Genomic DNA, 115343 nt, shown 5'->3' with positions numbered 1-115343 from the left:
TGGACACCTTCGCCAGCACCAACCTCGATTTCATCCTGCGCAGCAAGGGCATCACCACGATCATCCTCGCCGGATTCCTCACCAACTGCTGTGTGGAGTCGACGATGCGGTCGGGCTACGAGAACGGTTACCGGGTGCTCACCCTGACCGACTGCACCGCGGCGACCTCGGTCGCCGAGCACGACAACGCGATCAGCTTCGACTACCCGATGTTCTCCGAGCCGGTCGAATCTTCGGCGGTGATCGGCGCACTCTGATCAGACCGGTCAGAACCGCTGGTTGAGCGCGACGAGCGAGCGCAGCGAGCCCGACGCTGGACTACCGCTGGTTGAGCGCGACGAGCGAGCGCAGCGAGCCCGACGCTGGTCGAAACCAGCCCGACCGATGATCGCTGTGATGTCAGTTGACCTACAACCGCGCGATCCGTTCGATGTCCTCGAGGAAATCCGCGACCACCTCGCCGGACACGGTCGCCCGGGTCTCGGCGAGGGCGTCGAGGTAGTCCTGGGTCGTCGGCCCGTCGATGACGCCCGGGCCGGCGGCCAGCGACCGTTCGAGTGCGCTCTGCGCGGCCCGTCGGGCGGCGTATTCGATGTCGGCGGGGGTGAATCCGTCGCTGCTGCGCACCAGGTCGTCGACGACGACACCGTCGGCGGCCGGGGGCAGGAAGCGTTCCCAGATGGCGGTGCGCGCCTCGTCGTCGGGCAGGCCGATCGGGATCACGTAGTCGAAGCGTCCGTGCCGCAGAAACGCCGAATCGAGGGCGCGGACGAAGTTGGTCGCGCAGATCAGCAGCCGTCCCGGCTCGGACCGGAACTCGGGGATCAACTTGAGCAGTTCGTTGGTCACTCCCTGGGTCGGCGACGGCGGCTCACCCTGCCGGTGTGCCGCGATCTCCTCGACCTCGTCGATGAACACCACGACGTGATCGAGTTCGGCTATCCGACTGAAGGTTTCGCGCAACCCGGCGGCAACGCTGGGCGCCCCGTCGGCCAGCCGCGACGGGAAGACCTCGATGAACGACCAGCCCAGCCGCGATGCGACGGCCTTGGCGAACGTCGTCTTGCCGGTGCCGGGCGGCCCGAACAGCATCACCGCGCGCGGTGGCACCACCCCGCAGCGCACGGCGAGTTCGGGTTCGGTCAGCGGGGTGATCAGCCGCAGTTCGAGCAGTTCCTTCTCCCGGCGCATCCCACCCATCGCGTCCCACAGGTCGTCGGGCAGCGAGCGGCCGCCCAGTTCGCGGAGCACCGACAGTTCCGAGGCGGTGACGGTGACGGGTCGTTCGAGGTAGCGCAGGTTCTGTTTGACGTGGTAGCCGTCGCGCAGATAGTCGTCGAAGCGGGCCTCTTCGTCGGCGACCAGCGCCGACAGCCGGGCCAGACCCAGGGGTGCCATACGGCGGGTCAGTCCGGCGAGCAGCGCCGATCCGGTCTGCGAATCGGATCTGCTCGGCAGGACCGCGAAGAACACGATCCAGCCCTGCGCGTGTGCGGCTCGTCCGACGATCGCACCGACGACGCGATCGTGGTCGTCCACCGCGACCAGTGCGTGGTCTTGGTGGCAGGAGGTCAGCACCTCCGAGAGGGCGTACACGGCGGTGCCGGTCGGACGGGACACACGTTCCCAGAGTTCGACGATGCCGTCGACGTCGCTGGGATGGAAGTCGCGCACGCGCGGCAGGCCGGTACGCACGGGTGTGGTGCTGATCGAGGTCATGACGGGCTCCGATCGGTTCGGGACAACTGGTCGGTTCAGGGAGTCGGGCCAGACTAGGGGCTACTCATGGGTTCGCCAAGCGATTTCCGAAACCGATCAAGTGCTCTATTCGGGTCGGCCGAAGAGCACTCCCGGGTTGAGCCGCGCGGCGGGATCGAGCGCGTCCTTGATCGCGCGCATCGTCTCGCGGTCGACGTCGCTGCGGCCGAGATGTGTCCACGCCGCCTTGGCGCGACCGATGCCTTGTTCTGCGCTGATGCTACCGCCGTGGGCGGTCACCGCGCTGAACACGCGGGCTGTGACGTCGGCGACCTCAGCCTCGGGGACGTCAAGGAGATTGACGTGGATGTTGCCGTCGCCGATGTGTCCGAACAGGATCGGCCGACAGCTCCGCGAACGCCGCCGGCAGCGCCCGAATCGGTACGGACACATCGAGTTTCACGACCGGCGCGGTAGTCGACCGGGCGATCGATTCGGTGTGTTGTTCGTCGAGACGGGGTCGCATGCGACGTCATCTCGGTGTCGCGTACTCAGCCGAGTACGCGGTTCCGAAATGAGGTCGCATGCGACGTGATCACGGCAATGCGTCCGCGATCGGCGTATCGCCGTCGTCGAATTCGATTGTCGTGCCATAGGTGCCGGCATCGTCGAGCACCGCAGCGATGACGGCGGCCACGTTGTCGCGGCTGGCCTCACTGGAGTCGCTACGCGATCCGCCGACCTTGATCTTGCCGCTGCCGGGCTCATCGGTGAGGCGACTCGGCCCGAGGATCGTCCAGTTGAGTGAGGTGGCGCGCAGGTATTCGTCGGCAGCAGCCTTGGCGTCGGCATATGCGAAGAACGAATTGTCCTCGGGTACACCGTGATCAGGGCCGGCCCCGAAGTAGGAGACCATCACGTACCGCGCGACACCTGCAGACTTCGCGGCGTCCATGGATCGGATCGCGGCGTCGCGGTCGACGGCGTAGGTGCGTTGCGGGTCGCCACCGCCCGCGCCGGCCGACCAGACGATCGCGTCCTGCCCGGCGAGGACCGAGGCGAGGCCTGCGGTGTCGAGTTGTTCGATGTCGGCGACGACGGGGTTTGCCCCCGCGTCGGTGACGTCGGCGACGTGCGCGTCGTTGCGGATGATCGAGGTGACGTCGTCACCCCGTTGGGACAGGATGCGCGCTGCCCGCAGCGCGATCTTGCCGTGTCCTCCGATGATCGCCACTCGTGTCATGTGTTCACTCCTTGTCGTCGGCGGTGTTCGTTTCCGTCTCTGCCCAACAACACCGACGCCGCCGGTTCATCCCGGATGGGAGAACCCGCGGCGTCGGCGGCGGTTCGGGTCAGACGTGGGAACGACTGCGTCCCCGGATCATGCTCACGATCCAGATCAGCAGGCAGGCACCGATGAGACAGGTAATGAAGCTGAGGATCAATCCAAAGCCCTTCACGTCGACGTCGAACAGACTCAGAATCCATCCACCGATGAAGCCGCCGATGATACCGAGCACGATGTTGAGCAGAAGTCCCTGCTGAGCATCGGTTTTCATGATCTTGCTGGCGATCCAGCCGGCGAGGCCGCCGATGATGATCCAGCCGATGATTCCCAGTGAGAGCATGACTCCTCCGTCTCCGCGCGCCGTCGCGCAGGTAGTTCACAACTGGTTCTTCGGACGCTACGCGCGACTAACGGTTTCGCCGTGAACTGCCGACGTGCTGGTGCGGTTTCGTGGCCGAGACGAGACCACCTCACGGTTCGGTAACGGCCTTCAGGATCTCTTTACGATTCGCTTACTTAGCATCAAGCAACCAATAATGGTTGCAGTACACAACCAACCTCACCGAAAGGCCGCGCCGATGACGTCCGTCTCCACCATCGACGATCTGGGTACGTCGGCCGATGTCGCGACCCTGTACCACCTCCTCACCCGGATCAATCGCACGCTCCGCATCCGCGGCGGCGATGGCGCCAATCTGAGTGCCGGTGTCGCGGCCGCGCTGTGGACGATCATCAACCACGCCCCCATCCGCCTCTCCGCGTTGGCCGAACGTGAGTCGGTGTCCGCCCCGACCATGTCGCGACTCGTCGCGGTGCTGGATGAGAAGGGCTACATCGAGCGCACCACCGACCCCGACGACGGCCGCGCCAAGTTGCTCAGCGCAACCCCGGAGGGCGTCGAGGTCATTGCCAGCGCCCGGAGTCAGAAGGCTCGCGTGCTCGCCGAGGCCATCGACGGCCTCGACAGCGAGGACCGCAGCACGGTGTGTCGAGGGTTGTCGATCCTCGCCGACGCACTCGGGACGACGTAGACACCCCGGACCGCTCCGTCCGGAGTCGGCCCACCCGACCAGCCACCACTCGCTCTCTCACAGGACTTCTCATGACAGACACCACAGCCGCACCCGACGCGGCGACCGTCGACCCGAACTACAAGTGGATTGCCTTGTCCAACACCACGTTGGGCATGCTGATCGCCACCATCAACTCCTCGATCGTGCTGATCGCCCTGCCCGACATCTTCAAGGGCATCAACCTCAATCCCCTCGAGCCGGAGAACACCAGCTACCTGCTCTGGATGATGATGGGCTTCCTCGTCGTCACCGCCGTCCTCGTCGTCTCCTTCGGCCGCCTCGGCGACATGTACGGCCGCGCCCGCATGTACAACATGGGCTTCGCCATCTTCACCGTGTCGTCGATCTTCTTGGCGATCACCTGGTTCGACGGCACCGAAGCCGCTATCTGGTTGATCGCCTGGCGCATTGTCCAGGGCGTCGGCGGCGCCTTCCTGATGGCCAACTCTTCGGCCATCCTCACCGACGCCTTCCCCGCCGACCAACGCGGCCTGGCCATGGGCATCAACGGCGTCGCCGCGATCGCCGGCTCCTTCCTCGGCCTGCTCATCGGCGGTGTGCTCGCCCCCATCCAGTGGCACTACATCTTCCTTGTGTCGGTGCCCTTCGGTGTGGTCGGCACGATCTGGGCATACCTGAAGCTTCGTGACACCGGTGTCCGCAAGAAGGCCAAAATGGACTGGTGGGGCAATGTGACCTTCGCCGTCGGACTGATCGCCATCCTCATCGCCATCACCTACGGCATCCAGCCCTACGGCGATTCCAATATGGGTTGGACCAACCCCTGGGTACTCACCGGCCTCATCGGCGGCGTCATCATGCTGGCCATCTTCGTGTTCATCGAGACCAAGGTCGAGAGCCCGCTCTTCGAACTGTCCCTGTTCCGTAACCGCAGCTTTGCCTTCGGCAACGCCGCCAACCTGATGGCCTCCATCGGCCGCGGCGGTCTGCAGTTCATCCTGATCATCTGGTTGCAGGGCATCTGGCTGCCCCAGCACGGCTACGACTACTCCCGCACCCCACTGTGGGCCGGCATCTACATGGTCCCCATGACCATCGGCTTCCTGCTGTCCGCACCGGTCTCCGGCGCGCTCTCGGACAAGCTCGGCACCAAATGGTTCACCACCACCGGCATGGTGATCACCGCCGGCACCTTTGCCGCCCTGATCGCCATGCCCGTCAACTTCGCCTATCCGGTGTTCGCGATCGTCATGTTGATCAACGGCATCGGCATGGGATTGTTCGCCTCGCCGAACCGCGCCGAGGTCATGAACAGCCTGCCCGTCACCTCCCGCGGGTCCGGTGCAGGCATGATGACGACATTCCAGAACGCCGCCATGGTGCTCTCCATCGGGCTGTTCTTCTCGCTGATGATCGCCGGTCTGTCCGCGCATCTCCCCGACGCCATGTACAGCGGCCTGACCACCAACGGCCTGCCCGCCGACCAATCCAACGCCTTGGCGCACCTGCCGACCGTGGGCATCCTGTTCGCCGCGTTCCTCGGCTACAACCCGATCCAGCAACTGCTGGCCGGACACGCCTCAGGATTGCCGCAAGCCAGCGTCGACCACTTGACCGGGTTGGACTTCTTCCCGCACCTGATCTCCGACCCGTTCTCCGACGGCCTCACCGCCGCGTTCACCTTCGCGCTGATCTGCTGCCTGCTCGGTGCGGTGTTCTCACTGTTCACCGGCGGCAAGAAGACGGCACCGGACGCTCAGGCCGATTCGACCGAGAGCCACGAGTCGTGGGGTGAGGAACTCGCCGCGGTCGCCTCGGAGGCCTCCGGGGAAGCTCCGGCGGAACTCGTTGGGGTACCCGACCGACGCTGATTCCCGAACACTCTGATCGATCAGGCCCGCCCGACGCCCCGCGCGACGGGCGGGCCGCATTTTCTCCGCCCTATCCAATTGGTAACCCATCAGTTACCATTAGTGGGTGTCCGTTTTCGAGGCCATCGCCGATCCGGTGCGTCGCGCGATTCTGAGCTCGCTGGTCGACGGCCCGTGCCGCGTCGTCGACCTCCGTGCGGCGCTGAACGACCGATCGACGATCTCGCGTCCCGCGGTCAGCCGCCATCTTCGTGTGCTCGGCGAGGCAGGTCTCGTCGACGCCGAGGACCGCGGCCGGGAGCGGCACTATCGCTTGGTCACTGCACCCCTCGACGAGGTTGATCGATTCCTCGCCGATCTACGGACCGGGCAGCCGCTCGCGTCACCGACACCACCGATCGGCGACCACCTACTCGACGCGCTCGACACTGAAGTTCATCGCGCAAAGAGACAGCGCCCCAGTGCAGTTCACACTCGCAAGGAGAACTCTGCATGAACCCAGAACCAACCGGACGCCACCGCGTCGGCCGCGACGGCGACGAAATCGTGCTGACGCGCACATTTCGGGCCGGGATCGACGACGTGTGGGCGGCAATCACCGAATCGGACCGGCTCGCTCGATGGATCGGCGTCTATAGCGGCGATCCGAGCACCGGGAGCGTCGACTTCACGATGACCTTCGAGGGCGACGAGAACCTCACCTCGACACGCTATGACATCGTGCGCTGCGATCCTCCACGACTGTTGCAAGTCCGCACCGTCGACGCTTATGGCCAGTGGGATCTGACTGCCGAACTCGTCGAGACCGATGGCGTCACCACGCTGACATTCAGCCAGGTCGTCCACGATCCGGCCATCGTCGAGAGCGTCGGGCCCGGCTGGGAGTACTACCTCGACCGTTTGGGCGCATCCCTGACCCGAGACGATCCGGCGGCAATCGACTTCGACGATTACTACCCCGCGCAGCGCGATCACTACCTCGCGATCGCAGCCGGCATCGGCACGCACCGCGCCGACTGACCGATCATCGCCGGAACCAGGCGGCTTCCTCGCCGAGCAGCGCCTTGTCGATGCGCAGGCGGGAGGTGTCGGACAGGTCGTCGGGGATCTCGTCGACCGCGAACCACGCGACGTCGGTGTTCTCGTCGTCGGAGGGATGCGGCTCCCCCGACACGTGGCGCGCGAGGAAGCAGACGTCGAGGTACTGCGTCTGGTCACCGTTCGGGTAGGTGATCAACGGCGTGACGTCGATGCTGGTCAGCCGGATGACGTCGGCCCGGATGCCGGTCTCCTCACTGATCTCGCGGATGATCGCCCGCGCCGGCTCCTCCCCCGGCTCGAGCACGCCGGAAACCACCGCCCACTGACCGGTGTCGACCCGTCGGGTCAGGAGGATACGTCCGGCGTCGTCGCGGACCACGGCGCTCACCCCCGACAGCCACAGCGGCGCATGACCGATGTGTTCGCGGAGGCGGCGGATGAAGTCGGGAATCGGCACGTCACCCATCCTGCCGTGGACGGTCGACCGAGATTGTCGGTACCCGATGATTCACTGCACGTGACCCGAGAACGCAGGAGGTAACCCAGTGGACAAGCCGCACGAGAGTTCGCCGGAGACGCCCATCGTGTCCGACTGGGCAGAGATGGAAGCGTGGCTGGTCGAGTCCCTGGGCTCGATGACCCCGGTCGGGGTGCTCGACCTCGGTCCGGCACACGTCCACGACGACGAGGTCGATGCCGACTGCGTGCAAATCCACGCGCTGACCGCCGGTACGTTCCTGATCCGGCTCTCGACGACGATGATGTCGACGCCGCTGATCGGCCGGCATCGGGTGCCGCGCGAAATCCTGGACACCTGGTTCTACGACGATCGGTTCACCGACTGCACCCACGGCTATCTGATCAGTCGATCGCCGCACCGGGTCGCCGAGATCACCGTCGCGTGGTTCCGTGATCGGTGTGGGTACGCCGGTCCCGAAGCGCTCGGCTGCTCCTACACCGAGCCCATCGATCTTCCCCGCATCGCCGCCGACCGAGTACCCCGCAAGTCTCAGGGATACCCCTGATCTTTCCCCGAAAGACACCGTGAACAGGTGATTTTCTTCGACACGACAGGCAAGGTGGAGTCATGAGCACACCAACACCCAATCCCACCACCAACTCCAACGGCTTCGGCTTCTGGAAGGTCCTCGGCGTCATCGCTGTCGTCCTGCTGGCCTTGGCCATGATCGGACCGCTGCTGAAGGGACTGTTCTGGGTCGCCCTGCTCGGCCTCGCCGCGTACGGCGGCTGGATGCTCTGGCGGCAACAGTCGAAGAAGAAGTCCTCCGGCAACGGTCCGACCTTCCCCTGACCTCGTGACCGGCATCGACGTCGTCCGGGGTGACATCACCGCTCAGCCGGTGGACGCGATCGTCAACGCCGCCAACTCGTCGCTGCTCGGCGGGGGTGGCGTCGACGGGGCCATCCACCGCGCGGGCGGTCCCGCGATCCTGCACGAATGCCGGATGCTGCGGGAGACCACTCTGCCGTCGGGGCTGGAAGCCGGTGCCGCCGTCGCCACCACCGCCGGCGATCTGCCCGCCCGCTGGGTCATCCACACGGTCGGCCCCGTGCACTCGGCTCGGGAGGATCGCACCGAGATCCTGCGCAACTGCTACACCCGCAGCCTGCGGCTCGCCGATTTCCTCGGTGCGCGTTCGATCGCCTTCCCACTCATCTCCAGCGGCGCGTACGGGTGGCCGCTCGATGACGCGGTCACCCAGCAGGTGTCCGCGATCCGCGGCACGGACACCGCCGTCGAGTCTGTGACCCTGGTCGCATTCTCCGCCGACATCCTGGACCTGACGCGCCGTGCGCTGGGCTGATCGGCGATCCACCGTTCGGCGCACGTCGATTGCCATGGAATAGCCACGGGGCTCGCACCCTTGCACCACCCATGGCCCACAAACTCGTCGTTACCGCGTACGGAGAACCCGCCGACGTGGTGCGCCTCATCGAGGCGCCGGACCCCACGCCGGGTCCCGGCCAGGTGGTCGTCGCCACCCGCGCCATCGGCATGAACCCGGCCGACGTCAAGACCATCCGCGGCCAGATGGGCGCCGACGAATCGCGTCTACCCCTGCCCCTCGGATTCGAGGCCGCCGGCGTGGTCACCGCGATCGGCGAGCACGCCCACAGCGCGTCGGGTCCGATCTCGGTCGGCGACGACGTCATCGTGTACCGCGCCGTCGGCGCCTACACCGACGTCCTGCTCGCCGACGCCACCGCCGTCCACCACCGGCCCTCCACCTTGGACGCCGAACACGCAGCCGGACTGTTGCTGGTCGGCGTCACCGCTGCCGATCTGGTCGCAACCGCAGCCGTCCAACCGTCGGATGTCGTTCTGGTACATGGCGGTTCGGGCGCGGTGGGATCGATCGCGGTACAACTGGCGGTCTCCGTCGGCGCCACCGTCGTCGCGACTGCCGGAGCCGCCAATCAGGATCACGTCGCAGCACTGGGTGCCACACCCGTCGTCTACGGCGAGGGACTCCTCGATCGGGTGCGGACAGCCGCAACCGGCCCGGTCACCGCCGTCCTCGATACCGTGGGTACCGACGAGGCGATCGATGTGTCACTCCAGCTCGTCGACAACCCGGGCAAGATCGTCAGCGTCGCCGCCTTCGGTCGGGCAGCAGACGGCATCGTCGTGCTCAACGGCAGTACTCCGCAGAGCAAGCAGAACCGCGCTGCCGCCATCGACGACCTCATCGCCGACGCGGCCGCCGGCCGACTCGCCACCGAGGTCGCCAAGACCTTTCCGCTGGCCGACGCCCCTACTGCCCTCACCGAACTCGCCACCACGCATCCGCGCGGCAAGTTCGTCCTCCTCCCCTGAACCGATAAAACCCCCGAAAACCCAACCACAAGAAGGAGATTCAGCGAATGTCAGTACCTGCGATCACTCTCAACAACGGTGTGGAGATCCCGCAACTCGGCTTCGGCGTCTTCCAGATCCCGCCGGAAGAGACCGCCGCCGCGACGCTGACCGCATTCGAGGTGGGCTACCGACACATCGACACCGCGGAGATGTACGGCAACGAGAAGGGTGTCGGTGAGGCAGTCGCGAAGTCCGGCCTCGACCGCTCCGACGTGTTCATCACCAGCAAACTGAACAACAAGTTCCTGACCTACGACGACGCACTGCGCGCCGCGGACCAGACCCTCGCCGACCTCGGCCTCGAGCAGATCGACCTCTTCCTGATCCACTGGCCGCTGCCCACGGTCAGCGATTTCGTCCCGCGATGGAAGGCCCTCGAACGTTTCCTCGCCGACGGCAAGGCCCGCGCGATCGGTGTCTCCAACTTCCAGCAGGCCCACCTCGAACGGCTCTTCGACGAAACCGACGTCGTACCCGCGGTGAACCAGATCGAGGTGCACCCGTATCTGACACAGAAACCGCTGCGGGACTTCAACGCGGCGCACGGGATCGCGACCGAAGCGTGGTCGCCCATCGCGCAGGGTGACGTGCTCGACGACCCGGTACTCGCCAAGATCGCCGCGGAAAAGGGCCGCAGCACCGCACAGGTGACGTTGCGCTGGCACATCCAGCGCGGCGACATCGTGTTCCCGAAGTCGGTGACCCGCTCGCGCGTCGAGGAGAACTTCGCACTGTTCGACTTCGACCTGTCGCCCGACGATCTCGCCGCGATCGACGGACTCAACAAGGACCGCCGACGGGGCCCCGACCCGGACACGTTCGACCGCGTCTGAGTCATCGTGACGGCCTCGGCGACAATGGGAGCCATGAAGATCTCCCCCACCAGGATTTCTCGCCGCGCCGAGGCCGTCACGCCGTTCTACGCGATGGAGTTCGGCAAACGCGCCGCGGAATTGGAGGCGGCCGGACACGACGTGGTGAAGCTCAGCATCGGTGAACCCGATTTCGGCGCCCCGCCCGCCTTTCTCGCGGCGATCGCCGAACTGACCGACGGCCGGCCGCTGACCTACACCGGCGCGCTCGGATTGCCCGAATTACGCTCCGCGATAGCCGGATTCACCCGCGACCACTTCGGTGCCGACATCGATCCGGGGCGGGTGGTCGTCACCTCCGGCGCGTCGGCCGCCCTACTGCTGTGCTGCGCGGCGCTCATCGATCCGGGTGACGAGGTCCTCGTCGCCGACCCGTCGTATCCGTGCAACCGCCGATTCGCCGAGAGCTTCGGCGCCCGCGTTCGGCTGGTCGGCACCACCCCGGAGACCCGATATCAACTCACGGCCGGGCTCGTCGACGAGGCCTGGTCACCCGACACCCGCGGGGTGATGGTCGCGACGCCGTCGAACCCGACCGGCACGTCGATCCCCTTCGACGAGCTGGTCCGTCTGTGCACCGGCGTCGACTCCCGAGGCGGCTGGCGCATCGTCGACGAGATCTATCTGGGCCTGTCGGATCCGACCGCCGACGGCGGTGGTCCGCGCAGCATTCTCACCGCCGATCCCGGAGCCATCGTCATCAACAGCTTTTCCAAGTACTTCGGCATGACCGGCTGGCGGCTGGGCTGGTGCATCGCCCCCGATGAACTGGTGCCGGTGTTGGAACGGCTCGCGCAGAACTACTACATCTGCGCGCCGACGCCGGCCCAGTTCGCGGCACTCGAGTGCTTCACCCCCGACTCGCTGGCTCTCGCCGAAGCCCGCCGCGCCGAGTACCGCATCCGGCGTGAGCTGGTGCTCGACGGCCTGCGCCGGATCGGGCTGCCGGTCCCGGTGATCCCCGACGGCGCGTTCTACGTCTACGTCGATGTGTCGGCCACCGGATTGACCGCCGGCGACTTCTGCGACCGGGCACTTCGCGAGGCACATGTATCCCTCACGCCCGGAATGGATTTCGGTGAACAGACCGCCGACACCCACATCCGGCTCTCCTATTCGGCGTCCGCGGACGAACCGTCGGAGGGATTGCGTCGGCTCGGCGAGTTCGTCGGCGGATTGCCCGCGGTCAGCTCGTAGACTCGACCGGCATGAGCACACCGACGATCGACCCGCGGAAACTGTCCACCGGCCTCGACGCGGTGGTCACCGCGGCGACGAGCGGCGAGCACCGCCTACCCGGTGTGGTTGCCGGCGTCACCACCGCCGCCGACGACATCTACCTGTCGTCGGCGGGACTGCGATCCCTCGACGACGACGCGACGCCGATGACCGCCGACTCGGTCTTCGCGATCTTCTCGGCCACCAAGGCGATCACCGCGACCGTGGCGCTGCAACTCGTCGAGCGTGGGCAACTCGACCTCGACGCCCCCGCCAAAGAGTACGTTCCGCTGCTCGGGCTGGTGCGGGTCATCGAAGGTTTCGAGGAGAACGGCGAGCCCCGCCTGCGGGCTCCGAAAACCGATCTCACCACACGCCAATTACTGACCCACACAGCGGGTTTCGGCTACGACTTCTTCAACGAGACCTACGCCCAGCTCTCCCGGGCCGGCTGGATGCCCAACATCGCCACCGCCACCTTGGACGCCCTGACCACCCCGCTGCTGTTCGATCCGGGCACGTCCTGGGAGTACGGCAGCAACCTCGACTGGGTGGGGCTGATAGTCGAGGCGGTCACCGGAGCGCGCCTCGGTGACGTGATGAGCGAACACCTCTTCAGTCCACTTGGCATGTCCGACACCGACTTCGAGCTGTCAGCCGACCAACGCGAGCGCCGCGCGGTGCTGCATCAGCGTAAGCCGGACGGTTCCCTCAAACCGAATCACCGCTTCGCTCAGCCGACCGATCCGGAGATCCAGATGGGCGGGCAAGGCCTCTACTCGACGGTGCGCGACTATCTGGCATTCTGCCGAATGTGGTTGCGCGGCGGCCTGTCCGATTCCGGCGAACAGATCCTGCGGCCGGGCACCGTTGCCGAGGCCACCCGCAACCAACTCGGCGACCTGAAGATCCACGAACTCCCCGGCGTCATCCCGTCGCTCGCCAATGACGCCGAGTTCTTCCCCGGCCTGCCGAAATCGTGGTCGCTGGCGTTCATGGTCAACGACGACGACGCCCCCACCGGCCGGCGCGCCGGTTCGTCGGCGTGGGCCGGCCTGGCCAATCTCTACTACTGGATCGACCCGATCAGCGGAATCGCCGGATTCTGGGCCACCCAGATCCTGCCGTTCGCCGACCCGGCCACGCTCGAGCACTACCTCGACTTCGAGGCTGCCACGTACCGCGCACTCGGGTGACAACTGACTGAACCGCGGGTTCAGGTCAACAAATTTCTCTGCAGTCTCACAGTGAGACGGGTGTGTCCGGCATCACACGGTTGTATCAAAGGCGCTCCAGCCCAGCAGGCCGGCATCTCGTCGGCCTTCTATCAGAGGAGGCGCACATTGAGCAGGCAGAGCTTGACCAAAGCCCATGCGAAGATCACCGAACTGTCCTGGGAGCCCACCTTCGCTACCCCGGCGACACGATTCGGCACCGATTACACGTTTGAGAAGGCCCCGAAGAAGGATCCGCTCAAGCAGATCATGCGGTCCTACTTCCCCATGGAGGAGGAGAAAGACAACCGCGTGTTCGGCGCCATGGACGGCGCCATCCGCGGCAACATGTTCCGCCAGGTGCAGGAGCGCTGGCTGGAATGGCAGAAACTCTTCCTGTCGATCATCCCGTTCCCGGAGATCTCGGCGGCCCGGGCGATGCCGATGGCCATCGACGCCGTCCCCAACCCGGAAATCCACAACGGTCTCGCGGTACAGATGATCGACGAGGTTCGTCACTCGACGATTCAGATGAACCTCAAGAAGCTGTACATGAACAACTACATCGACCCCGCCGGGTTCGACATCACCGAGAAGGCATTCGCCAACAACTACGCCGGCACCATCGGCCGGCAGTTCGGCGAGGGCTTCATCACCGGTGACGCAATCACCGCCGCCAACATCTATCTCACGGTGGTCGCGGAGACCGCGTTCACCAACACCCTGTTCGTCGCCATGCCCGACGAAGCGGCCGCCAACGGCGACTACCTGCTGCCCACGGTGTTCCACTCGGTCCAGTCCGACGAGTCGCGACACATCTCCAACGGCTACTCCATCCTGCTGATGGCGCTCGCCGACGAACGCAATCGTCCGCTGCTGGAACGCGATCTGCGGTACGCATGGTGGAACAACCACTGCGTCGTCGACGCCGCGATCGGTACCTTCATCGAGTACGGCACCAAGGATCGCCGCAAGGACCGGGAAAGCTACGCCGAGATGTGGCGTCGTTGGATCTACGACGACTACTACCGCAGTTACCTTCTGCCACTGGAGAAGTACGGCCTGGTGATCCCGCACGACCTCGTCGAGGAAGCGTGGAACCGCATCACCAACAAGTTCTATGTGCATGAGGTCGCGCGCTTCTTCGCCACCGGCTGGCCGGTCAACTACTGGCGCATCGACCCGATGACCGACAAGGACTTCGAATGGTTCGAGGAGAAGTACCCCGGCTGGTACAACAAGTTCGGTAAGTGGTGGGAGAACTACAACCGCCTCAAGTACCCGGGCAAGAACAAGCCGATCGCGTTCGAGGACGTCGACTACGAGTACCCGCACCGCTGCTGGACCTGCATGGTGCCCGCCCTCATCCGTGAGGACATGGTGGTCGACAAGGTCGACGGCCAGTGGCGCACCTACTGCTCGGAGACCTGCGCCTGGACCGACAAGGTGGCCTTCCGCCCCGAGTACGGGGGTCGCGAGACCCCGAACATGGGACGGCTCACCGGGTTCCGTGAATGGGAGACGTTGCACCACGGAGGCGATCTCGCCGACATCATCACCAACCTCGGCTATGTCCGCGATGACGGCAAGACCCTGATCCCGCAACCGCATCTGAATCTCGATCCAGACAAGATGTGGACCCTCGACGACGTCCGCGGCATCCAGTTCGGCAGTCCCAACATTGCGCTGAACGAGATGTCCGACGAGGAGCGCGAGGCGCACGTCGCGGCGTACAAGGCGAACAAGAACGGGGCCGTCACGGTCTGAGTTCTGCCCGCTCATCGCCTTCGGCGAACTCCTCACCGCCGGTCATTCGGCCGGCGGTGAGGAATCGCACAGCCCAAAGGAGATCACCTTGGCCGAGAGCCATCACATCAGCTTCGAACCCGTCGACATCGAGATCGAGGTGTCCGAGGACGAGACCATCCTCGACGCCGCGTTTCGGCAGGGCATCCACCTCATGCACGGATGCCGGGAAGGTCGGTGTTCGGCCTGCAAGTCGTACATGCTCGACGGCGACGTGCAGATGGACGACTATTCGACCTTCGCGTGCAACGACTCTGAGGAGGCAGAGGGATACGTCCTGCTGTGCCGCACGTACGCCTACAGCGACTGCGAGATCGAACTCCTCAACTTCGACGAGGACGAATTGCTCGGTGGCGCACCGATTCAGGACGTCCGAACCAAGGTGGCCTCCATCGAGTCGATGACCCGGGACATCGTGTCGCTCAAGCTCGACGTCGTCGAACCGGAGACGGTCGAGTTCAAATCGGGTCAGTACCTCGACATCTTTGCACCGGGGACCGAGGAGAAGCGGTCGTTCTCCATCGCCACCACGCAGTCCACCCCCGACAAGCTCGAGTTCCTCATCAAGAAGTACCCCGGCGGACTCTTCGCCGGGCTGCTGGACAACGAGCTCAAGCCCGGCGACGAGATCATGGTCAACGGACCGTACGGGTCGTGCACCCTGCGGAGCGGGCACGTGCTGCCGATCGTGTGCATCGGCGGTGGAGCCGGCATGGCCCCACTGCTCTCACTGTTGCGGCACATCAGCGAGACACCCGATCTCAACCGTGCGGTGCGCTTCTACTACGGTGCGCGCACCGCGTCGGATCTGTTCTACCTCAACGAGATCGCCTCGCTCGGCGAGAAGATCCCCGATTTCTCCTTCACCGCGTGTCTGTCCGAGTCGAGCGACGACGCACCTGACGGGGTCACCGTGGTGGAGGGGAACGTCACCGACATCGTCAACACCAACGAACCCGACCTGTCCCGAACGGAGGTGTATTTCTGCGGTCCGCCGCCGATGGTCGACGCGGCACTCGCGCTCGCCGAACAGCATTCGGTCCCCCGCGACCAGATCTTCTACGACAAGTTCACCAGCCCGGCTTTCGATAAGTGAGCGACCGCAACGTCGCGCACTGATCGGCCTGAACGACAGGAACGAAAGGTATGTCCGCACCTACCGAACACCGGGAGCGCAGTTTCCCGTCCATCGAATTCACTGACGCCGAGGCCGGCGCCAAGGTCTTCCCGAGCAGCCGCAGCCGCAAGTACAACTACTATCAGCCGGCCAAGAAGCGCGCGACGATGTACGAGGATGTCACCGTCGACGTGCAGCCCGACCCGGAGCGCCACCTCACCCAGGGCTGGATCTACGGTTTCGGCGACGGCCCCGGCGGCTACCCACAGGAATGGACCGCAGCGAAGTCGAGCAACTGGCACGCCTTCCTCGATCCGAACGAGGAGTGGGAGCAGACCATCTACCGCAACAACTCGGCGGTGGTGCATCAAGTCGATCTGTGTCTGCAGAACGCCAAGCGCGCACGGGCCTACGATTCGTGGAATGCCGCGTGGCTCAAGTTCATCGAGCGTAATCTCGGCGCCTGGATGCATGCCGAGACCGGCATGGCACTGCATGTGTTCACCTCGATTCAGCGGTCCGCACCGACGAACATGATCAACAATGCGGTCGCGGTCACGGCAGCCCACAAGATGCGGTTCGCCCAGGACCTCGCACTGTTCAACCTCGACCTGTCCGAGGCCGAAGAAGCCTTCGACGGTTCGGCACACAAGGAGGTCTGGCAGTCGGCACCGGAGTGGCAGCCGACCCGCGAGGTGCTGGAGAACATCACCGCGATCGGTGACTGGGCCAAGCTGCTGTTCGTCACGAACATCGTCTTCGAACAGCTCGTCGGTTCGCTGTTCCGCAGTGAGTTGATTATGCAGGTGGCCGCCCGCAACGGGGACTACATCACCCCGACGATCGTCGGCACCGGCGAGAACGACTACGACCGCGACCTCAAGTACACCGTGGCGCTGTTCCAGATGCTTTCGCGCGACGAGAAGTTCGGTGTCGACAACCGGAAGCTGTTCGCGGACTGGATGTCCGAGTGGGTGCCGAAGTGTCTGGACGCCGCGCGCGGACTGCAGCCGATCTGGTCGCAACCGACCGACAAGTCGGTCACCTTCGAAACCAGCCTATCGGCCGCAAAGACGAAGTTCAGTGACGTCCTGGCCGCCATCGAAGTCGATATCCCTGAGGAGTTGAACAAGTGAGCACCATGCAGTTCGGGGCCGAAACCGAGTTCTCCAACATGTGCGGGGTGACCCTGATGAACACCCCGATCGGCCGCGTCGTCGCCGATGTCATGGGCGCCAAAGACGGTGTGGAACTGACCGAATACCCGTCGATGATCCGTGTCGACGGAGTCAACCGACTCATCTTCGACTACGACGAACTGACCGACGCACTCGGGCAGGACTTCGACGGATCGATCTTCGAGGAGATCAGCTCCACCCACTACGGCCGGATGGTGCATCTCGACGATCAGACCATCCTGTTCGCCAGCCCCGAGGACGCCGCCGAGTTCATCGGCTTCGACCTCACTGCGTCGAGCTAGCCGGCGCCGGCCGCACCGACTCCGCGCCGCCGGGGGCTCCCCCGATCCTCCCCCGGCGGCGCGGGTACCACCGCTCCACAGCCCCCAAAGAGAGAGCGAGTCAACAATGTACGAGAAAGACGGCGAGAAGTACTTCATCGTCGACGCCCATGTGCACCTCTGGGATGCCCGGCAGGCCAATCTGCGCAACATCCACGGCAAGCAGTTCATCGACTGCTTCTACGACTATCACCGCAACCTGTCCCCCGAAGAAGAAGTGTGGGACTACGACACCTACACCTACTACGGCGGCGAACGGTTGATGCGTGACCTGTTCACCGACGGCCCGGCCGATCACGCCATCTTCCAGGCCACCATCCTGCGCGACTTCTACGTCAACGGCTTTGCCCAGGTGGATGATTCGCTGGAGCTGTGCCGGCAGAACCCGGACAAGCTGACCTACAACCACGCCTACGATCCGCGCGACGGCGAACCGGGACTGGCGCAGCTGCGCGAGGATGCAGAGAAGATGAACCTGCGCGGGGTGAAGCTCTACACCGCCGAATGGCACGGCGAGTCCCGCGGCTACAAACTCGATGACCCCTGGTCACGCCGCTACCTCGAGGAATGTATCAACCTGGGCATCAAGAACGTTCACGTGCACAAGGGCCCGACGATCCGCCCGCTCGACCGGGATGCCTTCGACGTCGCCGATGTGGACAAGGTGGCGACCGACTACACCGAGCTCAACTTCATCGTCGAGCACTGTGGTCTACCGCGCCTGGAGGACTTCTGCTGGATCGCCACCCAGGAGTCCAACGTCTATGGCGGTCTGGCCGTGGCCATTCCGTTCATCCACACGCGCCCACGGTACTTCGCGCAGATCATCGGTGAGCTGCTGTACTGGCTCGGCGAGGACAAGATCGTTTTCGCCAGCGATTACGCACTGTGGACCCCGCAGTGGTTGGTGGAACGCTTCGTCGACTTCCAGATCCCCGAGGACATGACGGAGTACGCACCGATCACCGTCGAGCAGAAGAAGAAGATCCTCGGTCTGAACGCGGCCGCCCTCTATCCGCACATCGAGGTCCCGGAGGAGTTGCGCATCCCGACCGACGCGGCAGATCCCGGCGCGGAAGTGGCTGCAGGCGCCCAAGAAGCAGTCAACGCATGACCGCCCTCGTCGATGTCAGCCACCGACCGTCGCTGCGCAGCGCCGTCGACGACGCCCTTTCGGGTGCGCTCGACCCCGTCCTAACCGAACCGACCACCGACACCGGGCTGCTGGCGTCGGTCTCGGTGGTAGGTGAATCGGTGAGTGTGGTTCTGCAACTGTCGGAATCGGTTGCCTCAGCGGCGATGGCATTCGTGCTCGCTGCGGACGTCGCCGATGCGCTCTACCAGGTGGCCGACATCGGCGAGGTCTGTGTGCAGGTGTCCGATCATCCGAATGCCGCGCGCATCAATGCCGGACTCTCGTCGACGGCGTTCTACCTTGAGGAGTCGGACGACGACACCGAACGGGTCGACGAGGTGCGAGCGGCGTTCGATCGTCGAGCTCATGACGCGGCCGTGCGCCGCTGCCTCGATGCGCTGATCCGCGATGGGCGCATCCCGATCGGTCAGAGCGACCACGTTCTGTTGCGGGACCTACCGCGAGACGCCCTGCGCAGCACGCTGATGCGACGCCGGGCGAACCTCGGCCTGAGCCTGTGCCCCAACAGCCGTGTGCTCGTCGACCACACCGGCGCCTACCTCCCCGATCCTGGACGGAGGGCGCCCCTCGCCTCTTGACCAGGCTCCTCGCCGAAACGACTGTCCCCCAACCCATCAATCCCACAACAAACTGAGAGAAGGTGCACGATCATGGCCAAAGAGTTGCGCTACAACGCCGAAGCGCGGCTGCGGCTGGAGCGAGGAGTCAACGCCCTCGCCGACGCCGTCAAGGTGACGCTCGGCCCGAAAGGTCGAAATGCGGTGCTGGAGAAGCTGACCGGTCCACCAACGATCACCAATGACGGTGTCACCATCGCGCGCGAGATCCAACTCAGGGATCCGTTCGCAAACATGGGCGCACAGTTGGTCAAGGAAGTCGCGATGAAAACCAACGGTGTCGTCGGTGACGGCACCACCACCGCGACGGTGCTGGCACAGGCGATGGTGCGCGAAGGGCTGCGCGCAGTCGATCAGGGTGCCAACCCGATGCGGGTCCGGCGCGGGATCGAACGCGCAGTGGGAGCCGTGTTGAGCGTGCTCGACGAGCAGGCGGTCCAGATCGGCGGACGGGATGACCTGGCACGGATCGCCAGCCTCGCGGCCAGTGACGACGAGGTCATCGGTGAGGTCATCGCGACGGCCGTCGAGCACGTCGGCCGCACCGGGGTGATCACCACCGAGGAGAGCGACACCATCGGCCTGACGGTCGACATCGTCGACGGCATCGAGTTCGACCACGGTTACACCTCGGGCTACATGGTGACCGATCCGGAGCGGATGGAGGCCGTCCTCGACAACCCGGTCGTGTTGCTGACCAACAAGAAGATCACCTCGGTCCAGGAGATCATGCCGGCCATCGAATCCGCCAAACGCGCCGATCGGCCGCTGCTGGTGCTCGCCGAGGAGGTCGACGGGCCCGCGCTGCAGCTGCTCGTGGGCGGCAACATGCACAAGACGATGCAGTCGGTCGTGGTCCGCGCCCCCGGCTTCGGTCATCGTCGCGTCGCCGAACTCGAGGACCTCGCAATCGCTCTCGGTGGCCGCGTCATCGCCAAGGACACCGGGGTCGAACTCTCCGAGGTGTCGATCGATTATCTCGGCACCTGCGACCGGGTGACGGTCACCGAGAATTCCACCACGATGGTCGGGGCGGCGGGTGAGCAGAAGCTGGTCGACGCCCGGGTCGCCCAATTGGAGGCGCAACTGCAGCGCGCCCGCATCGATGCCGACCGCGACACCCTCGAACTGCGGATCGCGCGACTGACTGGTCGTGTCGCGGTCATCCGGGTCGGTGGCGTGACCAGCGTCGAACTCAAGGAGCGCATGCTGCGCGTGGAGGATGCACTGTCTGCGACCCGGGCTGCGGTCGAGGCCGGCATCGTCTCCGGCGGCGGCACCGCACTCGCCCAGGCGCACCGCGTACTCGACGCGCTCGGTGATGTGGCCGGTGACGAGGGCGTCGGTATCGGGGTCGTACGCCGGTCGCTCGCCGAGCCGCTGCGCTGGATCGCGACGAACGCCGGATTCGACGGCGACGAGGTCGTCAATGTCGTCAGTGGGCTGCCGCTCGGGCACGGGTTCAACGCCCTGTCCGGCGAGTACGGCGACATGTTCGACGAGGGCGTGATCGATCCGTGCAAGGTGACGAAGGCCGCGCTGGAGAGCGCCGCTTCCATTGCGGCACTGCTCATCACGACCGAGACCGCGATCGTCGAGGAAGTGCTGACGAATCCCGGTGCGATCGTCGCTCCCGGCTTCGGCGACTTGGCGGAAGGAATGGTTCGCCCGTCTAACATTTACTGACGAACCCCTCTCAAGCTGGGCCGGCCGTGATCCGAACAGCAATGTTCGCGGCGTTGATCGCGGCCGGCCCTCCCCCTCGACACACATCGCCGAATCCGTCCGAACCGCCCCGCCGGATTCGGTTACACTGTTACTGATGTGAGATCCACATCACAGAGGAGTTCATCGTTCTGTGAGATCGCAGCCCAGCTCTCAGACCCCCTCGCCCACACCGATCGCCATCGCCCGAGAACGCTTCTTGACCGGCGACAGCATCGACTCCGGTGTGCGCGAGAACATTTCGACGTCCTGGAGACGCTCACGCGACTTCAATGTGCACGCCGACCGGCTCGAGTTGCCGTTCATACGTGAACCCAACCTCGAGAGTCCGCTCATCGCCGCGGCGCGACCGGTCATCCATCAACTCGCCGACGACCTGTCGGCCGAACCCGTCAGCATCATCCTCACCTCATCCGACGGCGTCGTGCTCTCCCGCGCGACCGCGAGCCACGCACTCGAGGATCGACTCGACGACGTCCGGCTCGCCCCCGGCTTCAGCTACAGCGAGGAGTACGCCGGCACCAACGGCATCGGCACCGCGCTCGAAACCCGGCAGCCGACACTGGTCCGTGGTTCCGAGCACTACGCAGGCTGCTTCGCGTCACTTTCCTGCGCCGGCGTGCCGATCGTGCATCCGGTGTCCGGCTCGATGGTCGGCGCCCTCGACCTCACCGGCTGGGTCGGTGACAGCGGCCCGCTGTTGTTGTCCCTGGCCAAGTCCGCCACCGCCCAGATCGAGCAACGCATGCTGTCGCAGGCGAGCGAGCGGGAGTCCCGACTCCTCAACGCCTACCTGTCGACCTGCCGACGGGCACCGCAGATGATGGTGCTCGCCCTCGCCGGGGACGTCGTGCTGATGAACCAGCGACTCCGACTGGCCGTCGATCCGCAGGATCAGGTGGCCCTGCTCGAACACGCCGTCGACCAGACGATGGATGGATCGTCGACGCGGCGGGTCAGCACATTGCCCAGCGGCCACGTGGTGCGCCTGTCCCCGGTGAGCGAGTATTGGGACGACAAGGCCGGGATGGCGGTCTTCTTCGTGCATCTGCTGCACGCCGAGAAGCCTGCGCCCACGCCCGCCGATTCGCGCCTCCAGAACGCCTCGCTGCCGGGCGTCGTCGGCCGCAGCTCGTCGTGGCGGCAATGCTGCGACCGCGTGGTGCGCTACACCGAGGCCGGTCAGTGGATCGCGTTGTCCGGGGAAAGCGGGTGCGGCCGGTCATCGCTGCTGCGGGCCGCCGCCCAGCATGCCCGCGGATCGACCCGGGTGTTCTCCGCGCGCGACTTCGAACGCCACGAGGAGACGATGGACGCGTTGGCCGGTGAGCTCGACCGCGAGGACTTCAGCATCATCCTCAAGGACGTCGACCAGTTCGACGAAGCGATCCAGACCGAGGTGGCCGGTCTGCTGCAGGGACTCGAGGACTCCGGCTGGGTGGGCATGACCATCTCCGACGGCAATCCCGACACCGCGTCGGGAGCCATCCTGCTGCCGTTCTTCACCCACACCGTGCCGATACCTCCGCTGCGGCATCGCATCGAAGACCTGCACGATCTGATCCCGACACTGCTGCGGCAGCTGACGCGCGGCCGCGAACTGGCGGTGAGCGCGGAGGCAATGCGTCATCTGAGCAAGTACAGCTGGCCGGGCAACGTCGCCGAACTGCGGCAGATCCTGCGGGAGGTGGTGATGCATCAACGGTCCGGCATCATCGACGTCCATCAGCTCCCGCCGGCGTGCCGATCACTGAGTCGCCACACGCTGACGCGGATCGAGGCACTTGAACGCGACGCCATCGTACGCAGCCTGGAGGAGAACGGGAACAGCAAGGCCGCCGCGGCACAAGCGCTCGGCATCTCGCGCGCCACGATCTACCGCAAGATCAAGGAGTTCGGGATTCACCTGTGAGGGGCCTACGTCAGCTGGCGATGCTCTGCGGCAACGTTTTTCGCCACGCGGTGATCCGTACCGCGATGCGGTCGCGCCGCGAACCGGACCAGGTGACGTCGAGCCCGTGGCGGCGCAGCACGTCCACGATCTGTGTCGCGACGAGAGTCTCGGTGCGTTCGTGCACCTCACGTTCGGCGGCGATGTCACCGTCGGACATGGCGTCGAGCAGCGTCACCGGCAGATTCGGGTGCGGCCGAAAAGCGCTGTAGCCGAGGTAGAGCATCGGCTCGTCGTCGGCGAGTCCCTCGGCGTCCTGTTCGTGGAAGTAGACATAGGCCCACTCGCGGTAGCCGTACCAGTCGTCGGTCGCCGGATTCGGGGTCCGCTCGTCGTCGATGTCGTGGGTGGCGCAGGTTGCGCAACAGGCGAAGTTCATGCGGGACAGCACCCCAGCCGCGTCGAGCTCATCGAACGCCGCCTGCAGGCGGCCGTAATCACCGCTGTCGGTCCAGAGCCGGGATTCGGCATCGCGCTCGGCCCACAGTCGTCGGGCCTCGGCGACGGCCTGGTCCGCCGGCGCGCCGGTGTCCTCGGCCCAGTCTCGGACATCGGATTCGACGTCGGGCAGCCCGACGAAACCAGGAATCACGCGCGCCCACACCAGCTGGCGCAGTTCAATCATTAGCTGTTCGGACATCGGTCCCCCTCTGTTCGGTCGACTCCGTCGTCGGCTGATTGCCTATTGGACGTGCGGGGTCGGCATCCGGTTCCGGAACAGACCGAAGTTCAGACGTTCGGACGACACGTCACGGACCCCGCCAACTGGCGGCCACCGGCCCGCTGTTTTGCATCACGTCGGCGGTTCCGATCTGGTCACCGGCATTCCTAGACTGTGGCCTGTGACACAGTCCGAGCAGTCGCCGAGCACCGGCCCGCGGTTCGATCCGGAACTCCGGGCCAGCCTCGCGGTCGTCGGTGGCACGTTTCCGCCCACGGTCACACCGGACCTGATCGGCTTCATGCGGAAGTCCTACGCCTCGCGCCCACTCGACGAGACGATGCGCGGCCGTGCGGTGTCGCATCGGGAAGTGACCATCGAAGGCCACCACCAGGATCCGATCGTCTTGTCTCTGTTCTCCCCTCTCCGCGCGACGTCACGACGACCCGCGATCGTCTACGCCCACTCCGGCGGCCTCATGTTCGGGGATCGGTTCAATGCGCTCGACGCGACACTGGACTGGGTCGAGCGCCTCGGCGCGATCCTGATCTGCACCGAGTACCGGCTCGCACCCGAATTCGCCGACCCGTATGCCCGGGAGGACATGTACGCCACCCTCGAGTGGGTCGCCCGCCACGCCGACGACCTCGGCATCGACCGGCGACGGCTACTCGTCGCGGGCGCGAGTTCGGGCGGCGGCCTCGCAGCCGGACTGGCCTTGGCCGCGCGCGATCGCGACGGTCCGGCGATCCGCGGGCAACTGTTGTCCTATCCGATGCTCGACGACCGCGGCATCGCACCATCCACCCGACAATTCGACGGGGTCGGGGTCTGGGACCGGGTCTCCAACGAAACCGGCTGGCGCGCATACCTTCGCGACGCATACCGCAGTGCTGAGGTGTCGCCCTACGCCGTCCCTGCCCGGGCCGAGGATCTGCACGGGCTGCCGCCGGCCTTCGTCGACGTCGGCGATTGCGAGATCTTCCGTGACGAGGCGGTGACCTACGCCAACCGATTGTGGTCGGCGGGAGTCAACGCGGAACTGCACGTCTGGCCGGGCGCCTTCCACGCCTGCGACATCTTCGCCCCACACACCGCCATGGCGAAAGCCATGCTGCGCGCCCGCTTTTCGTGGGTGCAGCGGATGCTTGCCGACTGACCCACAGAAGGAAAGGAAACACTATGAGTGCACCCATCATCGATCCGAAGAAGGTCGGCGCCGCCGCGGAGGCGGTGATCCGCGGGGCGTCGGAGAACTCGGTCCGTGTGCCGGGTGTCGTGGCCGGAGTGACCACCGACCGCGAGACCATCGTGCTCGAATCGTCGGGGGCGCGCGACCTCGATACCGACACGCCGATGACCACCGACACGGTGCTCGCGATCTTCTCCACCACCAAGGCGATCACCGGTACCACGGCACTGCAACTCGTCGAGCGCGGCGAACTCGACCTCGATACCCCGGCCCGCGAGTATGAACCCCGACTCGGGGAGGTCGCGGTGATCGACGGCTTCGATACCGACGGGCAGCCACGTCTACGAGCACCGAAGTCAGATATCACGACACGCCAACTCCTCACCCACACTGCAGGTTTCGGCTACGACTTCTTCAACGAGACCTATAACCAGTTGGCCACCGACCATGGCCAGCCGAGCATCGTCACCTCCTCGATGGCCTCGCTCAAGACGCCACTGCTGTTTGACCCGGGCACCGCGTGGGAGTACGGCACCAACCTCGACTGGGCCGGCCTGGTGGTCGAGGCGATCACCGGCCGCCGGCTCGGTGACGTGATGCAGGAGAACGTCCTCGGTCCGCTCGGTATGGCCGACACCGCGTTCAACCGCACCGACGACATGCGCGACCGCACCGCGACCATGCACCACCGCAACGCCGACGACTCGCTGACCGCCGACCACGAGTTCGCCCTGCCCGACGACCCCGAGGTGCACATGGGTGGCCACGGTTTGTACTCGACCGTCGGCGACTACCTGACGTTCATCCGCATGTGGCTCAACGACGGGCGGTCCGATGCCGGCGAGCAGATCCTGCGTCCCGAGACGGTCGCCGACGCCGAGCGTAACCATCTGGGCGACCTCAAGGTGAAGATGCTGCCCGGGGTCATCCCCACGCTGTCCAACGACGCCGAGTTCTTCCCCGGCATGCCCAAGTCGTGGGCGTTGAGCTTCATGATCAACGACGAGGACGCCCCCACGGGCCGACCGGCCGGCTCGCTGGCGTGGGCGGGGCTGGCGAACCTCTACTACTGGATCGACCGGCGAAACAAGATCGGCGGCTACTGGGCGACGCAGATCTTCCCGTTCGCCGATCCCACGTCGGTCGGCGGGTACCTCGACTTCGAGACCGCTGTGTACCGCGCACTCGGCGCCTGACGCTACAACCTTGTTCCAGTAACTATCGGGGGTTCCTCGTCGCCGGGCCCGTCTCACCCTCGGGACCCGGCGACGCGGCGTAGGGTCACCACATCACCATCGTCGGAGATTCATAGGAGACGTTGTGCAGGAACTCCTCGGTCGGATCGCCGCCCTCGATCCGACGGCGAGTCTGGGCCTCCGGGTGATCGCCTGCTTCGACGAACTCGTGGTCGGACAGGTGAACATCCACGGCCTCCTGGCCACCGCCGCCGCATTGGCCGGCGCTCCCGCCGGATGCTCCTTCGGACCTCGGGTATCGCCCCTCGGCGAAACCCTCACCGGCGCACCGCCGACCGACCGGCACACCCATGACGTCGACGCCGACTCCCAGGTGTGGATCGAACGAGACGGACCTGAAGAGGCCAACGACGCGATCATCCTGGAGCGGCTGGCCCTGGCGGTCGGCATCCGTCGGTCGGGTGCCTCTCCGGACAGCGCCCGACGCGATCTGCCTACTCTCCTCGACCGTGAGCGATCGGTCGACGAACGACGCGAGGCGGCGGCCCGACTCGGACTGCCGACCGGGCGCTATCGTGCGATCGCGATGCCCCTGTTCGCCGAATGGGACACGCATCCGGCGTGGACCAGCGATGTGTTGCCCACTTCTCTTGGCACCATCCACGCGATGATCGCCCCCGCCGCGGTGACCGCCGACGAGGTACCTGCGACGCCCTGCGGGCTCGGGGTCGGCGCGACGATCGACGACCTCGCCACCTCCTTCCGCACCGCGCTCATCGCATTGCAGCTGTGCGAACGTCCTTCGAGTTCCGTGGTCGACGCCGAACTCTACGGCGGCCTCGTCCACATGCTGGCGGACACTCCGTCGACATCGGCCAACCCCGACGTCGATCACCTCGATACGCTCCTCGAAGGACACTCCTGGGCCCGGGATACGATCGCGTCGCTGATCGACGCCCCCAGTGCCCGACAGGCCGCCCGAGCCCTCGACATCCACCACTCGACCATGCAGTCGCGCATAGAAACCCTTTCGGCCGGACTGGGATTCGATCCGTTCGATGGTCTCGGCAGGGCCCGACTGGGTGTCGCGTACCTCGCGTGGCGAATGCGCCATTCCCGTGCGCTGGAGTTGCCGCCGCCACAGTGATCCGAAAGACCGTCGACGTCGACTGGCGCGGGTAACGTCGCACCCATGCTCTATCCCGACTCGCGCGCCGCACTGGCCGACGCTGCGCATCGCCTCGACCGTGCGGGCATGACCCATGGCACCGGCGGCAACCTCTCGGCCCGCGTGGACGATCACGTGGTGCTGACCCCATCGGGATGTCTGCTCGGCGAGGTCACCGCCGATCAGATGGTCATCGTCGATCTCGACGGCACGATCGCCGAACAGACCGCCTACACCCCCACGTCAGAGCTGAAGATCCACCTCGACGTCTACCGCCACACGTCTGCCCGCGCGGTCGCGCACGCCCACCCCGTCGCGTCCATCGCGGTGGCCAACCTCGTCGACGAACTACCCGTCGTGCACTACACGGCCGCCGCGATCGGCGGGTCGGTCCGGGTGGCGCCGTTCGCGGTGTTCGGCAGTCAGGAGCTCACCGACCACGTCGCGGCGGCGCTGACCGACCGTTCTGCCGCGTTGATGCGCAACCACGGCTCCGTCGCCTACGGAGACTCCCTCGACGATGCCTGCGACCGCATCGAACTCGTCGACTGGTTCGCCGACATCTACCTGCGCTCGGCGGCGGTCGCGCCGCCGAGGACGCTGAGCCACGACGACGTGATCGCCACCGTCGTCGCCGCGGCGCAGCGGCACTACTCCCCATTCCCCCGCACCGATCGAGAGGATCGCGACTCATGAGCATGGCCACCTTCGGCGCCCACGTCCTCGATGTGCTCGCCCAACCCGTCGACGAGATACCGCCGGGTCAGAGCTCGGTGCTCGTGCCTGCGTTACGCATGTCGGCGGCCGGGCCGGCCGGCGGCACCGCGATCACGCTGGCCAAACTCGGGATTGAGGTCCATACCGTCGGCGCGATCGGCCGCGACGACGCCGGCGACCTCCTGTCGCGGATGCTCAACCGGTTCGGGGTGAACACCGATCACCTCATGGAGGTGGATCAGCCGACGTCGATGAGCATGCTGCCGATCCGCAGCAACGGCGACCGCCCTGCCGTGCACATGCCGGGCGCCAACCTCGCCTATCCCCTCGACTCCGCTCCGCTCGAGTTGTTCACCGGCGTCGACCACGTCCACCTCGGGGCTCCCGAACTCCTCAATCCGCCGGTGCTGGCCGATCTGCTCGGCGACATCCGCGACACCGGCACCACCATCTCCGCCGACCTGCTCGCCGACGGCAACGCCGGCATGCTCGACTGGATCGAACCGATCCTGCCGCACCTGGACTACCTGCTGCCCAACGCCGAACAAGTGCGCGGGCTGACCGGCGACGCCGACCTGGTCTCCGCCTGCCGTCGTCTCGTGGAACTCGGGGTGGAGTGCGTCGCGGTGACCGAAGGCGCCGGCGGAGCACGCGTGGTGACCGAACTCGACTCCGAGCACGTACCCGCCTCCGCGGTCGAGGTCATCGACACCAGTGGCTGTGGGGATGCCTTCTCGGCCGGCTTCCTGGCCGCCCGCGCACAGGACCTCGGTTTGCGTGAATCCGCCCAGATCGGTTGTGCGGTAGCCGGACTCGTGGCCACCGGCCTCGGCAGCGATGCCGGGGACTTCACCTGGTCGAGCGTGGCAGGTTGAGCTACTTCGACCGCACCAACCGCAACGCCATCGCCGCGTAGGCCTCACCCAGCGCGTCGGGATCCCGATGCTCGCGCGACGGGAACCAGCGGCACACGTCCACGCACAGTGACGACATCGCCAGCACCACATCGTCGACATCGGGCACGTCGAAATCGCCTGCGGCCACTCCCGCCCGAACGATGCGCGCGATCACCTCGGTGGTCTGTCGACGCAGCGCGGTGATCGTGCGGTAGTGCTCCGGGGACAGGCCGTGCAGTTCGTACTGCACCACTTTGGCGTGGTCGTGATTCTCCGCCTGCCAGATGGTGAACGCCCGCACCACCGTCGCCAGTCGGTCTGCCGGCGAACGGGTTTCGTCGTCGACCTCACGCAGCCCGGCGAGCACCCCACGGTGACCTTCGAGGGAGATCGCGTAGAGCAGCTCCTCCTTCGACTTGTAGTGCGGGTACATCGCGGCCGCGCTCATGTTGAGGCGCTTGGCGATCTGCCGCGTCGAGGTGCCGCCGTATCCGAGTTCGGCGAATGATGCGATCGCCGCCGTACGGATGCGTCCGGCCGCGGCCGAATCCCGTGCTCGCTCCGCCATCACTTCCTCTCGACGTTGACCATGAACCCTTCCTCAGGCATTATAAGCAAGTGCTTAGGAAATGAGCGAGTGCTTAGCTGCATTTGCCCATCCGAAACCGAAGGAGTCTCATGGCCACCCCGCTGTCCCGACGCGATCTCGAGTTCCTGCTCTATGAGTGGCTCGACGTCGAATCCCTGACCAGCCGGGACCGGTTCGCCGAGCACTCTCGCGAGACCTTCGACGCGGTGCTCGAACTCAGCGAGGACCTCGCGACCAAGCGGTTCGCGCCGGTCAACAAGCTCGGCGACCAGAACGAGCCCTACATCGGCGACGACGGCAAGGTGGTGCTGCCAGCGGAGATCGGCGCCGGCGTCGACGAGTTCGTGAAGGCCGGCCTGCTGGCCGGGTCGTTCGACGAGTCGCTGGGCGGCATGCAGTTGCCCACCGTCGTCTCCCGCGCGTCGAGCGCCTGGTTCCAGGCCGCGAACGCGGCGATGTCGTCGTATGCGTTCCTCACCGTCGGCAACGCCAACCTGCTCGCCACCTACGGCACGCCCGAGCAGATCGACACCTGGGTGCGCCCGATGGTCGAGGGCCGGTTCTTCGGCACCATGTGCCTGTCCGAGCCGCAGGCCGGATCGTCGCTGGCCGATATCACCACCAAGGCCGTCCCGCAGGACGACGGCACCTACCGCGTCACCGGCACCAAGATGTGGATCTCCGCCGGCGATCACGAACTGTCCAAGAACATCGTGCATCTGGTGCTCGCCAAGGCGCCCGGCGGCGGGGCGGGCGTCAAGGGTATCTCGCTGTTCATCGTGCCCAAGTACCTGGCCGACGGCACCCGCAACGACGTTGCACTGGTCGGCCTCAACCACAAGATGGGCAACCGCGCCACCACCAACACCCTGCTGAACTTCGGCGACGGAACCCACTCCCCCACAACCACTCCCGGCGCTGTCGGGTATCTGGTCGGCGAGGAGCACAAGGGTCTGTCCTACATGTTCCACATGATGAACGAGGCCCGGATCGGCGTCGGATTCCTGGCCACCGCACTGGGATACGCCGGCTACCAGGCGTCCGTGGAATACGCCAAGGTGCGCACCCAGGGCCGCCCGGTCGACGCCAAGGATCCTTCCAGCAAGCCGGTGCCGATCATCGAGCATGCCGACGTGAAGCGAATGCTGTTGGCGCAGAAGTCCTATGCAGAGGGCGCGCTGGCGCTGGGCCTCTACTGCAGCAAGCTCGTCGACATCGAGGCGACCACCGACGGCGACGAGCGGGCCCGTACCACCCTGTTGCTCGACGTGCTCACCCCGATCGCCAAGAGCTGGCCGTCGCAGTGGTGCCTGGAGGCCAACAGTCTTGCGATCCAGGTGCACGGCGGATACGGCTACACCAAGGAATTCGACGTCGAGCAGTACTACCGCGACAACCGGCTCAACCCCATTCACGAAGGCACCCACGGCATCCAGGGGCTGGACCTGTTGGGCCGCAAGGTCGTCATGAAGGGCGGCGCCGGTTTGGCGCTGCTGTCCGAGACAATCGGCGCGACCGTCGACCGGGCCGCTGCCTCCGAGGTCGCCGCACCGTACGCGGCCGAACTGCGGAAGTCGTTGGAGCAGTTGGTGTCGGTGACCGCGCAGGTGTGGTCGGCAGGCGACCCGGCGGTGTCACTGGCCAATTCCAGCACCTACCTCGAGGCCGCCGGGCACATCGTCCTCGCGTGGATCTGGCTCGAGCAGCTCCTCGCCGCCGACGGACAGACCGGCGACTTCTACGACGGCAAACGCGCTGCGGCACAGTACTTCTTCCGGTACGAGCTCCCGAAAACCGGTGCGCAGCTGGCACTGCTGGCCTCGCTGGACCGCACCACGCTCGACGCCGACCCGGCCTGGTTCTGATCTTTATCCGCCCCACCATCATCTAGCAAGGAGATTGCGGCACATGCCTGTTCTGGATCTGTTCGACATGAAAGACAAGGTCGTCGTCGTGACCGGCGCATCGTCGGGGCTCGGCGTCGCGTTCGCCAAGGGCTTCGCCGAAGCCGGCGCCGATATCGTGCTCGCCGCGCGCCGCGCGGATAAGCTCGCCGACACCGCCGCGATGGTGGAGGCGTTGGGCCGCAAGGCACTCGTCGTCCCCACCGACGTCGTCGACCCGGAGCAGTGCCAGCGGGTGATCGACGCCGCCATGGAGACCTTCGGTCACGTCGACGTGCTGATCAACAACGCCGGTGTCGGCACCGCCGTACCCGCCACCCGCGAGACCCCGGATCAGTTCCGCTCGGTCATCGACATCAACCTCAACGGGTCGTACTGGATGGCGCAGGCCTGCGGCCGGGTGATGCAGCCGGGTAGCGCGATCGTCAACATCGCCAGCGTCCTCGGCATCACCACCGCGGGACTGCCGCAGGCCGCCTATGCGTCGAGCAAGGCCGGTGTCATCGGACTGACCCGCGACCTCGCACAACAATGGGGTACCCGCAAGGGAATTCGCGTGAACGCCATCGCGCCCGGCTTCTTCGCCAGTGAGATGACCGACGGCTACCAGGACGGCTACCTGGAATCGCAACTGCCGCGCGTGCTGCTCGGCCGCACCGGGCAGGGCGAGGAGCTCGCGGCCACCGCCATCTGGCTCGCCTCCCCGGCCGCCGGATATGTCACCGGGCAGACCGTCCCCGTCGACGGCGGACTCACCGTCACCTAGATTCGGGATGGAAAAGGCCACGCAGACACTGCGTTATGTCGCCGTCGGCGACAGTTTCACCGAGGGCGTTGGCGACGAGACACACGACCCGGACCGACCACGCGGGTGGGCGGACCTGGTCGCTGACGGTCTCGCCGCCGCCCACGGCACCGTCGAGTACGCGAACCTGGCGATCCGCGGACGTCTCCTCGAGCCCATCGCCACCGAGCAGATCGACGCGGCGCTCGCGCTCGATCCACTCCCGACGATGATCACCTTCAACGGCGGCGGCAACGACATGCTGCGGACCGGTGATCTCACCCGGCTCATCGATCTCACCCGCACCGCCATCCGCCGCTGCCGCGACGCCGGGATCGAGGTGGTGGTCCTCGCCGGCGCCGACCCGTCGAACGGCCTCCCCTTCAGCGAGGTCATCCGACGACGCGGCGACTACCTCACCGCCGAGGTCGCCGCCGTCGCCGCCGACGAGGGAGTGACGTTCGTCGACGTCTTCCACGACAGCGAGATCCGACGACCCGAGTACTGGTCGCCCGACCGACTGCACCTCAACCCGGTCGGGCACCAACGGGTCGCGGCACTCGTGTTGACCGGCATCGGCATCGCCACTCCGACCCCGCCACGCCCGGCGTCGTCGGAAAAACCCGGCGTCGCGGCGGACCTCCACTTCTACCGCGAACACCTCACACCCTGGGTGCTTCGTCGGCTGCGCCGCCAGTCGTCGGGCGATGCCCGAACCGCCAAACACCCTGCCTGGGTGCAGCGGCGGCCGGACGCAACCGGCTGATCTGGTCGACGAGCGCGCGTAGGGTGGATCCCGAACTGATCGTGCTCGAAACCAGGCCTCCGCTGAAGCCGTTGGCGCTGGCCAAAAGCCAAGGGAGGCACGGGATATGACCACCATCGTGATCGTCGGCGGCGGGTTGGCCGGCGCGAAGGCCGCCGAGGCACTACGCGAGAAGGACTTCCCCGGCACCGTCATCCTGTTCGGCGCCGAGGAACACCTGCCCTACGAACGACCCCCGCTCTCCAAGGAATTCCTGGCCGGCAAAAAGGATCTCGACGACTTCACCGTCTTCGACCGCGCCTGGTACCGCGATCAACACATCGATCTGCGACCGGGCACCCAGGTTGCGGGCATCGACGCCGCAGCGAAAACCCTCACGTTGCCCGACGATTCCACCCAGCCGTACGACAAACTGCTGCTCGCGACCGGCGCAAGCTCCCGTCACCTACCCCTGCCGGGCGCGGATGCCACGGGGGTGCACTATCTGCGCACGATCGACGACGCCCGCGCCCTGAGCAACGTCCTCGGGGAAGGCAAACGCCTGGCCGTGGTCGGAGCGGGCTGGATCGGACTCGAGGTCACCGCGAGCGCCCGGGAACGCGGCACCGAGGTCACCGTCTGCGAGACGGAGTCGCTCCCCCTACTGAAGGCAATGGGCGCCGAGGTGGCCGAGGTGTTCGCCGACCTGCACCGCGAGCACGGCGTCGATCTGCGCACCGGTGTCGAGGTCGCCGAGATCACCACCGCCGACGATGCGGCCACCGGCCTGAAACTCAAGGACGGGTCGACCATTGACGCCGATGTGGTGCTCGTGGCCGCGGGCGCACAGACCAACCTCGAACTCGCCGAATCCGCAGGTCTCGACATCGACGGCGGCGGCGTCCTGGTCGACGCCGGTCTGCGCAGCAGTGATCCGGATATCTTCGTAGTCGGCGACATCGCCAACGCCGAGCACCCGATTCTCAGGACGCGTGTCCGGACCGAGCACTGGGCCAACGCACTGAATCAGCCTGCGGTCGCGGCCGCCAATATGCTCGGCGGTGCCGCGGAGTACACCAACCTGCCCTACTTCTTCACCGACCAGTACGACCTGGGCATGGAATACAGCGGTCACGCAACCGATTACGCGACGGTCGTGTTCCGCGGAGACGTCAAGAAACGTGAGTTCCTGGCGTTCTGGCTCGACGGGGACTCACGGGTGCTGGCCGGGATGCAGGTCAACATCTGGGATCAACTCGACGGGATCAAGGAGCTGATCAGCTCAGGCAAGCCGGTGGATACCGAGAAGCTGGCCGACGCGGAGATCCCTCTCGGTGACCTGACGACCTGACCACCCTCTCCGCCGGCTGAGCCGATGCGGAGCGCCAGCGGAGCATCGAGTCAAAGCCTTGCATCTATTGAACCGATGCAATAGATCAATTCTATCCGCTGTACAGATGCAATCGATCGCTGAATCATGGACTCAACACACAGTCTGGGACAGCGGAGGTTGAGATGGCAGACGAACAGATCGAGGTGCTCGTCGTCGGTGCGGGTCAGGCCGGTATCGCGATGAGCGAGCATCTCACCGCGGCGGGCGTCGAGCACCTGGTGCTCGAGCGTGACCGGGTTGCCGAGCGATGGCGCTCGTGGCGCTGGGATTCCCTCGTCGCCAATGGCCCCGCCTGGCACGACCGATTCCCCGGCATGGAGTTCACCGTCGACCCCGACGCGTTCGCCTCCAAGGAGCAGGTCGCCGACTACCTCGCTGCCTACGCGCAGAAGTTCGACGCCCCGATCCGCACCGGCATCGAGGTGCATTCGGTCCGCAAGAACGACGGCCGCCCCGGCTTTCACGTGGAGACCTCGACCGGCACCATCGACGCCCGCTACCTCGTGTCGGCCACCGGCGCGTTCCAGAAGCCGATCATCCCACCGGTCGTGCCCGCCGACGCCGGACTGCACCAAATCCATTCCAGCGGCTACCACAATCCGCAGCAGTTGCCCGACGGCAACGTGTTGATCGTGGGTGCCGGGTCGTCGGGTGTACAGATCGCCGACGAACTGCGGCGCTCCGGCCGCGAGGTCTACCTCGCCGTCGGCCCGCACGACCGCCCACCGCGCTCCTACCGCGGCCGCGATTTCTGTTGGTGGCTGGGCGTTCTCGGCAAGTGGGACATGGCGGCCCCGCCGGTCGGCGCCGAACATGTGACGATCGCGGTCAGCGGTGCCCACGGCGGGCACACCGTCGACTTCCGCGCACTGGCCGCCGATGGCATCACGCTGCTCGGTCGCGCCGAGGGCGTCGACGGCGATGTCATGCGCTTCGCCGATGACCTTCGCACCAATATCGCTGCCGGCGACGCGAACTACCTCTCCATGCTCGACGAAGCCGACGAGTACATTGCCCGCAACGGTCTCGACCTGCCCGAGGAGCCCGACGCCCGCATCCTCGGCGCCGACCCGGCGTGCATGACCGACCCGGTCCGCGAACTCGATCTCTCGGCGGCCGGCATCACCTCGATCGTGTGGGCGACCGGCTTCGCCAACGACTACGACTGGCTGCAGGTGGACGCGTTCGACGAGAACGGCAAACCACGCCACCAGCGCGGTGTGTCGTCGGAGCCGGGCGTCTACTTCCTCGGCCTGCCGTGGTTGTCGCGGCGCGGTTCGAGCTTTATCTGGGGCGTATGGCACGACGCCAAATACCTCGCCGATCAGATCGCGATCCAGCGCAGCTACCAGGCCTACGACGCACCCGCCCTGGCCGCCCACTAACCCACTCCGACTCGAAAGGACTTGTGCCCCATGAGCGCCGCACTCTCTCCTGCCACCACCCACACCCGTATCCGTCCGTTCAACACCCGCGACACCTACCCCGAGCAGAACCTCGACAACGACCTGTGTCAGGCCGTGGTCGCCGGCGGTGTGGTGTACCTGCGCGGCCAGATCGGTCAGGATCTCGACACCCGCGAATCGGTCGGCATCGGCGATGTCGCCGCCCAGACCGAGAAGGCGATGAGCAACATCGCGATGCTGCTCGACGAGGCCGGCAGCTCGATGCACGACATCGTCAAGGTCACCGTCTATCTCACCGACATCCGGTACCGCGAAACGGTGTATCGGGTCATGGGTCGCTGGCTCAAGGGCGTCTTCCCGGTCTCCACCGGGCTGGTCGTCGAAGCGCTCGCTCGTCCGGAGTGGCTCGTCGAGATCGACGCCACCGCCGTCCTCAGCGACGCCAAGGACGCCGACCGATGACCATGTCACTGGTTGCTCGCGACCCCGCGACGGGCGCGTTCGGTATCGTCATCTGCTCGTCGAGTCCCGCCGTCGCCGCGAGGTGCGCCCACGTGCGTGCCGGAGTCGGCGTGGTCGCGTCGCAGAACATCACCAACCCGGCGCTGGGGCCGGCCGTCCTCGACGGCCTGGCCACGGGCGCCGATGCCGCCACCGCCCTGAAAGCCGCACTGGCGACCGAGGATTACCCCGATCACCGGCAGGTCACCGTGGTCGATGCTGCCGGCACCACCGCCGTGCACTCGGGGTCGCTGAGCCTCGGTGTGTACACCGCGGTCGAGGGCGATCAGGCGGTGGCCGCCGGCAACCTCCTCGCCGACACCGCCGTCATCGACGCCCTGCTGGCCGGCTACGCCGACAGCACCGCGACCGCGTTCGAGGAGCGCCTCGTGGACGGACTAGACGCCGCGCTGTCCGCGGGCGGCGAGGCCGGTCCGGTGCACTCCGCGGGACTGCTTGTCGTCGAGGATGTTTCGTGGCCGGTCACCGATCTGCGGGTGGACTGGTCCGAGGATCCGCTGGCCGACCTCCGCGCGCTGTGGCAGGTGTGGCAGCCGCAGAAGAACGATTACCGGGTGCGCGGCGTCGATCCGACCTGCGCTCCCTCCTACGGGGTTCCGGGGGACCTGTGACCGCCATCGACACCGCGATCGACACCCGGGTGTCTGCGGTTCACCACGGCCTCATCGGGCTATCCCGGGAACTCTACGAGAATCCCGAGGTCGCGTGGGAGGAGGCGCGGTCCGCACGCCGCGTCGCAGAGCAGTTGGCGGACAACGGTTTCACCGTCACCGAGAAGTTCGGCGGCCTGGACACCGCGTTCGCCGCGCGCATCGGCGACGGCGACCTGCACCTCGCCCTGTGCGCCGAATACGATGCCCTACCCGGACTCGGACATGCCTGCGGCCACAACCTGATCTCGGCCATCACCGTCGGCGCCGCCACCGCGCTCGCGCCACTCGTCGACGATCTCGGCCTGACGCTGAGTGTCATCGGTACCCCGGCCGAGGAGGGTGGCGGCGGCAAGATCGAGTTGCTCGAACGCGGCGGGTTCGACGGTCTGCACGCCGCCGCGATGGTGCACCCCGGTCCCGCCGATGTCGCCCGTGCACGACCATTCGCCGTGTCGCACAGCCACATCGAGTACCACGGCAAGTCGGCGCATGCCGCAGCCTATCCCGAGCGCGGGGTCAACGCCGCCGACGCGTTCACCATCGCGCAGGTCGCCATCGGACTGCTGCGGCAACAACTTCCGCACTCGGTGCGCGTGCACGGCCTGATGACCCGCGGCGGTGAGGCACCCAACGCCATTGCCGAACGCACCGAGGGCCGCTGGTACGTGCGCGCCGAGACACTCGCCGAGCTGGCCGAGATCGAACCGCGCGTCATGCGCTGCTTCGAGGCCGGCGCCCTCGCCTCCGGCGCACAGCTCACCGTGACTCCGGAGTCGAAGCCCTACGCCGAGTTCCGGACCGACGAGGACCTCCTCGCCTGTTACGAACGGCGCGCGCTGGCCGCCGGCCGCACCTTCGGCTCCGGGCCGGATGCGACGATGGCACGGGCATCGACCGATATGGGCAATGTGTCGCAGGTGATTCCGTCGATCCACCCCTACATCGGCATCGACTCCCTACCCGCGGTCAACCATCAGCCCGAGTTCGCGGAAGCCACCATGTCGAGCGCCGCCGAGACTGCCATCGCCCAGGGCGCGGTTGCCTTGGCAGGCACCGTCGTCGATGCGGCTACGCAGCCAGCGATCCGTAACCGCCTGCTGTCCAACGCTTCCTGAGGAACCCCATGACGACCCAGCCCACCCGCACCGAACACGATCTGCTCGGTGATCGCGACATCCCCGCCGACGTCTACTACGGCGTGCATACCCTTCGCGCACTGGAGAACTTCCCCATCACCGGGGTCCCCATCTCCCGCCACGCCGACCTGGTCGTCGCGCTGGCCGCAGTGAAACAGGCTGCCGCCGAATCGAACCGCGAACTCGGGCTGCTCGACGACACCATCGCCGACGCCATCATCGCGGCGTGCGTGGACATCCGGAACGGGGCACTGCACGACCAGTTCGTCGTCGACGAGATCCAGGGTGGGGCCGGGACGTCGAGCAACATGAATGCCAACGAGGTGATCGCCAACCGGGCGTTGGAGATTCTCGGGCATCCGCGCGGGGCGTATCGCGTGATCCATCCGCTCGAGCACGTCAACCTCGGGCAGAGTACGAACGATGTCTACCCCACCGCGGTGAAAATCGCGCTGGGCAGCGCGTCGCGGTCGCTCGCCGCCGCGCTGCGCGGGCTGGTCACACACTGTGCCGCAAAGTCCGACGAGTTCGCCGGCATGCTCAAACTCGGACGCACCCAGCTGCAGGATGCGGTACCGATGACGCTCGGGCAGGAGTTCGGGGCGTTCGCGGTGACCATCGGCGAGGACGCCGACCGCGTCGACGAGGCCACTGCGCTCATCGCCGAGATCAACCTGGGCGGCACCGCCATCGGCACCGGACTCAACACCCATCCGGAGTACGCGGCGCTGGTGTGCGGTCACCTCCGCGAGATCACCGGCCTCCCGCTGACCACGGCCGGCGACCTGGTCGAGGCCACCTCGGATGTCGGCTCCTTCGTACAGCTCTCCGGTGTCACCAAACGCGCTGCGGTCAAAGTGTCGAAGATCTGCAACGACCTTCGACTCCTGTCCTCCGGACCGCGCACCGGCCTCGGTGAGATCAATCTGCCTGCGGTACAGGCGGGGTCGAGCATCATGCCGGGCAAGGTGAACCCGGTGATCCCGGAGATGGTCAATCAGGTCGCATTCGAGGTGATCGGCAATGACCTCACTGTCACCATGGCCGCCGAGGCGGGACAATTGCAGCTCAACGCTTTTGAGCCGATCATCGCGCGCGCCCTGCTCTCCTCCCTCACCCACCTCACGGCCGCTGCGGATGTGTTGGGCGACCGGTGCATCCGCGGGATCACCGCGAATCCGGACCGCATGCGCGACATGGTGTTCGGTTCCGCCGGCATCGCCACCGCGCTGAACCCCCTGCTCGGATACGAGGCCGCCACCGCGCTCGTGGCCGAGGCGATCGCCACCGGAGCCTCCATCCCCGACCTCGTGCGGCGCTCGGCACTGGTCGACGACGATGTGCTCGACCGCGTGCTGAGTCCGGAAAATCTCTGCGGCACAGGTCAATCGCCGCTACCGATTACCGCACGATGAGTTGATCGCAGCCCAGGGCCGCGGCGAGATACCCACGGATCGCGGCCCTGGCGGCGGCGGCATCGAGGTGCCGATTACGCCCCACCAGATGAATGCCGTAGCCGTCTTCGAGCGCGAGTGCCGCCGTGGCGATCTGCGCGCTGTCGACATCGCGAATGAACACATCTGACGCGACGCCCTCGTCGATAACCGTCCGATAGAGCGATGCCTCGAGTTCGAACAACTGCGACATCAGTTCGGCGTGCCGTTTCTCCCGCGAGCTGTGCAGGTGCAGTTCGTAGAGCGCGACCGCCATCGGGTCGTCGGGATCGAGGATGCCCAGATCAACGAGAATGCGCAGTGCCAGCACCGGATCCGCGACACCGTCGATCGCCGTCCGTCGCTCCCGATAGAACCGGGTGACGGCGGCCTCGTGCACCGCGAGCAGCAGGTCGTCGAGCTCCGGATAGTAATAGGCGACCGACCCCGGTGACAGCCCGGCCGCGGTCGCGATGTCCTTGATCCGGAGACCGATGAGGCCGCGTTCGGCGATGGCGACGGTCGCCGCGGACACGATCTCGGCCCGGCGCGCCTCTTGGTTTCGTGGTCGGGCCATAGCAGCCGATACTGCCTCCTACGTAAACCCACCGCAAGATCCCCACGATGCTTGATTACATCGGTTTTAGTGATTCACGGTATCGGATCTTCGCACGACGAGATCTCCGTTACGGCTTTCACCTCCGCACTAACCGCGATACCGTCGAATCATTCTTTGCGATTGAGATCAAAGAATGAGGCCGCAGCCCGGCTGACCACATCACCTTTCGACCCACACCATCTTTCGACGGAGACTCTCATGCGCGACCCCCGCTACGACATCTTGTTCGAACCGGTTCAGATCGGACCGGTCACCGCTCGCAACCGGTTCTTCCAGGTGCCGCACTGCAACGGCATGGGATACCGCGATCCGTCGGGCGAGGCCGCGATGCGTCGCGTCAAGGCCGAGGGTGGCTGGGCCGTGGTCTGTACCGAGCAGGTCGAGATCCATCCCACCTCCGACATCGGTCCGTTCATCGAGCTTCGGCTCTGGGACGACCAGGACATGCCGGCCATCGCCCGCATCGCCGACCAGATCCACGAGGGTGGTGCGCTCGCCGGTATCGAGCTCGCGCACAACGGACTCAACAGCCCGAACCTGATCAGCCGTGAGACCCCGCTCGGCCCGCAGCATCTGCCCGTCGTGTCGTGGAACCTCGACCCGGTGCAGGCCCGCGCGATGACCAAGGCCGACATCGTCGATCTCCGCAAATGGCACGCCGATTCGGTGCACCGCTCACTCAAGGCCGGCTACGACATCGTCTATGTCTACGCCGGGCACGCCATCGGCGGACTGCACCACTTCCTCTCTCCCCGCTACAACAACCGCACCGACGAATACGGCGGCAGTCTGGAGAACCGCGTTCGGCTGATCCGCGAGATCCTCGAGGACACCCGCGAGATCGCCGACGGCAAGGCCGCGGTCGCGTGCCGCATCTCGGTCGACGAACTCCTCGGCGACGACGGCATCACCCGCGCCGAGATGGAGGACGTCTTCGGTCTCATCGGCGAACACCCCGACCTGTGGGACCTGGTCCTGGGCAGTTGGGAGGACGACTCGGTCACCTCCCGCTTCGGCCCCGAGGCCGAGCAGGAACCGTTCGTCGCCGGCCTGAAGCAGTTCACCACCAAGCCGGTCGTCGGCGTCGGCCGATTCACCTCGCCGGACACCATGGTCCGCCACGTGAAGAGCGGCATCCTCGACCTGATCGGCGCCGCGCGGCCCTCGATCGCGGATCCGTTCATGCCCAACAAGATCGAACGCGGCGACCTCGGGGACATCCGCGAGTGCATCGGCTGCAACATGTGTGTCTCCGGTGACTTCACCATGTCGCCGATCCGCTGCACCCAGAACCCGACGATGGGCGAGGAGTTCCGGCGCGGCTGGCATCCCGAGCGCATCGCGCCGGCCGCCACCGAATCGTCGGTGCTGGTGGTCGGCGCCGGCCCGGCCGGCCTGGAAGCGGCTCGCGCACTGGGCAATCGCGGCTACCCCGTCACCCTCACCGAGGCCAGTCGCGTCCTCGGCGGCCGTGTCGCCCGCGAGTCGAAACTGCCCGGCCTGTCCGCGTGGATCCGCGTCATCGACTACCGCCTGCAGCAGCTCGACCGGCTCGACAACGTCGAGGTCTACCGCGAGTCGCCGATGACCGAGCAGGACATCCTGGAGTACGGCTTCGACCACGTCGTCGTCGCGACCGGGTCATCGTGGCGCCACGACGGCGTGGGTCGCTGGCACACCCATTCGATCGACGTCGATACGGCCACCGAGGTGCTCACCCCAGACGACATCATGGCCGGACTGCGCCCCCAGGGCAATCGCATCGTCCTGTTCGACGACGACCACTATTACCTCGGCGCCGTCATCGCCGAACTCCTTGCCAAGGAAGGCTATTCGGTCACCCTGGTGACACCGGTGCCGCAGGTCTCGCAGTGGACGACCAACACCATGGAAGCCCACCGCATCCGGGCCCGCATCATCGAAGCCGGTGTGGAGGTCCGCACCGACACCGCTGTCACCGCTGTCACCGCCGGCGGCGTCGACACCGCATGCCGCTTCACCGGCCGGACCGGGCATCTCGATGCCGACGCGGTCGTGATGGTGACCGCACGACTCCCCCACGACGAGCTGTACACCGCGCTGCACGATCGCCAGGACGAGTGGGCCGCCGCCGGCGTGCGCAGCGTCTCCGGCATCGGCGACGCCTGGGCGCCATCGACGATCGCGGCGGCGGTCTGGTCCGGTCACCGCTACGCCGAGGACCTCGACGTACCGAAGAACGACGACCCGGTGCCGTTCCGCCGCGAAGTGACCCAGTTGTCGATCGAGCCTGTCTACCGGGCTCCTGTCGTCACCGTGTAACACCACTCGGCTCGACCCCAACCACCCGACGCTCGCGGACCTCCTCCCCCGGAGAGCCCGCGAGCGTCGAGGTGTACCCCGGTTCACACTATTGAGTTCTCAAAGAACATGCGCGGTCCCGATCTGCGTCGGGTGCGCGTGAAGGTGCTACGCGTGGAAACTGCTCAGATGGTTGCTCGCGTCGTTGACTGGCCTTGTTGTATCACCGACCCCCGACAAGTTCGGGCGGCTGCCGCGCTCGGGTAGCGATTGGGCTCATGACTCCTTCCGAAAAGACCAACGGCGAACAGCGGCGCAGGAACTCGTCATCGTTGGTCACCGATCAGGCCCGAAGATCGTGGCGGCGGAAGTCTTTCGTCATCTGCTTTCCTGCTGACCAGGACACTACCTCCGGCCACCGACAAGAAATCTCGAGTCGCGAGCACATACTCTCTGACCGGACGTGGTTGCTGTCGACGCGAAAGTGGTTGCTGTCGACGCAGAAGTGGTTGCTGTGGGCGGGAAAGTGGTTGCTGTGGGCGTGAAAGTGGTTGCTGTGGGCGCGCTGGGTCAGGGAACGGTGGGGGCACCGCTGCCGAAGAGATCCCGGCACAGCTCCGCGACGACAGTCGCGCGGCGGGTCGGCTTGGCGGCAACGGCATTCAGTAACACCATGGTCAGCGCGGGAACGTCGTCGGCAATCGGGACCGCCGCGACCTGGTGGCCGTCGAGCGCCATCGGTACCGCGGACTGAAGGTTGAGCACGGTGTAGGCGAGACCGCGGCCGACCAGGGCGCGACAGGTCTCGACCGTCGTCGAGCGGTACCGGACGTTCGGGGTGACGTCGGCCTCGGCGAAGACGCGGCGGAAGTAGTCGCGGCTGTGTGGGAGATCGAGCAGCGCCATCGGTTCGTCGGCGAGGTCGGCCAGCGCTACGGTGCGACGCTTGGCCAGTCGGTGATCGCCGGCGACCAACACGTAGGGCGGCAGGGTCCGTAGCGGCCACCGCTTGAGTCGTGGGTCGTCGACGAGGTCGTAGCCGATGCCCAGCTCGAAGGTGCCGTCGGCGACGCCCTCGGCAAGATCTGCGAGATCGACCTCGGAGATCTGCAACTCGAGCTTCGGCAGCTTCTCCGCAGCCGTCGCGAGCAGCTCGGGCAGAAGATACGGCGCGGTCACCTCAAAACAGCCGATCGACAGGCTGCCGGCCAGCGATCCACCCAGCCCCTGCGCGACCGACCGCAGGTCGGCGGCCGAGGCCAACAACTGACGACTCGCCACCAACAACTCGCGGCCTGCGGGTGAGAGCGTGATGCCCTTGGCGTGGTGTCGCACCAACAGCTGAACACCCAGCGCGCCTTCGAGATCCGTCAACGCCGTGGACATCGCCGACTGCGAGAGATGCACCGCCGACGCGGCCCGCGTGATGCTGCCGGCCTCGGCCACCGCGACGAAATATTCCAGCTGCCGCAACGTGTAATCGGCCATCATTCACCTCGTTCTACGCCCACCCACCATTGGATCGACTAGACCGATACTAAAGCAAGAAAAGACCGACTGTACAGATGCTCTGTGGTCCCACAAGCTTGTTGTACGCATCACAGCGCCCCCATTCTGAGCAGGAGTTGCGATATGGGATCACCCACCGATTTGTCCACCGAGGTACACCTCCGACACTCGCTGAAGCGCTTCGACGTCCCCGTCATGATCCTGTCCGCGCTGATCAGCCTGGACATGGTCGGCGAGATCTCGTCGTTCGGCGGCCAGACCTTCACCTGGCTGCTCGTCCTCGCGCTGCTGTGGATGATTCCGTACGGCCTGGTCACCGCCGAACTCGGTAGCGCCTTCCCGGAAGAGGGTGGCCTCTATGAGTGGGTGAAGCGGGCGTTCGGCCGCCTCGCCGGGTCACTCGCCACGATCATGTACTGGTCGATCAATCCGCTGTGGATCGGCGGCTCACTCGCCTTCATCAGCGCCCAGGCGTGGAGCAGCTTCATCCACCCGATCGGCGACGGCACCGCGGGCGACTTCATCTTCAAGGTGGCGTTCGTCCTCGGCTCGGTCGCCATCACGCTGCTGTCGATGCGCCGCGCCCGCGTCATCTTCCGCATCGGCACCTACCTCAAGCTCATCCTGGCCGCCGCATTCCTGGTGACCACCCTCGTCTACGGCATCCAGCACGGCTTCCACGGCATCGGTGCGGTCTCCTGGTCGCCGACCATGACCGGCTTCCTGGGACTCGTTCCGCTGCTGCTGTTCTCGCTCGTCGGCTTCGAGGTTCCAAGCCAGGCCGGCGGTGAGATGACCAACCCGCAGCGCGATGTTCCGCGTGGCATCGCGATCGGCGGCTTCGTCGGCATCCTCGTCTACGCCCTCCCGGTCCTGTCGCTGCTCCTGGTACTGCCCGCCGACAAGATCACCGGCATCGCCGGCTTCATGGCCGCGGTCAACACCGTGTTCGGCGTATTCGGTCCAGCCGCTTCGGTTCTGGTGAAACTCGCGGTGATCGCATTCATCCTGAGCCTCGGCATCACCGGCGCCACCTGGGCCATGGCCGCCAACCGTGCCCTGGCCGTCGCCGCGGGTGATGGCGGATTCTTCCCCTACTTCGCCAAGTTCGACGAGCGCACCGACGTACCGATGCGGGTGGGACTCTTCACCGGCGCAGTCGCTCTCGCCTTCATGGTGGTCGGCGTCATCTTCTCCGGCGGCGACAGCGCAGCCACGTTCACCGTCGTCCTGACGATCACCATCTCCACCTCGCTGGTCGCCTACCTGTTCGTCTTCCCCGCGGCCCTGCGGCTGCGCTTCACTCAAGCGAGCACACCGCGCCCCTACGCGGTGCCCGGCGGCCGTCTCGGCATGACGATTGCCGTTGCGCTGACCACCTTCTGGGCGGCGCTGGGCGTGTGGGTGGCGGTGTTCCCCGGAACCCTCGAGCACCTCTTCGGCATCGACTACGCCTTCCTCGATGCCTGGGGCGTGTCCCGGATGCGATTCGAGGTCTTCACCCTCGGCACGCTGGGTGTCCTCACCCTCATCGCGATCGCCGGCTACCTCTGCGGCCGTCGTGTCATCGCGACCGACGAAAACCCCGCCGCATTGACGCAACCCACCCTCACCGAATCCGTCGGCTGAGCTGCCGAATCACCCACCACCGAAAGGACATCTCACATGACCACCACCGCACTGACCACCCCGGAACTCATCCCCGCCGACGACACCGCACGCTCCGCCATGACCCCGAGCGCCTACGTCACCGCCGAGACGCTGCGGGCCGGCGACCCGCGCGAACGCGAGGCCATCCACCTTGCCAGCGACGACGAGAAGTTCATCATCGGTTCCTGGGAAGCGCAGCCCTACACCGAGTTCATCGAGTCCTACCCCGGCGACGAATATGCCCGCGTGCTCGCGGGATCGGTCACCCTGACCGGCGACGACGGTGTTGCACATACCTATTCGGCCGGCGAGGCCTTCACGCTGCGTCGAGGGTGGCGCGGCGAATACCGCGTGACCGAAACGCTGCTCAAGCAGTTCGCCCTGTACCTCGCCTGAACCGTCCCTTCGCGCCGACCGGAGACCCACCATGTCTGACCTCACCGCCATCGATTGGTACGACCGTGCCACCTCGATCAAGTTCCCCACTGCCGCAGTCATCGACGGCCGTCAGGTGCCCGCGGAATCGGGTGACACGTTCGATGTCGTCAACCCCGCCACCGACGAGGTCCTCGCTTCGGTCGCGGCCGGTGACAGCGCCGACGTCGACGCCGCTGTCGCCGCCGCCCGCCGGGCGTTCGATGACGGACGCTGGTCGGGACTCTCCGCCAGCGAGCGCGGTGTGATCCTGAATCGATTCGCCGATCTCCTCGAACAGCACACCGAAGAACTCGCGCTCTTGGTGACGCTGGAGATGGGTAAGCCGATCCGCGATTCGGTCGCGGTCGAGGTACCCGGTGCGGCAGCGGTTTTCCGCTTCTACGGGGAAGCCGCCGACAAGGTGGCCGGTGAACTGCCACCCACCGCCGATGGCAGTATCGCTCTGGTGCGTCGCGTGCCGCTCGGTGTTGTCGGTGCGGTGGTGCCGTGGAACTTCCCGCTCGACATCGCCGCGTGGAAGGTGGCGCCTGCCTTGGCGGCCGGCAACACGGTCGTCCTCAAGCCGGCCGAGGAGTCACCGCTCTCCGCGCTGCGGATGGCCGAGATCGCGCTGGACGCGGGTATCCCGCCCGGCGTGTTCAATGTGGTGCCCGGCCTCGGTGCCACTGCCGGACGTGCGCTCGGAGTGCATCCCGACGTGAACTGCCTGACCTTCACCGGTTCCACCGAGGTTGGCAAGAAGTTCCTGGCCTACAGCGCCGAATCCAACATGAAGCAGGTCTGGCTCGAGTGCGGCGGCAAGAGCCCGAACATCGTGTTCGCCGACTGCGCCGACCTCGACCACGCCGCCGCGATGGCCTGCTTCGGCATCTTCGGCAACCAGGGCGAGGTGTGCTCGGCCAACAGCCGCCTGCTCGTACAACGCGAGATCCTCGACGAGTTCGTCGCCAAGGTCATCGAAAAGGCCGCCGGTTACCGGCCCGGCGACCCGCTGGACGCCGCGTCGACGGCCGGGTCAATGGTGTCGCGCAAACAGCTGGACCTCGTGCTTCGCTATGTCGAGCGGGCACGCCTCGACGGACGGATCGCCTTGGGTGGCAATCAGATCGGTACGGTCGGCAATTTCATGGAACCCACCGTCGTGGTGGACCTGCCGACCGACTCCACCGTCGTCACCGACGAGATCTTCGGGCCGCTGCTCGCAGTGATCCCCTTCGACACCGAGGCCGAGGCCATCGCACTGGCCAACGACACTCCCTACGGCCTTGCCGCCTCCGCGTGGACCGCCGATCTCGATCGGGCACTGCGGATGTCGGATGCGCTGCAGGCCGGCACCGTGTCCATCAACACCGTTGATGCACTCTCACCGGGCACGCCGTTCGGCGGGTTCGGCGCGTCGGGCTATGGCAGCGACCTCTCCATCCACGCGATCGAGAAGTTCACCGGCCTCAAGACGACCTGGATCGCGCGGCGGTAATCAGGTCAGCAGCCTTCTCCGCCATCGTCATGACAGTGATATTCGGGTTGATGGCCGGCAGTTTCGGCATTGCCGAGGCATCCACGACCCGCAGCCGGTGGACTCCCTTGACCCGCAACTCCGGATCCAGCACCGCCATCGGATCGTCGACGGCGCCCATCCGGGCGGTGGCGGCCGGATGATAGACGGTGTTGTGGGTCTTGTGGATGTAGTCGATGATGTCGTCATCGGTGACAGCGTCGGGTCCCGGCGCGAGTTCCCGTGCGATCCATGACTTCAGTGGCTCCTGCGCGGCGATCTCGCGGGCCAGTTTGATACCGGCGAGCATGACCCGCTCGTCATGGCCGTCGGGATCGGTGAAGTACTTGGGGTCCACCTTGGCGCGGTCCCGGAAATCACGCGACCGCAGCCGCACCGTGCCGCGCGATTTCCCCTGTGTCACATTGGGTGTCAGGCAGAATCCGTTGTCGGTGGTCGGGTAGCCCCAGCGCAGGGTGTTCATGTCGAACGGGACGCTGCCGTAGTGCATCATCAGATCCGGCTGGTCGAGGCCGTCGACGGTGGTGGTGAACAGGCCGATCTCCCACCACTGGGTCGACGACGTGACCATGGGACGCGACGCCTCCCAGAACACCAGTCCTTCAACGTGATCGTCGAGATTGGACCCGACTCCCGGTGAGTCGACTCGTACCGGGATGCCCATCTCCGTGAGGTGATCGGCCGGACCGATTCCCGACAGCATCAACAGCTTCGGCGTGTCGATGGCGCCTGCGGTTACCACCACTTCACGCCGGGCGTGCACCTCGTCGTAGCCGGTGAGATCCGGTCGCTGATAGCGGACGCCGGTGGCGCCGCCCTCGTCGTCGAACAGGATCTCGCTGATCCAACAGTTGGTCCGCACTTCGAGGTTGGTGCGGGTATCAAGGATCGGATGCAGGTAGGCGTGCGACGTCGACATGCGGGTGCCGTCCTCGTCAGCGTTGATCTGGAACCAGCCGGCGCCCTTGACCACGGTCGATCCGCGGTTGAATTGCACTGTCGGCAGTCCGACCTTTGCCGCGGATTCCAGAACTGCTGCGCCACAGGGGTCGTTGGGTGGGACGTCACGCAGGCGGACCGGCCCGTCATGGCCGTGGTCACCCTCGGCGTCGTTGCGTTCGACTCGTTTGACGTAGGGCAACACATCCTTGGCACCCCATCCGGTGGCGCCCATGGCTTCCCACTCGTCAAGCCCTTCCGCGGGTGGGTGGAACGCGATACACGAGTTGTGCGAGGAACAGCCGCCGAGCACCTTGGCCCGAGCATGTCGCATGAAGCTGTTGCCGCGCTCCTGCGGTTCGATCGGGTAATCCCAGTCATACCCCGAATCGAGGAGATGCATCCACTGGTTGAGAACCAGGATGTTGTCGTCGCCGACGTCACTGGGACCGGCCTCGACCAAACAGACCGTGACATCGGGATCCTCGGACAGTCGCGCCGCCAGCGCGCACCCGGCGGTGCCACCACCGGCGATCACGTAGTCGAAGGTGTTCGTGTTGTCAGACATAGAGTTTCAGTTCACTTTCTCCGCCGCATGGGATTCGAGGGTGCCGATGTGGTGGCGCCCCTTGAGGGCGTACCAGATCAGGCCGGAGCCGAGGATGATGCCGATGTAGACGAAGGCACCCCAGGTGTTGTACCAGGGTGAGCCGTAGACCGCAGTCCGTGGCCACGCGAGGTTCAGCGCCATCCCGACGCCCCACAGCACGGCGAAGATGTTGACGGGTAGACCCCACTTCCCCATGGTGAAATAGCCACCTGCGGCAAGGTCTTTCGGCGGCCATTCGCCCCTGAGCCGCTTCTTGAGTAGCGGACCGGTGACCATCAGGTAGGCCATGTAGATCATGATGATCGCGATGGACGTCAGCACCGTGAAGATCTTGGGCTGGCTGATGTTGATCACCAGGATCAGAATCGCGATCAGACCGATGACGACCGCCGGAATGATCGGGGTCTGGGTCTTCGGATTGACCCGGGCGAGCTTCTCCCCGAAGGGAAGTGCGTTGTCGCGCGCCATGGCGAAGGTGAGGCGGATGGCGGCGGTGTGCACCGCGAGCGAGCAGACGGTGACGGCGACGACGATGCAGATCAAGAAGATCGTGCCCAGCGGACCCCACATCACCTGCTCGACGATGTACTGCAGACCGCCGTCGCTCTGGCCGATCTTCGGGTCGTCGAGATCGGGTGCCGACAAGATGGCGAATACCAGGATCGCCCCGCCGATGACGAAGGACGCGAGGATCGCCCGCAGGATCGCCTTGGGTGCGGTGCGCCGTGGCTCGACGGTTTCCTCGCCGAGCGAACTCGCGGTGTCGAATCCGTACATCACGTATCCCGACGCGAGCGACGCGACCAGGAAGGCACTCAGGTAACCACCGGATTCGCCTGCGCCGTAGCCATTCGTGGAGAAGAACACGCTCGGTCCTCGAGTAATGTTGCACGCCAGGATGATCGCGATGAGCACCGCGGCGATCAGCTCGATGAACACGCCCGCGCTGTTGATCATCGCCATGAGTTTCACACCGAGCGCATTCACCAACGTCGTGAACAGGATCAGCACACTACCGAGGAGCACCGCGTTGGCCGCGAAACTCGACGGGGTCGAGCCGTCGCCGATGATCTGGAAACCGCTCCACAGGCGGGGCAGGTTGAGTTGCAGCGCAAGCACAACCGCGGACAGGGTAACGATCGACGCGGTCAACATCAGCCAGCCCGACGACCAGCCGACGACCCGGCTGGCGAGTGCCTTGGACCAGTTGTAGACCGACCCGGCGACCGGGTACTTCGCGGCGAGTTCCATGAAGCACAGTGCGACAGCCATCTGGCCGACGAACACCATCGGCCACGACCACAGGTAGGCGGGTCCGGCTGTGCCGAAGCCGAAGTAGAAGAGCTGGAAGGTGCCGGTGAGGATGGAGATGTAGCTGACACCGGCGGCAAAGCTGGCGAACTTTCCGATGCTGCGGTCCAAGGACTCTCGGTAACCGAAGTCGTCGAGACCACCCTCGTCGGAAGACTGTTGGGCTGGGATTGTCATGGATGTGCTCTCTGGTCTGGCAAGGGACGGGCGACGGTGCCCCGGAAGGTGCTCACGCAGTGAACCAGCCCACCTCCTTCGGTGCCGTGTTGGTCCAGATATGTTTGGCCTCTTGATATTCTGCTAGTCCAGTGGGACCCAGTTCGCGTCCGTTGCCCGACTTGCCGAAGCCGCCCCACTCCGCGGCGGCGGTATAGACACCGAAGTCGTTGATCCAGACGGTGCCGTGCCGGAGCGCACGCGCGACTCGTTCGGCTCGTGCGGTGTCGGCGGTGCGGACGCCGGCCGCGAGACCGTAGGAGGTGTCGTTGCCGAGTTCGATGGCTTCGCGTTCGCTGGCGAAGCGCTCCACGGTCAGGATCGGTCCGAAGGTCTCCTCCTGCACCACCCGCATCGACCTGTCGCAGTTGTCGAGGATGGTCGGCGGGAAATAGCTGCCCTTCGCGAACTCGTCGTCGGCAGGACGCTCACCGCCGGTGACCAAGGTGGCCCCCTCGGAGATGCCGAGCGCCACATAGCCTTCGACCTTGTCCCGGTGGGATTGTGAGACCAGGGGGCCGGTCTCGCTCGCATCGTCGAGGCCGTCGCCGAACCGGATGGCCTGGGCCCGTGGCACCAGCGCGGCCACGAACTCGTCGGCGATCGATTCCTCTATGATCAACCGTGTGCCGGACGAGCAGACCTGTCCGGAATGCAGAAAGACACCGGTGATCACGGCGTCGAGGGCGGCGTCGCGATCCGCATCGGCGAACACGATGTGCGGATTCTTGCCGCCGAGTTCGAGTGCCACCCGGGTGACGTGTGGTGCGGCGACGGCGGCGATGTGCGCGCCGGTCGACGCCCCGCCGGTGAAGGAGATCATGTCGACGTCGGGCGAATCGGTGAGCGCGTCGCCGATCACCGCACCGCTGCCCTGGATGAGATTGAGTACGCCCGGTGGGACCCCGGCCTCCTCGGCCAGCCGGATCAGCGCGATGGTACTCAACGGCGTCACCTCGCTGGGCTTGGCCACCATCGTGCATCCGGCGGCGAGGGCGGGCGCGATCTTCCAGACGATCTGCAGCAGCGGGTAATTCCACGGAGCGATCAGCACGCAGACACCGACGGGTTCGTGGACAACCCGGCTGACGATGGTCGGGTCTCCGACATCGACTAGCCGATCCGACTCCACGGCAACCAGTTTCGCGTAGTACCGGAACACCGATACCACATCGTCGATGTCGATGTGACTCTCGCGCAGGGTCTTTCCGGTGTCGAGGGTTTCCGCCCGGGCGATCTCGTCGCGATCACGCAGGAGGAGGTCGGCTATCCGGTCGAGTAGCGCCGAACGCTCGGCCACCGTGGTGTCCCGCCACGACGACTCGTCGAACGCCCCCCGCCCCGCCGCGATCGCCGCCCGGCCGTCGTCGGCGCTCGCCTCGTCGACCACTGCGACGACGCTACCGTCGGCCGGGTTGATGATGTCGCGGGTGCCGCCGTCGGAGGCGTGCCGCCACGTGCCGTCGATGCAGAGGATCGGGTCGGGATTCGTGCCGCTCATCGGTGACTCCTGTTCGGTCTCATTCGACTCCGGAAAGTATGCGCGCCGGTCAGCTGGGTCATGGGCGGTTGAACAGAACCGGCCGCTCCGATCTCAGAGGCGGTGGGAGGGGCAGCGCGCTACTGCTCACTGCCGCGTGAGCATCGGTGGATACCGTCCACCATTCGGCCATATCTGTTGCATTAAAGGCTTTGTGTTGTTCTGTACGCAACAGAATGACGCCGGTTGGTACCGCTGTCAACAACAAGTCCGAATTGTCGGACTGTGTTTTCCATTCTCATATATCTTTTGGGTTTCAGACTTCAACCGACGAGAAAGGGACACCGACGATGCGCGAGTTTGTGGAGTTCCTGGGCTCGCAATCGCCTTACGATCGACTCGGTTCCGACGATCTGGACAGCCTCGCCCAGCAGGTCGAGGTGGTGTACTACACCGCGGGCACGACGATACTGACCGAGGACGATCCGCCGTCGGACTCGCTCTACGTGATCCGCACCGGCGCGGTGGAACTGCTCGACGCCGGAGTCCGGCCCTTCGACCTGCTGTCGGTGGGCGACTCCTTCGGGTATGTGTCGATGTTCTCCGGGCGGCCGCTGTCGTTCACGGTCCGCGCCGTCGAGGACACCCTCTGCTACCGCCTCCCCGATCCCCGCGGCATCGTCGCCGAACCACACCGTCTCCGGTTCTCGTACTACGAACCAATCGCCGACCGTCGTGACACACTGACCCCGCACGGGGGATTCGCTCGTCTCGATCGCCCGGTGCGTGATCTCACCGCTCCCCCGCTGTGGTGCACACCGACCGACTCCATCAGCGGTGTCGCGCAGCAGATGACCGAGGCGCGCCGTTCCTGCGCGGTCTTTCTGCGCGGCAACGAGATCGGGATTGTCACCGACGCCGACTTTCGGGCGCGCTTCGCGACCGGCAACACCTCTGGCGCCGACCCCATCGAGTCGATCGCCAGCGTTCCCGCGGTGACGATCCCCGACGACGCGACCGTGAGTGCGGCGTTTCTGTTCATGGTGGACAAGGGCATTCATCATCTGATCACCACCGACCCCGGCGGCACACCGAACGGTGTCGCCCGGGTCGTCGACATCGCCGCGTCCGATGTGCGGGACCCGTTGGTGGCACGCAGCGCGATCGCCACGGCCCGCTCGTCCGCCGATCTGGTCGCCGCCGGCGCGCTGATCGTGCCCACGGTGATCGACCTGTGGCATTCCGGCGTGCCTGCCCTGCATCTGGGCGCGATCTACTCCACCATGGTCGAGGCGCTGATCCGACGGACCGTCGAATTGACCACCGACGACCTGTTCGCGCGCCTCGAATGTTGTTGGCTACTGGCCGGTTCCCACGGTCGACGGGAGCCACTGCTCAACTCCGACGTCGACACGGCACTCATCTGGTACCAGCCGACGGCCGCGACCGGCGACCCGCCCACACCGGCACAGACCGCCGCGGCATCCGAATTCCTCATCGATGCCCTCCCCTCCTACGGTCTGTCGGCCTGCCCGCAGGGCCTCAACGCGTCGAACCGGCTGTTCAATCGGTCTGTCGGCGACTGGCATTCAGCCGCCGACAGCTGGCGCCGGGATCCGGGTTCCACCGACAATCTTCTGTTGGCGTCGACGATGCTCGACGCGCGCCCGATCGGTGGCCATCGCGGACTCGAGATCACGCTGCGGAACGCACTGACGACAGGTATCGGCCGCGACACCTACGTCCGCGCCATGATCGGGTTCGCCGGCGCCGAACGCCCACCGTCCGGATTCGTCCGCGAGTTCGTCGTCGGACACATCGGAGATCGCAAGCGACACCTCAACATCAAGAAGTCCGGACTGCGACCCATTGCCGCGCTTGCCCGAACCCTGGCATTGCGGGCCGGGGACGCCACCGGATCGACGACGACCCGACTCGACCGGGCACACGCGAGCGGCCTGCTCACCACTGACGAGGCCGACACCCTCACCGGCGCATTCACCCTGTTCTACCAACTGGTGCTGGAGAGTCAGGTGCATGCCGTCGAGAACGCCGAGCCGATGAAATCGGCAATCGAACCGAGTACTCTCGACACCCTCGAACGACGAAATCTGCGCGCGGCGTTCCGATCTGTCAACCAGATCCAGGATCGACTCGCGGCCAATCGTTACGTCACCGGAGGCAGTTGACATGATCCGACGTTTCCGACGGAAATCTGCCGTTGCTGCCTCGCCGACACCGCTCGGACCGGACTGGCAGAGCCGGACGTATGTCGTCGTCGATCTCGAGACCACCGGATTGGATTGGCGGCGCGATCAGATCGTCGCGTTCGGTGCGGTGGTGATCCGGGACGGCGTCATCCACAACGCCGAATCGCGCTACGGACTGGTACATCCCTCCTGCCCCGTCTCCGATGCCGCGGTACGGGTGCATGGGCTGCGGGCTCAGGATCTGGCCGAGGCCCCGCCCCTCGACGAGTGCCTGACCACGTTGGACGCGTTGCTACGGGGCAATGTGCTGGTGGCGCATTGCGCGTCGATCGAACGTCGCTTCCTCACCACGGCGTTTCGCGACGCCTACCTCGTTTTCGACTCGCCGGTCATCGACACCGAGGTCCTGGCGCGGCATGCGCTCGGGATCGACGACAGCGGCACAGTGGTCTCCTTGGAGTACGCGGCGACCGCGTTGGGGCTTCCGGTGTTCACGCCGCACCATGCACTCGGCGATGCGATGACCACCGCGACACTGTTCCTGGCGCTGGCACATAAGATCGGCGAGTCCGGCCCGACGGGATCTTCTGCGGTCGCGCACGGTGCGCTCGGCCTCTGAGTAGACTCACACCGTGCCCTTCAGCCCCCTCGAATGGCCGGTGTTCCGTCAATTGCGGTCCGGCGATGTCTTCGGGCGTGGTCCGGCGGTGACGTCGGCCAAGACCCGTTCGGTGGCGCCGCGCACGACAACCGCTGACCGGGTCGTACAGAGTGTGTGTCCGTTCTGCGCCGTGGGCTGCGGGCAGAAGGTATACGTCAAGGACGAGAAGGTCGTGCAGATCGAGGGCGATCCCGATTCGCCGATCTCCCGTGGCCGTCTCTGCCCGAAGGGCGCGTCGAGCGAGCAGCTGGTCAACAACCCGATGCGGCAGACCACGATTCGCTATCGCGCACCGTACGCCACCGAGTGGCAGGATCTCGATCTGCACACCGCGATCGACATGATCGCCGACCGGTTCGTCGAGGCCCGCCGCAACGGCTGGCAAGACCACGACGAGCAGGGTCGAATCCTGCGGCGCACCATGGGGATCGCCTCGCTGGGCGGCGCCACCCTGGACAACGAAGAGAACTATCTGATCAAGAAGCTCTTCACCGCGGCCGGCGCCATCCAGATCGAGAACCAGGCCCGCATATGACACTCCGCCACCGTTCCCAGTTTGGGAGCTTCCTTTGGACGCGGCGGCGCCACACAATCTCTCCAGGACATGGCAGAAGCTGATTGCATCGTGCTCATGGGCGGCAACATGGCCGAGGCACACCCGGTGGGTTTCCAATGGGTGTCCGAGGCCAAGGCACGCGGCGCGCGGGTCATCCACGTCGATCCCCGTTTCACGCGGACCTCGGCGGTCGCCGATCGGCACATCGCCATCCGCGCCGGATCCGACGTGGTGCTGCTCGGCGCGTTGATCAATTACGCGATCTGCAACGAGAAGTACTTCCGGGAGTATGTCGTCGCCTACACCAACGCCGCCACGCTGATCACCGAGGACTATCGGGACACCGAGGATCTCGGCGGGCTGTTTTCCGGATTCGATCCGGAGACCGGCAAATACGACCTGTCGAGTTGGGCCTACGACGAGGGCAACGGCGGCATCGGCTCGCCCGGTGACGACGAACACGGCGCGAGTGCGTCGGCGCGTGCGGCCGGTGATGAACATGGTTCCGGCGGCCCCCCGCTCGAGCACCCTCGGGTGCAGCGCGACGAGACCCTCGAACATCCGCGGACTGTGTTCCAGATCCTCAAACGGCATTTCGCCCGGTACACCCCGGAGATGGTGCGCGACATGTGCGGCATCTCGGTTGACGAATTCGACTACCTCGCAGGGTCGATCACCGACAACTCGGGACGCGAACGCACCACCTGCTTCGGTTACGCCACCGGCTGGACGCAGCACACGCTTGGTGCGCAGTTCATTCGGACTGCGGCGATCCTGCAGTTGTTGCTGGGCAACGTCGGTCGTCCCGGCAGCGGGATCATGGCGCTGCGTGGACACGCCAGCATCCAGGGCTCGACCGACATCCCCACGCTGTTCAACCTGCTACCCGGTTACCTGCCGATGCCGTCGGTGGGTCGGCACGACAGCTTCGCCGACTACGTCGCGTCGATCGCCTCCAAGCAGCAGAAAGGCTATTGGGCGTATGCCGACACCTATGTGGTGAGCCTGCTCAAGGCGTGGTTCGGTGACGCCGCCACCGCTGAGAACGACTGGTGCTTCGACCGGTTACCCAAGCTCGATGGTCCTGCGGGTACCTATCAGACCGTGGTCAACATGCTCGACGACAAGGTCGACGGCTACTTCATCCTGGGCCAGAATCCGGCCGTCGGATCGGCCAACGGGCGCCAGCAGCGGTTGGCGATGAGTCACCTGAAATGGCTCGTCGTCCGGGATCTCAACATGATCGAGTCGGCGACGTGGTGGAAGGAAGGACCCGAGATCGAGTCGGGCGAACTGCGCACCGAGGACATCGCCACCGAGGTGTTCTTCCTGCCCGCGGCCACGCATGTGGAGAAGGCCGGCTCGTTCACCCAGACCCAGCGCATGGTTCAGTGGCGGCATCAGGCGGTGCAGCCGCCGGGCCAGGCGCAGAGTGAGCTCGACTTCTTCTACGAACTCGGCCAACGTATTCGGGCGCGACTGGCCGATTCCGACGACGAACGTGACCGTCCCCTGCTCGACCTGACCTGGGAATACCCGCCCGACGCACACGGCAACCCCGATCCCGAGGCGGTGTTGCGTGAGATCAACGGCTACCACGTGTCCGGGCCTGATGCGGGGAAGGCGCTGTCGAGCTACGGGCAGATGCGGGCCGACGGATCGACCGCCGGCGGCTGCTGGATCTACACCGGCATCTACGCGGACGCGAAAAACCAAGCGGCACGACGTGTTCCGCACGGCGGCACCGGACTCACCCAGTCCGAGTGGGGATGGGTGTGGCCGGCCGATCGACGCATCCTCTACAACCGCGCCTCCGCCGACCCGGACGGCAAACCCTGGAGCGACCGCAAACGGTACATGTGGTGGGACGCCGACGCCGGCCGGTGGACCGGACCCGACGTACCGGACTTCCCCATCGACCGCGCCCCCGGCGCCCGACCCGACCCGGAACTCGGTGGCGCCGAAGCACTCTGCGGTGACGACCCGTTCATCATGCAGGCCGACGGCAAGGGCTGGCTGTTCGCTCCGAAGGGGCTCGTCGACGGCCCGCTCCCGGCGCACTACGAGCCGCAGGAGTCGCCGGTGACCAATGCGCTGTATCCCCAGCAGCAGGCGCCGGCGCGGGTGATCTTCGCGCGGCCGGACAACCTCGACGCGCCCAGCGGCGACGCGCCCGGCTCGGACGTGTATCCGTTCGTGTTCACCACCTACCGACTCACCGAACACCACACCGCGGGCGGCATGAGTCGCTGGTCGCCCTATCTGGCCGAACTACAGCCGGAGATGTTCTGTGAGGTGTCACCAGAATTGGCGGCCCGACGCGGCCTGACCAACGAGGGCTGGGCGACGATCATCTCGCCGCGCGCGGCGATCGAGGCGCGCGTGCTGGTCACCGACCGCGTGAAATCGTTGACCATCAACGGGCGAACCGTCGAGCAGGTGGGCCTTCCCTACCATTGGGGTGTGGGCAGTCATGCGGTGGTCAGCGGTGATGCCGCCAACGATCTCATCGGCGTCACCCTGGACCCGAATGTGCAGATCCAGGAGTCGAAGGTCGGTTCCTGCGATGTCATTCCCGGCCGCCGACCACAGGGTGCTGCATTGCTGGAGTTGGTGCGGTCCTATCAGGAGCGTGCCGGGGTCACGGTGGAAACCGACAATGTCCGGGTCACCGATCCGAAGCGAGAGGGGCAGGACTGATGGGACAACTCTCCGGACCGACCGACCCGAGCGCCGACGCGCACTGGCAGATCCACGAGCACCGCAAGGGGTTCTTCACCGACACGTCGATCTGTATCGGCTGCAAGGCCTGCGAGGTGGCGTGCAAGGAGTGGAACCGCAACCCGCGCGACGGTGACCTCGAACTGACCGGCATGTCCTACGACAACACCGTCTCCCTCGGCGCCAGTACCTGGCGGCACGTGGCGTTCATCGAACAGGACGCCGAACGTATTGCCGCAGCACGGGAATCAGGGCGGGCCCTGACGATGCTGGGTATGCCGACAGTGCCCCCACAGCCGGACGCGACGCCCCCCGACACCCCCGAATTCCGTTGGCTCATGGCCTCCGACGTCTGCAAACACTGCACCCACGCCGGTTGCCTCGACGTCTGCCCGACCGGGGCGCTGTTCCGCACCGAGTTCGGCACCGTGGTCGTGCAGGACGACGTGTGCAACGGCTGTGGAACCTGTGTCGCCGGTTGTCCGTTCGGCGTCGTCGAGCGCCGCGCCGACGGGACCGCCGCCCCCACCACCCGCGAGGGACAGCGCAAGGGTGAACAACCACCGGTGCCCAAACGTGGTGTCGCCCAGAAGTGCACCCTCTGCTACGACCGACTGGTCGACGACGAGACACCCGCCTGCGCCAAGACCTGCCCCACCACGTCGATCAAGTTCGGCGACCACGACGACCTCGTCGCCGACGCCCGCGAACGCGTCGCGCAGCTGCACGCGCAGGGCATGACCGAGGCGAGACTGTATGGCGCCAACGAGAATGACGGTGTCGGCGGCACCGGTTCGGTGTTCCTGCTCCTCGACGAACCCGAGGTGTACGGACTGCCGCCCGACCCGCGAGTGTGCACCGCCGACTTGATGACGATGTACAAGCGCGCCGGCATCGCGGCCGCGGGAATGCTTGCCGCAGCTGCCGTCTCGTTCCTGCGGGGTGGCCGATGACATCGTCGGAGTTCGACTCGTTCCGGCCGCCGGAGCCGCCCCGCAAGCGGCGCCGCGGATCCAAACCGAAGCGCCGCAACGGCTTCGGTCAGGGTGACGGTACCCGCGAGATGATGATGGTGCCCGAACCCGAGTTCACCTCGTACTACGGACATCCCGTCGTCAAGCCCGCGCCGTGGGGGCATGAGGTGGCGGCGTATCTGTTCCTCGGCGGCGTCGCCGGCGGCTCGGGTGTGCTGGCCGCCGGCGCCCAGCTGACGGGGCGACCGACATTGCGCCGCAACGCTCGACTGTCCGGGCTCACCGCTGTCGCGCTGGGCGGGGTCGCGCTGGTCGCCGACCTCGGCCGGCCAGATCGCTTCTACAACATGCTGCGCACCTTCAAGGTGACCTCCCCGATGAGTGTCGGGTCCTGGATTCTCTCCGCGTTCAGCGGAGCGCTGGGCGTGGCCACGGTCGGTGAGGTCGATCGCATGACCGGGCGTCGACTGCCATTGGGACCACTGCGGCCGATACTGAGCGCGGTGGAGGGTCCCGCCGGCTTGGGTGCCGGCCTCCTCGGCCCGCCGCTGGCGGTGTACACCGCAGTTCTGTTGTCCGACACCGCGACCCCCACGTGGAATGCGGCCTATCGGGATCTGCCGTTTGTGTTCGTGAGTTCGGCGAGCCTCGCCGCCAGCGGGCTGGCGATGGTGACCACCCCAACGTCGGAGATCGGCCCGGCCCGCACGCTCGCCACGATCGGCGTCGTCGGCGACCTCGCCGCGATGAAGTACACGGAATCGCGCATGGATCCCGTTGCGGCCGAACCGCTCCACCATGGCAGTCCGGGAAAGCTGTTGCGGTGGAGCGAACGTCTCGCCGTCGCCGGCGGCCTCGGTGCGGTGCTGGGTGGCCGGTCGCGTCCGGTCGCGGTCGCCTCCGGACTCGCTCTCCTCACCGCCTCGGCATTCACCCGATTCGGCGTGTTCGAGGCGGGCATCGAATCCGCCAAGGACCCGCGCTACACCATCGAACCGCAGAAGCGGCGGCTTGCCGAACGTCGGGCGAAGGGGATCACCGACGATTCGATCACGACGGGTGGTTGACGTCGGCAAAGACGCGAACTCTCTAGATCCGTGTAGCACGGAATCAGGGTTACACTAAAAATATGGCCAATCTGACGATCACCGTCGACGACGCGACGCTCAAGCGCGCTCGCATCCGCGCGATCGAACGTGGCGAGTCGGTCAATCAGTACCTTGCACAGCAGCTTCGCGAATACGCCGACGCCGACGCTGCGAACTCACGCCTCCGTCGTGCCGCCGTCGACTTCGTTGCGTTGTCGCGCGACCTCAGCGGATCGAGTGAGGGACACGGCTGGACACGTGATGAGCTCTATACCGAGGAGAATGCCGACCGATGACGGTCTTCTTGGACACGAATCTTCTTGCCTACCAGTTTGATGACAGTCTCCCGGCGAAGCAGTCGCGTGCCCGCGAATTGTTCATCGACTGCGCAGACGACGCCCTGATAAGTACGCAGGTCCTCATCGAGTTGCATTCGGTGCTCACGCGCAAACTCGGACGTACACGCGCAGACGCGGCTCGTGTGCTCAACGCTCTGCGGCTCGAAGTCGTGCCCACCGACGCGGACCTTGTTCGTGCAGCCGCGGCTACCGCGGACGCGCACGAGCTGTCCATCTTTGACTCCCTGATCCTCGAGGCCGCTGCTCGCTCCGGCTGCGATGAGCTCTGGACCGAGGACCTCTCCGATGGAGCCACGTTACGAGGGGTGCGGATAGTCAATCCGCTCATCGCACCCTGATCCCACCCCCGGCCACCGTCTCCCCAATCACCGGATACCCCGGCACCTCCCCCACGAGCAGCAGCCCACCCGAGGTCTGCGCGTCGGCGAGGAAGAGCAGGTCGTCGTCGCTGACGCCCGCGCCCGCCTCCAGCGAGTCCCGCACCCAGTCCAGATTGCGCCGGGTGCCGCCGGAGACGTAGCCGTCGCGCAGCGCCTCGAGCGAGCCGCCGACCGCCGGAACTGCGGCACGGTCGATCACCGCGCCGACACGGGAGGCCCGACAGAGCTTGAACAGGTGACCGAGCAGCCCGAAGCCGGTCACGTCGGTGCCGGAGCGGACGCCTGCGTCGACGGCGGCCACCGACGCGTCCCGGTTGAGGGTGGTCATCAACGCGATCGCCTCGTCGAACACCTCGCCGGTCTGCTTGTGGCGGTTGTTGAGCAGACCAACGCCGATCGGCTTCGTCAGCGTGATGGGCAGGCCGGGTTCGGCGGCGTCGTTGCGGATGAGTCGATCCGGCGCCGCCACACCGGTCACGGCCATGCCGTACTTGGGTTCCGGGTCGTCGATGCTGTGTCCGCCGATCACCGGACATCCCGCCGCATCACCGACGGCGAGTCCGCCGCGCAGCACCTCGGTCATCAGTTCCATCGGCAGTAGGTCACGCGGCCAGCCGACGAGGTTGATCGCGACCACCGGACGCCCGCCCATCGCATAGATGTCGGAGAGCGCGTTCGCGGCGGCGATGCGGCCCCAATCGTAGGCGTCGTCGACGACGGGCGTGAAGAAGTCGGCGGTGGACAGGACGGCAAGGTCGTCCCGGATACGTACGGCTGCCGCGTCATCGCCGTCGTCGAGTCCGACGATGATGTCGTCGCTCGCTTGACCGGTCAGCCCGGCGACGGCGGCCTCGAGCTCACCGGGTGGGATCTTGCAGGCACAGCCTCCGCCGTGTGCGTAACCGGTGAGTCGGACGGGACTGTCGTTGGTCGTGGTCACGGTGCCGAGCGTAGTAGCCTCAACGAGCGGGGAGTGGGAGGAATCGAGTGACAACCGACGACGCGATCTTCGACGCCATCGCCGACGAACGGCGCACCCTGGCCGCGACCCTCGCCACCCTGACCCCAGAGCAGTGGCAGACGCCGTCGCTGTGCGCGGGCTGGACGGTCCGCGACGTCGCCGCGCACGTGACGTTGCCGCTCGTGGTCCCGAAGTGGCGGTTCGGGTTGGCGATGCTGCGGGCCCGCGGCAGCTTCGACCGCGCCAATCTCGCCATGACGAGCCACGTCGTCTCCACCTATGGCGACCGACTGCCCGAGACGATCACCGAACGCGCCGCCCGCCAATTCACCCCGCCCGGTTTCGGTGCGCCGACACCGCTGACCGACATCATCGTGCACGGCCAGGACATCCGTCGTCCGCTGGCCATCGACTATCGGCCCGCCGACGGCCGGCAGTGCATCGTCCTGGACTTCCTCACCAGTCCGAAGGCGCACGGCCACTTCCGCGCCGTCGACGCCGACGTGCGATGGGTCGCCACCGATCTCGACTGGCAGCACGGCGACGGCCCGGAGGTGCGCGGCCCGGGACTCTCGCTCATGCTGCTGCTGACCGGCAGACTGGTCGCGCTCGGCGACACCTCGGGTCCGGGAACCGATCTAATTCGATAGGTTGGGAGGCGCAGGTGCACCGCGGTGCAGGGAGGCGTCTGAGTCCTGGTGGGCTCCCCGGTCTTCAAAACCGAGGAGGTCGAGTATCTCGGCCTGGCGGGTTCGATTCCCGTCCGCTTCCGCCGCGCCGCCTGCGCCGGTACGACCGACAGTCAGGAGGTGTGGTGACCCGAGCCGATCCGCGACGCCGGATTCCGCGCACCGATGCCCTCTTGGTCGTTCCCGAGATCGCCGATGCGCGAGCCCGACTGGGCGACATCATTGTTCGAGACGCCATCACCACGGCGCAGGACGCCGCCCGACGCAGCGAACTGTCCCCCGAACACGTCGAGCAGTCAGTCATCGACGCGCTGGCCGCGCACCGCAGTTTCACCGCCCGTCCTGTGCTGAACGCGACCGGCGTCGTCGTCCACACCAACCTCGGACGCGCATCGCTCTCCCCGACGGCGGTCGACGCGGTGGTGGCTGCGAGTTCCTACGTGGACGTCGAACTCGACCTCGACACCGGCACCCGATCCCGCCGCGGTGCCGCCACCCGTGCCGCACTGGTGCGGACTTGTCCCGCCGCCGGCGATGCGTTGATGGTCAACAACGGTGCTGCCGCACTGGTGCTGATCACCACCGCGCTCGCGGCCGGACGCGCCGTGGTGATCAGTCGCGGCGAGATGATCGAGATCGGTGCGGGTTTTCGGCTCACCGACCTGATCGCCTCCACCGGCGCCCGACTCCACGAGGTCGGGACCACCAACCGCACCCATCTCCGCGACTACGCCGACGCGCTCGAGGCCGACGACGTGGGCGCGATCCTCAAGGTGCATCCGAGCAACTACCGAGTCGAGGGATTCACCAGTGCGGTGGACTTACCCGAACTCGCCAAACTCGGCCGGGCACATGGCGTGCCGGTCGTCGCCGACATCGGCAGCGGTCTGCTGCAACCGGATTCGCTGCTGCCCGACGAACCCGACGCGACAACCACCCTGGCCGCAGGCGCCGACCTCGTGGTCGCCAGTGGCGACAAACTCCTCGGAGGACCGCAGGCCGGCCTGCTCCTCGGGGACGCCACGCTGGTCGGCCGGATCGCGAAACATCCACTGGCACGAGCTGTCCGCGCCGACAAGCTCGCTCTGGCGGCGATGGAGGCCACCCTCAACGGCCCGCCACCACCGGTGCAGGAGTACCTGCACGCTGATCCCGTCGTCCTGCGTATGCGTGCCGAAACCATCGGTACCGCACTGGATTATCCGATCGTCGAGCACGACGGCCGGGTCGGCGGCGGTGGCGCACCCGGAGTTCCGCTGCACGGCTGGGCCGTTCGACTGCCCGAAGCACTGGCACGACCACTGCGGCTGGGTGATCCCCCGATCCTCACCCGCGTACACGACGGCGCGTGCCTACTCGACCTGCGTTGTGTCCCACCGTCGGACGACGAGCGGGTCATCGACGCCGTGCGGCAAGCACTCGCCGCCAACAACGGGTTGCCGTGAGATACGTCGTCGCCACCGCAGGTCACGTCGATCACGGCAAGAGCACACTCGTGAAAGCCCTGACCGGGATCGAACCCGACCGCTGGGCCGAGGAACGTCGTCGTGGCCTGACCATCGATCTCGGATTCGCCTGGACGACACTGTCGTCCGGCGCCGATGTCGCGTTCGTCGACGTCCCCGGGCACGAGCGGTTCATCGCCAACATGCTTGCTGGTCTCGGGCCGGCGCCGATCGTGCTGTTCGTCATCGCCGCCGACGAGGGGTGGCGGGCACAATCCGCCGATCACCGGGATGCGCTGGCCGCGTTGGGTATCGACCGTGGGATCGTGGTGATCAGTCGCGCCGACCGGGCGAGCACCGCACGCGTCGACGAGGTGATCGCAACCGTCCGCACCGAACTCGCCGACACCGGACTGGCCGGGGCACCAACGGTCGTGACGTCGGCGGTGACCGGCCAGGGCATCGACGAGCTACGCACCACCCTGGACGAGGTCCTTGCAACGACACCAGAGCCCGTCACCACCGGACGAGTGCGCCTCTGGCTGGACCGGGCCTTCAGCATCACCGGCGCAGGCACGGTTGTCACCGGAACCCTCAGCGCAGGAACCATTTCCGCCGGCGACACCCTCGAACTGGTCGGCGACCACCGAGCACGCACCATCACCGTTCGCGGCGTGCAGAGCGAGAACGTCACATACCCGACCGTGGGACCGGTGAGCCGCGTCGCGGTGAATACGCGCGGCGTGTCGACCGACGACATCGCCCGCGGCGATGCCCTGGTGACGCCGGACGCGTGGCACACGTCGTCGGTGATCGACATCCGCCGGGTCAGCGGCATCAGCTTCGACGAAGTGCCCGAACACCTCACCGCGCATGTGGGTACCGCCGCAGTCCCGGCACGGCTCCGGCCACTGGGCCCCGATCATGCGCGCCTCACTCTCGACCGGAAGTTACCACTGAGCCTCGATGACCGTGTGGTACTACGGGATCCGGGCCGACGCATTCTCGGTGGCGGACAAATCGTCGATCCCGAGCCGCCGGCACTGCGGCGCCGCGGGGATGCGGCACGCCGATCGGCACTACTCGATGCTCGCGAAGACGGCGACGTCGCCGCCGAGGTCGCTCGTCGGGGCGCGACGACCGTCGCTCACCTGCGTCGGCTCGGACTCATCGACGGTGCCTCTGCCACGCCGCCCGGCGTCGTCGTGACGGGCGATTGGTGGATCGACGAAACTGCCTGCACCGCATGGGCAAAACAGCTTCGGGACGCGGTGGCGGCAGCGCATGCGCGCGATCCACTATCCGCAGGACTGTCGGTGGCGGCGGTCGCCGACCTTCTCGCACTCCCCGATCCCGCGTTGGTGCCGACAATCGTCGCCGCGACCGATGTCACTGCGGCGGACGGCTATCTGACCCTGCCCGGACACCGCGCCGGGCTGGGCAGCGCGGAGGACGCGGTGGCCGCACTGGAGCGGCAACTCACCGACCATCCTTTTCGGGCACCGGAATCCGACGACCTCGGAGCGCTGGGGCTCGGCACCAAGGAGCTGGCGGCGGCCGAGCGGCAACGACGACTGCTGCGACTGCACGACGGCATCGTCCTGCTGCCGACCGCTCCGGCACTCGCGATGCGCACCCTGGCCACGCTCGAGCAACCCTTCACCACGAGCGCCGCGCGGCAAGCGTTGGGCACCACCCGCCGGGTGGTCATCCCGCTGCTCGAGCACCTCGACGACCGCGGCTGGACACGACGACTCGACGCCGGACATCGGGAGGTGGTGCGATGAGTTCCCCTGCGCTGCGCGAACCCGCCTATCAGGTGGATCGCCGGGCGATCACGTTGTGGCGGGTGGCGCCACTGACGCTCGGCATACCGCTGTTCGTGGCGTGCGTCGTCGTCGCGGTGCTGGTCGAGCAGGTGCGCTGGCTCGCCGTTGCCGCAGCGGTCCTCACGCTGCTGGCGACGGTGTTCTTCGTGACCGTCGTACCGTTGTGGCGCTTCCGCTTTCACCGGTGGGAGATCAGCGACGACGCGGTCTACACCCAGGCCGGCTGGTTTGTCCGCAGCCGGGTCATCATCCCGATCGCCCGTATTCAGGTCGTCGACACCGCCGCCGGACCGATCGAGCAACTCCTGAAACTCGCCACCCTGACAGTCACCACCGCGTCGTCGGCCGGCACGATCCACATCGTCGGCCTCGACGCCGAGGTCGCCCGCCGCGTCGCGGCCGACCTGACCATCCGCACCCAGGCGGCCACCGATGACGCCACCTGATCTCTCGGTCACGCCGCGGGTCGACGCCCCCGACGAGTGGCATCGGCTGTCCCCGTGGATGATCGCGGTCAATCCGATCCAGCAGCTACCCCAGCTCATTCCGCTGATCCTGGCGCTCCTGTTCGCGGGACGCGGCGCGCCCGATCTGACGGTGATCATCGCCCTCGTCGCGGTCCCACTGGTGACGATCGTGCCGTGGCTGGTCACCCGCTATCAGGTGACCGACGATCATGTGCGTGTCCGCAGTGGCCTGGTGACCCGCAAGGTCGCCACCGCTCGCCGCGATCGCATTCGCAGTGTCGACCTGACCGCGTCGCTGCCCCACCGGGTTCTCGGGCTGCAGAAGGTGCAGATCGGCACCGGCGGCGCCAAAGACGCCGCCAAGGTCGAACTCAATGCGATCCCGGCGGCCGACGCCGAGACGTTACGCCGCTACCTCATGGCCACATCGCGGGCCGACGCACCGCCTGCGGATACCGTGACCGCGCCGCCGACGCCACCGGAAGTGCTGTCCCGGCTACAACTCTCGTGGCTGCGCTACGCCCCGTTCTCCCTGACCGGGCTCGCCACCGCAGCAGCGGCATTCGGACTGCTGTTCCAGTTCGCCAACGAGGCCGGGCTTTTCGAGAGCGGTGCGACCGCCGCCGAACACCTCGCCGAACGCGCCCGAGATCTACCGATACTCCTCGTGACGCTTGTCGCGGTCGCCATCGTGGTGGTCGGGGGTGGCCTGATCTCGGTCGCCGCGTACCTACTCGGCTTCTGGAACTTCACCCTCACCCGCAACCACGACGACGACACCCTGCACGTGCAACGCGGCCTGTTGACCACCCAGGCCACCAGCCTCGACGAGCACCGCATCCGTGGCGTCCACATGCATGAACCGGTGTTGATGCGCCCGGTTGGCGGTGCCCGACTGCATGCGATCGCCACCGGGTCGTCGAAGCACCCCCTGCTGCTGCCGCCTGCCCCACGCGACGAGGCCATCCGCGTCGGTCAACTCGTCGCGCACGACGGCGACGAACTGACCGCACCGCTGCGGCCCCATGGTCGGCCGGCGCTGCGCCGACGTCTCACCCGCGGATCGTGGGTCGGACTCGGGGTGGCCGCGTTGATCGTGGTCGGCATCGCCGGTCCGCTGACCTGGCCGTGGGTGCTGCTGGCCGGCGCCGCGCTGATCGTGTCGGTCACCCTCGGCGTCGTCCGGTACCGCAATCTCGGTTGGACGGTCAGTCCCAGTTCGGTGGTGATCGCACCGCCGCGGGTCGCGCGGCACCGGTATGTCGTCGATCGTGCCGGCGTGATCGGCTGGGCGACGCAGGCGTCCTGGTTCCAGCGTCGCAGCGGGGTGGAGACCGTGGTGCTCGCGACCGCCGCCGGTGCACAGGCCTACGCCGCCGTCGACCTCGAACCGGACGTCGGAACGGGCGTGATGCGCACCGTCTCCCCCGAGCTGCTACAGCCGTTCATCGTCGACCCGGGAACGCAGACGAACCCAGATTCCTGAGACGATTTTCCGAAACCGTCCCGAATGGGTCACTTGTCCTGGTACACCCTTATACGTCGGTATCGGACGCAGTCGGAGGGTGGTCGATCGGCATGGAAGATCAGCACAACGAGTTCTCGAGGCGATCCGCACTGCGAGGCGCAGCCGCCGCCGCGGTCCTGGCCGGCACAGCGGTTGCCCTACCCGGAGTCAAAGTGCCGTCAGCACAAGCTGTTCCGCGACCACCATCGAGCCGCGGTCGTCAAGTGGCCGTCTTCGGTGGTGGCATGGCCGGACTGGCGGCTGCGCACGAACTCATCGAACGTGGCTTCCGGGTCACCGTGTACGAACCCGACTACCTCGGCGGCAAGGCACGCAGCCTCGGTGTCCCGGGTACCGCGGCCGGCGGACGACTGCCGCTGCCCGGTGAGCACGGCTTCCGCTTCTTCCCCGGCTGCTATCAACATGTTCCCGAGACGATGGCGCGAATCCCGTTGCGCAGCGGCGGAAACGTCAAGGACCGCCATCTGATCAACGTGGAGACCGCGGCGATCGCCTTCGACCAGCGCGGCTACGCGCCGGTCACGGCACCGGCATCCGCGCTGGGCATGATCACTCATGCCGGTGACATCGCGACATTGGACAACATCCGCAACGCGCTGACCACAGGTCTGAAGTTCGTCGTCGACGTCCCACCCGCCGAACTGGCCTACTTCGTGACCCGAGAGTTGATCATCGCGACCAGCTCCCCCGAGCGGCGCATCGGGCAATGGGAGAACCAGTCGTGGATGCAGTTCGTCAAGGCCAAGGGCAAATCGGCTGCCTATCAACGCTATCTGGTGGGTGCACTGACCCGCGCGCTGGTCGCCGCCAAATCCCACACCGCATCGGCACGCACCATCGGACAGATCGGGCTCGCGTTGGCCACCTCGGCCACCGGTCTGCTCGGACAGTACGACGCGTCCCTGATCACCGGCGGCGTCGACCGAATCCTCAACGCGCCCACCAATCATGCGTGGATCGATCCGTGGGTGGCGTACCTGCGCGGGCGCGGGGTGCAGTTCGCCAAGGGTGACGGGGTCGCCGACTTCGCACTATCGGGCGGTCGGATCTCCGGCGCTCGCATGGTCTCCGGCACCACGGTGACCGCGGACTGGTATGTATCGGCCATCCCGCTGGACCGGCTCAAACCGCTCCTGACTCCCGCGCTGCTGACCGCCGACCCGTCGCTGCGCGGACTGCGTCGCCTGCAGGACGATTGGATGGTCGGGATCCAGTACTTCCTGTCCCGGCGCTCGGAACTGCCGCCCGGACACATTGCCGCACTGGGCACTCCGTGGGCGTTGACCGGCCTGTTCCAGGCTCGTCCATGGGGTGTCGATTTCGCTCGCACCTACGGCGACGGACGCGTCAAGGATTGCCTGTCCATCGACGTCTCCGATTGGGACACACCGGGAATCCTGTACGGCAAGACCGCCAAGCAGTGCACCAAGCAGGAGATCGTACGGGAGGTGTGGGCGCAGATGAGTCGGGCGATGAACTCCGGTGGGCGGCGTCTGCTGCGGCAGGAGGACATCGTCACCTGGTCGCTCGATCCCGGCGTCACCTGGTCGCCGCGTATCGCCAACGCCACCCCGCTGATGGTGAACACCGCTGGGTCGTACAAGAACCGTCCCACCGCGGACACTGCGATCCCGAACTTCTTCATCGGCGGCGATCATGTGCGCAGCAACATCGACCTCGCGACGATGGAGGGCGCCAATGAATCCGGGCGCCGCGTCACCAACGCGATCATCGCCGCCGCCGACAGTCCCGCGAAACCTGCTGTGCTGTACCCACTTGCCGAGCTACCACTGTTCGATCCGTTCAAGGAGGAGGACCGCCGACGCTACCGCGCCGGCCTGCCCCACATCCTCGATGTATGACCACCCTCAGACGTTGCTGATGATCACCTTCAACGCGTGCTCGTCGGCGGCGTTGCCGAACGTCTCGTAGGCTTGGTCGAACTGATCGAACGTGAACCGATGCGTCACAAACTTTTCCGGCGCGATGGTGCCCGCACTGGCCTGTTCGAGCAGTTCCGGTGCGGTGGTCGCATTCACCAATCCCGTGGTGATGGTCAGGTTGTTGATCCAATCGCGCTCGATGGGGAACTCCACGCTCTCGCCGTGCACACCGACATTCGCCACGTGTCCACCCGGGCGTACCGACCCGAGCGCGGTCAGGAAGGTACCGGGCAGGCCCACTGCCTCGATCGCCACGTCGACGCCCAGCCCATCGCGACTCAGCTTCTTCAGTTCCTCGACGACGTCGCCGCCCGCCCCGACGTCGATGGTGTCAGTCGCCCCGAAATCCCGGGACTGCTCGAGGCGGAACTTGTTGCCGTCCACCGCGATCACCTTGGACGCCTTCGCCGCAGCGGCGGTCATCACGGCAGCCAGACCCACCGGCCCCACGCCGACCACGGCGACCTCGTCACCTTCTTTGACGGCGCCGTACTGCACACCGATCTCGAAGCCGGTGGGCAGGATGTCGCTGAGCATGCAGCCCTGCTCGGCGCTCACACCATCGGGCAGCGGAATGAGTCCATTGTCGGCGAACGGAACCCGCACGAACTCGGCTTGCGTGCCGTCGATCAGGTGACCGAAGATCCAGCCGATACCGCCGACGGTCTGGCAGTGCGACGTCATGCCCGCCTTGCAGTACTCGCACGTACCGCATTTGGTGACGCACGAGATGATCACCCGATCACCGACCTTGACCTTGGCGCACTCGGGCCCCACCTCGGTCACGACCCCGACCCCCTCGTGACCGAGGATGCGGCCGTCGGTCACCGCGGGCACGTCCCCTTTGAGGATGTGCAGGTCGGTGCCGCAGATGGTGGTGGTCTCCACCTTCACGATCGCGTCGGTCGGGTCCTGAATCGTCGGGTCCGGAACCGTCTCCCAGCTCTTGTTGCCGGGTCCGTGATACACCAGTGCCTTCATTTCGCTGCCTCCGTTTCGCCCACAGGTACTACTGAACGTAGGCGGGTTGGGGGCGGGCAGGCGTCTCAGTGTGAGACCACCGTCATCCGAGTCGCTCTTCCAAACGATCAATGAACTCCGCCTGCGCCACATTGAGTTTCACTCGCGCCATCGCGGCGGAAAACCACTCCGCCCGGTCGACCTCCGGGAAGGTCTGCATCCGACCCGATTTGGGTGGCCACACCATCTCGAAGGTGTTGCTCGCGACCGTCGTCGTATCCAGATCGCCTTCGACGGCAAACGCGGTCACGACCTTTCGGCTCTTGAGCGTGACCTCACCCAACTCGAGGACCGGACCGTCCGGCACGGCTGAACCGATCTCCTCGGCGAACTCACGCCGTGCTGCCGCGAGAAGATCCTCGTCGGGTTCGACGAGGCCCTTCGGCAGCGACCACGCCCCGTCGTCCTTGCGTGCCCACAGCGGTCCACCAGGGTGCGCGATGAGCACCTCCAGCCCGGAGTTGCGTCGTCGAAAGAGCAGGAGACCTGCGCTGCGGTTCGGTGTGGGAGCCATGGACCACATGGAAACACACCCGTCACACACGCGCGCCACCCCGGAAACCTGCACCTCGTAAACAGTCATCCATGGCGGTTCTCGACACGATCAAACACGGCAAGACCACTCCGCATCCGGTGGACGAGATCCCACCGCTGACCAAACTCCTGCCGCTGGGCATCCAGCACGTGCTGGCCATGTACGCCGGCGCGGTGGCAGTGCCGCTGATCGTCGGCGGTGCGATGGTCAGCGCCGGACAACTCCAGCAGGGCGACATCGTCCACCTGATCATGGCCGACCTGTTCGTCGCGGGCATCGCGACGATCCTGCAGGCGGTCGGCTTCTGGCGCTTCGGCGTGCGGCTGCCGCTGATGCAAGGCGTCACCTTCGCCGCCGTCGGCCCGATGATCACCATCGGCACCGCTCACGGCATCACCGCGATCTACGGTTCGGTGATCGCCTGCGGCCTGTTCATGATCCTGGCCGCACCCATCGTCGGGAAACTGATCCGGTTCTTCCCACCGCTGGTCACCGGCACGATCATCCTGATCATCGGTGTCTCGCTGATGCGGGTCGCGGCCGGATGGTTCGGCGGCGGCACCGCCACAGGCGAAGACTTCGGCGCGCCCAAGGCCATCGCCTTCGGCTTCCTGACGCTCGCCATCATCATCGCCCTCGAACGCTTCGCCCCCGAAGCCATCAAACGGGTCTCGGTTCTGATCGGTCTGATTCTCGGCACACTGATCTCAATCCCGTTCGGCATGACCAACTGGGATGCGGTCGGCGAGAACCCGTGGCTGGGCATCCCGCAGCCGTTCCAGTTCGGCATGCCGACCTTCGAACTCAGCGCGATAATCTCGATGATCATCGTCGCGCTGGTCATCATGACCGAGACCACCGGCGACATCGTGGCGGTCGGCGAGATCGTCGACAAGAAGATCACCCCGCAGAAACTGGCCGACGGCATGCGCGCCGACGGCCTCGGCACCGTGCTCGGCGGCGTGTTCAACACCTTCCCGTACACCGCGTTCGCGCAGAACGTCGGCCTGGTGGCGATCACCGGCGTCAAGACCCGGCACGTGGCGACCTGCGCCGGCGGCATCCTCGTGCTGCTGGGACTGCTACCGAAGATGGCCGCGATCATCGAGGGCATCCCGCAGCCGGTGCTCGGCGGGGCCGGAGTCGCATTGTTCGGCATGGTCGCCGCGAGTGGCGTGCGGACACTGAGCAAGGTGAAGTTCAACAACACCAACGTCCTCGTCGTGGCGATCTCCGTGGGCGTGGCGATGCTGACCGAATCCAAGCTCTACTTCACCGACCGCAGCGGCGACTCACCGGTGAACGTCTCGCTCGACCTCTATCACCAGTTCCCCGACTGGTTCCAGACCATCTTCCACTCGGGGATCTCCGCCGGCGCGCTCACCGCGATCGTGCTGAACCTGCTGCTCAACACCAAGAGCACCTCCCCCGATCCGGTCGATTACCACAACACTGGCGAGATCGAGGTCGTCACCAAGGACGGGCTGGGTCTGTCGGCTGCCGACGCCATGCGCTCGGCCGCCTTCGATCCGCGCGACGCGCTGGCCGCCGCCGACCCCGACACCCCGCCGGACACGCTGCGCTATCTGGCCGACCACGACCCCGATCTGCACCCGTTCATCGTGACCAATCCGTCGGCGCCGACAGACCTGTGCGAACAGATCAAAGCTCAGGGCGACCCGAAGGTATTGCGGCTCTTCGAAACCTGGGACGGCTACACCGAGGGCAAGTTCTCGACCCGCGGTTCGTGACGTGAACCGGCCGTTCTGCGCCTATCTTGGAACCATGTCCGAGCGCCCTCACCCCGAACCCGCCGACGCCCTCACCGACGACGACCCCGACATGCCACACGAGTACGAACACGAGTCGGCGTTTGCGTTCGGCGATGCCAAGCCGATCGGCGAAACCGACCGCATCGCGCGGGAGAAGGCGATCTACGAGGCGGCCCGCCACGGCAACGACCTGAACCGCGGGCATGCCCTCGGCGGCAGCGACGGGACCACCGAGGGCCAATAGATGGAGGTCCTGAGCAGTCGCACCCTGCTGCGCTCGCCCGACCCAGAACGTCTGCAACGGTTCTACCGGGACCGACTGGGACTGGCCGTCGCCCGCGACTACCCCGGCGGCATGGTGTTCCACGCCGGCAACGGACTCGTCGAGATCCCCGGACACATGAGCGATGATCTGGACGCCGACGGTGGCGCCGACGCCGCGCTCTGGCTGCAGGTCCGCGACATCACTGCCGCCGAGAAGGAGCTGCGCGAGGCCGGCGTACCGATCACCCGCGACCCCCGCACCGAACCGTGGGGTCTGATCGAGATGCACGTGACCGATCCCGACGGACGGCTGCTCATCGTCGTCGAGATACCCGCCGACCATCCACTGCGCCGCGACAACCGCTGAGTTGCCCCATGACAGACTGGACCGCATGAGCATCTGGAGCGCCCCGACCGTCGGCGACCCGGTGGTGGCCACGGTCGAGCTGCCCGGGTCGAAGTCGATCACCAACCGTGCGTTCATCCTGGCCGCCCTGGCCGACGGACCGTCGACGGTGCGTGGCGCCCTACGCAGCCGCGACTCCAATCTGATGCTCAGCGGCCTGTCCGCCCTCGGCGTCGGCGTGAGCTTCGACGACGCCGACGAGACGACGGTCGCGGTCGAGCCACGCATCATGCGCGGCGGCGACGTCTACTGCGGCCTGGCCGGCACGGTGATGCGGTTCCTGCCGCCGGTCGCCGCGTTCGCCGACGGCCCGGTCGCCTTCGACGGCGACGAACAGGCCCGGACCCGGCCACTGGCCACCATCCTCGACGCATTGCGCGACCTCGGCGTCGAGATCGACGGTGACCGACTGCCGTTCACCGTGACCGGACACGGTTCGGCGCGCGGCGGCGAGGTCACCATCGACGCCTCCGCATCGTCGCAGTTCGTGTCGGGATTGTTGTTGTCGGCGGCCCGTTTTGACGACGGCGTGACCGTGCGGCACGTCGGCCCGCCGGTGCCGTCCACCCCGCATATCGACATGACCCTCGACATGCTCACCGCGGCAGGCGTTTCCGTCGATCGACCGGCGCCCGAGACGTGGCGGGTCGCGCCGGGGCCGATCCGGGCCGTCGATTGGGAGATCGAACCCGATCTGTCGAATGCGGCGGCGTTCCTCGCGGCGGCCGCGGTCACCAACGGCGCGATCACCGTGCCCCGCTGGCCGCTGGTGACCACCCAGCCGGGTGCGCAGATCGTCGACATCCTCGACGAAATGGGTTGTGCCATCGAACGATCCAATGTCACCGCAGCCTCTTGCGACCTGACCGTGCGTGGTCCGGAGAAACTGACCGGGATCACCATCGACCTGCGTGACATCGGCGAACTCACCCCGACCGTCGCCGCACTGGCGGCACTCGCCGACGGCGAATCGGTGTTGTCGGGGATCGCGCACCTGCGCGGACACGAGACCGACCGACTAGCGGCGCTGACCACCGAGATCAACCGTCTCGGCGGGGAATGCGAGGAGACTGCCGACGGCCTGCGCATCTCCCCCGTGCCACTGCACGGCGGGGTGTGGGAGTCCTACGCCGACCACCGGATGGCGACGGCGGGAGCGATCATCGGCCTCGTCGTGCAGGGTGTCACCGTCGACGACATCGAGACCACATCGAAAACCCTGCCGGACTTTCCGGGCATGTGGCAGAAGATGATCGGGCATCTCTGACGTGAGTCGCCGCGCCTCGAGCTACGACGAATCCGATGTTCGGATACGTCCTGGCAAGGGCAGTCGGCCCCGCACCAAGACCCGTCCGGCCCACGACGACGCCCGCGAGGCGATGGTCGTGTCGGTGGACCGCGGCCGGTGGGGATGCGTGATCGACGGCGACCCGGATCAGCGGGTGGTCGCGATGCGGGCCCGGGAACTCGGGCGGACGCCGGTCGTCGTCGGCGATCAGGTGTCGGTGGTCGGCGACCTGTCCGGCAAGCCGGATACGTTGGCCCGCATCGTGAAAGTCGCCGACCGGACCACCGTGCTCCGACGCACCGCCGACGACACCGATCCGTTCGAGCGGATCGTCGTCGCCAACGCCGACCAGCTACTGATCGTCACCGCGCTCGCGGATCCGCCGCCGCGCACCGGATTCGTCGAACGCGCGCTGGCCGCCGCCTATCTCGGTGGGTTGAAACCCATTCTGTGCCTGACGAAATCGGATCTGGCCGATCCGGCCGAGTTCACCCGCGCGTTCGCCGACCTCGATCTGCCGGTGGTGCTCGCCGGACGTACCGAAGCGGTCGACGAGGTGGCGGCGATGCTCGCCGGGCACCTCACCGCCCTCATCGGACACTCCGGGGTGGGTAAGTCCACGTTGGTGAATCGGCTTGTGCCCGATGCGGAACGGGCGATAGGCGTGGTGTCCGGTGTAGGCAAGGGTCGGCACACCTCGACGCAGTCGGTGGCGTTACCACTGCCCGGCGAGTCGACGCGGCTTGGCTGGGTCGTCGACACACCCGGCATCCGATCGTTCGGGTTGGCGCACATGGTGCCCGACGACATCATCGACGCCTTCGGCGACCTGCGCGATGCGATCGAGGACTGTCCCCGCGGTTGCACCCATCTGGGTCCGCCTGCCGATCCCGAATGCGCGCTCGATGAATTGACCGGGCACTCCTATCGGCGGGCGATGGCGGTGCGAGGCCTGCTGGCTGCGGTGTCAGGGCACGGTGGCGACGACGAAGCCTCCACCGACGAGCCGGTCACCCCCTGATCGCTCAGCGATCAACCACCGTCGTCTCGAAGAAGTAGCGGTCGGCGCGATAGGCGTGGGTACCGAACTCCACCACTCGACCCGCGTCGTCGAAGGCGGTGCGCTGCATGGTGAGCAGCGGTGCACCGACCTCGTCGTCGAGCAGCGATGCCTCGTCGGCGTCGGCCGCCTTCGCGCCGATCCGCTGACGCGCGAGCCGGATGTGCACTCCGCGTCCTCGCAGGCCTTTGTACAGGCCGCCGTTCTCGAGTTCGCCTGCCGGCGGGCAGATGTCGGCGGGCAGATGATTGATCATGAGCGCCAACGGTTCTCCACCCGCGCTGCGCAGGCGCTTGACCATGACCACCTCGGCACCGACGGCCAGCGCGAGCTCGGTCCGGACTTCCTCGTCGGGCACGCCGATGCGGTATTCGAGCAGCTGGGTGCTGGGATGCATACCGGCCGAGGACAAGTCGTCGTAGAGGCTGGTCAGTTCGACCGACCGATGCACGGGCGACTGGACGACCTGGGTACCGACGCCGCGTTTGCGGACGACGACACCTTTGTCGACGAGTTCCTGGATGGCCTGCCGGATGGTCGGCCGCGACAGCTTCAGTCGGCTGGCCATGTCGAGTTCGTTCTCGAGCCGGTCGCCGGGTTCGAGGTCGCCGCGGAGGATCGCCGCCTCCATGGCCTGTGCGAGCTGGTGGTACAGCGGCACCGGTGTCGACCGGTCGAGTTCCACCGGGATCTGTGTGATCTGTGCCGCCATCGTGTCAGTATGTCATAACAAACACGAATACCACCACGCTCAATTCTGTCGCTCGGACAGAATCGCTTTCGTCAGCCAGGCGGCTACCACCGCGAGCACCGCCGCAGGCAGGGCATCGATGCCGGGCGAGCCGGTGAGCAGCAAAGCCAAGGTGAGCGAGCTGAACACCAGACCGGTGCCGGCGGTCATTCCCGCCGCGGCACCGACGGCGACCGCCCACGTGATCGAGGAACCGAACATCACGCACCCGATGGTCGCAAGAGTGACACCGATCAGGATCGCCGGAAAAACGGGGCCACCACGAAATCCGGCGCCCATGCAGATCGCATACGCCAACCCCTTGGCGACGATGATCAGCAGCAGGATCCCGATGCTGGTCTCGGCGAGGACGTCGGGAACCGCGCTTTGTCCGGAGAACAGGATTTCATCGTGGGTAGCGCCGAGCGCCTGGGCGATCAGCGTGATGACCCCGACCGCGATGGCGCCGAGGAAAAGGACTCCGTACTTCTGCTTGCTGTTCGGGGTCTCGGCTTTGTCGTCGATACGGTTCGCGATGCTCTTGATGACCCGCATGACGATGGCGGCCACGATGCCGACGACGATGGCCAGCACCAGATCGAGGATGCGGGTGTGTTCGTAGTGCGGTAGCTCGGGGACGGACAAACCGGCCGAACCGAGGCCGCTCCAATTGCCCAGACCGATGAAGATGACGTAGCCCACGGCGGCCGCGGTCAGCCCCGGCAGGAGTGCCGGGAGCAGCGCGGCACCGGCGGCAAGGCCACTCTCCAACAACAACACACCGGCGACCAGCGGGCCACCGAACAGCGCCGACACGGCACTGAACGATCCGGCGTTGGCCATCACCCCTTCAGCCGGCCCGGGCAGTTTGGTCATGGAAACGACGATCATGCCGACCGCCGAGCCGATCGCGATGAGCGGGCCCTCCGGACCGAGCACCATGCCGAAGGCGAGGGTGCCGACCGCGGCCAGCAGCACACTGGGCGCGTACTGCCAGGGTGTCGGGGGTCCACCGATACCCAACAGCGGACTGTGTCCGCCGTCGCCGGGAAGAAACGCACGCGCCAGGGCGACCACCGCGGCACCGCAGATCGGCAGGCCGAGAATGAGATACCAGGGCGGACTGCTATGCCCGAGCGCGTCGGGCAGGTCGGTCCAGAGGAGATTCTCGAGCCAGTGCACGATTTGGAGGAAAGCCCAGGCAGCGACCGATGCCGGTATACCCATCGCCGCACCGATCAGCACCAGTCCGAGGATGCGCTGCCCTTCCTTCGCACCGGGATGCAACGCTTTGGTACTGCTGGGCTCAAGCCCGGCGGGTTGCTTCGCCACATTCGGGTCACCCGATGCAGTACTCAATCTCGACTCCCTCGTGTCGGGACAGGCACCTGGACGCCTGAATCTTGAATGAGATTAATCCTTCCCGGCCCCGCGGCGTCGCGCATCGCACAGCCGGGATGACCGGTTTCAGTCTTCGGGCACATTGTGTGGCGTGATGATCTGGATGCCGGACGCGCGGGGCCGGTGATCTCCCGGCAAGGCACCGTGAAATCCCATCACCGTCTGCGCGACCGCCCGCATGTCGGCCCGCAGGTCATGATGCAGTACCGCGGTCAGGTGACCGCTGCGCAAGAGCGCGCGGTTGGCGTCGCCGAGATCGTGTCCGATGAAGGCCTCGCAGGTGCGGTCCTCTCGTCCGAACGCGGCGACGATGCCCTTGTTGCCGCCGCCGATGGAGTAGACCGCGGCGACGCCGGGATGCTCACGAAGGGTTCGCGTCGTCAGTGGCCCGCACGTCTCGTCGAGCCCGTCGGAATCGGTGACGACGATGACCTTTCGGTCCGGATCGTAGGTGCGCATGGCCGCCCGGAAGCCCATCTCGCGTTCCTCTTCGCCGCGGAACATCTCGCTGCTGGTCATGACGAGGACGTCGGCGTCGACGTGCCGCAACCACTGGCACATCAGATAGCCGGCGGTGGCGCCCGCAGCGCGGTTGTCCATGCCGACGTAGGCGACGCGGGTGCTCATCGGCACGTCGGTGACCAGCGTGATCACCGGGATTCGACGGGCCGTCAGTCGGCCGATCGCTTCGGCGACCGCCGGGGTGTCGGGCGCCTTGAGCACCACACCGTGGCTGCCCTGCCGCACGATCGCGTCGAGTTTGGCGATCAGGTCGTCGGTCTCCCAGGTCTCGTTGAGGTGGTAGCGCGCGCGGATCACCGCCGGCCGCAGGCCCGGCAGTTCCAACTCGAGGGCTTCCCGCACCAGCCGGGAGAATTGGCGCGGTGTCTCCATGACGAGGTCGATCATGAACTGGCGACCCGACAGCCGTAGTTGGGTACGTTGCCGGTCAAGATCGGCGATCGCCTGCTCGACCTGCAGGACAGTGCCCTCCCGCACGCCTGACCTGCGGTGGAGCACGCGGTCGACAGTGGCTTCGCTGACTCCTGCCTGCCGCGCGATCTCGCGCACTGGATAGCGATGTGGCACAGCCCACTCCTGAGGGATATCTGATGGCTTTTCGATCTTGTCCTGACAATAGGATCTTGCCATTCTGGTGAAGTGATCACGGCGGAATCGCCAGGGACCCGATAAACCACGACTGATGACTCCGATTTCCGAGAGGACTGCAGCCATGACGCGCAGCGCCCATCCCGCCGCCCTCCGGCCACGCGCCAACCGCATCACCGAACAGGAATGCGACATCGACGAGTTCGTCGCCCTGCTCGATCAGGTGACCGATCTCGCCGACTACCCGTATGCCGCCGAGACCTCTCGCGGCGTGCTGTTCTACGACTCCGCCGAAGTCGTCGCCCTCGACGACGCTCGCCGCGCCGACCTGTCCGACGAACTCGCCCAGGCTCTGCTGACCGGACCCGGCATCGTCGTGTTCCGCGGCGCGTTCGGCGCCGAGCACGGCCTCGCCGAGACCACCGACCTGTTCACCGCGATCATCGATGATCAGAAGGCGGCCGGGATGACCGGCGGCGACCACTTCGCGAAGCCGGGCGCCAACGACCGCATCTGGAACGCGCTGCAGAAGTTCGCCGAGCGCGATCCGCAATTGTTCGCCCGCTACTACGCCAACGATGTGCTCGCGCTGATCAGCGAGGCTTGGCTGGGCCCGATGTATCAGGTCACCTCGCAGGTGAACGTCGTGAACCCCGGTGGCGCAGCGCAGAATCCGCATCGCGACTATCACCTCGGGTTCATGTCGCCGGATACCGCCGAGAAGTTCCGCGCGCACACTCATCGACTGTCGCCCGCTCTCACCCTGCAGGGTGCGGTCGCGCACGTCGACATGCCGATCGAGTCCGGGCCGACGATGTACCTGCCCTACTCGCAGCAGTACGAGGCCGGCTATCTCGCGTTCAATCTGCCCGAGTTCCAGGAACATTTCGCGGCCAACTATGTGCAGCTGCCGCTGCGGGCCGGCGATGCGGTGTTCTTCAACCCCGGCCTGTTCCACGCGGCGGGCAATAACGTCTCCACCGACATCAAGCGCATGGCCAACCTGCTGCAGGTGTCGTCGGCGTTCGGTCGGGCGATGGACGCGGTCGATCGCAGCGCGATGGTGCGCGCGCTCTACCCCGCGCTCGTCAAGCTCGCGGAGACCGGTGACGACCGCGCGGTCCGCAACGTGATCGCCTCGTCGGCCGAGGGCTACGCCTTCCCCAGCAACCTCGACCTCGACCAGCCGATCACCGGACTGCACGGCGAGACGCAGGCCGAACTGGTCGCCCGCGCGGTGGCCGGACGGTTCGACGCCGAGCGTTTCGAGCGTGAGGTCACCGAGCTGGACGCCCGGCATCGTGCGTGACCCCAGCCCTGGGTGCGAGGCGCCACCGACCACCCGCTCCCTGAGGTGCGAGGCGCTAGCCGAGCCACGAAGGGCCCTTCGTGACGCTCGCTCGCTAGCGCTCGCGGGCTCCTCAGGGATCAGTGGATAACCCAACAAGAGAGGCACACATCGGATGACGACAGGACTGCTGACCAACAAGGTGCTGCTCGTCAGCGGCGGCACCCAGGGACTCGGCGCCACTATCGTGCGGGTGGCCGCCGAGGCGGGTGCGCGCGTGGTGTTCTCCGGTCGCAACGCCGAGAAGGGCAAGCGTCTCGAGGCCGAACTCGAGGCGCTGCCCGTGCGGTTCGTCGCCACCGATCTCACCGATCCGAAGGCAGCCGCCGATTCGGTGGCCGCCACCATCGCCGAGTACAGCCGGATCGACTGCCTGGTCAACGCGGCGGGCACCACCAGCCGCGGCAGCCTCGTCGACACAACGCCGGAGCTGTTCGATCAGCACGTGGCGGTGAACCTGCGCGCCCCGTTCTTCACCATGCAGGCGGCGGTGCAGGACATGATCTCTCGTGGTGCGCCCGGCACGATCGTCAACATCATCACCATGTCGTCGTACGGCGGACAGGCTTATCTGGCACCGTATTCGGCGACCAAGGCGGGCCTGGTCGGGCTGACCAAGAACGCCGCTCATGCCCACCGCTGGGACAAGATCCGCATCAACGGCGTCAATATCGGCTGGACCGAAACCGAGGGTGAAGCCGAGGTGCAGAAGCAGTTTCACGGGGCCGACGACTCGTGGATCGACCAGGCCAACGCATCGGTCCCGATGGGCAAGCTCGGACAGCCCGATGAGATCGCGGACTTCATCGTCTTCCTGCTGTCGGACCGCAGCGGTGTGGTGACCGGCTCGGTCATCGATTGGGACCAAATCGTCATGGGAGGAATCGACTGATGGGACTCACCATTGGACTTGTCGGACTCGGCCGGATCGGCTCGTTTCACGCGTCGACGCTGACGGCGCTGCCCGACGTCGACGCGTTGGTGGCCACCGACGCCAATCCTGCCGCCGTGGATACCACCACCGCGCGCTTTCCCACTGTCCGCGCGGCACCCGACGCGGATGCAGTACTGGCGTCCGGGGTCGACGCCGTGGTGATCGCGAGTGCGACCCCGACGCACGCCGAGTTGATCGAGAAGGCCGTCGCCGCCGGCGTTCCGGTGTTCTGCGAGAAGCCGATTGCGCTCTCGGTGGCCGATTCGGCCGAGGTGGTGCGCCGCATCGGCGGCAGCGACGTCCCGGTGCAGATCGGCTACAACCGGCGCTTCGACCCGGCGATGGCCGCCGCCCGCGCGGCCGTGGCGTCGGGCGAACTCGGATTCATCACGACCGTCCGCTCGACGACGCTGGACCCGGCACCGCCGCCGCCCGATTACATCGCTGCCTCGGGCGGCATCTTCCGCGACTGTGCCGTGCACGATTTCGACGCGGTGCGTTGGGTTCTCGGTGACGAGGTGGTCGAGGTCTACGCGGCCGGCGGTAATCAGGGCGACCCGATCTTCACCGAGGTCGGCGACCTCGACAGCGCGTCGGTGCTGCTGACATTCGCGTCCGGCACCGTCGGCGTGGTGTCGGTGACCCGTTACAACGGACGCGGCTACGACTGCCGCCTCGAGGTACACGGCAGCACCGACTCGGCGGTGGCCGGCTGGGACGATGGCACCCCGGTCCGAAACATGCAGCCGGGCATCGCGTTTCCTACCGGAACCCCGCACGGCTTCTTCATGGATCGCTTCGCCGACGCCTACCGCGCCGAGCTCACGGCGTTCTGCGACATGGTCACCCACCGCACGGCGTCGCCGTGTACCGCCCAGGACGCACTGGAAGTCGCGTTCATCGCCGAGGCCGCCACCCGATCTGCCGCCACCGGCACCCCCGTCCGGATCGAGCAGATCCGCGCCGAAACCTCCTCAGCACCAACAACGTAAGGACCTTCGATGACCGACCTCCGTATCGCCGCCGCCCCGATCTCCTGGGGCGTCTGCGAAGTCCCCGACTGGGGACATCAACTCGCTCCCGAACGCGTTCTCGGTGAGATGCGCGACCTCGGCGTCACCGCTGCCGAGACCGGACCCGACGGATTTCTGCCGTCGGCGCCCGCCGAACTCCGCGACATGCTCACCGGCTACGGCCTCAAGTGTGTCGGTTCGTTCGTGCCCGTCGTGCTGCACAAGGCCGATCATGACCCGGCGCCCGCAGTCAACGAGGTCCTCGATCGGCTCGAGACATCCGGCGGTGACGTGATCATCCTGGCCGCCGCGACCGGCGTCGACGGCTACGACGACCGACCCGACCTGTCCGAGGACGAGTGGAAGACGTTGCTGGCCAACCTCGATCGGCTCGGTGAACTCGCCGCGTCCCGAGGTGTGGTGGCAGCCCTGCATCCGCATGTGGGCACCATGATCGAGCAACGTGACGAGGTCTATCGCGTGCTGGAGAACTCGACAATCGGCCTGTGCCTGGACACCGGGCATCTGCTGATCGGCGGCACCAATCCGCTCGAGGTGACCGAGGCGTTCACCGACCGCATCCGCCATGCCCATCTCAAGGATGTCCGTGTCGATCTGGCGGAACAGGTGCAGCGCGGTGAGCTGACCTACACCGAGGCCGTTCGGCAGGGCATGTACGTCCCGCTCGGCGCCGGTGACGCACGGATTGCGAGAGTCGTTGCGACACTGGTCGATGCCGGCTACGACGGCTGGTATGTCCTGGAGCAGGACACGATTCTCGCCGACGACGCCGAGGGCGATTCCGCCGCAGGCAATGTGGCGGTGTCGATGTCGTTCCTGCGCAAGACCGCCGAGCGGCCGGTGCGCGTATGACCGCCGCATCGTCTCCGCTCCGCATCGGGCTCCTCGGCGCGTCCCGGATCGCCGAGTCGGCCATCGTCGGACCGGCGCAGGCCCTGGGGCATCGACTCGTCGCCGTCGCCGCACGCGACCGCAACCGCGCGCAGGTGTTCGCCGACAAGTACGGCGTCGAACGGGTTCTCGACTCCTACGACGACGTGATCAACGACCCCGAGGTCGACGTCATCTACAACCCGCTCGCGAATTCCCTGCACGGGCCGTGGAATCTCGCCGCAATCCGCGCCGGCAAGCCAGTGTTGTCGGAGAAGCCGTTCGCGCGCAACGAGATCGAGGCGCGGGAGATCGCCGACGCCGCGCGTGCGGCGGGTGTGCTGGTACTCGAGGGCTTCCACTATGTCTTCCATCCGCTGATGGACCGGGTCGTCGAGGTGCTCGACGCCGGCACCATCGGTGCGGTGCGCGAGGTCGAGGTCGTGATGGCGATGCCCGCACCCGACGACGGCGATCCACGGTGGTCGTATGACCTCGCCGGTGGCGCGCTGATGGATCTGGGCTGCTATTCGCTGCACGTCTCACGACTGCTTGGTCGCTGGTGTGGTGGCACACCGGAGATCTCGGGTGGTCGTGCGGTGCTGCGCGGTGAGCAGATCGACGAGTCGGCAGTGCTCGACGTCGTGTATCCCAACGGCGCCAACGGGACTCTGGCCAACTCGATGGTGGCGGGCGAGTTCGTCTTCAGTCTGCGAGTCGTCGGCAAGTCCGGGTCGCTGTATGCCCACGACTTTCTCGGCCCGAATCGTGATGACCGTCTGACGATTATCGATTCCGCAAGCGGCGCGGTTAGCGTCGAGCACCTGGGCTCCCGGTCGACCTACACCTACCAGCTCGAGGCATTCGCGAATGCCGTGCAGCATGGTGCGTCGTTGCCGATCGGCCTCGACGATGCCGTGGAGAACATGCGGTATCTCGACAACGCTTACCGCGCATTGGGTCTCGAACCGCGGTAATGCACAACGCACCCTCATCTCGGGCAAAGTGCCCGAGATGAGGGTCTTGCCTTTACACCTTCACCGGCGTAGACTTTCGAACATCAGTTCGAGACCATGAGGGGGTGAGGCTCGATGACCAGCACCAACGTCGGTGAGACAGCGGTCTCGCTCTACGGTGAGCTCGACGAAGTGTTGGATCGGATCGCCGCCCACAACGCGACCGCCGACTCCTATCAGGACACCATCGCCGCGGCCGAAGCCCACGAACGCAGTGCCCGACGGATGAGTTACCTCGGGTTGCAGCGGGTGATGGAGTGCAACGACCGCGGCGTGGCCGGCTTGGAGGGCTACCGGTCGATCAACGACTTCATGGCGTTTGCCCTGCGGATCACCGACCCCGGACGGCGTCGCAAACTGATGTTTCATCTGATGCCGATGTACTCGTTGACCGGGGAACTACTGGCACCGAAATGCCCGAACCTGGCCGCCGCATTAGCCGACGGATCAATCGGCCCCGATCACGCGATCACCGTCATCGACATCCTCGCCAAGATCCCCGGCGCGGTGGATCCCGAGGTACGTGCGGCGGCCGAGGCTGAAATGGCCGAGCATGCACGCTCGTTCGTGCCGCAAGAACTCAAGGTGCTCGGCGCCGACTTGTTGGCGCGCATCGATCCCGATGGCACCCTGACCGACGACAAAGACCGGCGACGACAACGCTCGCTGTACCTGTCCAAGCAGGACACCCAGTTGATGGCCACCCTCGAAGGCCACCTCGACCCCGCTACCACCGCCCTGCTGCGACTGGTCCTCGACGCCTGGGCCGCCCCCGGAATGAACATGCCCGACGATCCCGACTCACCGCGCGGCAACCACAACGACGCCGACCCCGAAGCGCTGAAAGCTGCGGCCCGACGGGACCGGCGTACCCAGGCCCAACGTAATCATGATGCGCTGCACGCCTTGTTGAAGGCCGTGGCCGACGGGGGCCTGCTCGGGAAATCCCACCGGGGTTTGCCGCCGCATCTGATCGTCACCATCACCGAAACCGCGTTGCAGGAGCGAGCTGGGGTCGCGACGACTGCCGGTGGGGACCTGCTACCGATCTCCGAGGTCATCGAGTTGGCCGCCGACGCCCACCCGCACCTCGCGGTCTTCACCGGCCACAGCGCCGAGCCACTGTATCTGGGGGACGGTCACCGGTTGGCGAATCAAGCCCAACGCATGATGCTGCTGGCCCGCGATGGGGCGGTGTGCACGTGTCCGGGGTGTAGTCAGCCGTTCACCCACCTTGAGGTCCATCATGCGGAAAAAGATTGGGCCGATGGCGGGTTGACCGACATCATCGACCTCGCCGGAGCGTGCCCGAAACACAATCGGATGGTCGGGGATCAGCCCGGACAATGGTCGACTCACATCATCAAAGACGGACCCGACGCCGGGCGGCCCGCCTGGGCCCGCAACGGCCGTGATGGGCCCGGCCCGGCCCGGCGCGGGTCAACCGCACCGGCATCGTCGCCCACGACTTCGCCCGCCGCCTGGCCGCGCGACGAGCCAACACCCCCACCCACCAGAACCGGTCGAGCACAACCGAACCCAAAGTATCGACCGGACCACCATCCACACCGGAGGAGCGACGTCGCGTCCCACGGTTGATCGCGTCGGGGTGGTCGGTCACCACGGTCGACCTGACTTCTCCCGCTCCCTGAGCTGTCCCGCTCGCCGACCCCGCCACCACACCCGGTGGCGGGGCATACGCGCATGCCATAACCACCCACCCCGGCGATCGCGCGATGGACAGAAGCCCGCAAACCTCAAGTGGCCCGACAGTTCCCGAACACGTGTCAAGCGGTATAGGTCGTTCGCGATGCGTGCACGTCGATCTCGATGCGGTCGTCGCAAGCTCCTCCCTTACTCGATCAGCGGGAAGGCGATCCCCCGCTGGTCGAGTAAGCCCGGCGACGTAGGAGCCGAGCGCATCGAGGCCACTTACTCTGCCCGACAAGTGATCTCGACGCGAGCTCCCTCGACGAACGGAAGTGCGGTGGCGTACCAGTAGCGCTCGGCCGGGAACGTGTGCAGCCCGATCTCGACGATACGGCCGTCGCGGTCGAATGCAGTGCGGCGCAGAGACAACAGCGGGCTGCCCACCTCAACCGCGAGCAACACAGCATCGTCGCGCGTCGCCACACGCGCACGAATCGTTTCCCGCGCCAGACCGATGTGCATTCCACGCGACCGCAACAGACGGTAGAGCCCGTCGGTTTCGAGTTCGTGCACGGTTGGGCAGATCGTAGCGGGAAGCCAGTTGACCATCGCGCTCAGCGGCTCACCGCCCACGCTACGTAAACGCTTGACACGCACCACTTTCGCCCCGACGGGAAGGCACAGATCCCGCCTCACGTCGTCGCTGGGTGTGCCGACACGGAAATCGAGGACCCGTGTCACCGGACGCGGCCCGCACCCGCCGAACAGGTCGAATGGGCTGGTGGTCTCCCTTGCCGTGGAGCGGTGCAGCACCTGCGTCCCGACCCCGCGCTTACGCACTACAACACCACGATCGACCAATTCCTGGATCGCGCGGCGACTTGTCACCCGCGAGACCCCAGCGAGACGGGCCAGCTCGATTTCACTCGCGACCCGGTCGCCCGGCGCGAGTTCGCCGCGGTCGATGGCTATTTCGAGGAACCGGACAAGTTGCTGGTAGAGCGGGATGGGCGCGGACCGATCGACCGCAACGTCGAGTACGTCGGCCATCGTGTCCGCGCCCATCCCGCGAGCCTTCTCTACCGCAGCGCGTCGACGACCGACACCGTCTTGCCGGTGGTCGCCGATTCTGCTGCCGCGTCGGCCAGCACGAGGGCGGCGACGCCGTCGTCGAACCCGGGCGAGCAGGTCCCGCCGGCGCGGATCGCCTGGACAAACGCGTCGAGTTCGGCGCGGTAGGCGGCGGCGTAGCGCTCGAGGAAGAACGGCAGGCAGGGTCCGGCCTGTTCGGTGCCGGTGGCGTCGTAGCGACGGACCGTGGTGGCGGAAACGTTGCCGGCGGTGAGCATTCCGGTGGAGCCGAATGCCTCGATGCGTTGGTCGTATCCGTAGGCGCAATGCCGCGAGTTGATGATCGTCACGATCTCGCCATCGGCGCCGCGCAGGGTGGTCGTGGTGGTGTCGAAGTCGTTGAGCGACTTGATGTCTGCGCTGAACAACGCGGAGCCGACCGCGGACACCTCGACGATGTTCGGGATGAAGAAGCGGGCGATGTCGAGGTCGTGGATCGTCATGTCACGGAAGATTCCGCCAGAGGCCTCGATGTAGTCGCGCGGCGCGGGTGCGGGATCGCGGCTGATGATGGTCAGCTGCTCGAGGGTGCCAATCGCGCCGGCGACGACCTCGTCGCGCACGGCCTTGAAGTTCGGATCGAACCGTCGGTTGAAGCCGAGCATGATCGGCACCTGATGCTCGCGGATGTTGTCGCGGCACTCGAGGACGGTGGTGATGTCGAGGTCGATCGGCTTCTCGCAGAGCACGGCGAGACCGTGCGCCGCCGCCTGGGACATGAGGTCGACGTGCGTGGGTGTCGGTGATGCGATGATCACGCCGTCCAGACCGGGTTCGGCGAACACCTCGGCCGGATCGGAGACGGCACGGCCCCCGGTCTGTGCGGCGAGGGTGCGGGCGCCCTCGATGAACGGATCGGAGATGAGCGCGAGCTCGATGTCGGGGTGATCGGCGAGATTACGGGCGTGCACCTGCCCGATGCGGCCGGATCCGAACAGGGCGAGGCGCAGTTTCTGCTGAGGCATGGGAGTTCCTTGCGGGGATGTGAGGTCAGCTGCCGACGACAGCGGCAGCGGCGAAGCATTCGAGTGCGGTGTCACGGGCGACGCGCAAACCGTCGGCGGCCGGCAGCACCCGGTGGTCGTGGGAGATGATCTCCACGCCCCACGGCCCCGTCCAGCCCGCTTCGACGGCGCGCTCGATGAACGCCGTGGTACCGAAATCGCCTCGACCGCAGTAGGTGCGGTGATTGATGGTGTCGTCGACGACGTCGGCGATGGTGGCGTTGTGCCGGTCGAATCCGTCGTCGACCTCGACGGCGGCGACCCGCTCGATGGGCACCATCTGCCACAGCTCCTCGTGGCTCAACCCGTTGTTGTGGGTGTGCCAGATGTCGATCATCAGCCCGGCCGACGGACTGTCGGAGGCGGTGACAACCTCGACGGCCTCGCGGGTGGTGCGGATGTGGGAGAACGGCGGCGCCTCCAAGGCGAGGCGGATACCGGCGTCCTGTGCCTCGGCGGCGAGATCGACGAACGCGGCCTTGAGCGTCGACAGCGGCAGCGGTTCCTCTGCAAGTCCGGCACCCACCTTGACGTGCCGAGCGCCGAGCGCGGTTGCGGCCTCGAACAGTTCGGCCTTCAGTTGGTCGGCCGCGGCGCGTTCGCTGCCAGTGACCCACCAGTCGTTGAGGAACTCGACCTCGACGATGTCGATGCCGACGTCGCGGATCATTCGCGACAGAGCCTCGTAGCCGATGGTGTCGCGGGCGTCGATGAGGTCGGCGTGAACCAGTCCGATTCCGTCCCAGCCGGTTTCGGCGATGACCGCGATGCGCTCGGCGATCGGGATGGGGCTGCGTTCGTCGGCGCGCATCGGGGCGGTGTCGCCGGCGCTGGTCCAGCAGGTGGCGATGAGTTGCGGTGTCATGATGTCCTCGCTTGTGGCAAATCGGTTCTACGATTCCGGGGTTCGCACGAATCAGTGGGCGTCGACGGCGATTTCGGCGCCGCGTGCCTGCTCCGAGCGGTAGCAGGCGTCGACGATGCGGGCGACGGTCAGCGCATCGTCGACCGGCGACACGATGGGAGCAGCGCTGCGGATGCTGTCGATCCAGCCGCGCATCTCGGTGTGGAAGTTGCTGATGTTCTCCAGCTCAGGCAGTTCGGAGAACTTGTTGACCTCGGTGCGCGCGAACGGCGGGGTGAAGTGGCTCTGTGTCCAGTCGGTCCAGCCGCGGGCGAAGGATCCGCGGTCGGCGTCGACGTAGACCCGCAGGCGCTGCGGCAGGATGCCGACCTCCATCATGCCGTGGGTGCCGTAGACGGTGATGTTGGAGCTCTCGAACCATTCGAGGTTGTCGTGGCCGTCGAAGTTGAAGGTCATCGACAGGTCCGGGTAGTTGAGCAGGACCGCGGCGGAGTCCTCGCGGCTGTCGTCGCCGGAGAGCTTGGCGGGCTTGTGGACTCGCGCGTTCACCGATTCCGGGGTGCCGAACACGCTGACCAGGGTGTCGAGCATGTGACAGCCGAGAATCCACAGCACACCGCCCATGTCGGCGGGCTGATTGAGGTGCTGGGTGAGGTGTTCACCGACCAGGGCCGCGCCGCGTGCCGACACCGACACCACGTCGCCGATCACGCCCTCGTCGAGGAGTTTCTTGGCCCGGGTGACCGATTCGGCGAGCCGCACGTTGTAGCCGACCTGCACGACGAGTCCGTCGGCGGCGGCGAGTTCGGCCTCGCGCAGCTTCTGCAGATCCGCGACGGTACCGCCGCCGGGCTTCTCGACGACGACGGATTTGCCGGCCTCGAGCGCCCGGATGGTGTGCGGCACCATGTCTTTGCTCTTGGAGTGGACCATGATCGCGGTGATCTCGTCGTCGTCGAGGATCTCGTCGATCGTGCGCGGCTCGAGGTCGTATTTGTCGGTGAAGTATTTCAGCCGCGAGTCGTCGTCGGCGGCGGCGACCACCTCGACACCGTCGATCTCCCAGAGCGCGCGCACGCGCGCGGATGCGTGGGGATGGGTGATACCGAGAAGGCCGACGCGAATGGTCTCGGACACGGGGATTCTCCTTTGTCAGACGAGCCCTGACCGGGTCCTCAGTGGAGGGGATCCGCGGGCTGTTGGCTGTGGTCACGCTCGGGGCAGATGAGCCTTGCAAGCCTTTGCTGCCACCTAGTGGACAACGTGTCCATGGTCGCATGGCTCACAGAACCCGATCAAGATGTCATGACAAATGAGGGATTTTTGATGGACTTCAGCGGGAGAAACCGTCGAAACCCAGGTAGCCGGACAGCTCCCGAGCGCCCTCGAGAACGAGCTCGGTCACCGACGGATCCTCGCCCCGATCAGCGAGAATGCCGTCGCGCATGCCACTGACCGACAACGACGCCGCAATCCGGCCGCGATGGTCGTAGATGGGTGCACCGACGGCCGCGATGCCGGGGGTGACGGTGTTGTCGCTGAGCGCGTAGCCGAGGTCGCGGACCTCGTCGAGTTGGGCGTAGAGCGCCGACCGCGAGCCGACGTCGTGAATCAGGTCTTCGCTCAGGGTCGCGATGGAGGCGTACTCCTCCCATGACTCGCGGTCTTCGAACGCCAGCAGTGCGCGCGGCGCGGCACCGATGTGCAGCGGAAGCGAGCGACCCAGGCGCAGCACGCGGCTATTGACCCGGACCCCGTCGAGCCGCTCGATGCAGACGGCCCGCGTACCGTGCCGCACGCACAGGAAGGTGGTCTCCCCCGTCGCCTCGTGAATACGGGTCATGACCGGCAGCGCGGTGCGACGAATGTCGAGGCCGAGAGTGAGATCTCGGGCCAGCGACAGCAGTTTGCCGCCGACCCGGTAGGACCCGCGGTGTTCGATCTGTTCCACCCAGCCGATGTCAGCCAGCGTGGCCAGCATCCGGTACACCGAGCTGACCGGCTCGGCGATCAGTTCGGTGAGCCGGGCCGAGGTCGCAACACGTTCTGCCGCAAGCGCTTCCATCAGCGCGCCGGCCTTGACGATCAGAGCCGGGCCGCGCGCCGACTCGCGGCCGGTGTCGGGTGCCAGGCGTGCGCCATTCACGTTGTCGGCGCGGACGCCCCGTTCGATGATGGAACGCGCGATCACCTCGGCCGCCACCCGCAGCACTCGCGCGGCCGCCTCGGCTTGCGGGAGAACGCTGGCGCGGAGGCCGGCCACCGACAGCACCCCGACCACGGTTTCGCCGATGCCGAGCACCGGCACCGCAATCGAGGCCACCCCCTCGACGATCTGACTGTCGTCGACCACCCATCCGTCGTGCATCGCCTGGGTAATGGCCGCAGTCAGCTGCGCCGCGGTCGTCGGGGTACCCGAGGCGATCTGTTCGTAGGGTGCGCGCGCCAAGGCCTCGTCCTGCAGGCGCGACTCTCCGAATGCGAGCAGTGCGATCGACGACGCACCCGCGGTGGGCGGCAGCGTCCGGCCGGGGCCGAGGTCGAGCATGTCGACGACCGACCCTTCGACGTGGTCCAGGCAGAGTGCGCCGTCACTGCGGGGCACGCAGAAGTAGACGTTCATGCCCAGCTGTTCCCGCACCCACTGCAGCTGTTTCCGCAGGTCACCGCCGTCGACGAACGCTTCGACCACCGCATCGCCCCACCGCAGCACCGCGGTGCCCAGCTCGATTCGACCATCGGCGCCGGTCCGCACCATGCCGATCTCGCGCAGCGCGTCGACCAGCCGGTAGACAGTCGGCCGCGGTTCGGAAATCGCTTTGGCGAGCTCGGCGGGCGTCGACGGGCCCCGTCGGGCCAGCTCATCGACAGCCTGCCCGGCCTTGGTCAGCAACTGAATGGCACTCACAGCACCCGTCCTTCTGTCGTTTGGCGCTCACACGCACCGTCGGCGGCCTGTGTGTCACTACCCACACCATGTGTCTCAGTAATTCGTATCACTGCTGGACCAAATCTTATGCTACTGTACGAACACGTTGTCCATTGTATGGCACCAGTCGCCGGATGGACAGCACCTCCCGGAGGGTCGATACACCACCGGTGATCACCGACCTCCGCGATGACAACTCTGCTCTGAACTCGATACGTCCAGGAGATCCGCCCCATGTCCTACGACTTCCACTACGAGGCCTTGCCGATGCGAGTGCGATTCGGCGCCGGGTCGCTGGCCACGCTCGCCGACGAGCTCGACGCCCTAGGACTCGAGCGGGTTCTCGTCCTGTGTTCTCCCGGGCAAGACGACACCGCCGAAGCGATCGCCGCGGTCTTGGGTGATCGATGTGTCGGGGTACGTCCGGATGCGGTGATGCATGTGCCCGCCGAGGTCGCCGACAAGGCGCAGCGCGAGGCCGTCGCACTTGGCGCCGACGGATGTGTGACCGTCGGCGGCGGCTCGGCGATCGGCCTGGGCAAGGCCATCGCGCTCAAGCACGGTCTGCCGATCGTGGCCGTGCCGACCACCTATGCCGGCTCGGAGATGACCCCGGTGTGGGGTCTGACCACCGACGGCAGCAAGGAGACCGGCCGCGACCCCCGCGTCCTGCCCCGCAGCGTCGTCTACGATCCGGAGCTCACTCTCACGCTGCCGACCGCGATGTCGGTGACCAGCGGTATCAACGCCATGGCCCATGCCGCCGAAGCGCTGTACGCCCCTGATGCCTCCCCGATCATCTCGCTGATGGCCGAAGAGGGCGTCCGGGCACTGGCTGCCGCGCTGCCGACGATCGTCGCCGACAGCTCCGATCCTGAGGCACGCAGCAACGCGATGTACGGCGCGTGGCTGTGCGGGGCGACGCTGGGTGCGACCACGATGTCGTTGCACCACAAGCTGTGTCACGCTCTCGGCGGCACGCTGAACCTCCCGCATGCCGCCACCCACACCGTCGTGCTGCCCTATGCCCTCGCTTACAACGCCGATTACGCGCCGACCGCGATGGCCGCACTCGCTCGCGCCCTCCCCGGCGAGGGTGCGCCGGCGATGCGACTGTGGCACCTCGCCGGCGACCTTGGCGCACCGCGCAGCCTCGCTGAACTCGGCATGACCGAGGCCGACATCGACCGGATCGCCGACGAGGTGACCAGCAAGTCCTACGGCAATCCACGTCCGTTGACCCTCAGCGGTATTCGCGACCTCCTCCGAGCCGCCTGGTCCGGCGACGAACCGACCGTCCTCACGGCATCCTGATCCAGCCCATCACGAATCGAGAACACCATGACCGAGAACACCACCATCGACCGCCCCACCCCCGCGATCTCTGCTGCCCAGTCCGAGGTGGAGGAGCAGCTGATCCGAAACGTGTTGGCCTCCTTCGACTCCTGCGACAATCCCCGACTCAAGCAGCTGATGCAGGCCATCGTGCGGCACCTGCACGCCTTCATCCGCGACGTGCGACTCACCGAAGACGAGTGGAACACCGCCATCTCGTTCCTCACCGAGGTCGGCCACATCACCGATGACCGCCGCCAGGAGTTCATCCTGCTCTCCGACGTTTTTGGCGCCTCCATGCAGACCATCAATGTCAACAACGAAGCCTACAAGAATGCCACCGAGGCAACGGTTTTCGGTCCCTTCTTTGTTGACGACGCACCACAGATCGAGCACGGCGGAGACATCGCAGGCGGCGCCACCGGTCAACCGTGCTGGGTCGAGGGCACCGTCGCCGACACCGACGGCAATCCGATCCAGAACGCCCGCATCGAGGTATGGGAGGCCGACGAGGACGGCTTCTACGACGTTCAATACGGCGACGACCGCGTGTCCGGTCGCGCACACCTATACAGCGACGACGACGGCCGTTTCCGGTTCTGGGGTCTCACCCCGACGCCATACCCGATCCCACACGACGGCCCGGTCGGCCGGATGCTCGCCGCCACCGGCCGCTCCCCCATGCGCGCATCGCATCTGCACTTCATGGTCACCGCACCCGGACAGCGCGCCCTGGTCACCCACATCTTCGTCCGCGGAGACGAACTCCTCACCAGCGACACCGTTTTCGGTGTCAAGCAATCACTCATCAAGGACTTCGTCGAACAGCCCGCAGGCACTCCCGCACCGGACGGCCGCGACCTCGGCGACTCTACTTGGGCCCGCGCCGAGTTCGACATCGTCCTCGCCCCCGAAATCTGATAGTCGCGAAATCCCCTACCTGATAACCAAACACCCCTGACCCCAACACCACCGCGTCCGCTCCCCCGGGACACGGCAGGAGACCCCATGTCCAAAATCGCCACCTCGGTCACGCGCAGCGGTATAGCGCTACCGCCGCTGCGTCCGGGCCCGCATCAACGCCGCATGGACCTCATCGCGGTCGTCGCCACCTTCGGCGGCCTGCTCTTCGGCTACGACACCGGTGTGCTCAACGGCGCACTGGAGCCGATGAGCGAACAACTCGGCCTGACCGACGTCACCGAGGGCCTCGTCGTCAGCACCCTGCTGATCGGTGCGGCGATAGGTTCATTGCTGTGCGGTCGACTCAGCGATTCCATCGGCCGCCGCAAGACCATGATCCTGCTGTCGGTCGTCTTCTTCGTCGGCACGCTCGGCGCGGTAGCTGCACCCAGCCTGGAACTCTTGCTCCCCGCCCGCTTCATCCTCGGCCTCGCGGTCGGCGGCGCATCGGTGACCGTACCGATCTACCTGTCCGAGCTGGCACCCGCCGAGCGCCGCGGAACCCTTTCCGGGCGTAACGATCTCGCGATCGTCGTCGGCCAGCTCGCCGCGTTCGTGATCAACGCCATCATCCACGCGCTCTGGGGCCAGCACGAGGGTGTCTGGCGAATCATGCTGGCCGTCTGCGCCATTCCCGCTGTCTGCATGTTCATCGGCATGCTGCGGATGCCCGAGTCTCCACGCTGGCTGATCTCCAAGGGCCGCGACGACGAAGCCCTCGAGGTCCTCACCCAGGTCCGCACCGAAGACCGCGCCCGCGCCGAAATGGCCGAGGTCGAAGAACTCGCCGAAGAAGAGAAGGCCTCGCAGACCGGCGGCATGGCCGACCTCGCCATCCCGTGGGTGCGACGCATCCTGCTGGCCGGCATCATCATCGCCGTCGGACAGCAACTCACCGGCATCAACTCCGTCATGTATTACGGCACCGATCTCCTCAAGACCGCAGGCTTCAGCGACAACGCCGCACCCATCGCCAACATCTTCATGGGTGTCGCCTCGGTCGCCGGCGGTGTGCTGTGCCTGTTCGTGGTCATCGACCGGGTCAGCCGACGCCGTCTGATTATCACCGGACTCATCGGCGTCACCATCTGCCACGCCCTGATCGTCGCATCGACTCTGGTCGTCCCCGATGGCAAGATCCAGGCGTACGCCGTGCTCGCGTTCGTCGCGCTGTTCGTCCTCGTCATGCAGACCACGCTGAACATCCCTGTCTGGGTGTGCCTGTCCGAGCTCTTCCCGCTGCGGATGCGCGGCTTCGGCATGGGCGTCTCGGTCCTCATCGGCTGGACCACCAACGCCATTGTCGGACAGGCATTCCCCACGCTCGTTTCAATCGGCGGCATCACCGGCACCTACACCGTCTTCTTCGTCGTGTGCGCCATCATGACGTTCCTCACCTACAAGACCCTGCCCAACACGAGCGGTCGGTCGCTGGAGGAACTCGAAGAGTCCTTCTCCCGCGGCGACTTCCACTGATCACCAGGATACGGAAGGAAGCAACCCCATGTGCATCATCGTCGCGGTCACCGACACCGCCGAAGGCACCCACGCACTCCACGAAGCCGTCAGCGAGGCACAGCGTTTCGACACCGACCTCGTCGCCGTCAACCTCGCCCTGACCAAACTCGACCTCTCGCAGATCGAGACCGATGTTCCCATCACCGTCGTCGACCGCACCGGTCGCGACGAACGCGATCCCGCGGACGCCGTTCTGCACGAGATCGAGCATCGCCACCCGTCACGTCTGGTCGTCGGCGTCCGACGACGCAGCGCCGTCGGCAAGGCGGTGTTGGGGTCGGTGAGCCAGCGACTGATCTTGCAGAGCCCGATCCCGGTGCTGGCGGTGAAGATCTGAGATTGACCGGAGAACAATTATTCATCACCTGGTGACATTTGGCTGATCGAGTTCTATGCTCAGTTCATGCGCGCAATGATTCTCAAGGAATTCCGCGAACTCCGGCGCGATCCGCGCACGCTCGCCATGCTGATCGTGCTGCCGCTGTTGCTGCTTGTCATCTTCGGTTATGCCGCAAACTTTTTCGTCACGTCGACGGAAGCAGCCGTGGTCGGCCCACAGGCCCAGCAGGCCGCGGCCGCGTTGCCGTCGTACTTCGACGTGACGACCATCAAACCCGGTGACACGCAGGATGATGCGGTGAACCTGTTGAAAGAGAACAAGGTTGACGTCGCCTTTGTCACCGGGCAAACCCCGACCCTGGCACTGGTCGACGGCTCCAATCTGTTTTCGGCTCAGTCCACAGTCGGCATCCTCAACAAAGCTGGCGCCGCCGTCAAAACCGAGGTGCTGTTCAATCCCGACCTGAAGACGTCGTGGGTCATGGTGCCCGCCATCATCGGCCTGATCCTCACCTTCATCGGCACCATCATCACCAGCATCGGACTGGTCCGGGAGCGTGAGGCGGGCACACTGGAGCAACTGGCGGTCATGCCGATCAAACCCAGCCAGGTGATCCTCGGCAAGATCGCACCGTATTTCCTGCTCGCCGCGATCGACATGATCATTGTGACCCTGCTGGGCATGCTGTTGTTCGGAGTACCGTTCAACGGCAACGTCCTCGCCTTCGCGCTCGGCGGTGCCATCTTCCTGTTCGTCGTCCTCGGATTGGGTGTGCTGATATCGACGATGTCGCAGACCACGGGACAGGCCATCCAAACCGCCTTCATGTTCCTGCTACCGCAGATCCTGTTGTCGGGCATGATTTTTCCGCTCGACGCGATGGCTGCCGGGGTGCGGTGGATCGGCTACCTGTTGCCGCTGACCTACTTCACCATGATCTCCCAAGGCATCATGTTGCGCGGTGCACCGATATCGTCGCTCTGGCTGCCGTTCTTGGTGCTCACGCTGATGGCGGTAGTCGTGTTCACCGGTGCAACACTGCGATTCCGACGAGATCTGGCGCCCAACGCGCCGAAGACCTCGCGGAAGGTCGACGCCTCATGATCGCCTCTGCCAGAAACGTTTCCGTCCGCTTCGGCAACACGGTAGCGCTCGACGACGTGACGGTGGAACTGTCGGGCGGCACCGTGGTCGCCGTGGTCGGGGGCGACGGTGCCGGCAAGACGACGCTATTGCGCGCCTTCGCCCGCGAAGTCATTCCCCAGTCCGGAGAGGTGGATGCGCCGACGAAGTCCGAGATGGGCTTCCTCCCTGCCGGACCGGGGAATTGGGGCGCGCTCACGGTTCGGCAGAACCTCGACTTCGTCGGCGGCATCTACGGACTGTCCGGCACCGCGCTGACCGACCGGCGCGAGGAGATGATCGCCCGCGCGGGACTCGAAGTCGCCGCCGACCGCACCGCATCCGCCCTGTCTGGCGGCATGCGCCGCAAGCTCGCAGCGTCAATGGCGATGATCCATCGACCACGCCTGATCATCCTCGACGAACCCAGCACCGGCGTCGACCCGGTCAGCCGAATCGACCTGTGGCGCATGATCTCCGAATGCGCCGCCGACGGTGCCGCGGTCATCATGTCGACGACCTACCTCGACGAGGCCGAACGCGCCGGGGAACTACTCGTCCTCGACAGCGGACGCACCCTCGCCCAGGGGTCCTACGACGACGTCCGCGCCGGATTCCGCGGAACCATCACGCGCACGACGCAACCGATACGCCGCGAATGGTCCTGGCGCCGTGGACATGAACGCCACGAATACTGGCCCGACGGATCTGCGCCCACCGACAGCGACCCGGGATCGATCGTCACGCCCGACCTCGAAGACATCGTCATCTCCCTGTCGTTACAACGGCAGATGTCCACCGGAGCGACCGTATGACCGACAGACCCGTCATCACAGCCACCTCGGTGACCAAGAAGTTCGGCGACTTCACCGCCGTCGGCGACGTCACCATGGATGTCCGGCCCGGTGAAGTGGTTGGTCTGCTCGGCGCCAACGGCGCCGGCAAGACCACCCTGATCCGGATGCTTCTCGGATTGCTGCGCCCCACCGACGGTTCGGTCTCGCTGTTCGACGGCCCGCCCGATCGCGACCGACGCGCACGCCTCGGCTATGTGCCCCAGAACCTCGGCCTGTACCGCGATCTGACCGTCGCCGAGAATCTCGAGTTCTCCACCGGCACGTACGGAGTGCCGGTGCCCGAGCTGCCCGACGACCTCCGCACGCATGCCCGGACACTGGTCGGCGACCTTCCCCTGGGTGCACAACGCCGGATCGCGTTCATCGTCGCGCTCGCCCACTCCCCCGCCGCACTCGTGCTCGACGAACCCACCTCCGGTGTCGACGCGCTCTCCCGGGCTCGGCTGTGGGACACCATCCGCGCCGAATCCGACAAGGGCACCGGCGTTCTCGTCACCACGCACTACATGGAGGAGGCCCAGGAGTGTGACCGCCTGTTGCTGATGTCGGCAGGTCAACTCGTCGCCCACGGCAGCGAAGCCGACATCATCGGCGACACCCGCGCGGTGTCGGTGACCACCGACGACTGGCAGCTGGCCTTCGCCGCACTGAACTCGGCACATGTCCCGGTGATCCTGTCGGGCCGCTCGATCCGGGTCGCCGACACCGATCCGACTGCGCTGCACCAGATTCTCAATCAGGCAGGAATCGCCGCGTCCATCACACCCGTGCCGGCCACGATCGAAGAGAAGATGTTGGTGCTGGCCCGATCATGACTCCGCGCGCACGTGGCCGGCCGCGCCTCGACTCAGGGCGACCCGAGGCACGGACCGCCATCCTGACCTCCGCGCGAGAGTTGTTCGCCGAGCGTGGATTCGAGCGCACCACCATGCGCGCCATCGCCGCGCGCGCCGGTGTGGACCCGGCGTTGATCCACCACTACTTCGGCAACAAGGACGCGTTGACCGTCGAGGCCTTGCGACCCGAAGTGGACCCGACCGCGATCTTTCACGACCTGACTGCCGACACGCCCCATCTCGGCACCGAATTCGTCACGCGGGTCCTGACGGTGTGGGAGAACGACGTCCCGCAGCGAGAACGGGCGATCGCCTTGCTGCGCATCGCCGTCACCCACGACCAGGTCGCCGAACGCATGCGGGATTTCTTCTTCGGACTGGCGACGCTGGCGCTCGGCGAGGTCGCCGCCGAGGAGAACCGCGAGTTGCGTATCGCGATGATCGCCGGCCACGTCCTCGGCATCCTGATGATGCGATACGTCTTGCGACAGCCCGATATCGCCGGCGCCGGCGTAGCCGAGCTCGCCACACGCATGGGGCCGGCGGTGGATCACTATCTGACCGGATCCGTTGACGGTTGAGTAGAAGCGCAGGAAACTGCCCGTCCACACACGAGATCCCGTATGTAGATGGGACAAACCGTGTGTCAACTCTCTGCGCCGGATGAGATCCCAGCCGAGGTGCTCCGTTTCATGTAACATGCCGGTATGGCATCAACCCGTGATCGTGTCCGCGAACATCGCAAGCGGCTGCGCGCGCAAGGTTTGCGGCCGGTCCAGATCTGGGTGCCAGACGTCAACTCCCCCGAGTTTGCCGCCGAAGCGCATCGACAGTCGGCGGCTGTTGCGGCGAGCCCCCAGGAGGCCGATGACCAGGCTTTCGTCGATGCTATTTCGGTCGACTGGGATGACGACGAGACAATCTGAATGCGGCGCGGGGACATTTACATCGGAGCCGCTCGCGGTGCGTACACCGGTAAGCCTCGACCTGTTGTTGTCATTCAGGACGACCGTTTCGACGCGAGTTCTTCGGTCACTGTTGTGCCGTTGACCAGTAGCGGTACGGATGCTCCATTATTTCGAATCGTCGTCGAAGCAACCGAGGTCACGGGTCTGAATCAACGATCGAGTCTCATGGTGGACAAGGTCACGACGGTTCCGCGCGCAAGCCTGACCACAAACATCGGCCGGCTACCGGACGCGACGATCGTTGCGTTGAATCGGTCGCTCTTCGTGTTCCTCGGACTGGCACCAGGCTGAATAACGAACCTTCAGCTTGACTGCAAGTCTATAGATTTCGTTGTGCCCCAGATGATTCCGCGCAATTATTACTCTTGCGGCACCCCAACGATCTTGCCTGCCTCGCGCGCTTTGTGCACCCAGGTCTCACCCAGGTCACCGGGCAGCGCGACGAAGATGGCGTCGATCTCCGGGTCGTCGATGAGGTCTTCATAGAGGCCGTAGCTGGCCATGATGCCGAGGCGGTCGGCGATCTCCCACGCGACCGCCGTCGATGCGCTGGCCACTACTTCGATGGCTCCGGAAACCCTTCCGGGAGTGCCGAGTTCGCGGACGAGGTGGTCGTCGCAGGTGTCGGCGAGCAGTCCCCAGCGCACCGGGGGCGCCGTCGTCGGAGCATCGGGGTCCCAGCCGGCCGGCGGTGAGGTGGTGCCGCGGACCATCAACTCGGGTTCGAGCGCAATCGATCCGTAGAAGCCGAAGCCGCCGGTGTTGGCGGCACGGTCGGAGTCGCCGACCAGGGAGGCGACGGCCTCGATGGTTGCTCCGGCCAGGCCGGCGACGTCTTGGCGGATCGTCGTGAGGTTCACGTGCCCGAGGACTGCGTGCGGGCCGTCGTCGTAGCCGACGATCGACATGTCATCGGGGATGCGAATGCCGTTGTTGCGCATGACGTCGATGAAGCCGACGGCCATGCGGTCGTTGGCTAGGAAGACCGCGGTCGGCAGATTTCCCTCGGCGAGCATCCGTTCGGCGGCCAGCGCGCCGGCCTCTTCGGTGTAATCGCCGACGAGGGTTCGGCATTCGTCGCGGTAGCCGGCGGCGGTCATCGCGCCAAGGTAGCCGCGCAGTCGTTCGGCAGCGCAGGGGTGTTCGCCGCCTTCGATGTGGGCGATCGCGCTGTGACCGAGGTCGATCAGATACTGGACGGCGAGGTGAGCACCGCGCCATTCGTCGGTGCCGATGGTGACCGCGTTGAGGTTGGGCAGTCGTTCGCCGACGATGACGATGGGTACCTGGACGTCGAACTGGTCGCCGTATTCGGCGCCGACGACGATGACCACCGCACAGCCCTGGGTGACGAGATCGTCGACGGCCCGCGCGCGGCTGCGGGTCGCGCTGTGCATGCCCAACGCGAGGCGGTACCCGACGTCGTCGGCCGCCCGATACAACTCGTCGATGAGGTCGGCTTCGAAGGGGCTCGACGCCCCGAACACGACACCGATGTGGCGTGACATCAGCCTCACCTCCGTTCTTTTGTCTGGCTCACAACGTATCTCACCATGCGGGTTGGTGGTGGTGGTTCCCACGGTGATCGGCGAATGTGTGGTTTCGACCAGCGTCGGGCTCACTTCGTTCGCTCGTCGCGCTCAACCAGCGGACGGAGCCGACGCGGACAACTCAGCGTCGCGCTCAACCAGCGGGAGAGTCGCGCCAACTGACCACCCGCCCGACCCCCTGCGGGGTCGGGCGGGTGGTCACAGCACGAGCGCGAACGTCAGGGGCGATCGCCGCGGAGTTCGTGGCTCAGGGTGTCGAGTTCGTCGCCACCAGCCATCTGCTGGGTCAACTCCTCGAGATCGATCTCGTCGTAGGTGCAATCCAGCTTCTGGCGTCCACGATTCAAGAGCACGAAGTGATCGCCGACCATGTGCGCGTGGTGCGGGTTGTGGGTGATGAACACGACCCCGAACCCCTGATCCCGCGCGGCGGAAATGTAGCGGAGCACGGTACCGGACTGCTTGACGCCCAGTGCGGCGGTCGGCTCGTCGAGGATCAGGACGCGCGCACCGAAATAGATGGCGCGGGAGATCGCCACACACTGGCGCTGACCACCCGACAACGACCCGATCGGCGCGTCGACATCGGGCAGGTCGATGCCCATCTTGAACAGTTCCTCTTTGGTGGTCGCCCGCATCGCCTGAATATCCAACGACCGGAACGGACCCTTCCGCAGTTCCTGGCCGAGGAAGAAGTTACGCCACACCGGCATCAACCCCACCACCGCCAGATCCTGATACACCGTCGCGATCCCGGTCTGCAGGGCGTGTTTGGGCGAGTCGAGTTTCATCTCCTCGCCGTCGATCAACAACTCACCTTCGGTCTGCTGATGCAGGCCGGCCATGATCTTGATCAGGGTGGACTTGCCCGCACCGTTGTCACCCAGCACGCAGGTGACCTCACCGGCGTTGACGCGCAGGTTGATGCCCTTCAAGGCGATGATCGCACCGTAGGACTTGCCCACGTCTTTGAGTTCGATGAGCGGGACCTTGCCGCCGGAGGATTCGGACTCGGGTTTGGTTTCGATAGCAGAACTCATCTCGGTCACCTCTTGGACGCGTAGTTACGGAAGGCATTGTTGGCGACGACCGCGAACAGCAGCATCACGCCCATGAAGAACTTGAACCAGTCCGGGTTCCATCCGGCGTAGACAATGCCCTGGTTGACCATGCCGAAGATGAACGCTCCGATCGCGGCACCGATCGCCGTACCGTAGCCACCGGTGAGCAGGCAGCCACCGACGACTGCGGCGATGATGTAGAAGAACTCGTTGCCCACACCCTGACCGGACTGCACGGTGTCGAAGGCGAACAGCAGATGCATGCCCACGAACCAGGCGCAGAACCCGACGAACATGAACATGCCGATCTTGACCGCGGTCACCGGCACGCCGACGGCCCGGGCGGAGTCCTGGTTGCCGCCGACGGCGAAGATCCAGTTACCGATGCGGGTGCGCATCAGCACCCAGGTGGCGAGCAGGGTGAACAGAATCCACCACACCACCGTGATCCGCACCGACACCCCGAACAGGGTGAACGAGGAGGCGAACACCTTCTGCGCCGAATCAAAACCCTGCATATCCGCGATCGACGGGGTCGCGACCTGACCGGTCACCAGCTTGGTGACCGCCAGATTGATGCCGGTGATCATCAAGAACGTCGACAGCGTGATCAAGAACGACGGGATCTTGGTTTTCATCACCAGATAGCCGTTGAAGAACCCCACAGCCAGCGACAGCACCAGGGCCATCGCCGCGCCCACCCACACATTCAGGTGCAGGTTGTAGGCCAGCATCGAGGCCATCAACGACGAGAACGTGACTGCGACACCGGTCGAGAGGTCGAACTCGCCGCCGATCATCAATACCGCCACACCACACGCCATGATCCCGATCGTCGAGGACGCGTACAAGATGGTGGCCAGCGCTTCGGGTGACCGGAACGGCGGAGCCACGATCAGGAAGAAGATGAAGATCGCGATCGCCCCGAACAGGGCACCGACCTCCGGGCGAACCAACAAGCGCTGCAACGGCTTCTGCCGTTTCACCCGCTCATCGGTCACCGGCTTGTGAGTGGACAGATCCAAGTCTGCTTGTGTACTCATGGTTTTCCTTTATCCGGCCCGCGGTCAGCGGGTGCCGTTCTTGGCGTACTCGGCGACCTTGTCGATGTTCGACTGGTCGATGAATGCGGGGCCGGTCAGCACTGCCTGGCCGCCGCCGATGGTGTTGCCGTTGGTGAGGTAGAGCCACAGCGAGTCGACGGCGAGGTAGCCCTGCAGGTACGGCTGCTGGTCGACGGCCCACTTGACCTCGCCGCTCTTGATCAGGTCGACGAGTGCGGAGTTGGTGTCGAAGGTGGCGATCTCGGCGTTGGAGCCGGCGTTGCCCTTGGACTTGACCGCGGTCTGGGCGATCGGCGCGCCGAGGGTCATGATCGCGTCGATCGACGGATCCTGCTGGAGCTTCGCGGTCATCGTCGACTCGACGGACGGCATGTCCTTGGAGTTGACGTTCAGGATCTCGAAGGAGCCTCCGGTGAAGCCTTCCTTCACGCCGGCGCAACGGGATTCGAGGGCGACCTGTCCCTGCTCCTGGATGACGCACAGGACGTGCTTCTTGCCTTCCTTGGCGAGACGCTCACCGGCGGCGCGGCCGGCGATCTTCTCGTCCTGACCGAAGTACTGCTGGACGCCCATCGCCTTCCAGTCGTCGTAGCCGGAGTTGAAGGCGGTGACCGGGATGTTCGCGGCGAGTGCGGCCTTGACGGCTGGAGCCATCGCGTCCGGCTTGGCCAGGGTGACCGCGATGCCGTCGACCTTGGAGTCGATCGCCGACTGCACGAGGTTTGCCTGGTTCGGCGCCTCCGGGTCGGACGAGTACTTGAGTTCGACGTTGTCCTTCTTGGCCGCCATTTCGGCGCCCTTGCGGATGAGGTCCCAGAAGGAGTCGCCCGGAACCTCGTGGGTGACCATGGCAATGGTCAACTGCTCGGTGCCGGCATTGCCGGCGTTGTCGCCGCCGTTGTCCCCGGTGTCGGGGTTGCCGCCGGTGCTCGAGCAACCTGCGACGATCACCACCGCGGACGTTGCTGCCGCGGCCATGGCCGCGATCCGACGCATCCGTCCGCCCCGGCGGCGTTCTGTCGAGTTCATCGTTGTCTCTTCCCTTCGATCTGCCTGCGAGCTTGAGTTCGCAGTGTCCGAGGAGCCACTCTCCTGTGAAGATGTAATACCGGTCACAGGTGCCGTGTCAAGACTTTGTTAGGACATTCGGTGTTTATTTTTGGCGACTAGCCGCCGACGGCTTGCCGGCCGGCCCCGACCGGCAGCCGGACCGCACCGACGGCGCAGACCGCCATGAGCGCGCCGAGCAGCAAGAATGCCGCGGAATACGGCCCGGCGGGTAGCCCGTCGGCGGCGCCGGAGAACGCGGCGACGGCCACCGCCCCGACCGCGACACCGAAGGCCGAACCGAGCTCCTGAACCGCCGCGTGCAACGCGTTGGCGTCGCTGAGATCGTCGGGGTCGACGTCGGAGAAGGCGAGGGTGTTGTAGGCGGAGAAGCCGATGGACCGCAGGGCACCGGAGATGACGAGCACGGTCGCGATCACGACGCTTGCCGTCGCCGGACCCAGCATTGCCAGCGCGACGAATCCGAGCACCGACGCCGACAGATCGACGGTGAGTACCCCGCGAATCCCCCAGCGCCGCATCATCGGTGTGGTCAGCGGCTTGATCACGACGTTGCCGACGAACAGGGCGGCCACCATGGCCCCGGCGGCGACCGGTGTCCACCCGAACCGCAACTGGAACATCAGCGGCAGCAGGAACGGCACCGCGGTGATCGCCATCCGATAGACCGTGCCGTAGCCGATCACGGTGGCCAGCGAATGCACCCGCAGCACATCGAGATTCAGCAGCGGATGCGGCGAAGACCGCAGCCGGGCCAGCGCCAGATATCCGACGATGACCGCGACCCCAGCGGTGACCGACAGCCACCACCACCGCGGATGTGTCGCGGTCAACTCTTGGGCCGCGAGCATCGCCGCGCCCACCGCAACCGTCGTCGCGATGACGCCGGGGACGTCGAGAGGTCTTCGTCCCGAACCTGATTCGGCCGGTCGGCAGACGACGAATGCCACCGCGAGCCCGAGCACCCCGAGTGGGATGTTGATGGCGAAGATCCACCGCCAGCTCGTGTGCGTGACGATCAGACCACCGAGCAGCGGCGCGAGAACCGGGGCGATCAGCGCCGGCCAGGTGAGGTAGGCGATGGCGCGGACGATGTCGGAGCGTTCGACGCTGCGCAGCACGGCCAACCGGCCGACCGGCACCATCATCGCGCCGCCCGCCGCCTGCAGCACCCGCATGCCCACCAGCACCGCCAGACTCGGCGCCACCGCGCATCCTGCCGATGCGATGGTGAAAAGGACCATCGCGCACAGGAATACGCGGCGCACCCCAAACCGGTCGGCCACCCACCCGGAGAGCGGGATGAGCACCGCCAGGGTGATCAGGTAGCTGGTGACCACCACCGTCGCGTCGAGCGGTCGCACATCGAACGCGGCGCCGATGGCCGGAAGTGCGGTGGCGACGATCGTCGCGTCGAGGATCTCCATGAACATCGCACCGGCCCCGAGCAGGGCCAGCGCGTGCGGGAAGGAGGTCCCCGTCGGACTCGTCACGCCGAAACGGTGGAGACCCCCACCGGCGACACCCAGGTGCCTTCGCGGACCGACGTGGTCATCGCGTCGAGTACCTCCGCGCTGCGCACGGCGTCGTCGATGGTGGCGCCCGCTAGCGCGGGGTCGTTGATCGACGCGAGGAAGCGCGCAGCCTCGATAACCTTGAGGTCGTCGTAGCCCATGGCGTTGGCCGAACCGGGCTGGAACCTGTCGTACTCACCGTGCCCCGGTCCGACGTAGATCGTCGAGACCGACTGATCCTGGTAGGCCTCGCCGGCGCCCAGCTCGAGTTCACCCATCCGCCGATAATCCCAGCGCACGACACCCTTGGTGCCGTGGATCTCGAAGCCATAGGAGTTCTGCGCACCGACGGAGACGCGGCTGGCCTCGAGCACGCAGCGGGCGCCCGACGCCATCCGCAGCTGCGCGGAGAGGTAGTCCTCGTTCTCCACCGGGCCGCGTTCGCCGCCGCTGGCCAACTGGTGTCCGGCGGTGGCGCCGGTCGGCTTGGGACGCTCGGTGATGAAGGTCGCGGTGTCGGCGACCAGCGAGTCGATGTCACCGAGCAGGAACCAGACCAGGTCGGCGCCGTGCGAGGCGAGGTCGCCGAGGACGCCGTTGCCGCCACGGTCGCGCTGGAATCGCCAGCTCAGTGCGCCGTCCGGGTGGGCGGCGTAGTCGCTGAACAGCCGGAACCGGGAGTGCGTGACCTCACCGATCTCGCCTGCTGCGATCAGTTCGCGGGCGGCCTCGACGGCAGGTGCGTTGCGGTAGTTGAAGCCGACGGCGGTGCGAACCCCGGCGGCGTGCGCGGCGTCGGCAACGGCCCGGGCATCGTCGGCCGAGAGTCCGACCGGCTTCTCGATCCACAGGTGCTTGCCCGCGGCGACCACGGCGCAGCCGATGTCGCGGTGCAGGAAGTTGGGTGCGGTGACGCTGACCGCGCCGATCGTCGGGTCGTCGACGACCTCCTGCCAGTCGGCGACGACGGCCGGCACATCGAACTGGGCGGCCGCCGCGGCGGCGCGGTCGGTGACCTCGTCGGCGATCACCGACAGTTTCGGCACCGGGCGGAGTTCAGGAAAATGGTGACGCAGGCGCGCATAGGCCTGCGCATGGGCGCGACCCATCCAGCCGAAGCCGATGATGCCGACGGGCATTGTCTCTGCTGCCATTTCGGGTCCTCTCGGAAAGGTCTGCAACCAGTGTGGTGCAGGCGTGTGATCCCGGCCACCACTATGCCAGGTAAGAATGTCAGGACAAAGTCTTGACATTGACGTGTGGGCTGACGCACAGTGGTTACCAAGTTCGAAACAGTCCTGGTTTCACAGACCTCGAGCAGGGAGCAGTACGTGACCGCACAGCATTCGTCCCCGTCGGGCGGGACCGCCAACTTCGACGTAGTGGCCATCGGCCGCAGCGGGGTCGACATCTATCCGCAGCAGATCGGTGTCGGCCTGGAGGACGTGACCAGCTTCGGCAAGTTCCTCGGCGGTAGTGCCGCCAACGTCAGCGTCGCCGCCGCGCGCCTGGGACATTCCGCGGCACTGATCTCCGGCGTCGGCGACGACCCCTTCGGTCGCTTCGTCCGCACCGAACTCGATCGTCTCGGCGTGGACAACCGGTTCGTCTCCATCGACGAGCAGTACCCCACCCCGGTGACCTTCTGCGAGATCTTCCCGCCGGACGACTTCCCGCTGTACTTCTACCGCAAGCCCGCGGCCCCGGATCTGCAGATCGAGATCGCCGACATCGACACCGCCGCCGTGCACGACGCGCGTCTGTACTGGTCGACGGTGACCGGTCTGTCCGAAGAGCCCTCGCGCAGTGCCCATTTCGCTGCTTGGGAGGCTCGCGGACGGCAGTCGCTGACCGTGCTCGACCTCGACTACCGCCCGATGTTCTGGGAGTCGCCGGCCGCGGCCACCGAGCAGGTCCGCAAGGCCCTCGGACATGTCACCGTCGCCGTCGGCAACAAGGAGGAGTGCGAGGTCGCCGTCGGCGAGACCGACCCGCACAAGGCAGCCGACGCGCTGCTCGACCTCGGCGTCGAGCTGGCCATCGTCAAGCAGGGACCGCGCGGCGTGCTCGGCAAGACCCGCCACGAAACCGTCGAGTCCCCGCCCATCCCGGTCGACGTCGTCAACGGTCTGGGCGCCGGCGACAGCTTCGGCGGCAGCCTCTGCCACGGCCTGCTCTCCGGCTGGCCGCTGGAGCAGATCCTGCGCCACGCCAACGCCGCAGGCGCGATCGTCGCCGGCCGCCTCGAATGCTCGACTGCCATGCCCACCGCCGACGAGGTCGCCGCCCTCGCCGCCACCGTTGAGGAGAATGTCAATGTCTGAGGTTGCGACCCGCCGCAAACCCGAGAACGCCGCCGGCGGCCTCTACCCGCTCGGTACCGCCCCCACCTGCACCACCTACGCCGAGGTGACTGCGGTCCGGGCCCAGCACCCCGCCGCCATCGCCGAGGCGTGGGCGCAGCGTCGTCGCCGCAGCACCGTCAACGGCTCCGACCGGCTGATGATCGTCGCCGCCGACCACCCGGCCCGCGGCGCCCTGGCCGTCGGCGCCAATCCGACCGCGATGAACAGCCGTTCCGACCTCCTCGACCGGTTGCGCACCGCGCTGGCCAACCCCGGCGTCGACGGTGTGCTCGCCACCTCCGACATCCTCGAGGACCTGCTGCTGCTCGGCGCACTCGAGGACAAGGTGGTGTTCTCGTCGATGAACCGCGGCGGCCTGGCCGGCGCAACGTTCGAACTCGACGACCGCATGACCGCGGCCACCGCCCGCTGGACCATCGACTCCGGCATCAACGGCGCCAAGATGCTGTGCCGCGTCGACCTCAACGATCCCGGCACGCTGAATATGATGACCGCCTGCGCCGCGGCCGTCGACGAACTCGCCGCCGGCGGATCGATCGCCATGCTCGAGCCGTTCCTGTCCTCGCGGGTCGACGGCAAGGTCAAAAACGACCTCACCGCCGACGCGGTCATCAAGTCGATGCACATCATCCAGGGCCTTGGCTCCACCTCGGCCTACACCTGGCTCAAGCTGCCGGTGGTCGACGAGATGGAACGCGTCATGGACGCCACCACCCTGCCGACCCTGCTGCTCGGCGGCGACCCGCAAACCGCGCCCGACGAGACCTTCGCCAGTTGGGAACGCGCCCTGCAGATTCCGGCGGTCCGCGGGCTGATCGTCGGCCGTACCCTGCTGTACCCGAGCGACGACGACGTGGCCACCGCCGTGGACACCGCCGTCAACCTGGTGCAGTGATCGCATGAACTCCAAGTGGTACATCCCCGCCCGCTCGGCCACCGCGCCGCTGACCGTCGACGTCACCCCGGAGTCGGCCGGCTGGACCGAATCGTCGCTGTTCGTCGTCGAACTCGCTGCCGGCGAATCCGTTTCGCGCGACAGCGGCCTCGACGAGATCATGGTCGTCCCGCTGGCCGGTTCGGCCACCGTGACCGCCGACGGCAGGACTTTCGAACTGGCCGGTCGGGCAAGCGTTTTCGCCGGACCGAGTGACTTCGCCTACGTCGGCCGGGACACCGAGTTCACCGTGTCGAGCACCGCGGGCGGACGATTCGCCCTCTGCGGCGCGCGGGCTTCGAAGAAGTTGCCGTTCCGCTACGGCCCGGCCGCCGATGTTCCCGTCGAGCTGCGCGGTGCCGGCAACTGCAGCCGCCAGGTGCACAACTTCGGCACAGCCGGTGTGTTCGAGGCGGATTCGCTCATCGCCTGCGAGGTCATCACCCCGGGCGGCAACTGGTCGAGCTACCCGTCGCACAAGCACGACGAGAACTCCGATGTCGAATCGCAGCTCGAGGAGATCTACTACTTCGAGATCAGTAAGGGCGACAACGGTTCCGACGGTTTCGGCTATCACCGGGTCTACGGCACACCGGAGCGGCCCATCGAGGTCCTCGAGGAGGTGCGCGACGGCGACGTGGTCCTGGTGCCACACGGCTACCACGGTCCCTCGATCGCCGCGTCGGGCTATCACATGTACTACCTCAACGTGATGGCCGGACCAGGTGAGGAACGTGCCTGGAACATCTGCGACGACCCCGCCCACACCTGGCTGCGCGGTAGTTGGGAACACCAAGAGGTGGATCCCCGACTCCCCCTGCACAAGTCCAACTGACCAACCACCTCCGAGAAAGAAGCAATCGTGGCACCGATCAATCAGGGACGCGCCGGCGGACTGACCGGCGTGCGGACTCCCCACGGTGAACCCACCGTCCGCCTCACCGTCGCGCAGGCGACCGTCAAGTTCCTCGCCAACCAGTACGTCGAGCGCGACGGCGAACGCAGCAAGTTCTTCGCCGGCTGCTTCGGCATCTTCGGCCACGGCAATGTCGCCGGACTCGGGCAGGCGCTGCTGCAGCAGGAGGTCGACGATCTGACTGCCGGCGACGAGCCGTCGCTGAAATATGTGTTGGGCCGCAACGAGCAGGCCATGGTGCACTCGGCGGTCGGCTATGCGCGGATGAAGGATCGGATGGAGGCGTGGGCCGTCACCGCGTCGGTCGGCCCGGGTGCCACCAACATGCTCACCGGCGCCGCACTCGCCACCATCAACCGGCTGCCCGTACTGCTGCTGCCCGCCGACACCTTCGCCACCCGCGCGTCGGCGCCGGTGTTGCAGGAGCTGGAGCTTCCGTCGTCGGGTGACGTCACCGTCAACGACGCGTTCAAGCCGGTGTCCCGGTTCTTCGACCGTGTGTGGCGCCCAGAGCAGTTGCCCGCCGCGCTGATCGGTGCGATGCGCGTGCTGACCGACCCGGTGGAGACCGGCGCGGCCACCGTCGCCATCCCGCAGGACGTACAGGCCGAGGCCTTCGATTGGCCGGAATCACTGTTCGCCGAGCGCACCTGGCATGTGGCACGCCCGCTTCCGGAGAGCCGCGTCATCGCCGAGGCCGCGGACATCATCCGCTCGGCCAAGCGTCCGCTGATCGTCGCCGGCGGCGGCGTGATCTACAGCGGCGCCACCGAATCGCTCGCGAAGTTCTGCGCCCGCACCGGAATTCCGGTCGGCCAGAGCCAGGCCGGCAAGGGTTCGCTACCGTACGACCATCCCCAGTCGGTCGGGGCGATCGGCTCCACCGGGACCACCGCCGCCAACGCGCTCGCCGCCGAGGCCGACGTGGTGATCGGTATCGGCACCCGTTACAGCGACTTCACCACTGCGTCGCGCACCGCATTCACCGGCGAGGCCGTGCGGTTCGTGAATATCAATGTGGCATCACTGGATTCGATCAAGCAGGGCGGCTACAGCGTGGTCGCCGACGCCCGCGAATCCCTCGACGCCCTCGACGCCCTGCTGTCGGACTACTCGGTCGACGCCGACTACGCCGAGCGGATCACCGCGCTCGCCACCGAGTGGGACGAGATCGTCGAGCGGGCGTACTCCCCGACTGCGGTCGGCACCAACATCGCCACCGGCGACGAGGCGCTGACCCAGGGTGCGGTCATCGGGCTGGTCAACGAGACCTCAGATCCGCGCGATGTCGTCGTCTGCGCGGCCGGCTCGATGCCCGGTGACCTGCACAAGCTTTGGCGCACCCGCGATTCCAAGGGCTACCACGTCGAATACGGCTACTCCTGCATGGGCTACGAGGTGGCCGGCGGACTCGGCGTGAAGATGGCCTGCCCCGATCGCGACGTGTTCGTCATGGTCGGCGACGGCTCCTACCTGATGATGGCCACCGAACTGGTCACCGCGGTGCAGGAGAACCTGAAGGTCATCGTCGTGCTGGTGCAGAACCACGGATTCGCGTCCATCGGTTCGCTCTCCGAATCCCTGGGCTCGCAACGGTTCGGCACCAACTACCGCTACCGCAGCGACGACGGCCGGCTCGACGGCTCCACCCTGCCGATCGATCTGGCCGCCAACGCCGCCTCGCTGGGCGCCGACGTCATCCGTACCACCACCGCCGCCGAGTTCGCCGACGCGATCAAGACGGCCAAGGCCGCCGAGCGCACCACCGTCATCCATGTGGAGACCGATCCGCTGATCGGCGCCCCGGACAGCGAATCCTGGTGGGATGTCCCGGTCTCGGAGACCTCGACCCTGGAGTCGACCCAGCAGGCCTACGACGTCTACGCGCAATGGAAGGCCGTACAGCGTCCGTATCTCAACCCCACCAATCCGAACAACACCACCGGAGGACACTGATGTCGCCGACCATTCTCGTTGGTTCCGCACCCGACTCGTGGGGCGTCTGGTTCCCCGACGATCCGCAGCAGACCCCGTACACCCGCTTCCTCGACGAGGTCGCCGCGTCGGGCTACGAGTGGATCGAGTTGGGCCCCTTCGGTTATCTGCCCACCGACCCCAAACAGCTGCTCGACGAGCTCGGTGAGCGCGGCCTGAAGCTGTCCGCCGGCACGGTGTTCGAGCACCTGCACCAGGACAACTCCTGGGACGCGGTGTGGACGCAGATCGAGGACGTCGCGAAACTGACTGCGGCCGTGGGCGGCAAGCACGTCGTCGTCATCCCGGAGATGTGGCGCGACCCGGCCACCGGCGAGGTCCTCGAGGACCGGAACCTCACCGATGAGCAGTGGCGCAAGAAGACCCAGGGCATGAACGAGCTGGGTAAGGCGATGTTCGAGAAGTACGGTGTACGAGCGCAATACCATCCGCACGCCGACTCGCACGTCGATACCGAGGAGAACATCTACCGGTTCGTGGAGAACACCGATCCGGAGTTCGTGAACCTCTGCCTCGACACCGGTCACGTCTCCTATTGCGGCGGAGATAATCTCGCGATCATCCGCAAGCATCCCGACCGCATCGGCTACCTGCACCTCAAGCAGGTCGACGAGGCCGTGCGCGCCAAGGTCGCCGCCGACGACCTGCCATTCGGCGAGGCCGTCAAGCTCGGCGCGATGACCGAGCCACCGCGCGGCATCCCCGAGATGCCGCCGCTGCTCGAGGCCGTCGCCGACCTCGGCATCGACATCTTCGCCATCGTCGAGCAGGACATGTACCCGTGCTCGCCCGACGCGCCACTGCCGATCGCCCAGCGCACCCAGAAATATCTCGGTTCCTGCGGCGTGCCCGCCGTTCGATTCAACTGACCACCAACACTTCCCACGAAGAAGGAGCAATCATGTCTGACCTGCGCGTCGCCATCCTCGGCGTCGGCATGATGGGTGCCGACCACGTCGCTCGCATCACGCAGCGCACCAAGGGCGCCACCGTCACCGTGCTCAACGACTACTTCCCGGAGAAGGCCGAAGAACTCGCGGCCACCATCCCGGGTTGCCGGGTGATCAACGATCCGCTCGACGCGATCGCCGACCCGGATGTGGACGCGGTCATCTTGGCCACCCCCGGCCCGACCCACGAGAAGCAGCTGCTGGCCTGTATCGAGGCCGGCAAGCCGGTCATGTGTGAGAAGCCGCTGACCACCGACGTCGAGACCTCGCTGGCCGTGGTCAAGGCCGAGGCGGAATCGGGCAAGAAGCTGATCCAGGTCGGTTTCATGCGCCGCTTCGACGCCGAGTACGAGCAGCTCAAGGGCCTGATCGACGACGGCACTTTCGGCCAGTTGCTGGTGGCGCATTGCGTCCACCGCAATCCGGCCGTGCCACCGAGCTTCGACTCCGCGATGATCGTCAAGGACTCGCTCGTCCACGAGGTGGACGTCACGCGCTTCCTGTTCGACGAGGAGATCACTTCGGTGCAGATCATCGCACCGGGATCAAACCCGAATGCGCCTGAGGGACTCAAGGATCCGCAGATCGCGATCTTCCAGACCGCCTCCGGCCGGCACATCGACGTCGAGTGCTTCGTCACCACCGGCGTCGCCTACGAGGTGCGCACCGAGGTCGTCGGCGAACTCGGTTCGGCGTTCATCGGGCTCGACCAGGGTGGCATTGTGCGTAAGCAGCGCAACCCCGTTCAGTCCGATACCGGCGACGGCCGCAAGATCGCGGGCATCTGGGGCGGCGACATCACGCCGTCGTTCGTCGAGCGTTTCGGCGCTGCCTACGACACCGAGATCCAGCGGTGGGTCAACGCGGTCAAGGCCGGCACCAACGTCGACGGCCCGGGTGCGTGGGACGGCTATGCCGCCGCCGCCGTCTGCGCCGCGGGTGTGAAGGCGCTCGAGACCGGCGAGGTCGTCACCGTTGACATGGTCGACCGCGCCTCGATCAAGGGGGCCTGAGCATGAAGGTCGCCCTCGATCCCACTCCGTTCCACCACGATTACTCGCTGCTGGAACTGCCCAAGGTGGTTGCCGATCTCGGCTACGAGTACCTGCAGCTGACCCCGCACGTGGACATGATCCCGTTCTTCAATCACCCCAAGGCCGACGACGATCTGGTCGCCAAGTTCCGCAAGGCCTGCAGTGATGCCGGCGTCGGAATCGCGTCGGTGCTGCCGGTGCTGCGCTGGTCGGGTCCCGACGAGGACGCCCGCGAAGCTGCGGTGCGGTACTGGAAGCGGGCCATCCAGATCACCGTCGACCTCGGTGTGAACGTGATGAATACGGAGTTCTCCGGTCGTCCGGAGAAGGCCGAGGAATCCGAACGCGCCTTCTACCGGTCGATGGAGGAGCTGGTTCCGATCATCGAGCGTGAGGGCATCGATGTCCGCATCGACCCGCACCCCGATGACTTCTGCGAGGACGGCCTGGCCGCCATCCGGATGATCCGCGGGATCAACTCGAAGAACTTCGGCCTGGTGTACGTCGCCTGCCATAGCTTCCACATGGGTGGCAACATGGCCGAGATCATGACCACCGCCGGTGACCTACTGCGTCTGGTGCACGTCGCCGACACCATGGATCACCATGCGTCGCACGGGCTTCGGTACATCACCAACCCGCCCGGCAACGCCGTCCGAGTGCATCAGCACCTCAAGATCGGCGACGGCGACGTCAACTGGGACGAGTTCTTTTCCACCCTCGGCGACATCGGTTTCTACGACCGCGACGACACCGTCATGGTGTCAAGTGTGTTCGCGGAGAATGAGAATGCCACCGAAGTG

The 115343-nt window shown here is 66.3% G+C and carries 107 protein-coding genes, 1 tRNA gene and 1 pseudogene (2 of these 109 cut by a window edge); 80 read left to right on the top strand and 29 right to left on the bottom strand.

Going from position 1 to position 115343, the window contains the following annotated elements; all coding sequences use genetic code 11:
* On the top strand, nucleotides 1-257 hold the end of the coding sequence (locus AAFP30_RS01015) for a cysteine hydrolase family protein (protein WP_419227968.1). 358 nt of this gene lie to the left of the window's left edge; 257 of the gene's 615 nt are visible here — the last part of the coding sequence; its start codon lies beyond the left edge, outside the window; it ends in the stop codon at nucleotides 255-257.
* Nucleotides 258-408: 151 nt separating this feature from the next.
* On the opposite strand, the gene AAFP30_RS01010 is transcribed toward AAFP30_RS01015, so the two are convergent.
* The 4 genes and pseudogenes from AAFP30_RS01010 to AAFP30_RS00995 all read right to left on the bottom strand — a co-directional run bounded on the left by AAFP30_RS01010 (nucleotide 409) and on the right by AAFP30_RS00995 (nucleotide 3326).
* Entirely contained in the window at nucleotides 409-1719 is a 1311-nt protein-coding gene (locus tag AAFP30_RS01010; protein WP_419227967.1) for an ATP-binding protein, read from the bottom strand.
* Nucleotides 1720-1824: 105 nt separating this feature from the next.
* A pseudogene (locus tag AAFP30_RS01005) lies at nucleotides 1825-2206 on the bottom strand (FAD-binding oxidoreductase); the annotation flags it as partial.
* An 87-nt stretch (nucleotides 2207-2293) separates the two neighbouring features.
* Nucleotides 2294-2941: an SDR family oxidoreductase gene (locus AAFP30_RS01000; protein ID WP_419227966.1), complete on the bottom strand. Its 648-nt coding sequence runs from the start codon at nucleotides 2939-2941 to the stop codon at nucleotides 2294-2296.
* A gap of 109 nt (nucleotides 2942-3050) precedes the next feature.
* Entirely contained in the window at nucleotides 3051-3326 is a 276-nt protein-coding gene (locus tag AAFP30_RS00995; RefSeq protein ID WP_419227965.1) for a GlsB/YeaQ/YmgE family stress response membrane protein, read from the bottom strand.
* Between the two features lie 238 nt (nucleotides 3327-3564).
* Here AAFP30_RS00995 and AAFP30_RS00990 point away from each other — a divergent pair, with 238 nt between their 5' ends.
* From AAFP30_RS00990 to AAFP30_RS00975, 4 genes are all read left to right on the top strand, one after another.
* Complete coding sequence (locus tag AAFP30_RS00990; protein ID WP_419227964.1) at nucleotides 3565-4017, top strand: MarR family winged helix-turn-helix transcriptional regulator; 453 nt, start codon at nucleotides 3565-3567, stop codon at nucleotides 4015-4017.
* Nucleotides 4018-4088: 71 nt separating this feature from the next.
* Nucleotides 4089-5891, top strand: a complete 1803-nt coding sequence (locus AAFP30_RS00985; RefSeq protein WP_419227963.1) for an MFS transporter — start codon at nucleotides 4089-4091, stop codon at nucleotides 5889-5891.
* A gap of 106 nt (nucleotides 5892-5997) precedes the next feature.
* Nucleotides 5998-6387: an ArsR/SmtB family transcription factor gene (locus AAFP30_RS00980; protein WP_419227962.1), complete on the top strand. Its 390-nt coding sequence runs from the start codon at nucleotides 5998-6000 to the stop codon at nucleotides 6385-6387.
* Complete coding sequence (locus AAFP30_RS00975) at nucleotides 6384-6911, top strand: SRPBCC family protein (protein ID WP_419227961.1); 528 nt, start codon at nucleotides 6384-6386, stop codon at nucleotides 6909-6911. Before AAFP30_RS00980 ends, AAFP30_RS00975 begins: the two co-directional genes overlap by 4 nt.
* A gap of 4 nt (nucleotides 6912-6915) precedes the next feature.
* On the opposite strand, the gene AAFP30_RS00970 is transcribed toward AAFP30_RS00975, so the two are convergent.
* Nucleotides 6916-7389, bottom strand: coding sequence for an NUDIX hydrolase (locus tag AAFP30_RS00970; RefSeq protein WP_419227960.1), 474 nt, complete (start codon nucleotides 7387-7389; stop codon nucleotides 6916-6918).
* An 88-nt stretch (nucleotides 7390-7477) separates the two neighbouring features.
* On the opposite strand from AAFP30_RS00970, the gene AAFP30_RS00965 reads away from it, so the two are divergent.
* The 15 genes from AAFP30_RS00965 (at nucleotide 7478) to AAFP30_RS00895 (ending at nucleotide 22969) form a co-directional block, all read left to right on the top strand.
* Complete coding sequence (locus AAFP30_RS00965) at nucleotides 7478-7957, top strand: hypothetical protein (RefSeq protein ID WP_419227959.1); 480 nt, start codon at nucleotides 7478-7480, stop codon at nucleotides 7955-7957.
* Nucleotides 7958-8019: 62 nt separating this feature from the next.
* The gene (locus tag AAFP30_RS00960) at nucleotides 8020-8244 is read left to right on the top strand and encodes a hypothetical protein (RefSeq protein ID WP_419227958.1); all 225 of its coding nucleotides are present in this window, start codon (nucleotides 8020-8022) and stop codon (nucleotides 8242-8244) included.
* 4 nt (nucleotides 8245-8248) lie between these two features.
* A complete protein-coding gene (locus tag AAFP30_RS00955) occupies nucleotides 8249-8758 on the top strand; it encodes an O-acetyl-ADP-ribose deacetylase (protein ID WP_419227957.1) in 510 nt (169 codons plus the stop codon).
* Nucleotides 8759-8829: 71 nt separating this feature from the next.
* The gene (locus AAFP30_RS00950; protein WP_419227956.1) at nucleotides 8830-9771 is read left to right on the top strand and encodes an NADP-dependent oxidoreductase; all 942 of its coding nucleotides are present in this window, start codon (nucleotides 8830-8832) and stop codon (nucleotides 9769-9771) included.
* A 47-nt stretch (nucleotides 9772-9818) separates the two neighbouring features.
* Complete coding sequence (locus AAFP30_RS00945) at nucleotides 9819-10646, top strand: aldo/keto reductase (RefSeq protein ID WP_419227955.1); 828 nt, start codon at nucleotides 9819-9821, stop codon at nucleotides 10644-10646.
* A 33-nt stretch (nucleotides 10647-10679) separates the two neighbouring features.
* The gene (locus AAFP30_RS00940; RefSeq protein WP_419227954.1) at nucleotides 10680-11882 is read left to right on the top strand and encodes an aminotransferase class I/II-fold pyridoxal phosphate-dependent enzyme; all 1203 of its coding nucleotides are present in this window, start codon (nucleotides 10680-10682) and stop codon (nucleotides 11880-11882) included.
* 11 nt (nucleotides 11883-11893) lie between these two features.
* Entirely contained in the window at nucleotides 11894-13099 is a 1206-nt protein-coding gene (locus tag AAFP30_RS00935; RefSeq protein WP_419227953.1) for a serine hydrolase domain-containing protein, read from the top strand.
* A 147-nt stretch (nucleotides 13100-13246) separates the two neighbouring features.
* Nucleotides 13247-14884: a methane monooxygenase gene (locus AAFP30_RS00930; RefSeq protein ID WP_419227952.1), complete on the top strand. Its 1638-nt coding sequence runs from the start codon at nucleotides 13247-13249 to the stop codon at nucleotides 14882-14884.
* Between the two features lie 88 nt (nucleotides 14885-14972).
* The gene (locus AAFP30_RS00925) at nucleotides 14973-16019 is read left to right on the top strand and encodes a 2Fe-2S iron-sulfur cluster-binding protein (protein ID WP_419227951.1); all 1047 of its coding nucleotides are present in this window, start codon (nucleotides 14973-14975) and stop codon (nucleotides 16017-16019) included.
* A gap of 50 nt (nucleotides 16020-16069) precedes the next feature.
* On the top strand, nucleotides 16070-17176 hold the full coding sequence (locus AAFP30_RS00920; protein WP_419227950.1) for an aromatic/alkene monooxygenase hydroxylase subunit beta: 1107 nt from the start codon (nucleotides 16070-16072) through the stop codon (nucleotides 17174-17176).
* Between the two features lie 5 nt (nucleotides 17177-17181).
* Complete coding sequence (mimD, locus tag AAFP30_RS00915; RefSeq protein WP_419228625.1) at nucleotides 17182-17520, top strand: propane 2-monooxygenase effector subunit MimD; 339 nt, start codon at nucleotides 17182-17184, stop codon at nucleotides 17518-17520.
* 106 nt (nucleotides 17521-17626) lie between these two features.
* Nucleotides 17627-18673, top strand: coding sequence for an amidohydrolase family protein (locus AAFP30_RS00910; RefSeq protein WP_419227949.1), 1047 nt, complete (start codon nucleotides 17627-17629; stop codon nucleotides 18671-18673).
* Nucleotides 18670-19293: a metal-sulfur cluster biosynthetic enzyme gene (locus AAFP30_RS00905; protein ID WP_419227948.1), complete on the top strand. Its 624-nt coding sequence runs from the start codon at nucleotides 18670-18672 to the stop codon at nucleotides 19291-19293. Before AAFP30_RS00910 ends, AAFP30_RS00905 begins: the two co-directional genes overlap by 4 nt.
* Nucleotides 19294-19365: 72 nt before the next feature.
* Nucleotides 19366-21018: a chaperonin GroEL gene (gene groL, locus AAFP30_RS00900; protein ID WP_419227947.1), complete on the top strand. Its 1653-nt coding sequence runs from the start codon at nucleotides 19366-19368 to the stop codon at nucleotides 21016-21018.
* Nucleotides 21019-21190: 172 nt separating this feature from the next.
* Nucleotides 21191-22969: a sigma-54-dependent Fis family transcriptional regulator gene (locus AAFP30_RS00895; RefSeq protein WP_419227946.1), complete on the top strand. Its 1779-nt coding sequence runs from the start codon at nucleotides 21191-21193 to the stop codon at nucleotides 22967-22969.
* Nucleotides 22970-22979: 10 nt separating this feature from the next.
* On the opposite strand, the gene AAFP30_RS00890 is transcribed toward AAFP30_RS00895, so the two are convergent.
* Nucleotides 22980-23648 carry a DUF6891 domain-containing protein gene (locus AAFP30_RS00890; RefSeq protein WP_419227945.1) on the bottom strand — a complete coding sequence of 223 codons (669 nt, stop codon included), beginning with the start codon at nucleotides 23646-23648 and terminating at the stop codon, nucleotides 22980-22982.
* Between the two features lie 202 nt (nucleotides 23649-23850).
* Between AAFP30_RS00890 and AAFP30_RS00885 the strand changes: the two genes are divergently transcribed.
* The 5 genes from AAFP30_RS00885 (at nucleotide 23851) to AAFP30_RS00865 (ending at nucleotide 28817) form a co-directional block, all read left to right on the top strand.
* Nucleotides 23851-24828 (top strand): alpha/beta hydrolase fold domain-containing protein, encoded by a 978-nt coding sequence (locus AAFP30_RS00885; RefSeq protein WP_419227944.1) that lies wholly within the window; start codon nucleotides 23851-23853, stop codon nucleotides 24826-24828.
* A gap of 23 nt (nucleotides 24829-24851) precedes the next feature.
* Nucleotides 24852-26057, top strand: coding sequence for a serine hydrolase domain-containing protein (locus AAFP30_RS00880; RefSeq protein ID WP_419227943.1), 1206 nt, complete (start codon nucleotides 24852-24854; stop codon nucleotides 26055-26057).
* A gap of 124 nt (nucleotides 26058-26181) precedes the next feature.
* Entirely contained in the window at nucleotides 26182-27204 is a 1023-nt protein-coding gene (locus AAFP30_RS00875) for a helix-turn-helix domain-containing protein (RefSeq protein ID WP_419227942.1), read from the top strand.
* 45 nt (nucleotides 27205-27249) lie between these two features.
* Nucleotides 27250-27921 (top strand): class II aldolase/adducin family protein, encoded by a 672-nt coding sequence (locus AAFP30_RS00870; protein ID WP_419227941.1) that lies wholly within the window; start codon nucleotides 27250-27252, stop codon nucleotides 27919-27921.
* On the top strand, nucleotides 27918-28817 hold the full coding sequence (locus tag AAFP30_RS00865; RefSeq protein ID WP_419227940.1) for a carbohydrate kinase family protein: 900 nt from the start codon (nucleotides 27918-27920) through the stop codon (nucleotides 28815-28817). The genes AAFP30_RS00870 and AAFP30_RS00865 overlap by 4 nt, the downstream gene beginning before the upstream one ends.
* Nucleotide 28818: 1 nt before the next feature.
* Here the strand turns inward: AAFP30_RS00865 and AAFP30_RS00860 are convergent, their stop codons facing one another.
* Nucleotides 28819-29406, bottom strand: coding sequence for a TetR/AcrR family transcriptional regulator (locus tag AAFP30_RS00860; protein WP_419227939.1), 588 nt, complete (start codon nucleotides 29404-29406; stop codon nucleotides 28819-28821).
* Between the two features lie 110 nt (nucleotides 29407-29516).
* Here AAFP30_RS00860 and AAFP30_RS00855 point away from each other — a divergent pair, with 110 nt between their 5' ends.
* The 9 genes from AAFP30_RS00855 to AAFP30_RS00815 all read left to right on the top strand — a co-directional run bounded on the left by AAFP30_RS00855 (nucleotide 29517) and on the right by AAFP30_RS00815 (nucleotide 39385).
* Nucleotides 29517-31292: an acyl-CoA dehydrogenase gene (locus AAFP30_RS00855; protein ID WP_419227938.1), complete on the top strand. Its 1776-nt coding sequence runs from the start codon at nucleotides 29517-29519 to the stop codon at nucleotides 31290-31292.
* Between the two features lie 43 nt (nucleotides 31293-31335).
* On the top strand, nucleotides 31336-32097 hold the full coding sequence (locus AAFP30_RS00850; protein WP_419227937.1) for an SDR family NAD(P)-dependent oxidoreductase: 762 nt from the start codon (nucleotides 31336-31338) through the stop codon (nucleotides 32095-32097).
* 7 nt (nucleotides 32098-32104) lie between these two features.
* Nucleotides 32105-32881: an SGNH/GDSL hydrolase family protein gene (locus tag AAFP30_RS00845; protein WP_419227936.1), complete on the top strand. Its 777-nt coding sequence runs from the start codon at nucleotides 32105-32107 to the stop codon at nucleotides 32879-32881.
* Between the two features lie 106 nt (nucleotides 32882-32987).
* On the top strand, nucleotides 32988-34211 hold the full coding sequence (locus AAFP30_RS00840; protein ID WP_419227935.1) for an NAD(P)/FAD-dependent oxidoreductase: 1224 nt from the start codon (nucleotides 32988-32990) through the stop codon (nucleotides 34209-34211).
* Nucleotides 34212-34375: 164 nt separating this feature from the next.
* Nucleotides 34376-35638 (top strand): flavin-containing monooxygenase, encoded by a 1263-nt coding sequence (locus tag AAFP30_RS00835; RefSeq protein ID WP_419227934.1) that lies wholly within the window; start codon nucleotides 34376-34378, stop codon nucleotides 35636-35638.
* Nucleotides 35639-35668: 30 nt separating this feature from the next.
* Nucleotides 35669-36121 (top strand): RidA family protein, encoded by a 453-nt coding sequence (locus AAFP30_RS00830; RefSeq protein WP_419227933.1) that lies wholly within the window; start codon nucleotides 35669-35671, stop codon nucleotides 36119-36121.
* A complete protein-coding gene (locus tag AAFP30_RS00825) occupies nucleotides 36118-36792 on the top strand; it encodes a DUF1028 domain-containing protein (protein WP_419227932.1) in 675 nt (224 codons plus the stop codon). Before AAFP30_RS00830 ends, AAFP30_RS00825 begins: the two co-directional genes overlap by 4 nt.
* Nucleotides 36789-37949: a M20 family metallopeptidase gene (locus tag AAFP30_RS00820; RefSeq protein WP_419227931.1), complete on the top strand. Its 1161-nt coding sequence runs from the start codon at nucleotides 36789-36791 to the stop codon at nucleotides 37947-37949. Before AAFP30_RS00825 ends, AAFP30_RS00820 begins: the two co-directional genes overlap by 4 nt.
* Nucleotides 37950-37957: 8 nt before the next feature.
* Nucleotides 37958-39385, top strand: a complete 1428-nt coding sequence (locus tag AAFP30_RS00815; protein ID WP_419227930.1) for an aspartate ammonia-lyase — start codon at nucleotides 37958-37960, stop codon at nucleotides 39383-39385.
* Here AAFP30_RS00815 and AAFP30_RS00810 read toward each other — a convergent pair.
* Nucleotides 39372-39980, bottom strand: coding sequence for a TetR/AcrR family transcriptional regulator (locus tag AAFP30_RS00810; RefSeq protein ID WP_419227929.1), 609 nt, complete (start codon nucleotides 39978-39980; stop codon nucleotides 39372-39374). The two genes, AAFP30_RS00815 and AAFP30_RS00810, sit on opposite strands and share 14 nt — an antisense overlap.
* Before the next feature lie 240 nt (nucleotides 39981-40220).
* On the opposite strand from AAFP30_RS00810, the gene AAFP30_RS00805 reads away from it, so the two are divergent.
* The gene (locus AAFP30_RS00805) at nucleotides 40221-42323 is read left to right on the top strand and encodes an FAD-dependent oxidoreductase (protein ID WP_419227928.1); all 2103 of its coding nucleotides are present in this window, start codon (nucleotides 40221-40223) and stop codon (nucleotides 42321-42323) included.
* A 549-nt stretch (nucleotides 42324-42872) separates the two neighbouring features.
* Here the strand turns inward: AAFP30_RS00805 and AAFP30_RS00800 are convergent.
* Nucleotides 42873-43790 carry a LysR family transcriptional regulator gene (locus AAFP30_RS00800; RefSeq protein ID WP_419227927.1) on the bottom strand — a complete coding sequence of 306 codons (918 nt, stop codon included), beginning with the start codon at nucleotides 43788-43790 and terminating at the stop codon, nucleotides 42873-42875.
* A 144-nt stretch (nucleotides 43791-43934) separates the two neighbouring features.
* On the opposite strand from AAFP30_RS00800, the gene AAFP30_RS00795 reads away from it, so the two are divergent.
* The 3 genes from AAFP30_RS00795 to AAFP30_RS00785 are packed head-to-tail and all read left to right on the top strand — an operon-like array spanning nucleotide 43935 to nucleotide 47376.
* Nucleotides 43935-45440, top strand: coding sequence for an APC family permease (locus AAFP30_RS00795; protein WP_419227926.1), 1506 nt, complete (start codon nucleotides 43935-43937; stop codon nucleotides 45438-45440).
* A 36-nt stretch (nucleotides 45441-45476) separates the two neighbouring features.
* Nucleotides 45477-45857, top strand: a complete 381-nt coding sequence (locus AAFP30_RS00790) for a cupin domain-containing protein (protein WP_419227925.1) — start codon at nucleotides 45477-45479, stop codon at nucleotides 45855-45857.
* A 31-nt stretch (nucleotides 45858-45888) separates the two neighbouring features.
* Complete coding sequence (locus tag AAFP30_RS00785) at nucleotides 45889-47376, top strand: aldehyde dehydrogenase (protein ID WP_419227924.1); 1488 nt, start codon at nucleotides 45889-45891, stop codon at nucleotides 47374-47376.
* Here the strand turns inward: AAFP30_RS00785 and AAFP30_RS00780 are convergent.
* From AAFP30_RS00780 to AAFP30_RS00770, 3 genes are read right to left on the bottom strand one after another with little or no spacing between them, the layout of a single operon-like run.
* Nucleotides 47348-48922: a GMC family oxidoreductase gene (locus AAFP30_RS00780; protein ID WP_419227923.1), complete on the bottom strand. Its 1575-nt coding sequence runs from the start codon at nucleotides 48920-48922 to the stop codon at nucleotides 47348-47350. The two genes, AAFP30_RS00785 and AAFP30_RS00780, sit on opposite strands and share 29 nt — an antisense overlap.
* Before the next feature lie 6 nt (nucleotides 48923-48928).
* A complete protein-coding gene (locus AAFP30_RS00775; protein ID WP_419227922.1) occupies nucleotides 48929-50452 on the bottom strand; it encodes an APC family permease in 1524 nt (507 codons plus the stop codon).
* Nucleotides 50453-50504: 52 nt separating this feature from the next.
* Complete coding sequence (locus tag AAFP30_RS00770) at nucleotides 50505-51992, bottom strand: aldehyde dehydrogenase family protein (RefSeq protein WP_419227921.1); 1488 nt, start codon at nucleotides 51990-51992, stop codon at nucleotides 50505-50507.
* A 329-nt stretch (nucleotides 51993-52321) separates the two neighbouring features.
* Here AAFP30_RS00770 and AAFP30_RS00765 point away from each other — a divergent pair, with 329 nt between their 5' ends.
* The 7 genes from AAFP30_RS00765 to AAFP30_RS00735 all read left to right on the top strand — a co-directional run bounded on the left by AAFP30_RS00765 (nucleotide 52322) and on the right by AAFP30_RS00735 (nucleotide 60878).
* The gene (locus AAFP30_RS00765) at nucleotides 52322-54160 is read left to right on the top strand and encodes a putative nucleotidyltransferase substrate binding domain-containing protein (RefSeq protein WP_419227920.1); all 1839 of its coding nucleotides are present in this window, start codon (nucleotides 52322-52324) and stop codon (nucleotides 54158-54160) included.
* A gap of 1 nt (nucleotide 54161) precedes the next feature.
* Complete coding sequence (locus AAFP30_RS00760; protein ID WP_419227919.1) at nucleotides 54162-54800, top strand: PolC-type DNA polymerase III; 639 nt, start codon at nucleotides 54162-54164, stop codon at nucleotides 54798-54800.
* A 13-nt stretch (nucleotides 54801-54813) separates the two neighbouring features.
* Nucleotides 54814-58098, top strand: a complete 3285-nt coding sequence (gene fdh / locus AAFP30_RS00755; protein ID WP_419227918.1) for a formate dehydrogenase — start codon at nucleotides 54814-54816, stop codon at nucleotides 58096-58098.
* A complete protein-coding gene (locus AAFP30_RS00750) occupies nucleotides 58098-59072 on the top strand; it encodes a 4Fe-4S dicluster domain-containing protein (protein ID WP_419227917.1) in 975 nt (324 codons plus the stop codon). Before fdh ends, AAFP30_RS00750 begins: the two co-directional genes overlap by 1 nt.
* The gene (gene nrfD, locus AAFP30_RS00745) at nucleotides 59069-60160 is read left to right on the top strand and encodes an NrfD/PsrC family molybdoenzyme membrane anchor subunit (RefSeq protein ID WP_419227916.1); all 1092 of its coding nucleotides are present in this window, start codon (nucleotides 59069-59071) and stop codon (nucleotides 60158-60160) included. Before AAFP30_RS00750 ends, nrfD begins: the two co-directional genes overlap by 4 nt.
* Before the next feature lie 62 nt (nucleotides 60161-60222).
* A complete protein-coding gene (locus tag AAFP30_RS00740; RefSeq protein WP_419227915.1) occupies nucleotides 60223-60477 on the top strand; it encodes a hypothetical protein in 255 nt (84 codons plus the stop codon).
* Nucleotides 60474-60878 (top strand): PIN domain-containing protein, encoded by a 405-nt coding sequence (locus AAFP30_RS00735; RefSeq protein WP_419227914.1) that lies wholly within the window; start codon nucleotides 60474-60476, stop codon nucleotides 60876-60878. The genes AAFP30_RS00740 and AAFP30_RS00735 overlap by 4 nt, the downstream gene beginning before the upstream one ends.
* On the opposite strand, the gene selD is transcribed toward AAFP30_RS00735, so the two are convergent.
* Nucleotides 60865-61860, bottom strand: coding sequence for a selenide, water dikinase SelD (selD, locus tag AAFP30_RS00730; RefSeq protein ID WP_419227913.1), 996 nt, complete (start codon nucleotides 61858-61860; stop codon nucleotides 60865-60867). The genes AAFP30_RS00735 and selD overlap by 14 nt on opposite strands.
* A 47-nt stretch (nucleotides 61861-61907) precedes the next feature.
* Between selD and AAFP30_RS00725 the strand changes: the two genes are divergently transcribed.
* From AAFP30_RS00725 to AAFP30_RS00695, 7 genes are all read left to right on the top strand, one after another.
* On the top strand, nucleotides 61908-62531 hold the full coding sequence (locus tag AAFP30_RS00725; protein WP_419227912.1) for a maleylpyruvate isomerase family mycothiol-dependent enzyme: 624 nt from the start codon (nucleotides 61908-61910) through the stop codon (nucleotides 62529-62531).
* 30 nt (nucleotides 62532-62561) lie between these two features.
* Nucleotides 62562-62653: transfer RNA gene (locus AAFP30_RS00720), tRNA-Sec, on the top strand.
* A 42-nt stretch (nucleotides 62654-62695) separates the two neighbouring features.
* Nucleotides 62696-64015: an L-seryl-tRNA(Sec) selenium transferase gene (gene selA, locus AAFP30_RS00715; RefSeq protein WP_419227911.1), complete on the top strand. Its 1320-nt coding sequence runs from the start codon at nucleotides 62696-62698 to the stop codon at nucleotides 64013-64015.
* Nucleotides 64012-65802, top strand: coding sequence for a selenocysteine-specific translation elongation factor (selB, locus tag AAFP30_RS00710; protein ID WP_419227910.1), 1791 nt, complete (start codon nucleotides 64012-64014; stop codon nucleotides 65800-65802). Before selA ends, selB begins: the two co-directional genes overlap by 4 nt.
* Nucleotides 65799-66290, top strand: coding sequence for a PH domain-containing protein (locus AAFP30_RS00705; protein ID WP_419227909.1), 492 nt, complete (start codon nucleotides 65799-65801; stop codon nucleotides 66288-66290). Before selB ends, AAFP30_RS00705 begins: the two co-directional genes overlap by 4 nt.
* Nucleotides 66277-67797 (top strand): PH domain-containing protein, encoded by a 1521-nt coding sequence (locus AAFP30_RS00700; protein WP_419227908.1) that lies wholly within the window; start codon nucleotides 66277-66279, stop codon nucleotides 67795-67797. Before AAFP30_RS00705 ends, AAFP30_RS00700 begins: the two co-directional genes overlap by 14 nt.
* A gap of 92 nt (nucleotides 67798-67889) precedes the next feature.
* The gene (locus tag AAFP30_RS00695; RefSeq protein WP_419227907.1) at nucleotides 67890-69701 is read left to right on the top strand and encodes a hydroxysqualene dehydroxylase; all 1812 of its coding nucleotides are present in this window, start codon (nucleotides 67890-67892) and stop codon (nucleotides 69699-69701) included.
* Nucleotides 69702-69707: 6 nt separating this feature from the next.
* Here AAFP30_RS00695 and AAFP30_RS00690 read toward each other — a convergent pair whose 3' ends face one another.
* Both AAFP30_RS00690 and AAFP30_RS00685 read right to left on the bottom strand, forming a co-directional pair.
* Nucleotides 69708-70763, bottom strand: coding sequence for an alcohol dehydrogenase catalytic domain-containing protein (locus AAFP30_RS00690; RefSeq protein ID WP_419227906.1), 1056 nt, complete (start codon nucleotides 70761-70763; stop codon nucleotides 69708-69710).
* An 82-nt stretch (nucleotides 70764-70845) separates the two neighbouring features.
* Nucleotides 70846-71316: an NUDIX domain-containing protein gene (locus tag AAFP30_RS00685; RefSeq protein WP_419227905.1), complete on the bottom strand. Its 471-nt coding sequence runs from the start codon at nucleotides 71314-71316 to the stop codon at nucleotides 70846-70848.
* A 71-nt stretch (nucleotides 71317-71387) separates the two neighbouring features.
* On the opposite strand from AAFP30_RS00685, the gene AAFP30_RS00680 reads away from it, so the two are divergent.
* From AAFP30_RS00680 to rsgA, 5 genes are read left to right on the top strand one after another with little or no spacing between them, the layout of a single operon-like run.
* Nucleotides 71388-73088: a nucleobase:cation symporter-2 family protein gene (locus AAFP30_RS00680; RefSeq protein WP_419227904.1), complete on the top strand. Its 1701-nt coding sequence runs from the start codon at nucleotides 71388-71390 to the stop codon at nucleotides 73086-73088.
* Nucleotides 73089-73122: 34 nt separating this feature from the next.
* The gene (locus AAFP30_RS00675) at nucleotides 73123-73353 is read left to right on the top strand and encodes a hypothetical protein (RefSeq protein WP_419227903.1); all 231 of its coding nucleotides are present in this window, start codon (nucleotides 73123-73125) and stop codon (nucleotides 73351-73353) included.
* Nucleotides 73354-73740 carry a VOC family protein gene (locus tag AAFP30_RS00670; RefSeq protein ID WP_419227902.1) on the top strand — a complete coding sequence of 129 codons (387 nt, stop codon included), beginning with the start codon at nucleotides 73354-73356 and terminating at the stop codon, nucleotides 73738-73740.
* A 25-nt stretch (nucleotides 73741-73765) separates the two neighbouring features.
* Nucleotides 73766-75046, top strand: a complete 1281-nt coding sequence (gene aroA, locus AAFP30_RS00665; RefSeq protein ID WP_419227901.1) for a 3-phosphoshikimate 1-carboxyvinyltransferase — start codon at nucleotides 73766-73768, stop codon at nucleotides 75044-75046.
* A 1-nt stretch (nucleotide 75047) separates the two neighbouring features.
* Nucleotides 75048-76088, top strand: coding sequence for a ribosome small subunit-dependent GTPase A (rsgA, locus tag AAFP30_RS00660; protein ID WP_419227900.1), 1041 nt, complete (start codon nucleotides 75048-75050; stop codon nucleotides 76086-76088).
* A gap of 4 nt (nucleotides 76089-76092) precedes the next feature.
* On the opposite strand, the gene AAFP30_RS00655 is transcribed toward rsgA, so the two are convergent.
* From AAFP30_RS00655 to AAFP30_RS00645, 3 genes are all read right to left on the bottom strand, one after another.
* Nucleotides 76093-76839, bottom strand: a complete 747-nt coding sequence (locus AAFP30_RS00655) for a GntR family transcriptional regulator (RefSeq protein ID WP_419227899.1) — start codon at nucleotides 76837-76839, stop codon at nucleotides 76093-76095.
* A 39-nt stretch (nucleotides 76840-76878) separates the two neighbouring features.
* Complete coding sequence (locus AAFP30_RS00650) at nucleotides 76879-78216, bottom strand: chloride channel protein (RefSeq protein ID WP_419227898.1); 1338 nt, start codon at nucleotides 78214-78216, stop codon at nucleotides 76879-76881.
* A gap of 108 nt (nucleotides 78217-78324) precedes the next feature.
* Nucleotides 78325-79347, bottom strand: a complete 1023-nt coding sequence (locus AAFP30_RS00645) for a LacI family DNA-binding transcriptional regulator (RefSeq protein ID WP_419227897.1) — start codon at nucleotides 79345-79347, stop codon at nucleotides 78325-78327.
* Nucleotides 79348-79492: 145 nt separating this feature from the next.
* Between AAFP30_RS00645 and AAFP30_RS00640 the strand changes: the two genes are divergently transcribed.
* From AAFP30_RS00640 to AAFP30_RS00615, 6 genes are all read left to right on the top strand, one after another.
* A complete protein-coding gene (locus tag AAFP30_RS00640) occupies nucleotides 79493-80677 on the top strand; it encodes a phytanoyl-CoA dioxygenase family protein (protein ID WP_419227896.1) in 1185 nt (394 codons plus the stop codon).
* 154 nt (nucleotides 80678-80831) lie between these two features.
* Complete coding sequence (locus AAFP30_RS00635) at nucleotides 80832-81608, top strand: SDR family oxidoreductase (protein ID WP_419227895.1); 777 nt, start codon at nucleotides 80832-80834, stop codon at nucleotides 81606-81608.
* Entirely contained in the window at nucleotides 81608-82642 is a 1035-nt protein-coding gene (locus tag AAFP30_RS00630) for a Gfo/Idh/MocA family protein (protein ID WP_419227894.1), read from the top strand. Before AAFP30_RS00635 ends, AAFP30_RS00630 begins: the two co-directional genes overlap by 1 nt.
* A gap of 9 nt (nucleotides 82643-82651) precedes the next feature.
* The gene (locus AAFP30_RS00625) at nucleotides 82652-83536 is read left to right on the top strand and encodes a sugar phosphate isomerase/epimerase family protein (RefSeq protein WP_419227893.1); all 885 of its coding nucleotides are present in this window, start codon (nucleotides 82652-82654) and stop codon (nucleotides 83534-83536) included.
* Nucleotides 83533-84531 carry a Gfo/Idh/MocA family protein gene (locus AAFP30_RS00620; protein ID WP_419227892.1) on the top strand — a complete coding sequence of 333 codons (999 nt, stop codon included), beginning with the start codon at nucleotides 83533-83535 and terminating at the stop codon, nucleotides 84529-84531. The genes AAFP30_RS00625 and AAFP30_RS00620 overlap by 4 nt, the downstream gene beginning before the upstream one ends.
* Before the next feature lie 114 nt (nucleotides 84532-84645).
* Nucleotides 84646-86169: a DUF222 domain-containing protein gene (locus AAFP30_RS00615; RefSeq protein ID WP_419227891.1), complete on the top strand. Its 1524-nt coding sequence runs from the start codon at nucleotides 84646-84648 to the stop codon at nucleotides 86167-86169.
* A 333-nt stretch (nucleotides 86170-86502) separates the two neighbouring features.
* Here AAFP30_RS00615 and AAFP30_RS00610 read toward each other — a convergent pair whose 3' ends face one another.
* The 5 genes from AAFP30_RS00610 to AAFP30_RS00590 all read right to left on the bottom strand — a co-directional run bounded on the left by AAFP30_RS00610 (nucleotide 86503) and on the right by AAFP30_RS00590 (nucleotide 92128).
* Complete coding sequence (locus tag AAFP30_RS00610) at nucleotides 86503-87285, bottom strand: GntR family transcriptional regulator (protein WP_419227890.1); 783 nt, start codon at nucleotides 87283-87285, stop codon at nucleotides 86503-86505.
* Nucleotides 87286-87299: 14 nt separating this feature from the next.
* On the bottom strand, nucleotides 87300-88316 hold the full coding sequence (iolG, locus tag AAFP30_RS00605) for an inositol 2-dehydrogenase (protein WP_419227889.1): 1017 nt from the start codon (nucleotides 88314-88316) through the stop codon (nucleotides 87300-87302).
* A 25-nt stretch (nucleotides 88317-88341) separates the two neighbouring features.
* On the bottom strand, nucleotides 88342-89220 hold the full coding sequence (locus AAFP30_RS00600) for a sugar phosphate isomerase/epimerase family protein (protein WP_419227888.1): 879 nt from the start codon (nucleotides 89218-89220) through the stop codon (nucleotides 88342-88344).
* A gap of 51 nt (nucleotides 89221-89271) precedes the next feature.
* A complete protein-coding gene (locus AAFP30_RS00595) occupies nucleotides 89272-90357 on the bottom strand; it encodes a Gfo/Idh/MocA family protein (protein ID WP_419227887.1) in 1086 nt (361 codons plus the stop codon).
* A 196-nt stretch (nucleotides 90358-90553) separates the two neighbouring features.
* The gene (locus AAFP30_RS00590; RefSeq protein WP_419227886.1) at nucleotides 90554-92128 is read right to left on the bottom strand and encodes an IclR family transcriptional regulator; all 1575 of its coding nucleotides are present in this window, start codon (nucleotides 92126-92128) and stop codon (nucleotides 90554-90556) included.
* A gap of 255 nt (nucleotides 92129-92383) precedes the next feature.
* Here AAFP30_RS00590 and AAFP30_RS00585 point away from each other — a divergent pair, with 255 nt between their 5' ends.
* From AAFP30_RS00585 to AAFP30_RS00540, 10 genes are all read left to right on the top strand, one after another.
* Entirely contained in the window at nucleotides 92384-93463 is a 1080-nt protein-coding gene (locus AAFP30_RS00585; RefSeq protein WP_419227885.1) for a maleylacetate reductase, read from the top strand.
* Nucleotides 93464-93490: 27 nt separating this feature from the next.
* Entirely contained in the window at nucleotides 93491-94405 is a 915-nt protein-coding gene (locus AAFP30_RS00580; protein WP_419227884.1) for a dioxygenase, read from the top strand.
* An 87-nt stretch (nucleotides 94406-94492) separates the two neighbouring features.
* Nucleotides 94493-95923 carry a sugar porter family MFS transporter gene (locus tag AAFP30_RS00575; RefSeq protein WP_419227883.1) on the top strand — a complete coding sequence of 477 codons (1431 nt, stop codon included), beginning with the start codon at nucleotides 94493-94495 and terminating at the stop codon, nucleotides 95921-95923.
* Between the two features lie 28 nt (nucleotides 95924-95951).
* Nucleotides 95952-96302 (top strand): universal stress protein, encoded by a 351-nt coding sequence (locus tag AAFP30_RS00570; protein WP_419227882.1) that lies wholly within the window; start codon nucleotides 95952-95954, stop codon nucleotides 96300-96302.
* Nucleotides 96303-96368: 66 nt separating this feature from the next.
* A complete protein-coding gene (locus AAFP30_RS00565) occupies nucleotides 96369-97409 on the top strand; it encodes an ABC transporter permease (protein ID WP_419227881.1) in 1041 nt (346 codons plus the stop codon).
* Nucleotides 97406-98242 carry an ABC transporter ATP-binding protein gene (locus AAFP30_RS00560; protein ID WP_419227880.1) on the top strand — a complete coding sequence of 279 codons (837 nt, stop codon included), beginning with the start codon at nucleotides 97406-97408 and terminating at the stop codon, nucleotides 98240-98242. The genes AAFP30_RS00565 and AAFP30_RS00560 overlap by 4 nt, the downstream gene beginning before the upstream one ends.
* Nucleotides 98239-99099: an ABC transporter ATP-binding protein gene (locus AAFP30_RS00555; protein ID WP_419227879.1), complete on the top strand. Its 861-nt coding sequence runs from the start codon at nucleotides 98239-98241 to the stop codon at nucleotides 99097-99099. Before AAFP30_RS00560 ends, AAFP30_RS00555 begins: the two co-directional genes overlap by 4 nt.
* Nucleotides 99096-99701: a TetR family transcriptional regulator gene (locus tag AAFP30_RS00550; protein WP_419227878.1), complete on the top strand. Its 606-nt coding sequence runs from the start codon at nucleotides 99096-99098 to the stop codon at nucleotides 99699-99701. Before AAFP30_RS00555 ends, AAFP30_RS00550 begins: the two co-directional genes overlap by 4 nt.
* Before the next feature lie 126 nt (nucleotides 99702-99827).
* On the top strand, nucleotides 99828-100046 hold the full coding sequence (locus AAFP30_RS00545; protein WP_419227877.1) for an antitoxin MazE family protein: 219 nt from the start codon (nucleotides 99828-99830) through the stop codon (nucleotides 100044-100046).
* Nucleotides 100047-100379 carry a type II toxin-antitoxin system PemK/MazF family toxin gene (locus tag AAFP30_RS00540; protein ID WP_419227876.1) on the top strand — a complete coding sequence of 111 codons (333 nt, stop codon included), beginning with the start codon at nucleotides 100047-100049 and terminating at the stop codon, nucleotides 100377-100379.
* A 68-nt stretch (nucleotides 100380-100447) separates the two neighbouring features.
* On the opposite strand, the gene AAFP30_RS00535 is transcribed toward AAFP30_RS00540, so the two are convergent.
* From AAFP30_RS00535 to AAFP30_RS00510, 6 genes are all read right to left on the bottom strand, one after another.
* Nucleotides 100448-101596: a substrate-binding domain-containing protein gene (locus AAFP30_RS00535; protein ID WP_419227875.1), complete on the bottom strand. Its 1149-nt coding sequence runs from the start codon at nucleotides 101594-101596 to the stop codon at nucleotides 100448-100450.
* A 260-nt stretch (nucleotides 101597-101856) separates the two neighbouring features.
* Entirely contained in the window at nucleotides 101857-102678 is an 822-nt protein-coding gene (locus tag AAFP30_RS00530) for an ATP-binding cassette domain-containing protein (protein ID WP_419227874.1), read from the bottom strand.
* A gap of 5 nt (nucleotides 102679-102683) precedes the next feature.
* Nucleotides 102684-103742, bottom strand: coding sequence for an ABC transporter permease (locus AAFP30_RS00525; RefSeq protein WP_419227873.1), 1059 nt, complete (start codon nucleotides 103740-103742; stop codon nucleotides 102684-102686).
* A gap of 24 nt (nucleotides 103743-103766) precedes the next feature.
* Nucleotides 103767-104741 carry a substrate-binding domain-containing protein gene (locus tag AAFP30_RS00520; RefSeq protein ID WP_419228624.1) on the bottom strand — a complete coding sequence of 325 codons (975 nt, stop codon included), beginning with the start codon at nucleotides 104739-104741 and terminating at the stop codon, nucleotides 103767-103769.
* A gap of 188 nt (nucleotides 104742-104929) precedes the next feature.
* Nucleotides 104930-106288: an MFS transporter gene (locus AAFP30_RS00515; protein ID WP_419228623.1), complete on the bottom strand. Its 1359-nt coding sequence runs from the start codon at nucleotides 106286-106288 to the stop codon at nucleotides 104930-104932.
* 32 nt (nucleotides 106289-106320) lie between these two features.
* Complete coding sequence (locus AAFP30_RS00510) at nucleotides 106321-107499, bottom strand: Gfo/Idh/MocA family protein (RefSeq protein ID WP_419227872.1); 1179 nt, start codon at nucleotides 107497-107499, stop codon at nucleotides 106321-106323.
* A 177-nt stretch (nucleotides 107500-107676) separates the two neighbouring features.
* Here AAFP30_RS00510 and iolC point away from each other — a divergent pair, with 177 nt between their 5' ends.
* The 7 genes in view from iolC to AAFP30_RS00475 are tightly spaced (at most 32 nt apart) and all read left to right on the top strand, a layout consistent with a single transcriptional unit that may run on beyond the window.
* A complete protein-coding gene (iolC, locus tag AAFP30_RS00505; protein ID WP_419227871.1) occupies nucleotides 107677-108669 on the top strand; it encodes a 5-dehydro-2-deoxygluconokinase in 993 nt (330 codons plus the stop codon).
* Complete coding sequence (locus AAFP30_RS00500) at nucleotides 108662-109606, top strand: Cgl0159 family (beta/alpha)8-fold protein (RefSeq protein WP_419227870.1); 945 nt, start codon at nucleotides 108662-108664, stop codon at nucleotides 109604-109606. The genes iolC and AAFP30_RS00500 overlap by 8 nt, the downstream gene beginning before the upstream one ends.
* A 4-nt stretch (nucleotides 109607-109610) precedes the next feature.
* Nucleotides 109611-110480 (top strand): 5-deoxy-glucuronate isomerase, encoded by an 870-nt coding sequence (iolB, locus tag AAFP30_RS00495; protein WP_419227869.1) that lies wholly within the window; start codon nucleotides 109611-109613, stop codon nucleotides 110478-110480.
* Between the two features lie 27 nt (nucleotides 110481-110507).
* Complete coding sequence (gene iolD / locus AAFP30_RS00490) at nucleotides 110508-112517, top strand: 3D-(3,5/4)-trihydroxycyclohexane-1,2-dione acylhydrolase (decyclizing) (protein WP_419227868.1); 2010 nt, start codon at nucleotides 110508-110510, stop codon at nucleotides 112515-112517.
* Nucleotides 112517-113425: a sugar phosphate isomerase/epimerase family protein gene (locus AAFP30_RS00485; RefSeq protein ID WP_419227867.1), complete on the top strand. Its 909-nt coding sequence runs from the start codon at nucleotides 112517-112519 to the stop codon at nucleotides 113423-113425. Before iolD ends, AAFP30_RS00485 begins: the two co-directional genes overlap by 1 nt.
* 32 nt (nucleotides 113426-113457) lie before the next feature.
* Nucleotides 113458-114519, top strand: a complete 1062-nt coding sequence (locus AAFP30_RS00480) for a Gfo/Idh/MocA family protein (RefSeq protein WP_419227866.1) — start codon at nucleotides 113458-113460, stop codon at nucleotides 114517-114519.
* Between the two features lie 2 nt (nucleotides 114520-114521).
* Nucleotides 114522-115343: the 5' portion of a sugar phosphate isomerase/epimerase family protein gene (locus AAFP30_RS00475; RefSeq protein WP_419227865.1), read on the top strand. Its footprint extends 51 nt past the window's final position; only the first 822 of its 873 coding nucleotides appear in the window; the start codon lies at nucleotides 114522-114524; its stop codon lies off the right edge, out of view.

It is taken from the genome of Gordonia sp. CPCC 205515 (assembly GCF_048537925.1).
GTDB lineage: Bacteria > Actinomycetota > Actinomycetes > Mycobacteriales > Mycobacteriaceae > Gordonia.
Note: the sequence above shows the minus strand (reverse complement) of the source record. Positions and strands in the feature narration are given on the sequence as shown.

Coding starts and splice junctions, on each gene's coding strand:
- AAFP30_RS01010 (WP_419227967.1), bottom strand. CDS start 1,719: ATGACCTCGATCAGCACCACACCCGTGCGTACCGGCCTGCCGCGCGTG.
- AAFP30_RS01000 (WP_419227966.1), bottom strand. CDS start 2,941: ATGACACGAGTGGCGATCATCGGAGGACACGGCAAGATCGCGCTGCGG.
- AAFP30_RS00995 (WP_419227965.1), bottom strand. CDS start 3,326: ATGCTCTCACTGGGAATCATCGGCTGGATCATCATCGGCGGCCTCGCC.
- AAFP30_RS00990 (WP_419227964.1), top strand. CDS start 3,565: ATGACGTCCGTCTCCACCATCGACGATCTGGGTACGTCGGCCGATGTC.
- AAFP30_RS00985 (WP_419227963.1), top strand. CDS start 4,089: ATGACAGACACCACAGCCGCACCCGACGCGGCGACCGTCGACCCGAAC.
- AAFP30_RS00975 (WP_419227961.1), top strand. CDS start 6,384: ATGAACCCAGAACCAACCGGACGCCACCGCGTCGGCCGCGACGGCGAC.
- AAFP30_RS00960 (WP_419227958.1), top strand. CDS start 8,020: ATGAGCACACCAACACCCAATCCCACCACCAACTCCAACGGCTTCGGC.
- AAFP30_RS00950 (WP_419227956.1), top strand. CDS start 8,830: ATGGCCCACAAACTCGTCGTTACCGCGTACGGAGAACCCGCCGACGTG.
- AAFP30_RS00945 (WP_419227955.1), top strand. CDS start 9,819: ATGTCAGTACCTGCGATCACTCTCAACAACGGTGTGGAGATCCCGCAA.
- AAFP30_RS00940 (WP_419227954.1), top strand. CDS start 10,680: ATGAAGATCTCCCCCACCAGGATTTCTCGCCGCGCCGAGGCCGTCACG.
- AAFP30_RS00935 (WP_419227953.1), top strand. CDS start 11,894: ATGAGCACACCGACGATCGACCCGCGGAAACTGTCCACCGGCCTCGAC.
- AAFP30_RS00920 (WP_419227950.1), top strand. CDS start 16,070: ATGTCCGCACCTACCGAACACCGGGAGCGCAGTTTCCCGTCCATCGAA.
- mimD (WP_419228625.1), top strand. CDS start 17,182: ATGCAGTTCGGGGCCGAAACCGAGTTCTCCAACATGTGCGGGGTGACC.
- AAFP30_RS00910 (WP_419227949.1), top strand. CDS start 17,627: ATGTACGAGAAAGACGGCGAGAAGTACTTCATCGTCGACGCCCATGTG.
- AAFP30_RS00905 (WP_419227948.1), top strand. CDS start 18,670: ATGACCGCCCTCGTCGATGTCAGCCACCGACCGTCGCTGCGCAGCGCC.
- groL (WP_419227947.1), top strand. CDS start 19,366: ATGGCCAAAGAGTTGCGCTACAACGCCGAAGCGCGGCTGCGGCTGGAG.
- AAFP30_RS00890 (WP_419227945.1), bottom strand. CDS start 23,648: ATGTCCGAACAGCTAATGATTGAACTGCGCCAGCTGGTGTGGGCGCGC.
- AAFP30_RS00880 (WP_419227943.1), top strand. CDS start 24,852: ATGAGTGCACCCATCATCGATCCGAAGAAGGTCGGCGCCGCCGCGGAG.
- AAFP30_RS00870 (WP_419227941.1), top strand. CDS start 27,250: ATGCTCTATCCCGACTCGCGCGCCGCACTGGCCGACGCTGCGCATCGC.
- AAFP30_RS00865 (WP_419227940.1), top strand. CDS start 27,918: ATGAGCATGGCCACCTTCGGCGCCCACGTCCTCGATGTGCTCGCCCAA.
- AAFP30_RS00860 (WP_419227939.1), bottom strand. CDS start 29,406: ATGGCGGAGCGAGCACGGGATTCGGCCGCGGCCGGACGCATCCGTACG.
- AAFP30_RS00855 (WP_419227938.1), top strand. CDS start 29,517: ATGGCCACCCCGCTGTCCCGACGCGATCTCGAGTTCCTGCTCTATGAG.
- AAFP30_RS00850 (WP_419227937.1), top strand. CDS start 31,336: ATGCCTGTTCTGGATCTGTTCGACATGAAAGACAAGGTCGTCGTCGTG.
- AAFP30_RS00845 (WP_419227936.1), top strand. CDS start 32,105: ATGGAAAAGGCCACGCAGACACTGCGTTATGTCGCCGTCGGCGACAGT.
- AAFP30_RS00840 (WP_419227935.1), top strand. CDS start 32,988: ATGACCACCATCGTGATCGTCGGCGGCGGGTTGGCCGGCGCGAAGGCC.
- AAFP30_RS00835 (WP_419227934.1), top strand. CDS start 34,376: ATGGCAGACGAACAGATCGAGGTGCTCGTCGTCGGTGCGGGTCAGGCC.
- AAFP30_RS00830 (WP_419227933.1), top strand. CDS start 35,669: ATGAGCGCCGCACTCTCTCCTGCCACCACCCACACCCGTATCCGTCCG.
- AAFP30_RS00825 (WP_419227932.1), top strand. CDS start 36,118: ATGACCATGTCACTGGTTGCTCGCGACCCCGCGACGGGCGCGTTCGGT.
- AAFP30_RS00815 (WP_419227930.1), top strand. CDS start 37,958: ATGACGACCCAGCCCACCCGCACCGAACACGATCTGCTCGGTGATCGC.
- AAFP30_RS00810 (WP_419227929.1), bottom strand. CDS start 39,980: ATGGCCCGACCACGAAACCAAGAGGCGCGCCGGGCCGAGATCGTGTCC.
- AAFP30_RS00805 (WP_419227928.1), top strand. CDS start 40,221: ATGCGCGACCCCCGCTACGACATCTTGTTCGAACCGGTTCAGATCGGA.
- AAFP30_RS00800 (WP_419227927.1), bottom strand. CDS start 43,790: ATGGCCGATTACACGTTGCGGCAGCTGGAATATTTCGTCGCGGTGGCC.
- AAFP30_RS00795 (WP_419227926.1), top strand. CDS start 43,935: ATGGGATCACCCACCGATTTGTCCACCGAGGTACACCTCCGACACTCG.
- AAFP30_RS00790 (WP_419227925.1), top strand. CDS start 45,477: ATGACCACCACCGCACTGACCACCCCGGAACTCATCCCCGCCGACGAC.
- AAFP30_RS00785 (WP_419227924.1), top strand. CDS start 45,889: ATGTCTGACCTCACCGCCATCGATTGGTACGACCGTGCCACCTCGATC.
- AAFP30_RS00780 (WP_419227923.1), bottom strand. CDS start 48,922: ATGTCTGACAACACGAACACCTTCGACTACGTGATCGCCGGTGGTGGC.
- AAFP30_RS00775 (WP_419227922.1), bottom strand. CDS start 50,452: ATGACAATCCCAGCCCAACAGTCTTCCGACGAGGGTGGTCTCGACGAC.
- AAFP30_RS00770 (WP_419227921.1), bottom strand. CDS start 51,992: ATGAGCGGCACGAATCCCGACCCGATCCTCTGCATCGACGGCACGTGG.
- AAFP30_RS00765 (WP_419227920.1), top strand. CDS start 52,322: ATGCGCGAGTTTGTGGAGTTCCTGGGCTCGCAATCGCCTTACGATCGA.
- AAFP30_RS00760 (WP_419227919.1), top strand. CDS start 54,162: ATGATCCGACGTTTCCGACGGAAATCTGCCGTTGCTGCCTCGCCGACA.
- AAFP30_RS00750 (WP_419227917.1), top strand. CDS start 58,098: ATGGGACAACTCTCCGGACCGACCGACCCGAGCGCCGACGCGCACTGG.
- nrfD (WP_419227916.1), top strand. CDS start 59,069: ATGACATCGTCGGAGTTCGACTCGTTCCGGCCGCCGGAGCCGCCCCGC.
- AAFP30_RS00740 (WP_419227915.1), top strand. CDS start 60,223: ATGGCCAATCTGACGATCACCGTCGACGACGCGACGCTCAAGCGCGCT.
- AAFP30_RS00735 (WP_419227914.1), top strand. CDS start 60,474: ATGACGGTCTTCTTGGACACGAATCTTCTTGCCTACCAGTTTGATGAC.
- AAFP30_RS00705 (WP_419227909.1), top strand. CDS start 65,799: ATGAGTTCCCCTGCGCTGCGCGAACCCGCCTATCAGGTGGATCGCCGG.
- AAFP30_RS00700 (WP_419227908.1), top strand. CDS start 66,277: ATGACGCCACCTGATCTCTCGGTCACGCCGCGGGTCGACGCCCCCGAC.
- AAFP30_RS00695 (WP_419227907.1), top strand. CDS start 67,890: ATGGAAGATCAGCACAACGAGTTCTCGAGGCGATCCGCACTGCGAGGC.
- AAFP30_RS00690 (WP_419227906.1), bottom strand. CDS start 70,763: ATGAAGGCACTGGTGTATCACGGACCCGGCAACAAGAGCTGGGAGACG.
- AAFP30_RS00685 (WP_419227905.1), bottom strand. CDS start 71,316: ATGGCTCCCACACCGAACCGCAGCGCAGGTCTCCTGCTCTTTCGACGA.
- AAFP30_RS00680 (WP_419227904.1), top strand. CDS start 71,388: ATGGCGGTTCTCGACACGATCAAACACGGCAAGACCACTCCGCATCCG.
- AAFP30_RS00675 (WP_419227903.1), top strand. CDS start 73,123: ATGTCCGAGCGCCCTCACCCCGAACCCGCCGACGCCCTCACCGACGAC.
- AAFP30_RS00670 (WP_419227902.1), top strand. CDS start 73,354: ATGGAGGTCCTGAGCAGTCGCACCCTGCTGCGCTCGCCCGACCCAGAA.
- aroA (WP_419227901.1), top strand. CDS start 73,766: ATGAGCATCTGGAGCGCCCCGACCGTCGGCGACCCGGTGGTGGCCACG.
- AAFP30_RS00655 (WP_419227899.1), bottom strand. CDS start 76,839: ATGGCGGCACAGATCACACAGATCCCGGTGGAACTCGACCGGTCGACA.
- AAFP30_RS00640 (WP_419227896.1), top strand. CDS start 79,493: ATGACGCGCAGCGCCCATCCCGCCGCCCTCCGGCCACGCGCCAACCGC.
- AAFP30_RS00635 (WP_419227895.1), top strand. CDS start 80,832: ATGACGACAGGACTGCTGACCAACAAGGTGCTGCTCGTCAGCGGCGGC.
- AAFP30_RS00630 (WP_419227894.1), top strand. CDS start 81,608: ATGGGACTCACCATTGGACTTGTCGGACTCGGCCGGATCGGCTCGTTT.
- AAFP30_RS00625 (WP_419227893.1), top strand. CDS start 82,652: ATGACCGACCTCCGTATCGCCGCCGCCCCGATCTCCTGGGGCGTCTGC.
- AAFP30_RS00620 (WP_419227892.1), top strand. CDS start 83,533: ATGACCGCCGCATCGTCTCCGCTCCGCATCGGGCTCCTCGGCGCGTCC.
- AAFP30_RS00615 (WP_419227891.1), top strand. CDS start 84,646: ATGACCAGCACCAACGTCGGTGAGACAGCGGTCTCGCTCTACGGTGAG.
- AAFP30_RS00610 (WP_419227890.1), bottom strand. CDS start 87,285: ATGGGCGCGGACACGATGGCCGACGTACTCGACGTTGCGGTCGATCGG.
- iolG (WP_419227889.1), bottom strand. CDS start 88,316: ATGCCTCAGCAGAAACTGCGCCTCGCCCTGTTCGGATCCGGCCGCATC.
- AAFP30_RS00600 (WP_419227888.1), bottom strand. CDS start 89,220: ATGACACCGCAACTCATCGCCACCTGCTGGACCAGCGCCGGCGACACC.
- AAFP30_RS00585 (WP_419227885.1), top strand. CDS start 92,384: ATGTCCTACGACTTCCACTACGAGGCCTTGCCGATGCGAGTGCGATTC.
- AAFP30_RS00580 (WP_419227884.1), top strand. CDS start 93,491: ATGACCGAGAACACCACCATCGACCGCCCCACCCCCGCGATCTCTGCT.
- AAFP30_RS00575 (WP_419227883.1), top strand. CDS start 94,493: ATGTCCAAAATCGCCACCTCGGTCACGCGCAGCGGTATAGCGCTACCG.
- AAFP30_RS00570 (WP_419227882.1), top strand. CDS start 95,952: ATGTGCATCATCGTCGCGGTCACCGACACCGCCGAAGGCACCCACGCA.
- AAFP30_RS00565 (WP_419227881.1), top strand. CDS start 96,369: ATGCGCGCAATGATTCTCAAGGAATTCCGCGAACTCCGGCGCGATCCG.
- AAFP30_RS00560 (WP_419227880.1), top strand. CDS start 97,406: ATGATCGCCTCTGCCAGAAACGTTTCCGTCCGCTTCGGCAACACGGTA.
- AAFP30_RS00555 (WP_419227879.1), top strand. CDS start 98,239: ATGACCGACAGACCCGTCATCACAGCCACCTCGGTGACCAAGAAGTTC.
- AAFP30_RS00550 (WP_419227878.1), top strand. CDS start 99,096: ATGACTCCGCGCGCACGTGGCCGGCCGCGCCTCGACTCAGGGCGACCC.
- AAFP30_RS00545 (WP_419227877.1), top strand. CDS start 99,828: ATGGCATCAACCCGTGATCGTGTCCGCGAACATCGCAAGCGGCTGCGC.
- AAFP30_RS00540 (WP_419227876.1), top strand. CDS start 100,047: ATGCGGCGCGGGGACATTTACATCGGAGCCGCTCGCGGTGCGTACACC.
- AAFP30_RS00535 (WP_419227875.1), bottom strand. CDS start 101,596: ATGTCACGCCACATCGGTGTCGTGTTCGGGGCGTCGAGCCCCTTCGAA.
- AAFP30_RS00530 (WP_419227874.1), bottom strand. CDS start 102,678: ATGAGTTCTGCTATCGAAACCAAACCCGAGTCCGAATCCTCCGGCGGC.
- AAFP30_RS00525 (WP_419227873.1), bottom strand. CDS start 103,742: ATGAGTACACAAGCAGACTTGGATCTGTCCACTCACAAGCCGGTGACC.
- AAFP30_RS00520 (WP_419228624.1), bottom strand. CDS start 104,741: ATGGCCGCGGCAGCAACGTCCGCGGTGGTGATCGTCGCAGGTTGCTCG.
- AAFP30_RS00510 (WP_419227872.1), bottom strand. CDS start 107,499: ATGGCAGCAGAGACAATGCCCGTCGGCATCATCGGCTTCGGCTGGATG.
- AAFP30_RS00500 (WP_419227870.1), top strand. CDS start 108,662: ATGTCTGAGGTTGCGACCCGCCGCAAACCCGAGAACGCCGCCGGCGGC.
- iolB (WP_419227869.1), top strand. CDS start 109,611: ATGAACTCCAAGTGGTACATCCCCGCCCGCTCGGCCACCGCGCCGCTG.
- AAFP30_RS00485 (WP_419227867.1), top strand. CDS start 112,517: ATGTCGCCGACCATTCTCGTTGGTTCCGCACCCGACTCGTGGGGCGTC.
- AAFP30_RS00480 (WP_419227866.1), top strand. CDS start 113,458: ATGTCTGACCTGCGCGTCGCCATCCTCGGCGTCGGCATGATGGGTGCC.